111 protein-coding genes are annotated in these 115,343 nt (G+C 45.3%); 60 read left to right on the forward strand and 51 right to left on the reverse strand.

The genetic code is table 11. From position 1 onward, the window contains the following. Window positions 1–2,393: CHAT domain-containing protein (locus QUB08_RS01780; protein ID WP_333222945.1), on the forward strand; the 2,393-nt coding region annotated here is incomplete at its 5' end. Window positions 2,394–2,930: 537 nt separating this feature from the next. Here the strand turns inward: QUB08_RS01780 and QUB08_RS01785 are convergent. After that, complete coding sequence (locus QUB08_RS01785; protein WP_333222947.1) at window positions 2,931–3,752, reverse strand: SDR family NAD(P)-dependent oxidoreductase; 822 nt, start codon at window positions 3,750–3,752, stop codon at window positions 2,931–2,933. 814 nt (window positions 3,753–4,566) lie between these two features. Further along, on the reverse strand, window positions 4,567–6,000 hold the full coding sequence (locus QUB08_RS01790; RefSeq protein WP_333222949.1) for a carotenoid oxygenase family protein: 1,434 nt from the start codon (window positions 5,998–6,000) through the stop codon (window positions 4,567–4,569). A 73-nt stretch (window positions 6,001–6,073) separates the two neighbouring features. Here QUB08_RS01790 and QUB08_RS01795 point away from each other — a divergent pair, with 73 nt between their 5' ends. From QUB08_RS01795 to QUB08_RS01825, 7 genes are all read left to right on the forward strand, one after another. Continuing rightward, on the forward strand, window positions 6,074–7,090 hold the full coding sequence (locus tag QUB08_RS01795) for an LD-carboxypeptidase (RefSeq protein ID WP_333223263.1): 1,017 nt from the start codon (window positions 6,074–6,076) through the stop codon (window positions 7,088–7,090). A 99-nt stretch (window positions 7,091–7,189) separates the two neighbouring features. After that, on the forward strand, window positions 7,190–7,951 hold the full coding sequence (locus QUB08_RS01800; protein WP_333222951.1) for a class I SAM-dependent methyltransferase: 762 nt from the start codon (window positions 7,190–7,192) through the stop codon (window positions 7,949–7,951). Window positions 7,952–8,172: 221 nt separating this feature from the next. Further along, a complete protein-coding gene (locus QUB08_RS01805) occupies window positions 8,173–9,174 on the forward strand; it encodes a cytochrome c oxidase subunit II (protein WP_333222952.1) in 1,002 nt (333 codons plus the stop codon). A gap of 78 nt (window positions 9,175–9,252) precedes the next feature. After that, a complete protein-coding gene (gene ctaD, locus QUB08_RS01810; protein ID WP_333201323.1) occupies window positions 9,253–11,058 on the forward strand; it encodes a cytochrome c oxidase subunit I in 1,806 nt (601 codons plus the stop codon). 129 nt (window positions 11,059–11,187) lie between these two features. Further along, complete coding sequence (locus tag QUB08_RS01815; protein WP_333222954.1) at window positions 11,188–11,811, forward strand: heme-copper oxidase subunit III; 624 nt, start codon at window positions 11,188–11,190, stop codon at window positions 11,809–11,811. Window positions 11,812–11,886: 75 nt separating this feature from the next. After that, the gene (locus QUB08_RS01820; protein WP_333222956.1) at window positions 11,887–12,261 is read left to right on the forward strand and encodes a hypothetical protein; all 375 of its coding nucleotides are present in this window, start codon (window positions 11,887–11,889) and stop codon (window positions 12,259–12,261) included. Between the two features lie 165 nt (window positions 12,262–12,426). Next, window positions 12,427–13,656 carry a hypothetical protein gene (locus QUB08_RS01825; RefSeq protein WP_333222958.1) on the forward strand — a complete coding sequence of 410 codons (1,230 nt, stop codon included), beginning with the start codon at window positions 12,427–12,429 and terminating at the stop codon, window positions 13,654–13,656. A 14-nt stretch (window positions 13,657–13,670) separates the two neighbouring features. Here the strand turns inward: QUB08_RS01825 and QUB08_RS01830 are convergent, their stop codons facing one another. Both QUB08_RS01830 and QUB08_RS01835 read right to left on the reverse strand, forming a co-directional pair. Then, window positions 13,671–13,970, reverse strand: a complete 300-nt coding sequence (locus tag QUB08_RS01830) for a (2Fe-2S) ferredoxin domain-containing protein (RefSeq protein WP_333222960.1) — start codon at window positions 13,968–13,970, stop codon at window positions 13,671–13,673. Window positions 13,971–14,340: 370 nt separating this feature from the next. Then, window positions 14,341–15,315, reverse strand: coding sequence for a cysteine synthase A (locus tag QUB08_RS01835; RefSeq protein WP_333222962.1), 975 nt, complete (start codon window positions 15,313–15,315; stop codon window positions 14,341–14,343). Window positions 15,316–15,470: 155 nt separating this feature from the next. Here QUB08_RS01835 and QUB08_RS01840 point away from each other — a divergent pair, with 155 nt between their 5' ends. Next, on the forward strand, window positions 15,471–16,082 hold the full coding sequence (locus tag QUB08_RS01840; protein WP_333222964.1) for a lipase family protein: 612 nt from the start codon (window positions 15,471–15,473) through the stop codon (window positions 16,080–16,082). A 21-nt stretch (window positions 16,083–16,103) separates the two neighbouring features. Here the strand turns inward: QUB08_RS01840 and QUB08_RS01845 are convergent, their stop codons facing one another. After that, window positions 16,104–16,688 (reverse strand): Uma2 family endonuclease, encoded by a 585-nt coding sequence (locus tag QUB08_RS01845; protein WP_333222966.1) that lies wholly within the window; start codon window positions 16,686–16,688, stop codon window positions 16,104–16,106. Between the two features lie 158 nt (window positions 16,689–16,846). Beyond that, on the reverse strand, window positions 16,847–17,485 hold the full coding sequence (locus tag QUB08_RS01850; RefSeq protein ID WP_006632618.1) for a peroxiredoxin: 639 nt from the start codon (window positions 17,483–17,485) through the stop codon (window positions 16,847–16,849). A gap of 160 nt (window positions 17,486–17,645) precedes the next feature. Between QUB08_RS01850 and QUB08_RS01855 the strand changes: the two genes are divergently transcribed. From QUB08_RS01855 to QUB08_RS01880, 6 genes are all read left to right on the forward strand, one after another. Next, window positions 17,646–17,921 carry a hypothetical protein gene (locus QUB08_RS01855; RefSeq protein ID WP_333222968.1) on the forward strand — a complete coding sequence of 92 codons (276 nt, stop codon included), beginning with the start codon at window positions 17,646–17,648 and terminating at the stop codon, window positions 17,919–17,921. Between the two features lie 95 nt (window positions 17,922–18,016). Further along, window positions 18,017–18,379, forward strand: a complete 363-nt coding sequence (locus QUB08_RS01860) for a cupin domain-containing protein (RefSeq protein WP_333123269.1) — start codon at window positions 18,017–18,019, stop codon at window positions 18,377–18,379. Window positions 18,380–18,926: 547 nt separating this feature from the next. Further along, window positions 18,927–19,802 carry a ChaN family lipoprotein gene (locus QUB08_RS01865; protein ID WP_333222970.1) on the forward strand — a complete coding sequence of 292 codons (876 nt, stop codon included), beginning with the start codon at window positions 18,927–18,929 and terminating at the stop codon, window positions 19,800–19,802. 52 nt (window positions 19,803–19,854) lie between these two features. Continuing rightward, window positions 19,855–21,105, forward strand: a complete 1,251-nt coding sequence (locus QUB08_RS01870; protein WP_333222971.1) for an AAA family ATPase — start codon at window positions 19,855–19,857, stop codon at window positions 21,103–21,105. Continuing rightward, window positions 21,102–21,746, forward strand: a complete 645-nt coding sequence (locus QUB08_RS01875; RefSeq protein ID WP_333222973.1) for a retron system putative HNH endonuclease — start codon at window positions 21,102–21,104, stop codon at window positions 21,744–21,746. Before QUB08_RS01870 ends, QUB08_RS01875 begins: the two co-directional genes overlap by 4 nt. Before the next feature lie 314 nt (window positions 21,747–22,060). Then, window positions 22,061–22,642, forward strand: coding sequence for an NAD(P)H-dependent oxidoreductase (locus QUB08_RS01880; RefSeq protein ID WP_333222975.1), 582 nt, complete (start codon window positions 22,061–22,063; stop codon window positions 22,640–22,642). A gap of 509 nt (window positions 22,643–23,151) precedes the next feature. Here the strand turns inward: QUB08_RS01880 and QUB08_RS01885 are convergent. Then, window positions 23,152–23,985 (reverse strand): inositol monophosphatase family protein, encoded by an 834-nt coding sequence (locus tag QUB08_RS01885; protein WP_333222977.1) that lies wholly within the window; start codon window positions 23,983–23,985, stop codon window positions 23,152–23,154. A 75-nt stretch (window positions 23,986–24,060) separates the two neighbouring features. Beyond that, window positions 24,061–25,494, reverse strand: coding sequence for a BCD family MFS transporter (locus QUB08_RS01890; RefSeq protein WP_333222979.1), 1,434 nt, complete (start codon window positions 25,492–25,494; stop codon window positions 24,061–24,063). Between the two features lie 141 nt (window positions 25,495–25,635). Here QUB08_RS01890 and QUB08_RS01895 point away from each other — a divergent pair, with 141 nt between their 5' ends. Continuing rightward, window positions 25,636–26,580: an aldo/keto reductase gene (locus tag QUB08_RS01895; RefSeq protein ID WP_333223265.1), complete on the forward strand. Its 945-nt coding sequence runs from the start codon at window positions 25,636–25,638 to the stop codon at window positions 26,578–26,580. Between the two features lie 177 nt (window positions 26,581–26,757). Here QUB08_RS01895 and QUB08_RS01900 read toward each other — a convergent pair whose 3' ends face one another. Then, window positions 26,758–26,901, reverse strand: coding sequence for a hypothetical protein (locus QUB08_RS01900; RefSeq protein WP_333222981.1), 144 nt, complete (start codon window positions 26,899–26,901; stop codon window positions 26,758–26,760). A gap of 2 nt (window positions 26,902–26,903) precedes the next feature. Here QUB08_RS01900 and QUB08_RS01905 point away from each other — a divergent pair, with 2 nt between their 5' ends. Continuing rightward, on the forward strand, window positions 26,904–27,419 hold the full coding sequence (locus tag QUB08_RS01905) for an isoprenylcysteine carboxylmethyltransferase family protein (protein ID WP_333222982.1): 516 nt from the start codon (window positions 26,904–26,906) through the stop codon (window positions 27,417–27,419). A 53-nt stretch (window positions 27,420–27,472) separates the two neighbouring features. Here the strand turns inward: QUB08_RS01905 and QUB08_RS01910 are convergent, their stop codons facing one another. From QUB08_RS01910 to QUB08_RS01930, 5 genes are all read right to left on the reverse strand, one after another. Continuing rightward, entirely contained in the window at window positions 27,473–30,100 is a 2,628-nt protein-coding gene (locus QUB08_RS01910) for a CHAT domain-containing protein (protein ID WP_333222985.1), read from the reverse strand. A gap of 494 nt (window positions 30,101–30,594) precedes the next feature. After that, entirely contained in the window at window positions 30,595–31,041 is a 447-nt protein-coding gene (locus QUB08_RS01915) for a hypothetical protein (protein WP_333222987.1), read from the reverse strand. Window positions 31,042–31,128: 87 nt separating this feature from the next. Continuing rightward, the gene (locus tag QUB08_RS01920; protein ID WP_333222989.1) at window positions 31,129–32,118 is read right to left on the reverse strand and encodes a tetratricopeptide repeat protein; all 990 of its coding nucleotides are present in this window, start codon (window positions 32,116–32,118) and stop codon (window positions 31,129–31,131) included. Window positions 32,119–32,251: 133 nt separating this feature from the next. Further along, a complete protein-coding gene (locus tag QUB08_RS01925; protein WP_333222991.1) occupies window positions 32,252–33,856 on the reverse strand; it encodes a protein kinase domain-containing protein in 1,605 nt (534 codons plus the stop codon). After that, window positions 33,853–35,520, reverse strand: a complete 1,668-nt coding sequence (locus QUB08_RS01930; protein WP_333222993.1) for an NB-ARC domain-containing protein — start codon at window positions 35,518–35,520, stop codon at window positions 33,853–33,855. The genes QUB08_RS01925 and QUB08_RS01930 overlap by 4 nt, the downstream gene beginning before the upstream one ends. Window positions 35,521–35,745: 225 nt before the next feature. Between QUB08_RS01930 and QUB08_RS01935 the strand changes: the two genes are divergently transcribed. The 3 genes from QUB08_RS01935 (at window position 35,746) to QUB08_RS01945 (ending at window position 37,739) form a co-directional block, all read left to right on the forward strand. Continuing rightward, the gene (locus tag QUB08_RS01935) at window positions 35,746–36,336 is read left to right on the forward strand and encodes a C39 family peptidase (RefSeq protein ID WP_333222995.1); all 591 of its coding nucleotides are present in this window, start codon (window positions 35,746–35,748) and stop codon (window positions 36,334–36,336) included. Window positions 36,337–36,493: 157 nt separating this feature from the next. Next, window positions 36,494–37,372 carry a peptidoglycan-binding protein gene (locus QUB08_RS01940; RefSeq protein ID WP_333222997.1) on the forward strand — a complete coding sequence of 293 codons (879 nt, stop codon included), beginning with the start codon at window positions 36,494–36,496 and terminating at the stop codon, window positions 37,370–37,372. A gap of 112 nt (window positions 37,373–37,484) precedes the next feature. After that, window positions 37,485–37,739, forward strand: a complete 255-nt coding sequence (locus QUB08_RS01945) for a hypothetical protein (RefSeq protein WP_333223000.1) — start codon at window positions 37,485–37,487, stop codon at window positions 37,737–37,739. A gap of 304 nt (window positions 37,740–38,043) precedes the next feature. On the opposite strand, the gene QUB08_RS01950 is transcribed toward QUB08_RS01945, so the two are convergent. Beyond that, window positions 38,044–38,697 (reverse strand): pentapeptide repeat-containing protein, encoded by a 654-nt coding sequence (locus tag QUB08_RS01950; RefSeq protein ID WP_333223002.1) that lies wholly within the window; start codon window positions 38,695–38,697, stop codon window positions 38,044–38,046. A 50-nt stretch (window positions 38,698–38,747) separates the two neighbouring features. Here QUB08_RS01950 and QUB08_RS01955 point away from each other — a divergent pair, with 50 nt between their 5' ends. The 6 genes from QUB08_RS01955 (at window position 38,748) to QUB08_RS01980 (ending at window position 45,083) form a co-directional block, all read left to right on the forward strand. Then, complete coding sequence (locus QUB08_RS01955) at window positions 38,748–40,181, forward strand: hypothetical protein (RefSeq protein WP_333223004.1); 1,434 nt, start codon at window positions 38,748–38,750, stop codon at window positions 40,179–40,181. A gap of 411 nt (window positions 40,182–40,592) precedes the next feature. Next, window positions 40,593–42,176: a chloride channel protein gene (locus QUB08_RS01960; protein WP_333223006.1), complete on the forward strand. Its 1,584-nt coding sequence runs from the start codon at window positions 40,593–40,595 to the stop codon at window positions 42,174–42,176. Between the two features lie 62 nt (window positions 42,177–42,238). Continuing rightward, window positions 42,239–43,195, forward strand: a complete 957-nt coding sequence (locus QUB08_RS01965) for an Rpn family recombination-promoting nuclease/putative transposase (protein WP_333223008.1) — start codon at window positions 42,239–42,241, stop codon at window positions 43,193–43,195. Window positions 43,196–43,259: 64 nt separating this feature from the next. Next, window positions 43,260–44,123 (forward strand): Rpn family recombination-promoting nuclease/putative transposase, encoded by an 864-nt coding sequence (locus tag QUB08_RS01970; protein WP_333223010.1) that lies wholly within the window; start codon window positions 43,260–43,262, stop codon window positions 44,121–44,123. Window positions 44,124–44,254: 131 nt separating this feature from the next. Beyond that, the gene (locus QUB08_RS01975; protein ID WP_333223012.1) at window positions 44,255–44,734 is read left to right on the forward strand and encodes a J domain-containing protein; all 480 of its coding nucleotides are present in this window, start codon (window positions 44,255–44,257) and stop codon (window positions 44,732–44,734) included. 76 nt (window positions 44,735–44,810) lie between these two features. Beyond that, window positions 44,811–45,083 (forward strand): DUF3143 domain-containing protein, encoded by a 273-nt coding sequence (locus tag QUB08_RS01980; protein WP_333151310.1) that lies wholly within the window; start codon window positions 44,811–44,813, stop codon window positions 45,081–45,083. 145 nt (window positions 45,084–45,228) lie between these two features. On the opposite strand, the gene QUB08_RS01985 is transcribed toward QUB08_RS01980, so the two are convergent. The 3 genes from QUB08_RS01985 to lysA form a co-directional block, all read right to left on the reverse strand. Beyond that, complete coding sequence (locus QUB08_RS01985; protein WP_015176364.1) at window positions 45,229–45,975, reverse strand: isoprenyl transferase; 747 nt, start codon at window positions 45,973–45,975, stop codon at window positions 45,229–45,231. Between the two features lie 20 nt (window positions 45,976–45,995). Continuing rightward, on the reverse strand, window positions 45,996–46,889 hold the full coding sequence (gene cdaA, locus QUB08_RS01990) for a diadenylate cyclase CdaA (RefSeq protein ID WP_333206080.1): 894 nt from the start codon (window positions 46,887–46,889) through the stop codon (window positions 45,996–45,998). A gap of 230 nt (window positions 46,890–47,119) precedes the next feature. Next, window positions 47,120–48,538 carry a diaminopimelate decarboxylase gene (gene lysA / locus QUB08_RS01995; RefSeq protein ID WP_333223267.1) on the reverse strand — a complete coding sequence of 473 codons (1,419 nt, stop codon included), beginning with the start codon at window positions 48,536–48,538 and terminating at the stop codon, window positions 47,120–47,122. A gap of 179 nt (window positions 48,539–48,717) precedes the next feature. On the opposite strand from lysA, the gene rimI reads away from it, so the two are divergent. Continuing rightward, on the forward strand, window positions 48,718–49,398 hold the full coding sequence (gene rimI / locus QUB08_RS02000; protein ID WP_333223014.1) for a ribosomal protein S18-alanine N-acetyltransferase: 681 nt from the start codon (window positions 48,718–48,720) through the stop codon (window positions 49,396–49,398). 79 nt (window positions 49,399–49,477) lie between these two features. Here rimI and QUB08_RS02005 read toward each other — a convergent pair whose 3' ends face one another. The 8 genes from QUB08_RS02005 to QUB08_RS02040 form a co-directional block, all read right to left on the reverse strand. Continuing rightward, window positions 49,478–49,726: a cyclic nucleotide-binding domain-containing protein gene (locus QUB08_RS02005; protein WP_333223016.1), complete on the reverse strand. Its 249-nt coding sequence runs from the start codon at window positions 49,724–49,726 to the stop codon at window positions 49,478–49,480. Window positions 49,727–49,791: 65 nt separating this feature from the next. Then, window positions 49,792–51,273, reverse strand: a complete 1,482-nt coding sequence (locus QUB08_RS02010) for a bifunctional UDP-sugar hydrolase/5'-nucleotidase (protein WP_333223018.1) — start codon at window positions 51,271–51,273, stop codon at window positions 49,792–49,794. A 97-nt stretch (window positions 51,274–51,370) separates the two neighbouring features. Next, on the reverse strand, window positions 51,371–52,357 hold the full coding sequence (locus QUB08_RS02015; RefSeq protein WP_333223020.1) for a nucleoside hydrolase: 987 nt from the start codon (window positions 52,355–52,357) through the stop codon (window positions 51,371–51,373). Window positions 52,358–52,522: 165 nt separating this feature from the next. Continuing rightward, on the reverse strand, window positions 52,523–54,157 hold the full coding sequence (locus QUB08_RS02020) for an urea transporter (protein ID WP_333223022.1): 1,635 nt from the start codon (window positions 54,155–54,157) through the stop codon (window positions 52,523–52,525). Window positions 54,158–54,542: 385 nt separating this feature from the next. Continuing rightward, window positions 54,543–56,462, reverse strand: coding sequence for a pentapeptide repeat-containing protein (locus tag QUB08_RS02025; protein WP_333223024.1), 1,920 nt, complete (start codon window positions 56,460–56,462; stop codon window positions 54,543–54,545). Window positions 56,463–56,591: 129 nt separating this feature from the next. Next, window positions 56,592–56,753 carry a hypothetical protein gene (locus QUB08_RS02030; protein ID WP_333223026.1) on the reverse strand — a complete coding sequence of 54 codons (162 nt, stop codon included), beginning with the start codon at window positions 56,751–56,753 and terminating at the stop codon, window positions 56,592–56,594. A 371-nt stretch (window positions 56,754–57,124) separates the two neighbouring features. Next, the gene (locus QUB08_RS02035) at window positions 57,125–59,140 is read right to left on the reverse strand and encodes an EF-hand domain-containing protein (protein ID WP_333223028.1); all 2,016 of its coding nucleotides are present in this window, start codon (window positions 59,138–59,140) and stop codon (window positions 57,125–57,127) included. 409 nt (window positions 59,141–59,549) lie between these two features. Next, window positions 59,550–61,613, reverse strand: a complete 2,064-nt coding sequence (locus tag QUB08_RS02040) for a histidine phosphatase family protein (RefSeq protein WP_333223030.1) — start codon at window positions 61,611–61,613, stop codon at window positions 59,550–59,552. 708 nt (window positions 61,614–62,321) lie between these two features. Here QUB08_RS02040 and QUB08_RS02045 point away from each other — a divergent pair. The 3 genes from QUB08_RS02045 (at window position 62,322) to QUB08_RS02055 (ending at window position 66,417) form a co-directional block, all read left to right on the forward strand. Then, window positions 62,322–64,799: an ATP-dependent Clp protease ATP-binding subunit gene (locus QUB08_RS02045; RefSeq protein WP_333223031.1), complete on the forward strand. Its 2,478-nt coding sequence runs from the start codon at window positions 62,322–62,324 to the stop codon at window positions 64,797–64,799. A 399-nt stretch (window positions 64,800–65,198) separates the two neighbouring features. After that, window positions 65,199–65,792: a signal peptidase I gene (gene lepB / locus QUB08_RS02050; protein ID WP_333223034.1), complete on the forward strand. Its 594-nt coding sequence runs from the start codon at window positions 65,199–65,201 to the stop codon at window positions 65,790–65,792. 301 nt (window positions 65,793–66,093) lie between these two features. Beyond that, complete coding sequence (locus QUB08_RS02055) at window positions 66,094–66,417, forward strand: DUF1825 family protein (RefSeq protein ID WP_006632589.1); 324 nt, start codon at window positions 66,094–66,096, stop codon at window positions 66,415–66,417. A gap of 196 nt (window positions 66,418–66,613) precedes the next feature. Here the strand turns inward: QUB08_RS02055 and QUB08_RS02060 are convergent, their stop codons facing one another. Continuing rightward, a complete protein-coding gene (locus tag QUB08_RS02060; RefSeq protein ID WP_333155583.1) occupies window positions 66,614–68,533 on the reverse strand; it encodes a transglycosylase domain-containing protein in 1,920 nt (639 codons plus the stop codon). Window positions 68,534–68,840: 307 nt separating this feature from the next. Between QUB08_RS02060 and tyrS the strand changes: the two genes are divergently transcribed. The 3 genes from tyrS to QUB08_RS02075 are packed head-to-tail and all read left to right on the forward strand — an operon-like array spanning window position 68,841 to window position 71,444. Beyond that, complete coding sequence (gene tyrS, locus QUB08_RS02065) at window positions 68,841–70,073, forward strand: tyrosine--tRNA ligase (RefSeq protein ID WP_333223269.1); 1,233 nt, start codon at window positions 68,841–68,843, stop codon at window positions 70,071–70,073. 42 nt (window positions 70,074–70,115) lie between these two features. Then, window positions 70,116–70,826: an orotidine-5'-phosphate decarboxylase gene (pyrF, locus tag QUB08_RS02070; protein ID WP_333223036.1), complete on the forward strand. Its 711-nt coding sequence runs from the start codon at window positions 70,116–70,118 to the stop codon at window positions 70,824–70,826. Window positions 70,827–70,862: 36 nt separating this feature from the next. Beyond that, window positions 70,863–71,444 (forward strand): hypothetical protein, encoded by a 582-nt coding sequence (locus tag QUB08_RS02075; protein ID WP_333223038.1) that lies wholly within the window; start codon window positions 70,863–70,865, stop codon window positions 71,442–71,444. 17 nt (window positions 71,445–71,461) lie between these two features. On the opposite strand, the gene QUB08_RS02080 is transcribed toward QUB08_RS02075, so the two are convergent. The 4 genes from QUB08_RS02080 to QUB08_RS02095 form a co-directional block, all read right to left on the reverse strand. Beyond that, window positions 71,462–71,758 (reverse strand): hypothetical protein, encoded by a 297-nt coding sequence (locus QUB08_RS02080; protein WP_333223040.1) that lies wholly within the window; start codon window positions 71,756–71,758, stop codon window positions 71,462–71,464. Next, complete coding sequence (locus QUB08_RS02085; RefSeq protein ID WP_333223041.1) at window positions 71,755–72,075, reverse strand: hypothetical protein; 321 nt, start codon at window positions 72,073–72,075, stop codon at window positions 71,755–71,757. Before QUB08_RS02085 ends, QUB08_RS02080 begins: the two co-directional genes overlap by 4 nt. A 181-nt stretch (window positions 72,076–72,256) precedes the next feature. Further along, the gene (locus QUB08_RS02090) at window positions 72,257–74,086 is read right to left on the reverse strand and encodes an SUMF1/EgtB/PvdO family nonheme iron enzyme (protein ID WP_333223043.1); all 1,830 of its coding nucleotides are present in this window, start codon (window positions 74,084–74,086) and stop codon (window positions 72,257–72,259) included. A gap of 214 nt (window positions 74,087–74,300) precedes the next feature. Further along, window positions 74,301–74,987 (reverse strand): uracil-DNA glycosylase, encoded by a 687-nt coding sequence (locus tag QUB08_RS02095; protein WP_333223045.1) that lies wholly within the window; start codon window positions 74,985–74,987, stop codon window positions 74,301–74,303. Window positions 74,988–75,154: 167 nt separating this feature from the next. Between QUB08_RS02095 and QUB08_RS02100 the strand changes: the two genes are divergently transcribed. Together QUB08_RS02100 and QUB08_RS02105 are read left to right on the forward strand one after the other, a co-directional pair. Next, the gene (locus QUB08_RS02100) at window positions 75,155–75,826 is read left to right on the forward strand and encodes a phosphoribosyltransferase family protein (RefSeq protein ID WP_333223047.1); all 672 of its coding nucleotides are present in this window, start codon (window positions 75,155–75,157) and stop codon (window positions 75,824–75,826) included. 42 nt (window positions 75,827–75,868) lie between these two features. After that, on the forward strand, window positions 75,869–76,165 hold the full coding sequence (locus tag QUB08_RS02105; RefSeq protein ID WP_333223049.1) for a hypothetical protein: 297 nt from the start codon (window positions 75,869–75,871) through the stop codon (window positions 76,163–76,165). Between the two features lie 189 nt (window positions 76,166–76,354). On the opposite strand, the gene QUB08_RS02110 is transcribed toward QUB08_RS02105, so the two are convergent. After that, window positions 76,355–76,726 carry a VOC family protein gene (locus QUB08_RS02110; protein ID WP_333223051.1) on the reverse strand — a complete coding sequence of 124 codons (372 nt, stop codon included), beginning with the start codon at window positions 76,724–76,726 and terminating at the stop codon, window positions 76,355–76,357. A 297-nt stretch (window positions 76,727–77,023) separates the two neighbouring features. On the opposite strand from QUB08_RS02110, the gene QUB08_RS02115 reads away from it, so the two are divergent. Together QUB08_RS02115 and QUB08_RS02120 are read left to right on the forward strand one after the other, a co-directional pair. Next, window positions 77,024–77,353 (forward strand): hypothetical protein, encoded by a 330-nt coding sequence (locus tag QUB08_RS02115; protein WP_333223053.1) that lies wholly within the window; start codon window positions 77,024–77,026, stop codon window positions 77,351–77,353. 3 nt (window positions 77,354–77,356) lie between these two features. Next, window positions 77,357–78,259 carry a HEAT repeat domain-containing protein gene (locus tag QUB08_RS02120; RefSeq protein ID WP_333223056.1) on the forward strand — a complete coding sequence of 301 codons (903 nt, stop codon included), beginning with the start codon at window positions 77,357–77,359 and terminating at the stop codon, window positions 78,257–78,259. 37 nt (window positions 78,260–78,296) lie between these two features. Here QUB08_RS02120 and QUB08_RS02125 read toward each other — a convergent pair whose 3' ends face one another. Continuing rightward, window positions 78,297–78,917 (reverse strand): histidine phosphatase family protein, encoded by a 621-nt coding sequence (locus tag QUB08_RS02125; RefSeq protein WP_333223058.1) that lies wholly within the window; start codon window positions 78,915–78,917, stop codon window positions 78,297–78,299. Window positions 78,918–78,972: 55 nt separating this feature from the next. Here QUB08_RS02125 and QUB08_RS02130 point away from each other — a divergent pair, with 55 nt between their 5' ends. Continuing rightward, complete coding sequence (locus QUB08_RS02130; RefSeq protein ID WP_333223060.1) at window positions 78,973–79,440, forward strand: hypothetical protein; 468 nt, start codon at window positions 78,973–78,975, stop codon at window positions 79,438–79,440. Window positions 79,441–79,588: 148 nt separating this feature from the next. On the opposite strand, the gene QUB08_RS02135 is transcribed toward QUB08_RS02130, so the two are convergent. Next, window positions 79,589–79,915, reverse strand: coding sequence for a hypothetical protein (locus QUB08_RS02135; RefSeq protein WP_333223062.1), 327 nt, complete (start codon window positions 79,913–79,915; stop codon window positions 79,589–79,591). 459 nt (window positions 79,916–80,374) lie between these two features. Between QUB08_RS02135 and QUB08_RS02140 the strand changes: the two genes are divergently transcribed. The 6 genes from QUB08_RS02140 (at window position 80,375) to QUB08_RS02165 (ending at window position 84,696) form a co-directional block, all read left to right on the forward strand. Beyond that, on the forward strand, window positions 80,375–80,656 hold the full coding sequence (locus QUB08_RS02140; RefSeq protein WP_190740781.1) for a hypothetical protein: 282 nt from the start codon (window positions 80,375–80,377) through the stop codon (window positions 80,654–80,656). Between the two features lie 219 nt (window positions 80,657–80,875). Then, window positions 80,876–81,703 carry a PHP domain-containing protein gene (locus tag QUB08_RS02145; protein WP_333223065.1) on the forward strand — a complete coding sequence of 276 codons (828 nt, stop codon included), beginning with the start codon at window positions 80,876–80,878 and terminating at the stop codon, window positions 81,701–81,703. Between the two features lie 201 nt (window positions 81,704–81,904). Then, window positions 81,905–82,114, forward strand: a complete 210-nt coding sequence (locus QUB08_RS02150; protein ID WP_333223067.1) for a CsbD family protein — start codon at window positions 81,905–81,907, stop codon at window positions 82,112–82,114. Window positions 82,115–82,408: 294 nt separating this feature from the next. Further along, window positions 82,409–83,380: a hypothetical protein gene (locus tag QUB08_RS02155; protein WP_333223069.1), complete on the forward strand. Its 972-nt coding sequence runs from the start codon at window positions 82,409–82,411 to the stop codon at window positions 83,378–83,380. Beyond that, window positions 83,380–84,234: a DUF1822 family protein gene (locus QUB08_RS02160; RefSeq protein WP_333223071.1), complete on the forward strand. Its 855-nt coding sequence runs from the start codon at window positions 83,380–83,382 to the stop codon at window positions 84,232–84,234. The genes QUB08_RS02155 and QUB08_RS02160 overlap by 1 nt, the downstream gene beginning before the upstream one ends. A 237-nt stretch (window positions 84,235–84,471) precedes the next feature. Beyond that, window positions 84,472–84,696 carry a DUF433 domain-containing protein gene (locus QUB08_RS02165; protein WP_333223073.1) on the forward strand — a complete coding sequence of 75 codons (225 nt, stop codon included), beginning with the start codon at window positions 84,472–84,474 and terminating at the stop codon, window positions 84,694–84,696. Between the two features lie 7 nt (window positions 84,697–84,703). On the opposite strand, the gene xseB is transcribed toward QUB08_RS02165, so the two are convergent. Beyond that, on the reverse strand, window positions 84,704–84,931 hold the full coding sequence (gene xseB / locus QUB08_RS02170; protein WP_333223075.1) for an exodeoxyribonuclease VII small subunit: 228 nt from the start codon (window positions 84,929–84,931) through the stop codon (window positions 84,704–84,706). Then, window positions 84,928–86,097, reverse strand: coding sequence for an exodeoxyribonuclease VII large subunit (xseA, locus tag QUB08_RS02175; protein WP_333223077.1), 1,170 nt, complete (start codon window positions 86,095–86,097; stop codon window positions 84,928–84,930). The genes xseB and xseA overlap by 4 nt, the downstream gene beginning before the upstream one ends. A gap of 236 nt (window positions 86,098–86,333) precedes the next feature. Between xseA and QUB08_RS02180 the strand changes: the two genes are divergently transcribed. Then, window positions 86,334–87,068, forward strand: coding sequence for a hypothetical protein (locus QUB08_RS02180; RefSeq protein ID WP_333223079.1), 735 nt, complete (start codon window positions 86,334–86,336; stop codon window positions 87,066–87,068). Here QUB08_RS02180 and gmk read toward each other — a convergent pair. The 4 genes from gmk to QUB08_RS02200 form a co-directional block, all read right to left on the reverse strand. Then, window positions 87,065–87,634 (reverse strand): guanylate kinase, encoded by a 570-nt coding sequence (gene gmk / locus QUB08_RS02185; RefSeq protein ID WP_333223081.1) that lies wholly within the window; start codon window positions 87,632–87,634, stop codon window positions 87,065–87,067. The genes QUB08_RS02180 and gmk overlap by 4 nt on opposite strands. A gap of 78 nt (window positions 87,635–87,712) precedes the next feature. Beyond that, a complete protein-coding gene (remA, locus tag QUB08_RS02190; RefSeq protein WP_333046047.1) occupies window positions 87,713–87,979 on the reverse strand; it encodes an extracellular matrix/biofilm regulator RemA in 267 nt (88 codons plus the stop codon). A gap of 1,124 nt (window positions 87,980–89,103) precedes the next feature. After that, window positions 89,104–91,206 (reverse strand): M3 family metallopeptidase, encoded by a 2,103-nt coding sequence (locus QUB08_RS02195; RefSeq protein ID WP_333223083.1) that lies wholly within the window; start codon window positions 91,204–91,206, stop codon window positions 89,104–89,106. 201 nt (window positions 91,207–91,407) lie between these two features. Further along, the gene (locus QUB08_RS02200; RefSeq protein ID WP_333223085.1) at window positions 91,408–92,244 is read right to left on the reverse strand and encodes a hypothetical protein; all 837 of its coding nucleotides are present in this window, start codon (window positions 92,242–92,244) and stop codon (window positions 91,408–91,410) included. A 144-nt stretch (window positions 92,245–92,388) separates the two neighbouring features. On the opposite strand from QUB08_RS02200, the gene QUB08_RS02205 reads away from it, so the two are divergent. Beyond that, complete coding sequence (locus tag QUB08_RS02205; RefSeq protein WP_333223086.1) at window positions 92,389–92,532, forward strand: hypothetical protein; 144 nt, start codon at window positions 92,389–92,391, stop codon at window positions 92,530–92,532. A gap of 162 nt (window positions 92,533–92,694) precedes the next feature. Next, on the forward strand, window positions 92,695–92,829 hold the full coding sequence (locus tag QUB08_RS02210; protein WP_333098282.1) for a hypothetical protein: 135 nt from the start codon (window positions 92,695–92,697) through the stop codon (window positions 92,827–92,829). Between the two features lie 234 nt (window positions 92,830–93,063). On the opposite strand, the gene QUB08_RS02215 is transcribed toward QUB08_RS02210, so the two are convergent. Further along, a complete protein-coding gene (locus QUB08_RS02215; protein WP_333223088.1) occupies window positions 93,064–93,306 on the reverse strand; it encodes a hypothetical protein in 243 nt (80 codons plus the stop codon). A 172-nt stretch (window positions 93,307–93,478) separates the two neighbouring features. After that, on the reverse strand, window positions 93,479–93,955 hold the full coding sequence (locus tag QUB08_RS02220; protein ID WP_333223090.1) for a type II toxin-antitoxin system antitoxin SocA domain-containing protein: 477 nt from the start codon (window positions 93,953–93,955) through the stop codon (window positions 93,479–93,481). Window positions 93,956–94,049: 94 nt separating this feature from the next. Between QUB08_RS02220 and QUB08_RS02225 the strand changes: the two genes are divergently transcribed. Further along, a complete protein-coding gene (locus tag QUB08_RS02225) occupies window positions 94,050–94,463 on the forward strand; it encodes a hypothetical protein (protein ID WP_333223092.1) in 414 nt (137 codons plus the stop codon). After that, window positions 94,460–94,786, forward strand: a complete 327-nt coding sequence (locus tag QUB08_RS02230) for a hypothetical protein (RefSeq protein WP_333223094.1) — start codon at window positions 94,460–94,462, stop codon at window positions 94,784–94,786. Before QUB08_RS02225 ends, QUB08_RS02230 begins: the two co-directional genes overlap by 4 nt. Window positions 94,787–94,791: 5 nt before the next feature. Here QUB08_RS02230 and QUB08_RS02235 read toward each other — a convergent pair whose 3' ends face one another. Then, window positions 94,792–96,207: an NB-ARC domain-containing protein gene (locus QUB08_RS02235; protein WP_333223096.1), complete on the reverse strand. Its 1,416-nt coding sequence runs from the start codon at window positions 96,205–96,207 to the stop codon at window positions 94,792–94,794. Window positions 96,208–96,380: 173 nt separating this feature from the next. Here QUB08_RS02235 and QUB08_RS02240 point away from each other — a divergent pair, with 173 nt between their 5' ends. Further along, entirely contained in the window at window positions 96,381–97,886 is a 1,506-nt protein-coding gene (locus QUB08_RS02240) for a hypothetical protein (protein ID WP_333223098.1), read from the forward strand. A 71-nt stretch (window positions 97,887–97,957) separates the two neighbouring features. Further along, complete coding sequence (locus QUB08_RS02245) at window positions 97,958–98,320, forward strand: hypothetical protein (protein ID WP_333223100.1); 363 nt, start codon at window positions 97,958–97,960, stop codon at window positions 98,318–98,320. Here the strand turns inward: QUB08_RS02245 and QUB08_RS02250 are convergent, their stop codons facing one another. Then, the gene (locus QUB08_RS02250; RefSeq protein ID WP_333223102.1) at window positions 98,321–98,473 is read right to left on the reverse strand and encodes a hypothetical protein; all 153 of its coding nucleotides are present in this window, start codon (window positions 98,471–98,473) and stop codon (window positions 98,321–98,323) included. Window positions 98,474–98,539: 66 nt separating this feature from the next. Between QUB08_RS02250 and QUB08_RS02255 the strand changes: the two genes are divergently transcribed. The 5 genes from QUB08_RS02255 to QUB08_RS02275 all read left to right on the forward strand — a co-directional run bounded on the left by QUB08_RS02255 (window position 98,540) and on the right by QUB08_RS02275 (window position 100,353). Next, window positions 98,540–98,800, forward strand: coding sequence for a hypothetical protein (locus QUB08_RS02255; RefSeq protein ID WP_333223104.1), 261 nt, complete (start codon window positions 98,540–98,542; stop codon window positions 98,798–98,800). Beyond that, entirely contained in the window at window positions 98,793–99,212 is a 420-nt protein-coding gene (locus QUB08_RS02260) for a hypothetical protein (RefSeq protein ID WP_333223106.1), read from the forward strand. Before QUB08_RS02255 ends, QUB08_RS02260 begins: the two co-directional genes overlap by 8 nt. A gap of 148 nt (window positions 99,213–99,360) precedes the next feature. Continuing rightward, window positions 99,361–99,759 carry a hypothetical protein gene (locus QUB08_RS02265; RefSeq protein WP_333223108.1) on the forward strand — a complete coding sequence of 133 codons (399 nt, stop codon included), beginning with the start codon at window positions 99,361–99,363 and terminating at the stop codon, window positions 99,757–99,759. 122 nt (window positions 99,760–99,881) lie between these two features. Next, window positions 99,882–100,157 carry a BrnT family toxin gene (locus tag QUB08_RS02270; protein WP_333223110.1) on the forward strand — a complete coding sequence of 92 codons (276 nt, stop codon included), beginning with the start codon at window positions 99,882–99,884 and terminating at the stop codon, window positions 100,155–100,157. Further along, complete coding sequence (locus tag QUB08_RS02275; protein ID WP_106147613.1) at window positions 100,141–100,353, forward strand: hypothetical protein; 213 nt, start codon at window positions 100,141–100,143, stop codon at window positions 100,351–100,353. Before QUB08_RS02270 ends, QUB08_RS02275 begins: the two co-directional genes overlap by 17 nt. 233 nt (window positions 100,354–100,586) lie before the next feature. Here QUB08_RS02275 and QUB08_RS02280 read toward each other — a convergent pair whose 3' ends face one another. From QUB08_RS02280 to QUB08_RS02300, 5 genes are all read right to left on the reverse strand, one after another. Then, entirely contained in the window at window positions 100,587–100,880 is a 294-nt protein-coding gene (locus QUB08_RS02280) for a TIGR03792 family protein (protein WP_333223112.1), read from the reverse strand. A gap of 26 nt (window positions 100,881–100,906) precedes the next feature. Then, window positions 100,907–103,117, reverse strand: a complete 2,211-nt coding sequence (locus tag QUB08_RS02285; protein ID WP_333223114.1) for a PAS domain S-box protein — start codon at window positions 103,115–103,117, stop codon at window positions 100,907–100,909. A gap of 586 nt (window positions 103,118–103,703) precedes the next feature. Beyond that, on the reverse strand, window positions 103,704–104,912 hold the full coding sequence (locus QUB08_RS02290) for an AAA family ATPase (protein ID WP_333223116.1): 1,209 nt from the start codon (window positions 104,910–104,912) through the stop codon (window positions 103,704–103,706). 71 nt (window positions 104,913–104,983) lie between these two features. Beyond that, window positions 104,984–105,529, reverse strand: coding sequence for an RNA 2'-phosphotransferase (locus QUB08_RS02295; protein WP_333223118.1), 546 nt, complete (start codon window positions 105,527–105,529; stop codon window positions 104,984–104,986). A 319-nt stretch (window positions 105,530–105,848) separates the two neighbouring features. After that, window positions 105,849–106,532 (reverse strand): class I SAM-dependent methyltransferase, encoded by a 684-nt coding sequence (locus QUB08_RS02300; RefSeq protein WP_333223120.1) that lies wholly within the window; start codon window positions 106,530–106,532, stop codon window positions 105,849–105,851. Between the two features lie 516 nt (window positions 106,533–107,048). Here QUB08_RS02300 and QUB08_RS02305 point away from each other — a divergent pair. The 4 genes from QUB08_RS02305 (at window position 107,049) to QUB08_RS02320 (ending at window position 111,929) form a co-directional block, all read left to right on the forward strand. Continuing rightward, window positions 107,049–109,919: a diguanylate cyclase gene (locus QUB08_RS02305; RefSeq protein WP_333223122.1), complete on the forward strand. Its 2,871-nt coding sequence runs from the start codon at window positions 107,049–107,051 to the stop codon at window positions 109,917–109,919. 462 nt (window positions 109,920–110,381) lie between these two features. Then, window positions 110,382–110,675 (forward strand): hypothetical protein, encoded by a 294-nt coding sequence (locus tag QUB08_RS02310; protein ID WP_333223124.1) that lies wholly within the window; start codon window positions 110,382–110,384, stop codon window positions 110,673–110,675. Window positions 110,676–110,932: 257 nt separating this feature from the next. Beyond that, a complete protein-coding gene (locus QUB08_RS02315) occupies window positions 110,933–111,460 on the forward strand; it encodes a DUF6745 domain-containing protein (protein ID WP_333223126.1) in 528 nt (175 codons plus the stop codon). A 139-nt stretch (window positions 111,461–111,599) separates the two neighbouring features. Further along, window positions 111,600–111,929: a hypothetical protein gene (locus tag QUB08_RS02320; RefSeq protein ID WP_333223128.1), complete on the forward strand. Its 330-nt coding sequence runs from the start codon at window positions 111,600–111,602 to the stop codon at window positions 111,927–111,929. A gap of 130 nt (window positions 111,930–112,059) precedes the next feature. Here QUB08_RS02320 and QUB08_RS02325 read toward each other — a convergent pair whose 3' ends face one another. After that, window positions 112,060–112,905 (reverse strand): nitrate ABC transporter ATP-binding protein, encoded by an 846-nt coding sequence (locus QUB08_RS02325; RefSeq protein WP_333223130.1) that lies wholly within the window; start codon window positions 112,903–112,905, stop codon window positions 112,060–112,062. Between the two features lie 172 nt (window positions 112,906–113,077). Beyond that, window positions 113,078–115,078, reverse strand: coding sequence for a nitrate ABC transporter ATP-binding protein (locus tag QUB08_RS02330; RefSeq protein WP_333223132.1), 2,001 nt, complete (start codon window positions 115,076–115,078; stop codon window positions 113,078–113,080). Between the last annotated feature and the right edge of the window lie 265 nt (window positions 115,079–115,343).

Genomic DNA, 115,343 nt, shown 5'->3' on the forward strand with positions numbered 1-115,343 from the left:
AAAAACAAAAAGCTTTGGAGTATTACAGCCAGTCGCTGCCCCTGAGTCGCGCAGTGGGCGATCGATCCCAGGAAGCCGTCACTCTCAACAACATCGGTTTAGTCTACTCAGAATTGGGAGAAAAACAAAAAGCTTTGGAGTATTACAACCAGTCGCTGCCCCTAAGTCGCGCAGTGGGCGATCGATTGCAGCAAGCCCTCACCCTCAACAACATCGGCGCTAACTACTCAGATTTGGGAGAAAAACAAAAAGCTTTGGAGTATTACAGCCAGTCGCTGCCCCTGAGTCGCGCAGTGGGCGATCGATCCCAGGAAGCCCTCACCCTCAACAACATCGGCGCTAACTACTCAGAATTGGGAGAAAAACCAAAAGCTTTGGAGTATTATAACCAGTCGCTGCCCCTGAGTCGCGCAGTGGGCGATCGTCGCCGGGAAGCCCTCACCCTCAACAACATCGGCACTAACTACTCAGAATTGGGAGAAAAACCAAAAGCTTTGGAGTATTACAACCAGTCGCTGCCCCTGAGTCGCGCAGTGGGCGATCGATCGCAGGAAGCCGTCACCCTCAACAACATCGGTTTAGTCTACGCAGAATTGGGAGAAAAACAAAAAGCTTTGGAGTATTACAACCAGTCGCTGCCCCTAAGTCGCGCAGTGGGCAGTGCTGGAAAGGAAGCTCAAACACTTTACAACATTGCTTATACCAAGCGCGATTTAGGAAATCTTACCGAAGCCCTCAACGACATCGAAGCCTCTATCAAAATCATCGAAAACCTCCGCACCAAAATTACCAGCCCAGAACTTCGCACCTCATACTTCGCCACCGTACAGGACTACTACGAATTCTACATAGACCTGTTAATGAAACTGCACAAAACTCAACCAAAATCCGGCTATGATACTAAAGCCTTAGAAGCCAGCGAACGTTCTCGCGCCCGCAGTCTCCTCGAACTCCTAAAAGAAGCTAACACCAACATTCGTGAAGGCGTTGCCCCCGAATTGCTGCAACAAGAACTGCGCTTGCAACAACAACTCGATGCCATTGAAAAGCGCCGTATCGAAGCAGTCAGCCGCCCCAATCCCAACCAGGATCAATTCGCAGAAATCGACAAACAGCGCCTCCAATTATTGCAAGAATACCAGCAAAACCAAACTCAAATTCGCAGCGCCAGCCCGCGCTACGCCGCCCTCACCCAACCCCAACCTTTAACCCTCGCCCAAATCCAAAAACAAATCCTCGATGAAAACACAATTTTATTGCAGTATTCCCTCGGCGAAAACCGCAGTTATTTGTGGGTTGTGACATCAACTGGGCTAACTAGCTATGAATTACCAAAACAGGTTGACATTGAAACAGCAGCCCGCAATTTACGAGACGCAATAACTAGCCCAATCCAGAGAGATATTCCCCAAAAAGTTGCCCAAGCGAGTGCCAATTTGGGTCAAGTGATTTTACAACCCGCAGCAGCCCAATTAGGAAAAAAACGCTTATTAATTGTTCCCGACGGCGTGCTGCACTATACCCCTTTTCCAGCTTTAACTCTTGCCACTACCGCCGGAGAAAATACCAATTTTCCCTTAATTGCCGAACATGAAATTATCACCCTGCCTTCTGCCTCAACTCTCGCCATTCTCAGGCAAAATTACGGAGATAGAAAACCGCCCAGCCAAAGTTTAGCAATTTTAGCCGATCCTGTTTTCGGTCCAGACGATGAAAGAATTAAAGGAAAAATCACCCAAGCAACCAACGAAAAATTAGAAGCAAACAACCTCGGTTTAAATCGCTCGCTTCGTGCTTCTAATCGGCAATGGCCGCCCGAACGCCTACCCTTTACCCGCCAAGAAGCCCAAACAATATTAACTTTATTCCCCTCAGCTTCTAGCCGTCAAATATTTGATTTTGATGCCAGTCGCACTACTGCTACCGACGGCAGTTTAGCCAATTATCAAATCATTCACTTAGCCACCCACGGCCTTGCCAACAGCAAAAATCCCGAACTGTCAGGAATTGTGATGTCGATGGTAGATGACAAGGGCAATCTTGTCAATGGCTTTTTGCGCCTCACGGATATTTTTAACTTGAAATTAGCGGCAAATTTAGTGGTTTTAAGTGCTTGTCAATCGGGAATGGGACAGAATGTTAAAGGCGAAGGAATGGTGGGATTGACTAGGGGTTTTATGTATGCGGGGGCGCAGCGGGTGGCGGTGAGTTTGTGGAGTGTGGACGATGAAGGTACGGCGGTGTTAATGCAAAAGTTTTATCAGAACATGCTGCAAGAAAAGTTAGCACCAGCGGCAGCTTTGAGGGCGGCGCAGATGGAAATGATGCAAGAGAAAAAATGGCAATCTCCCTATTATTGGGCGGCTTTTACCTTGCAAGGGGAGTGGAAATGATATACAGCACTTTTGCTGGTAAGTAAGTACATAGCCCTTGTAGGGACACGGCAATCCCCATTGGTGTCAACAAACACGTTAAACCGGTAGTCCGACAATCCGACAGTCCGACAATCCGACAGTCCGACAATCCGACAGGGAATGAATTCCCTGTCTAATAGCTAAAGTCCTCTGAAGAGGACTAATGAGTTTAAAAATTCGACGTTGCTGGGCGTTGCTGAATACAGGTAGGAATTCATATTTCCCAATTGCTCTAAGACAAGTAGGGTGAGTTTTGTAACTTCCGAGAAAAGTTGATTCCTACCGTGAATCAGCAACGTCAAAAATTCTTCTTCCCAGTCCTCTTCAGAGGACTTTAGCTATTAGACAGGGGTTTCAACCCCTGGCGGACTGGCGGACTAACGGGTGGGCGGGCTGACAGCTTAAGTTGACACCAATGGCCGAAGAGCCCGGAACGGGCAAGATGCCCGTTCCACAAAGAATGAGTTTTCTTGTGGGGAGTAGGGGTTGGGCCGAAGAGCCCGCCCCTAAAAAAGTTTATCGCCCGCTAGCCAAAGCCTCGCGCAATTTGCGGCCCCGCGATTTATCCCGAAGTTCTGGAGTTGCCATCCGCAACACAAAATCCAGCAACCAAGGCGCAATTCGGTGACACCAAACTGCTAGATGACTTTGCCATCCTACCAAGATTTCCGGCGCATCTTTGTGCAATCCCGCGACAAGTGCTAGGGCAACTTTTTCGGGAGTTGTGGGCACTACCCACCGGAATTGCTCTAAGTCTCGCACCATGTCGGTATCTGTTAGAGATGGCAGCAAAGCTGTGACTCGAACATTGTACTGAGTTAACTCGCTACGCAAAGCTTGGGTGAATCCCAAAATCGCAAATTTGGTAGCAGAATAAGTCGCCATTGTGGGAGCGGCAATTTTGCCCATTAAGCTGGAAACATTGACGATTGTTCCCTCTTTTTGAGTCGCCATTCGCCGAGCTATCAAGCGGGTAATTGTGTAGGTTCCGAGCAAGTTTAAGGCGATTTCTTCCTCGATTAATGGCAGCGGGGAACGTAAGAATGATGCTTGGTGGGCGACGCCTGCACAGTTGACTAGCAGGTGAATGGGGCCGCAATCTCGCCAAGCTTGGGCGATCGCAATATTCACCGCTACTGACTGAGTTAAATCCAAAGCTAACGGCACTACTTCTGTGCCAAAAACATCGATTTCCTCTGCCAGTTCAATTAATTGCCTGCGGTTGCGCGCCACAATCAACAAACGTTTGACTCCTTGTCTCGCTAATTCCAGGGCGATCGATCGCCCAATTCCGCGCGAAGCTCCTGTAACAAGAGCTGTTTTTCCTTGAAGTTGCATAGATTAAACCTTTTGGTAGATGCTCACTGCGGCACGGAGTTATGAGTTGTGAGTTGTGAATTATTAGTTATGAGTTGAATGTTTTGGCGGTAACAACTCATAATTCATAATTGTTGGAAAGCCTATCTTGTTTCGATAGACATCATTTACTTGTGGGGTTAACTCAAAACTAAAAACTTTTGAATCGCTAACGTGCGCGTGAGCTGAACTAAACTTTTGGTTTGCCAGAAATCAGTTAATTATCTGGTCTTTTAACCTCATGCCAGCAGACAAAGCTGAGATGGGCAAACCTAGTCAGAAATCCTGGCCCAGCGGGCTTTATTACCGCTTTTCTTCAGTTCGCGGAGGCGGACTTTGCCTGTGTAGCCGCGAATAAACTGGCCGGAGATTGGTTATCAGCCGGGGATTTCTTCAGTCGGCGGAGGCGGACTTTGCCTGCATAGCCGCGAATTTATTCACCGGGGAGATTCACCGCGAATTTGTCATTTACCGGGGTTCGAGAACCCCTCTTTCTTCACTCCGTGGAGGCGGATTTTGCCTGTGTAGTCGGGAATATACGCCGGGGATTGGTTATCCGCCTGGGCTTTATTACCCCTCTTTTTTTAGTCCGCAGAGGCAGACGATATCCTGTGCAGCGGCGACTTACAATCGCCGGGGATTCGTGCGAATTGGCACAGGATAATTGAGCAATGCAGATTATCAATTCCACACCTCCTAGATATGAGAATTTCCTATCTACACACACCTTAACAACTTGACAGAGAAGCGGCAACAATTTTTAATAAATCTTCCGCAACACTTCTTTACAATTTTCTCAGACTGCCGATTTCCAAGTGCCGTGAAAGCCCAAAGGTATGACACCGGGCAATCCTAGCTTGCAAACAGGAGCGCGATCAAGCCCTTCGCTGTCAAATATCCAGACTTCGCTGCTATCAGAATTGCCGTCATAAATAACTGTTACTATCCAACCTTTTTCCGAGGAAATATCTGGAACGTAGATGGGCTCTGTGGGATAGCGATTTTCGCCACAGTCGGCAATTGTGAGATTGCGGCTTTGCGTGTCGAAACGGGCGATCGCACCGTAACGTTCCGGTACAATATCAACGTCAGGCCGATACATTGCCAGATAAATATATCGTGCGTCTTGTCCTACTTCGTCCGCAGGTACAACCGGAAACTCACAAGGTTTATCCAACAATTCTTCTATTCCTGTCACTTTCCCCGTCTGAGGATTGAGATGCACCCTCCACAGAGTACCCTCCGCATCGGTGCTAGTTTCACCAGTCGGTACTTCTTTCAGTCGCTGATTAGTTTGAAAGTCAGCGAAGCGCACAAAATCTACCGCCACCGAACCATCTTCCTTCACAAAACCATTAGCAAAATGCCACTGAAACCAAGGTTCGGTTTCGCCGCGACTAACTAAAGATAGAGTTTCAGAGTCAAAAATTAATATCTGAGTACCTAACTCCGGTTTCCACTTAAAGGACTCGCTATAACTGCTAATTCCCGTTAACAATGGCAAAAAATTGACTTGCACCGGCGGGATGAAAAATATCAAATACTTTTCCGCAAAAACAAAATCGTGGAGCGCGTAAATTCCATCTAAAGCAACTGTTGATTGTTGCACGACTTTGCCAGTAAAATCGCTTTTATACAGATTCAACTTTGTAGTCGCACCGTTGGTAACTCCAAAGTTGAAAATATTGCCAGTAATCGGGTCGCGCTTGCAGTGAGCAGAATAAACAAATTTACTATCTAAACTGCCTAAATCGTCCGTTCCCTGAGTTTCCAGGGTTTGCAAATCGAGGCGGTGAGGCGGGCCACCTTCCCACAATGCCAAAAGGCGATCGGGCAAAGCTAAAACTGAAGTATTGGCAGCATTTTTAACAGATTTAGTCCACCGTAACCACGCAGGACCTGGTGCTGTCATGCCATAATTACTGTAGAGAAATTTATCAGCTTTTTCTTCAGCTAGATATCCCGCTGTTTGCACGTAGCGATAAACAGCCGTAGCACCGACATCGGTAAAATGTACTGCCAAAATTGCACCGTCGCCATCAAACCAGTGTCCCGCAGCAACACCGCCGCGTTGCAAACGTCCGGGCCCGTTACGGTAAAGAGTGCCGCGCAATCCTTCGGGAATTTTACCAGTTTTAACCGATAGCTGAGTCAGCGGAAACTCTGCAGCCGGACGCGCTAAAGATTTAGCCCAAGATTTTTTAGCGGAGATTTTAGTGTCGGTTTTCATTGTAAACTCGCAATTTTAAACTGATATGACAGAAATTTTGCTATACAATTATAGCAAAAATTACCTAACACCTATGACTCTCCGCCGCCGTGCTCTGCTCACAACTTTTGGGCTGACTGCTATTGGTACTCAGCTTTTGCCACTCGCCCAAACTAGCCTATCTCCCAAAACTGCGATCGTTAAGCCGCGCCGCCTGCAAGTTGGCGATACTATAGCTTTAATCAATCCTGCCGCTTTCAACTATAAAAAAGAAATCGAGGATTTTTTTAAAGTTATCGAAAAGCTGGGTTTAAAAGTTAAATTGGGAGAGCATTTTTACGACCGCTACGGCTATTTAGCGGGCAAAGATGCCGATCGCGCCGCCGATGTCAACGCAGCCTTTGCCGATGACTCAGTGCGAGCTATTTTTACCGGGATGGGCGGCTGGGGCTGTGGTCGGATATTGCCGCTCCTGGATTACGATATTATCGGCAACAATCCCAAAATTATTATGGGATTTAGCGATATTACTGCGCTATTATTGGCGATTTATGCTAAAACTAATAGAGTTACTTTTCACGGCCCTTTAGGTGCGTCAACTTGGAGTCCCTTTACAGTGGATTACGTCAAAAAAGTTTTGTTTGACGGAGGCTCTGTGACCATGCAAAACTCCAAAAGCGTGCAAGTTGAAACAATCGGGCGCGGAACCGCTAGGGGAAAACTCATCGGCGGCAATTTATCAGTAATAGCAGCAATGGTCGGTTCTGCATATTTACCGACATGGGAAAACAGTATTTTGTTTGTTGAGGAAGTTGGCGAAGAGGTTTATCGCATCGATCGAATGTTGACGCAGCTTAAATTAGCGGGCATTCTCGATCAAATATCAGGTTTTATTTTCGGACAGTGTACCAAGTGCGAAGCTGAAAAACCCCAAGAGTCCCTAACCTTGCCTCAAGTCTTGTCCGACCACATTCGCCCTTTGAATATTCCTGCGTGGTATGGTTCAATGGTGGGACACATCCGGGAGCAGTTCACTTTGCCGATCGGTCAAGAAGTTGAAATCGACGCTGACTCTGGTACAATTAAATTGTTAGAATCCGCTGTCAGCTAAATCTTAAACTATTCTCGATATTCGCAAGGCTCTTCCTCTGGTTCTGCATTACCGCGCAGAGCCTGGTAATGAAAAATTAAACATACAATTAGGACGATCGTGAAAAACCGACAATTAATCAAACCGCTAGCAGCAATTATCTTAGCAATAATGTGCCTGTTGCCGCTCAATGCCTGTGCAGCAGCAGAAGCAAGTAAAACCGCCAATGGCGACCCAATTTATCAACAGCGAACTGTCCACAATCCAGACGGCATCGGCAAATTTTACATGGGTCGAGAAATTGCCCAAGTCATGGGATATCAAGGCGCTAGTTGGCTGGAAAGACCGTCTCGCGGCATGGAAGAAAAATCAGCTCGATTAGTCAACAATCTCGATTTAAAACCAACTGATATTGTAGCAGACATTGGAGCGGGAACGGGATATTTTAGCTTTCGCATCGCTCCCTTAGTTCCACAAGGAAAAGTTTTAGCAGTTGACGTGCAGCCGGAAATGATTAATTTTTTGGAATTGAATAAACAAGAAAAAAATATCGCTAACGTTGAGCCAGTTTTGGGCAGTATCGACAATCCGAATTTACCGGAAAACAGCGTAGATTTAGTTGTGATGGTCGATGCTTATCACGAATTTGCATATCCCAGAGAAATGATGCAAGGAATTGTGAAAGCACTCAAACCGGGAGGCCGCACGGTATCGATCGAGTATCGGGGCGAAAACCCGCTGATTCCCATTAAAGGTTTGCACAAAATGACGCAGAAGCAGGTAAAAAAAGAAATGGCCGCCGTCGGTTTAGTATGGAAAGAGACAAAAGATATGTTGCCCCAGCAGCATTTGATGGTGTTTGAGAAAAAATCTCAAATTTAGCAGCCAAATAAAGCGTTTCTATACCATTTTTACTCATTTTTGTCAAGGTACAAAAGACGTATTTTTGAGGCGCGCAGGCGATCGGTCAAAAATTATAAGCCTTAAGTAACCCTTAAGAGAGACATTTTACTAAAAATACCATTTACAATTAAAAATTGATAACCCAGAGGCGCTTCCTTCATTTTTCAAGCGAAGAAGTGTCGCTATTAAGAAGTACCAGCGTGAACATTCCAAGTTCCATCCTCACCATGCTCGCCGGCATCGGAGTGACTCTGATCAGTCTCTGGTACGGGCAGAATCACGGTTTAATGCCGATCGCCGCCTCTGACGAAGCATCCGACATAGACGCACTTTTCAATACAATGATGACCATTTCCACTGGACTATTTATCATGGTCCAGGGAATTCTCATCGTTGCTGCAATTAAATATCGCCGCCGTCAAGGAGACAATACAGACGGGCCGCCTTGGCATGACAACTTTCCCTTAGAAATTCTTTGGACAGCCGTCCCGGCGGTGATTATTTTAGGAATCGGAGTCTACAGTTTTGAGATTTACAACTCAATGGGAGGCCTCGATCCGATGGGCAATCACGACCACGGCACCATGCAAGCGCACTCTAAAATGCGGGGAAGTGCGATCGCAGCCACACTCTCAGATACACCCCAAAACGCCCCTCAAATTCCGTCTCAAAAACTCGTTGCTTTAGGCGTAGGCGCTTCCCCAGAAAATGAAGACAAACCAGCAGACTTAGTTGTAAATGTCACAGGTTTGCAGTACGCCTGGATTTTTAGCTATCCAGAAAGCGGCGTTAGTTCTGGCGAACTGCATATGCCAGTCAACCGCGACGTACAGCTAAATATCTCAGCTCAAGACGTGCTGCACGCATTTTGGCTGCCGGAATTTCGCCTCAAACAAGATGCAATTCCCGGGCGGCCGAGCGAACTGAGATTTACACCAACTAAAACCGGCGAATACCGGGTTGTTTGTGCTGAATTGTGCGGCGCTTATCACGGAGCGATGAAAGCTGTAGCAGTCGTTCACACGCCCGAAGAATTCGACGGTTGGCTGCAAAGCCAGCAAGTTGCTAGCAGTCAAAACTTAGAGCAAGCAGTTGCAGTCAATCCAGGGGAATTGTCAGACGGTGAATTTTTGGCTCCCTACGTCAGGGAAATAAAAATTAATTCCGAAACCCTCGAACAACTCCACCCAACTCATCACTAAAAATAGTCATTAGTTCCTGGCACTGGGTCTTTGATCCTGAGCTAATAACTAATGACTAATAACTAATGACTAATAACTATGACACAAGCACAGTTCCAAGAAAGTGCCAACACAGAAGCTCGCGGAACAGCGCCCGCCGATAGACATTGGCGCGACTACTTCACTTTTAATACCGACCACAAAGTCATCGGTATTCAATACCTGGTAACAACATTTATTTTCTATCTAATCGGCGGCGTGATGGCAACCTTGGTGCGAACAGAACTCGCCACCCCCGACTCCGATTTTGTCACCCCCGAACTCTACAACAGTTTATTTACTGTTCACGCCACGGTGATGATCTTCCTGTGGATCGTACCCGCCGGAGCCGGATTTGCTAACTTTTTGATCCCCTTAATGATTGGGGCAAAAGACATGGCATTTCCCCGGCTGAATGCCGTTGCCTTTTGGATGATTCCCGTAGGTGGCGTGTTGCTGTTGAGCAGTTTTTTGGTAGGAGCTCCACAGGCGGGTTGGACTTCCTATCCGCCTTTGAGCTTAGTTACTGCTCAAGCGGGGGAAGAAATTTGGATTCTCAGCGTTTTAATTCTGGGAACTTCTTCGATTTTGGGGGCGGTGAATTTTGCCATTACCATCTTCACCATGCGGGTTCCGAGCATGGGTCTCAATGATATGCCTTTGTTTTGCTGGGCGATGATTGCGACTTCAGCGCTGACTTTGATTGCTACTCCAGTCTTAGCCGCAGCTTTGATTTTGCTGTCGTTTGACTTGTTAGCAGGGACGGCATTTTTTAACCCGACAGGCAACGGCGATCCGATCGTCTACCAGCATTTATTCTGGTTTTATTCGCACCCGGCAGTTTACATTATGATTATGCCCTTTTTCGGGGTGATTTCAGAAGTTTTGCCGGTGCATTCCCGCAAGCCAATTTTTGGTTATTTGGCGATCGCATATTCCAGTCTCGCGATCAGCTTTTTGGGCTTGATCGTGTGGGCTCACCATATGTTTACCAGCGGCACTCCCGGCTGGCTGCGGATGTTTTTTATGATCACGACTATGATCATCGCCGTACCAACTGGGATTAAAATATTTAGCTGGTTGGCAACTATTTGGGGAGGAAAACTCCGGCTTGTCAGCGCCATGCTATTTGGGATGGGTTTTATCTCCACATTTGTGCTCGGCGGCATCACCGGGATCATGGTGGCTTCCGTACCTTTCGACATTCACGTTCACGACACTTATTTTGTCGTCGCTCACCTACACTACGTGCTGTTTGGTGGCTCAGTGTTTGGCATTTACGCTGCTTTTTACCACTGGTTCCCCAAAATGACGGGGCGGATGATTAATGAATTTTGGGGTAGAGTTCACTTTGTTTTAACCTATGTTGGCTTTACGGTAACTTTCCTGCCGATGCACGCTTTGGGGATGCAAGGAATGCCTCGGCGGGTGGCAATGTACGACCCGAAATTTACCACAATTAATGTCATTTGTACTGTCGGTGCTTATATGCTGGCAGTGTCTACAATCCCGTTTATCATTAATGTGATTTGGAGCTGGAGGTACGGCCCGAAAGCAGGTGACAATCCTTGGCAAGCTTTGAGTTTGGAATGGATGACGACTTCGCCGCCCCCGATCGAAAATTTTGAAGGAGTGCCGGTATTGGCAACAGGGCCTTACGATTACGGCATGGAAAAAATTCAGAATACAGGGGAACGTCTCAGACTTAAGTTGAGGGAAAATGCCACCCGCAACGCCCAGAAAACAGGTATTCCTATTGCGGAGGCTCAAGCTTCAACTTTCTTTGGCGGTACTGCAACTTTGGTCGCTCCTGAATCAGAGATAGATGTTGATTCTCCTGCTGATGAAAGTCAAGATGGCGAATAGTTATTAGTCATCAGGCATTAGTCATTGGGCATTGTTGACTGTTGACTGTTAACTAATGACTGATGACTAATGCCAACTGACAACTGACAACTGACAACTGACAACTGACTTCTTCATTACCAATTTCTTATGCAAATTCCAGCGATCGATCCGACAAAAACAGCCCTAAATTACCACCACGAGGGCGAAGTAGAAGCACACGGCGTCGAGCATCCCGACCACCGAATGTTAGGTGTAATTGTGTTCCTGTGCGCTGAAGGCATGATATTTTTCGGTATGTTTGCCGCGTATTTGATTTATCGGGCGATGGCCCCCGTGTGGCCTCCTGAAGGTACGCCGGGGCGAGAGTTATTGCTGCCGGGAATTAATACGGTGATTTTGATTGCTAGCAGTTTTGTGATTCACAAGGCTGATACTGCAATCAAAAAGAATGATGCCGCCGGAATGCGGAATTGGTTGCTCGTAACTATTGCTATGGGCGCAGTTTTCTTGGCAGGTCAGGTTTACGAATACACTCATTTAGAGTTTGGCTTGACGACGAATTTGTATGCCAGTTGCTTTTACGTTTTGACTGCTTTTCACGGCTTGCACGTTACGTTTGGAGTGCTGCTGATGGCGGGGGTGGTGTGGCGATCGCGCATGCAAGGTCACTATTCTAGCGAGCACCACTTCGGAATCGAAGCGACTGAGATTTACTGGCACTTTGTCGATGTGATTTGGATTGTTTTGTTTCTGTTACTGTATATTTTGTGATCCCAGAGGCTTTTGGGCCTCTGCCACACGAGATTTGTATGACCCCCAAGTGGGGGTTTTTTTATTGTTTGGAAAGTGCGATCGCCTTTCATTCACGCTCTCACAGCCGATCGCGCTAAACTAAAAGTAGCAATTCTCCTATCCAACAGCATTGAGAAAATTATGCAGTGCGAATTGTGCGATCGACAAATGGAAGCATTAACCGCCCATCACCTCACCCCCAAACAAAACACCAAGCGCAAAAACGAAGATCCCAGCCCGACAATCGACATTTGCTCAGCCTGTCACCGCCAGATTCACTCTCTATTTGACAACAAACACCTCGCCCAAGAGCTCAATACTCTGGAAAAGCTCAAAAATGACCCTGAACTCCAGAAATTTGTCTCTTGGATTAAGAAACAAAAAACCGACAAACGCATTCAAGTACGCGGCAAAAAAGCTCGATCGTAGGGATCGAGCTCAGATATATAGTCCTGGACGCCGTTACTGTCTCAAAGCCTATTTATTCATAAATTTTTAGTTTCCCAACCCAAAATTTTGCAGCGCAGCCCGGTTTGTTTGCGTAAATCCTAGTATAGTGATTTACTTATTTGTAACAAGCTGCCAACAATTATCATGAACCTCACCTCCCTCGAACTCGCAAAAGACCGAGCGCGCATCTTCAAAAACTACCTCCAAATGGAAATAGATGCCCAAGCTAACATCAACAAACTAGCTTTTTTAGACAGGGGTATTGAAAAATCCCCTTACCAACAACACATTAAAAACTATCCCGATTATCTCAAACAGAAACCCGACGGCTTAAAAGTAATTAGCTCTATTCCCGACCCCAATAATCCCCTCAAACCTACTCCGTTTCCCAGCCTGGGAGAACTACCTCAAATTAACTCTCAAGCTTTAAATTTCCTCCACGAAGACATCAAACAAGCCTGCGTTTGCATTGGTACTTTTGTAGATGGCAAAATTCAGGCGCAGTGGCTGGGAAAAAACGCACTTACCAAAGCTGAACAGTGGAGTGCCACTAAAATTATCGCACTCCTTAATATCGTCAGTCAAGTAAATACCAAATATCCAGACTGCGACATTGACAACTGCGTTGTTAGAGATGGCAACGGGCTAAGACACGATTTTTACTTTTACGATTTAGCAAAAGACATGATTAGCTATGCCTCAAATATAGCAAGTTCAAACTCCTTAGCTGCGATGTTCAAACGCTTCGATACTCGCATAGGATTAGAGCAATGGCTGAAGAGCGCTACTGGCAATAATGACCTAATTTTTCGCGGGGATTACGGCGAAAATCCTTATCACAACAACCCCAAAATCTTCGATATCACCAAAAAACAAGTGCTGCTAAGTGCGGCATTAAACAGTACCAAACAAAGTAATACCGTATCTGCTTATGATTTGACCAGGCTAATTTCCATGTTAGGATGGCACTTCCACATCGAACAGCGATCGCGCATGAAAGCATCTCAGTGGAACAGCTTAGAAAGCATTGTCAGAGCAATGGGACATGACAGCGCTCGATATGTGGACGTAGCAATTAAAACTTTGGGGATGGATACTCTCATCACTTCTCCAGTAATTATCTCAAAATTGGGTTACGGACTCAGCTCGATCCGGGGAACCCTAGAAACAGTTTATGTGGCTTTAGTGCGGTTTGTTGACGAGCGACCGAAGGCAGCGGGAAAGCCCGCAAAACTCAGAACTTTAGCCATGACTTTGCGGGCTGAAAAAGTTTTAGACGGTTCCAGTGTCGATCGCTTGGCGATCGAACTCGACGCCAGATTTTGCGCCGAAGTCACGGAAATTCTCCGCCGATTGTTTGCGGAAGAATTTTAAAGGCGGGCGATCGACTAATGAGAAAGTCGGTGAAACTTGCGATAAAGCATCCTCTCCACTGGCTTTCCTCCCCGCAAATGTTGATCAGTTATTGTCGCAACTTCCTCCTGGCAAACACCGCTGTACCAAACCTCTTCTGGCAGCACCAAAACCATAGGCCCGTTGCCACACTGTCCCAAACAACCGCTAGCAACAACTTCAACTTCTGAGGGCGACAATTTCTGAAAAGCTGCCAGTACCTTTGCTGAATTTTGCTTGCGACAAGTGCGGTTCTGGCAAACAAGAACTTGCCTAGAAGATTGGATAATTTTCATATTTTTTAGTTGACAGTCTGGTACATATATGGTATTTTTTTATCATGGGAATAGGTCTGGCCATATACAGCGTATTCCAGATTTATGAAGTAGAGTAGGGACACTCCAAAAGCCCATAGGTGTCAACTTAACGTCAAACGTAATACCGGTCTGCTGTTTGACGATTAGGCATCGATCCCCCCGGCGCCAAGGGTGGGCACGGGGAGTAGGGGTCGCACCGCCCCTAGGTCGGGGGGGGACAGGAGTCTTCTCAAAGTCCCCCTTCTTAAGGGGGATTTAGGGGGATCTAGACTCAGCTAAAAGCGAGATTTATCAAGGCTTTCAGGCGATTGTTGACAGCAATGGGCGAAAGCCTTTGTCCCTACTACGGTTAATCTGGTGACAAACCTTTGGAAGCCAACCATTGTCGATCGAACAAACGCGACTGATACCGAGCCCCGCCATCACAGAGTACCGTAACAATCGTATGTCCAGGCCCCATTTGCTTCGCCAAAGCCACAGCCGCCCCCACATTAATCCCCACAGAACCGCCCATAAACAGCCCTTCTTTCCTCAGCAGCTGGTAAATCACCCGGACAGCTTCAGTATCGTCAATTTGGATGGCGTCATCTACCGGGGCATTCTCCATATTTGCAGTCACGCGAGTCGTGCCAATTCCCTCAGTAATCGAACTACCTTCAGTCTTAATTTCCCCAGTTTTGAAATAACTGTAAAGCCCGCTGCCCATCGGGTCTGCCAAGACAATTCTCACAGCAGGATTTTTTTCTTTCAAAAACATTCCTACCCCAGCAAAAGTCCCGCCAGTACCAGTAGCTGTTACCCAAGCATCAATTTTCCCGTTTGTTTGTTCCCAAATTTCCGGGCCAGTTGTCTCGTAATGAGATCGGCGATTGGCTAAATTGTCAAACTGATTTGCCCAGACTGCATTCTCCATTTCTGCCGCCAATCTTCCCGACAATTTGACATAATTATTCGGGTCTTTGTAAGGAACAGCGGGAACAGTCCGAACTTCAGCGCCCAAGGTTTTCAAAGCATCGATTTTTTCTTGAGATTGGTTATCTGGAATCACAATCAAACATTTGTAACCTTTCGCGTTGCAAATGTGTGCCAAACCGATGCCTGTATTGCCCGCAGTGCCTTCAACAACAGTGCCGCCCGGTTTCAGCAAGCCTTTTTCTTCTGCGTCTTTGATGATGTATAAAGCAGCCCTATCTTTAACGGAACCGCCGGGATTGAGAAACTCTGCTTTACCGAGAATTTCGCAGCCAGTTTCATCGCTGAAGCTGTTTAAGCGAATTAGTGGTGTGTTGCCGATTGTGCCTACAAAGCCGTTTTTAATATCCATATTTTTTTGATTTTTGCCTGCTATATTTATAGAGTATCGCGAACAGACAAACATTATACGTCTAATTAGGCAAGAAAGAAGGTAGAATCTCAAGATATCTCAGAGGCAGCTAGCTCAACTCAAAGTTGAGAGGCTATACAAATTAGTAAGGTGTCATGGAAACTGTCATTTTAGTTAACGGTGTTGGACTTCGCGGTGCAGAAATGTTATTATTGCACTACCGTTTGCAAAAATACGGCTATCGAGTTAAACAATTTTCCCATGCTGCTTGGGGAAATTCATTAAAGCAAAATGTTACGTCTCTCCAAAAATTATTAGCAGCAGAAAAAGCTGATACTATCCACTTTGTCGGTCATAGTTTAGGTGGGCTATTAATTTACCTATTGTTTGACAACTTTCCGCAGCAACGTCCGGGAAGAATTGTTACATTAGGTACTCCCCATCAGGGTAGTAGCTTTGCTTGCAGATTGAGTCGCAAATTTTGGGGAAGATTTATCTTAGGACGCAGCCTCATGACAGGATTGTTCGATCGAATATTACCGCCACCCAATAGAGATGTGGGAATCGTTGCTGGTAATTTGGATATCGGTACTGGTTGGTTGTTGCGCTTGCCTCGTCCTAACGATAGTCTAATTGCAGTCGAAGAAACTCGCTGTACGGGTGTTCCAAAACATATTATTTTGCCTGTTTCCCATACCGGACTCTTGGTAGCACCCATCGTTGCGAAACAATGCTCCAGCTTCTTAAAAACTGGTCATTTCCTGTGATTTTATACCTGCGATTTCGCCTTACCAAATCTTGCTCATATTGAGTACGAATCCAGGCAAAACGGGGTCGCCGCTGACTGTCGCGGGATTTTCCAAACATTCCTCTGGCCAACCGGGACGGTAAATGTAAACTCTGCGATTTTTGCGGTCTATAAGCCAACCCAGCCGCACTTTTGGTTCTCTCATATATTCTTGCATTTTTTCTTGTAGCGGCTCTAAGTCCTCAAAATCCGGTCTGAGTTCAACTACAAAGTCAGGGCAAATCGGGGCAAACTTTTCTTGCTGTGCTTTTGATAAAGCATTCCACCTTTCTAGTTTAATCCAAGAAGCGTCAGGCGATCGCACTGAGCCGATCGATAAAGTAAATCCCGTACAAGAAGCAAAGCCAACGCCAGTTCCGTCTTCCTCTGTCCAAATGCCCAATTCTCCAGTTAAAATAGCATTGCGGTTGCTGCTGATTCCGCCAACAAGAGTCAACAATAGTATTTCTCCTCGCTGGTTGCGTTCAATTCGCAAGTTGCGATTCATTTGACAGAAGTCGAAAAACTCGTCCTCTGTCATTTGCAATTCTGGCAACATTCGCAATAGGATGGGAGATGACAGCATTTGGCATTTCCTCAAATCTAAATTGTTCTGACAAGATTGCAAAATTTATTGGTTGGTAGTGAGGAGTTCAGTCCTCAAAAATCTGGAAGGACTAAAGTCCTCACTACGAACCTGGAAGGATTAAAGTCCTATGCTGCGAACCGGTTTGTCAATTAAACCTATTTATTCGGCTGAGGAGTCATCCGCAAATAAGGCTTAATCGGCGTATAACCTTTAGGAAATTTCTCTTCCAACTCTTTCGGGTCGGTAATCGAAGGTACGATTACGCAATCGTCGCCATCTTTCCAATCAACTGGAGTCGCAACGCTGTATTTGTCCGTAAGTTGCAAGGAATCAATTACGCGCAAAATTTCATTAAAATTCCGACCAGTGCTAGCCGGATAAGTAATGCTCAAACGCAATTTCTTTTCCGGGTCAATCACAAAAACTGTGCGGATTGTTAAGTTGTTTAGCGAGTTAGGATGGATCATGTCGTAAATGTCGGAGACTTTACGATCGCCATCTGCTAAAATCGGATAATTGAGGGTGACATTTTGAGTTTCCTCAATATCTTTAATCCAGCCCATGTGAGAATCCACATCATCGACGCTGAGGGCAATGGTTTTGACGCCCCGCTTTTCAAATTCAGACTTTAGACGGGCCACTGCACCGAGTTCTGTGGTGCACACTGGAGTATAGTCTTTCGGGTGGGAAAACAACACGACCCAGCTATCCCCAGCCCAGTCGTAGAAATTGATTTCCCCTTCAGACGAAGCTTGGGTAAAGTTGGGAACTGTATCGCCTAATCGCAGAGTCATAACTGATTTCCTCTAATTTTATTTAAGGACTGTTCCTTATCATGCCATAATTGTCCGGTTTCTCGATAGAGCTGTAAAGGATTCTCAACTTTTTGGTCGCTCGATCGGCAATTCCACTACTGTAATGTATGTGTGGCTTCTAACGCTAAATTTTCTTGCTATGCTTTACTTTTTGTTTAAGGCAATACAGCCTGTTTTAGTCCCGCTGTGTTTTGTCTCCGCTTGGGGCTTAGTTTTTTTGCTGTGTTTGAGTGTCGGGCGTACTGTTTCCGACTCCCTGCGTCGAGCTCAGCGTATGCACCAAATCCCTTGTGCTAACTGCGTATTTTTTACCGGCGACTACCATCTCAAGTGTCCCGTTCAGCCTACAATAGCTTTATCTGAAGATGCGATCGACTGTCCTGATTATCGATCGCATTCGGGAACTTACGGTTAAAAAATCCGGCCGCCGCTTGACATATTTCTTAACATCTCTGGCTCTTTCAATTAAACTTAAGTTGTGGTAAAGAGATTTTCAGGAGTGTGGAAAAAATGCTAATTCAAAAGCTAAATGCCTGCGACGAGTTTATTGCTGGCGACGGTACTCAACTGCGAGAATTACTGCATCCAGACAAACAAGCTGTGGATTTGCGCTACAGTTTAGCCCACGCCGCTTTGCCAGCGGGACAAACTTCTGTGCTGCACTCCCTGACAACTTCAGAAGTTTACTACATCCTCAGCGGCGTTGGAGAAATGCACATCGACGACGAAAATCAATTCGTGGAAGCCGGAGATGCTGTTTACATTCCGCCAAACGCCAAGCAGTTTATTTACAACTGTGGCACAGAGCCGCTAATATTTATTTGTATCGTCGATCCCGCGTGGAGAAAGGAAGACGAGACAATTTTCCAGTAATTTTCTAGTTTTTCTCCTTTTATGCTCGTTACCAGGCTCTGCCCGGTAACGCATATCTAGAGGCTGTGCCTCTACTGCAAAAAACATCACAAACGGAAAATTTCTTTTAACAACAACAGCACCCAGCCATATGTACCGAGTGATTTCCTCTTTTTTAAACTTCGATGCGGAGTTGCAATAATCCTCGGATTCAGTTGCATTGCTCCCCTCTAATTATTTGAGGAAGTATCAGCTTTGTTGGTGGGTGCTGCTATTGTTTTTTGATGAGACAGATGTGAGATTAGACAGCGTTTTACTCCTTAGATTCTATTGTGAACTTCGCTGCGGTATCTAGATTTGGTATCTGTCGGAGAAGCTTTTTGTTCGCTTCATATTATTAATTTATCACCTTCTTTTAGAAGTGCAAGTACCTGCAACTAAACTTTACATTTTTAGAAGTAACGGCGGATGATTATGAAGTTAAATAAAGCATTGAGCTTTCTAGCTGCTCAGCTAGATAGTAGAGTTCGGCTGTGCTTGCTGCTGCGAGAAACGGCATAATATTTGTATGAAAACAACCAAACTCATCAAACTGTGCGCCTTATCGCTGAGTATCTTTCTACTGTGCAGCAGTGCAGTGACAGCGCAAACGACGGCGAACCCTCAACCTGGGCAAACTTACACTAACCAAGAGATTCTGCAACAGTTGGTAAAGGCAAAAGTCGTGTATCTGGGAGAAACCCACGATAGCGCAGAAGACCACCAAGCTCAACTAAAGATTATCCGAGAAATGCAGCGGCAAAATCGGAAAATTGCGATCGCGATGGAAATGTTTCAGCGTCCCTTTCAAAGTGCGATCGACAACTACTTAGCAGGTAAACTGACTGAGGAGCAATTAGTCGAGCAAACAGAGTACGATCGCCGATGGCGTTTTCCCTGGGAATCTTACGCCCCCATTTTGCGGTTTGCCCAAGAAAATCAACTACCTGTCCTCGCCTTAAATACACCATCCGAAGTAACGAGAAAAGTTGCCAGTCAAGGTTTAGAAAGCCTCACAGCCGAGGAAAAAAAGCACATTCCGCCAATATCCGAAATTCGCACCGACAACGCCGAATATCGGCAACTGCTGCTAGAAGTTTACCAGCAACACCAAAAGGCCGCACAGGGAAATAGTACGGCTTTTGAAAGATTCTTGCAAGCCCAAGTTTTGTGGGACGAAACTATGGCGGAAAAAATAGCTGAATTTGTCAAAGCAAACCCCGACTATCAAGTTGTGGTGTTGGCGGGGAAAGGACACATTATTTACGGTTACGGCATTCCCAGTCGCGTCGAGAGGCGTTTGGGAGTCGGGAATGTAAAAGTGCGATCGGTCTTATTTAATTCCAGTGAAAATCTTCCTTTGTCCGCAGATAGACCCATTGCTGACTTTATTTGGAAGCATTGATTTGATATGATCTCAAAAATATAACCCACTAAGCCAGAGGGAGAACCAAATCGTGAAAGTCAAGCGTCTAAAAATGAACTCATTCCGAGGCATCAGCGATTTGACCCTGGAGTTTGATACCGATGAGCCGACTGTGTTCATCGGTATCAACGGTGTGGGAAAATCCAGCATACTTGAGTGTTTGGCTATTCTTCTCTCCTGGCTGACCAAGCGAATTCAAACTCCCAATAGTAATGGACGTTCTTTCAACGAAGATGATATCAAAAAAGGATGGAAAGAAACTCACAACGAAATTACAATTTCAATCAATGACTGGGAAGTGGTATGGTCTTTAACCAAGGTCAGTAAAGGGCGAAGCAAGGATACTAGCAGCAATCTTGGGGACTTAAAAAGAGTTGTCGATCGCATACACAGTCAGTTAGATGCTAATTCTTACGCAGCATTGCCTCTGGCTGTTTACTACCCCACTAACCGTGCCGTACTTGATATTCCTTTGAAGATTAGGACGAAACATTCCTTTGAGCAGATAACTGTTTATGACGAGGTTCTCACGGGAGGGCAGATCGATTTTAGGCGCTTTTTTGAATGGTTTAGAGATCGGGAAGATTTAGAAAACGAATTACGACTAAATAATACTAATGAGTATCGCGATCGCGAACTAGAAGCAGTCCGATATGCGATCGCTAACTTACTAGACGGCTTTTCAAATTTACGGGTTAGGCGATCGCCTTTGCGAATGACTGCAGACAAACAAGGCGATGAACTGATCGTCAATCAACTATCCGATGGTGAAAAATGCTTGTTAGCACTAGCAGGAGATTTAGCAAGGCGTTTGGCGATCGCAAATCCGAATCCAGATTGCAATCCCCTTGAGGGTTCCGGCGTTGTTTTGATTGACGAGATTGAGTTCCACTTGCACCCAAAATGGCAACGGGCGATTATTCCGAATCTGAAAAAAACCTTCCCAAATTGCCAGTTTATAATTACGACTCATTCGCCACAGGTAATCAGCGATATCAAATGGGTTCATCTTTTGAGGTCAACATCTGAAGGAATTGCGATCGATCGAGTACCCTCCTTTGGGAAAGATAGCAATCGGATTCTAGAAACGCTTATGGCAACTCCCGAACGTCCGCAGGAAATTAAGGAAGATTTACGTGAATTGTTTCGCTTGATAGACAAGGGCGAACTCGGAAAGGCACGGCAATTTCGCCAAGATTTAGCAGACCAAATGGGAGAAGAAGATCCTGAATTTGTGAGAGCAGATTGGCTAATTCAACGCAAGGAAATTCTCAATAAATGAAATATATTCAAAAGGGGCAAGAACCTCAATTTTTTTCCGAATGGAAGGCTATACAGAAGCCTGCCGGCAACTATCATTACGAACATCTTCAAAACCCTCAGAGAGCCGCGGTACACATTTCTTTGCTAAGTGAACAAGGCTATATTTGCTGCTACTGCTGTAAGAGTGTTGACCAAAGTAATAGCCATATTGAACATCTAGACCCTCAGAGCAAGACTGATGCAGAATTATCTGTTGAGTACACAAATATGCTAGCTTCTTGTGGCCGAGATACAAATAAGCCAGGGTATCGTTGGCCAGAGTATTGTGGCAATAAGAAGGGGGATCTTGCGATCGCGGTTTCGCCACTACAAGCCAACTGTGAAGAATTTTTTAATTACTCTAACACTGGTCAGATACTGCCAACTGCAAATAATTTAGCTCATCAAAAAGATGCTCAAACAACCATTAAAGTTTTGGGACTCAATCATTATGACTTAACACAGGGACGAAAGCAAGCATTTGAAGCACTGGAAGGAATAACACAGGAAGAGGCAGAATTATTAGCTCAAGTTTGTCAACAAATGAATGCACAAGGGCGATACCAGCCTTTTTGTAATGCTGTTTTGTGTTTTCTCAAAAATTATTTTGGTGTTTCTTAAGTTGAATGTTACCCAAAGATTGCGCGATCGACCATCGGACTTAATATAAACTTTACCCCACCGCATCACCCGATCGCAGATTGCAGAAACTCGATGCACCAAGGCACACTTTACATATCGGTCATCCGTCGGTTATATTTACTACAAACCGCGCGCCCGGTGTGGGAGAGTCCTCAGTCACGCCTGCCCGGTTTTTTATTGGTGACTATTTATTTAACTAATATATATTAAGGAAAGAGACAGCGATCGCCTTCCTTTGCTAAAATTTGTATTGGAAATGTCAAGATTATCTTGTCAAAATATCAGGAAATACCGTGAACAATAGACCAAAAATACTCGCATTTGCCGGGAGTACCCGCGAAGCATCCTACAACAAACTGCTGGTAAAAGTTGCGGCGGCAGGGGCTACGGCGGCGGGCGCAGAAGTTACTTATGTAGATTTGCGCGATTTGCCAATGCCGCTATTTGACGAAGATTTGGAAGCAAAAGAGGGAATGCCAGAAAATGCCCGCAAATTGAAGGAATTGATGGTAGCGCATGATGGGTTTTTGATAGCTTCTCCTGAGTATAACAGTTCAATTACGCCTGTGTTGAAAAATGCAATCGATTGGGTATCGCGCCCAGCACCGGGTGAACCGGGATTGGTGGCATTTACTGGCAAAGTAGCGGTAATTATGAGTGCTTCCCCAGGCGGAATGGGCGGTTTGCGGGGATTGGTGCATTTGCGATCGATCCTGGGGAATATTAACGTATTGGTACTCCCGGATCAGAAAGCAATTCCCCAAGCTTTTGAAGCATTTAATGCTGACGGTACGATGAAAGATCCCAAACAGCAGGACGCTGTTGAGAATCTCGGTGCTAAGTTGTCTAATGTGCTGTCGAAATTAATCGCATGAGGCAATAAATTCATTTTGCAGTAGGGACACAGCAATGTTGTGTCCCTAATCCTAGTATCTGTTATTTTGCTGGCTGCATCAAGTGCGATCGCCAACCGCATAATTTTCTGAGTTTCTTCCCAGGTTTATTCTTGTATCTTCCCCCAGGCTAAGTCTTCGACATAGCCAATATACCACTCATCTACTTTTTTCCACACCGCAGTAAATCTATTTACCCTTGTGCCTCTACTTGAAAACGGGTATAATTTTATTCCATAGAGATAATAGCTACTGGAAAACTTACCACAAATTGTACCAGCACCGCATCACCCGATCGACGTAAAACAAAACCACCCGATCGCAGATTGGCAGAAATAGACAAGAGTAGACATACTTAAACCATCGGTCATCGGTCGGTATATTTCTTCCAAACAGCACGGCAGGCGTGGGAGACTCCTCCGTCACGCCTGCCCTGCAGTTTTATTTAATAATTGTTCGATTTCCTACGGGATAGCTTCGATTCACCTAAATTACCCCATTTTTTTCTTCTTCCAAGCCTCCACAAACGGCAAAAACACCGACACCAACTCCTGCCGATTCATCACCAAAGTCGGATAAGAAATCCTGCCGTAATTCTTCCCCACTTCCAGCGGAAAAATCCCCTGAGATTCCAGCGGTAGCCAAACCGCACCAGCAGCCTTCACAATTACCCAACTCCCGGCAATATCCCAAATTTTCGGAGTCGCTTCCACCCCTCCCATAGCCACACCCGAAGCCACAGTCAAAAAATTGTAACTAGCCATACCCAACATCCGAATTTTACTCGGAAGATGAGGCCCGATTCCCACACTTCTGGAACACAAATTAAAAATATGATTCCCGCTCATTTTATCAGCAGTGGGACAAATCGGCCGATTGTTCAAAAACGCACCTTGAGGCATATTTGCCAATACATTGTCGCCCGCCAAATCCCCTGCATAAAAACCGTGAAAAAACTGATTCACCGGCGGCAAATGCACGCAGCCAAAAACCGGAGTTCCGCGATACAATAAACCCAAAGAAATCCCCCAAATCGGAATTCCCCTAGCAAAATTAGTCGTAGCATCCAGAGGATCGACAACCCAACACCATTCATTATCTGGGAAAACGTGTTCTCCTTCCTCGCTCAAAATTCCGTGAGTGGGAAAAGCAGATGATATCGCACTTCTAATCTCCGCATCCGCCCAATTATCAGACTGCGTAACCAAACTCCCATCATCCTTCTCATCTGCTTGTGCAGAACCAAAATCTTTCAAAAACTGCTGGCCGACTGTCTTGAGAGTAGTCTGAGAAAAACTTAAAATTGAATCCCAAAAATCTTTCATTTGCTGTTTTTTTGTATTAAGGACTGAAGCCCTTGATTAACAAGAGAATGAGGACTAAAGTTCTCACTACAAACCTTAGTCTAATTCATTTTCCAGAATAGTGGCGATCGCACTTTTAGCATTATCCTGAAACTCCCCAACATCCACCCTACCCAACAGCCAAACAGCCAGAATCATACCCACCGCCGGCACAGCAAACACCAACCCGTAAGCCAACATCGGCACCCCAAACAAACTCCTGCCCAAATCCAAAATAGCACCGCCACTAATCGTCGCCACACCCCGCGCCATCGCCTGCGACAAACCCCAAGCGCCAATAAAAGTCCCAGCAGTTTCTGCAGCAGTCAAATCCAACATCAAACTCAGCGCACCAGTCGTCGTAATTCCCGAAGCAAAACCAAAAAACATTAAAGCCGACTTAAACACAATTGGATTACCAGTAAATCCAGATAAAATAATTAAACCAAAACAAGTCGCCACAGACAAACAGCCCAACCTAATCGTATTTTGTTTGCCAATGCGCGGCACAATTAAAAAACCAGTTGTAGCCAAACCGATTAGAGTACCAGTACCGTAAATAGCATTCAATCGCGTAGTTTCCGAAATCGACATTTTAAAAATTTCCCCGCCGTAAGGTTCCAAAACCGCATCCTGCATAAACAAGCAAATTGTCATAATCAGCAGGAAAGTAAAAAACAAACCAGTTTGGCGGCTAGCCGTCAAAATTCGCAGCGCACTTCCCAGAGTAATTTTATCTTCTCGATTCACTGCGGACGATCGCACCCCGTAGCGCGAATACTTTTTCTCAACCCCAAAAGTTGCAATCCCCACCAACAGCAAAACCAGCGCCGGCACCTTCACAAACAAACCGTTAATCGAAGCCTGCAAAACTTCCCGTGGCACATCCCCATCAATTTGCTTCAGCAAACCGCTGCTAACAATCGCCCCGATAATAATACCAACCATCAGCATCGACCACACCACACCCACCAACTTCGATCGATCTTCCTCATCCGAAACATCCACCAACAAAGCAGCAAAAGGAGTCGAACTCGAACAAATAGCAATGCCGTAAAGCGCAAAAATCAAACCCAACAAACCCACCCAACCGTAAGTAGGAGTAGTCCACCCCACAGCCTCCAAACTGCTGCCTAAGCGCCACATCACCTGTACCGCCAAAAAAGCAGAAATCACAAACAGAACCCCCCCCATCCACACATAACCTGTGCGGTGATGGCCAAACAAAGGCTTAGCATCAGACATTTGCCCAAACCACACCCTAGCCGGCGCCACAAACTGGTGCATAGCCAGCGTACCAGCCACCACAGTAGCCGGAATCGCCAACTCCTTAATCATCACGCGATTGAGCACCCCCAGGGTCAAAATCGACATCATGCCCAATCCCATCTGAAACAAACCCAACCGGAACATAGTCAGGAGGGTAACTCTCTTGATGGCAGGAGTCGCGGAATCTGTTAATCTTGAATCTGGTAAACGGTCGATCGACATAACTACTCAAATAAACACATCATTTGCACTTATAGTAACTGAGATATCGCCACCAGCCGCCTTTCCTCCCCCGGCTAGAAGCTCGATCGCGATTATTCATATAAAAATAATAGACAATAAAGAATTGTGGATTTACCAACCGTGACAACCATTACCCTAGGAAAAAATGGCCCAGCCGTCATTCCCCTGTGCGTCGGAACTTGGGCTTGGGGCGACAAACTATTTTGGAACTACGGCAGCAACTACGGCGCCGCCGAAGTCGAAGCAGCATTCAAAACATCCCTTGACAACGGAGTCAACTTTTTTGACACAGCCGAAGTCTACGGTAACGGCTTGTCAGAAGAATTACTAGGGCAGTTTATCAAAAAAACCACCCAACCCGTGCAAATAGCCACCAAATTCGGCCCCGTACCTTGGCGGATCACAGGAAAATCAGTTTCCGACGCTTTGAGTGCCAGCTTAAAACGCTTGCAAGTAGAACAAATAGCCCTCTACCAAGTGCACTGGCCATTCACTTTTTTACTCAGTCAAGAAACCTTGATGAACGCCTTAGCAGATGAAGTCAAACAAGGCAGAATTCAAGCACTAGGAGTCAGCAACTATTCAGTAGAACAGATGCGCCAAGCCCACAAAATACTAGCAGCCAGAGGCGTTCCCCTAGCAACAAATCAAGTCCGGTACTCCTTGCTGTCGCGGCAAGTAGAAAAACAAGGGATTGTGAGTGCAGCCCGCGAATTGGGAGTCACAATTTTAGCTTACAGTCCCTTAGCCCAAGGATTGCTCACCGACAAATACACAGCCCAAGAACCACCTACGGGAGCCCGCAAAATGGACTCCCGCTTCAGCAAAACTGGCCTCGAAAAAATTGAATTAGTCATGTCTACCCTGCGAAAAATGGGCAGAAAGCGCGATCGAACTCCCGCCCAAGTTGCCCTAAACTGGTTGATATGCCAAAACGGAGTCATCCCCATTCCCGGCGCGAAAACCGCCAAACAAGCCCAGGAAAATGCAGGCGCTTTAGGCTGGAATTTGAGCCAAGATGAAGTCAACCAACTAGAATTAATGACACGTCCTTGGCGAGAATAAATTTGTTAATTGTTGACTGTTGACTGTTGACTGTTGGTTTGGTTTTTAGCTGGTTCCCAGGCTCGGCCTGGGAACCGATGTCCAGAGGCTCTGCCTCACTTATGGACTAAAATGATGCATCGCTTCCGAAAATAAAATTGGAGGCAGAGCCGACGTTTAGGCATTACCAAGCCGAGCCTAATAACGAGTAGAAACAACAGTTAATTTCCTTCTTCCCTCTTCTTTCTTCCCTCTTCCCTCTTCCTTCTTCCTTCCATCCCTCTTTCTTGTATCCGTTACATCCGTTACAAAATCCGTTGCCGAACTTCCTTCTTCCTTCAATTATGAAAATATTAACTGACTGGGGTTTCACGCGCGAAGGCTGGCGCAACAACAGCCGCGGCGAATATTTAGTTTTGCTGCAAGGAGGATTGCTCACAGCATTTACACTCTTGCCAGTTTATCAACTGCCAGGATTAAAAATTCAATCAACCCAATTACTTTATATTATCTGGTTTATGGCCAGTATTCTCGGCTTAACCGGATTAATTTTCATCATCAAAGCATTGATAGACTTAGGAAAAAACCTCACACCTTTACCATATCCCAGAGAAGACGGAGAATTAGTCCAAACAGGCATTTACGGAATTGTGCGGCACCCATTATACAGTGGCTTAATTTTAGCAGCCCTCGGCTGGACACTTTTTCAAATGAGCATATCCCACTTAATAGTCAGCGCACTATTAATAATACTTTTCGAGATCAAAGCCAACCGAGAAGAAACCTGGTTAACCAAAAAATATCCAGACTATTCAGAGTACCGCCAAAAAGTCAAAAAACTAATTCCCGGAATCTATTAACAGTTCGATCTAAAAACCTCGCTGTCAACAGTCAACAGTCAAGAGTCAACTATCTAAAGACCATTACCAATTAGAATAAACGGTGCCCAGTAGTATGGATGATGCAAACGACTGGCCACTGACGGTTTCAAACCGCTGCGAGTTTGAGCTAAAATTGATAAATTGGCCGATCGACCGAACACTGAATCATCACCTGTAATTAACGCAATTTGAGCTTTTTGCAAAGCTTCTGCCTTTTTATTTCCCGACAGCAACGCCGTATAAAAAGCTGTCATCAACGCTTGAGTGCCGCCATCATCTACTTTCCATAAAGATGCGATCGCAGCTTTTGCTCCTGTTTCCTGTATCTGGTAGCCAAAACCTAAAATTTCTTCTCCATTACCTAGTTTACCACCTTTCCCCGTCTCGCAAGCACTCAATACTACCAAGTCTACATTCAGCAGATTTAAAGTTTGAATATCGGGCAGGGTAATTAGACCCCCATCACCTAGCAAAATAAACGAATCTTCCGGTTGTCCGGTAACAAACATAGCATGAGTTGCCAAATGTATAATTGTATAATCTGGCAAACGCGGAATCATTGTGGCACGATTGAATTCCCGATCGATTAATTTTGTAGTTCCTGGCATCATCGCAGCTAAATTTTCCACTTCTAGCCCCGCAAATTCCAAACCAGAAAAACCAAATCGAGTAGACCCCCGTTCAAAATTATGACGACCCGTAGCAAAAGCACCAGCTAAAATGCGAGGTTTAGCAGCAATTTCTTCAGTGAATTTTGTCAGGCTCATAGCAGTAATATTATTAATGACAAACCGCTGTCCTAACCATTGTTTACCATCGTATAAAGCTGCTAGGGGAATGTAGCGCAACTGTCCGTCAGGAGCATAAATAATGCTTTTAGCTTGTGCTTCAGTCAGATCGTCTTCTAGGGGTTTGATTAACCAATTATAAAGTTTATTGGCTGGGATTGTGGCATCGGAGTTAGGATCTTCCAAAGCCATGCGAAATTCCAGAATTGCTTGATTGAGTTCTTGTTTTTTAACTGCTACAGTACGTCGAAATGGGGGAGAGTCAGCAGTTGTTATTACCAATTCTAAACGGTCTTCTAAAATTAAAGGCTGAATCAATACGGCTTTTTTTTCTAACCGCTGCAATACGTCTCCCCGCATCATATTAAGTTGAGCTAGATTCACAGTTTGTACTCTAGGGCTGAGTTGTTGGATAATGGCAACAATTTCAGGGGAGTTAATAAATTCATTGAATGTGCCGCGCATTTCCTGCTGCATTTGCCTGAGATTGGCAATTTCTTGTTGCTGCTGGGATGTGCGATTAGCTGGAGTAATTTTTTCTAATTCAGCCAGCTTTCTGCCTAGTTGAATTTCTCGATTTAAAATTTCATTGTGTCTGTTTCGGATTTGCTGTTCTTGAGGAGTTAAGGGAATACCTTGTGCTGTTTGTTCGTTTCCCCGCACGGAATGCAGGTAATCTTCGATTTCTTGAATTTTGAGTAAATCGAGGACTTGTTGTGCTTCTAAAACTCGGTCTTGTTGCAGTAATAAATCGGCGAGGAGGCGGTAGGTATCGGCGACAGTTGTTGTATAAGAAAGCTGTTGTTCGGGGGGGAGAGAGCGCAAATCGCTGCGAATTGATTCGGTGACATTAACGGATAATTTATAAAAGGCTATCGCTACTTCTGGTTGATTTTGTTTCGCCAATACTTCCCCTATGTTACTAAGAATGAGGCGTTCTGTTTGGCGATCGCCAATTTCCGTAATAATTGCTAAAGCTTGCTGGTAAGAATCTAATGCTTGATCGAATTGATTTAAACCTTGATAAACACTACCAATTCGATAGAGTGTTCTCCCAACCCAAGGCTTTTCTCCTAATTCTTGGGAAATTGATAATGCTTCTCTCAGCACTTCTAATGCTTGAACGTACTGTCCTTGCTCGGAATACACAGAACCTATATGATTTAAAGTACGACCAATACTTGCACGTTCGCTGAGTTGCCTCTGAATCAATAACGATTTTTCATATAAATTCAGAGCTTTTGAGTATTCTTTGAGTTTTTCATAAACCGTCCCAAGGTTCAGAAGAGTTATTGCTTCGCCGGAGCGATCGTTCGCTTTTTTACGAGCAGCTAAAGATTGCTGAAAAACTACCAAGGCTTGAGAATTTTGTCCTAGATAACTGTAAACTACTCCAATATTATTTAAAAGGCGACCACTACTCGATATATCGTTATCTTCTTGACTGATAGCAAGGTTCTTCTGATAAAAATTAAGCGCCTGAGAATATTCCGCTAAACCTTCATATACTACCCCTATTCCATTAAGAGAGTGTGCAATATTTACCTTGTCGCCAATTTCTTCATGAATTACTAAAGCTCGTTGATAAAAGTCTAGAGCTTGGTAATATTGTCCTTGTCGGTAATAAGCGTTAGCTATTGCAATCATACTTTTTCCCACTCTTACTTGGTCATTTAATTCCTGATGAATAACTAAAGATTTTTGTAACAATGGGAGAGCTTGGGAATATAAATTTAGTTGAATATAAACAGCACCAATTGCATAACTAGCTTTGCCAATACCTGGGCGCTCGCCATTCTTTTGGTAAATTGCTAAAACTTGTTTGTAAATCTCTAATGCTTCTTGATACTGACTTTGGTCATATTTTTGCATCCCTGTTTCAAAGAGTTTTTCAACTTCAGTTTTAGGTTCCCCAGTAGTTGAATTTTGTGTAAAATAAAAAAAATCTGGTTGAAAATCAGAATTAATTATACAAGATTCCTCCGATTTAGTTACTATCGGTAATCCTGACAAGTGCCCTATTGATAATTTTAGTGTCACCAATAAAAAGCCAACCTGAACCGAGTTAACAAACATATAAAAGGGCTATATCTAGTTTTTAAAGAATACAAATACTTCTCCTAAAATTGGCTAATTGCAAATACAGCACTTTTGAGTTTATGAATTACACCCCAGAAACCAGGTTTCTTCAAGAAACCGGGTTTTTCTGTACCTCACATACCTGAAAACGGCTGTATTTGAGTAAGCTGTCGCGCATTTAAATTGCATATTCGGGGCGGGCGGGACGCCCAACCCCTACTCCCCACAAGAGTTTTATTGTTTTTTGACATACAATTTAAATCCCGAACAGCTTAATGATTGTTTCATTAAGGAGAGGGCGTTGGCGTTGGAGGTGGCTCTGACACTTGCGGTGCCGCTCTCCGAAAGTTTGAATCTCCAGATATTGAACGACGGGGCGTTGGCGTTGGAGGTGGCTCTGACACTTGCGGTGTCGCTCTCCGAAAGTTTGAATCTCCAGATCTTGATAAAGGCGGTGGCGGTGGAGATGGCTCTCCCCGAAAGTTTGAATCTCCAGATATTGGTAAATTTGACTCTTCTAATTCTGGTAATAGTGACTCTAAGGAGAGCCTGCATATATCGGTAATAGTAGCTAGAGTGTATGCTACACCACTTAGATCGCCAATTTTCTGATAAATAGCTAAAGCAGCTTGGCAAAGTTGTAAAGCAGCACTATAGTTTTTTGCTTCAACCTCCTTGTAAGCTTCCTGAAATAATTCATTAGCTACCTGAATCGCAGATTTGTCATCGCTCATTTTCGTTCTTGCCTCTCACCTCATGATTTCCAATTTCATACTCACTCTAAAAACTGTTCTCCGGAAAAAATCAAAATTTTCTATAAATTAATTCCCCAATCCTCCGGCAAAGCGTTGCGGTTTTGCCCAACTTACCTTGAGTTTGGCAATCTGTGTTTCAATTTCCTTGACTCTTAGCGTATTTCCTAAAGCTTTGTGAGTGTTGATTGCTTGCGTCAACCAGCGAACAGCTTCTTGCTTCTCGCCGATCGCCACATATATTTCCGCCAAAGCCTCTTCTAGTTGTGCTTGCTCCCCGATGTCTTTGGCTGCACTAGCTAATGCGTGTGCTTTTAGATAATGGTTTTCAGCCAGCAATGTCACCCCTTCTTGCCAGTATAGATCACCTAGTTTGCGATATGCAACAGCTTCTTGAAAACCCGTTGCTACCAAGGCTTCCAATATCTCGATCGCCTCAGATTTCAAATCCGAACCGATGTAAAAATAAGCACGTTGCAAAGCTTTGGTTTTCTCGGCAATTTTTTGACTGTTAATTTGCTCGATCGCCCCTTTCACCAGTTGCGTTTGGGTCGTTGGTAGCATTCGGAAGCTTCGATCGCCCAGTTTTTCCTCGTCAGATGTCCTGCCGTTCTCAGCTTTTACCACCAGTAAATACACAAATCCCGGTTCCAGTTGTGGTGTTCCCGGATACACTACCTCATTTCCATTAACTTTTGTTTCCCAAATTGTGCGATCGCCCTTCACTAAACTCACAGTATAGGTATCCACACCGGGAACTTTGTTCCAACGCAACTTCGGTCGATCGTTCAGCAATAAAGTGCGTCGGGGACTGATAATATAAGGAATTAAGACATCAAGAGGCCCGCGAGGATCGGCAGTATAATCCTCACAGTCGATCGCTAGCATTTCCGGTCGATCGATACCTGAAACTTGAGGATGCAATCCATTAATTATCGGATAAACTCTTGACGCTGTGACGATCGGGATTAAAGGCGTCAGCCCAAAAATAGCAAAGTAAGTAAATGTTTTGCCTTTGAGATTGATTGGTGTCAGCTTGGATGGATGATTATTTTTCATGACCTAAATTATTTTTGATTGTTCGCGATAGCGAAGCGATCTCATAAACTTTGGAAATCTTCATTAGTCCTCTTTTAGAGGACTTGTGCTTTGAGGCAGGGGTTTAAACCCCTGCCGGACTATCGGGGATACGCTATAACTTTAAATTTTGAAAATTTTTGCTGAATTCTTGCAGCACCCATCTCTGTTCTTCAGGAAATTCAGATGGCAATTTATCATAGCACTTTTTCCAATTAGATATAGATGCTTGTTTATTGCCTTGACGTTCTAAAAGAACAGCTTGCAAACAGTAAGCAACAGAGCGATCGCTAGCAATATTAATCGCTTTCGTCAGGTTATTGTTAGCCTCTTCATATCGCCCTAACTCCAACTGCGCCCAACCTAAATTTTTGTGTATAGTGTACGTTGTCTTAATATCTGTGGCAAGTGGTAAAGCTTTTTCTAACAGCGGTAGAGCTTTCGCATATTGTTTATCTAAAATTTCCAGCCGCGCCAAATTATTTAAAGCTTTATTAACACCTGCAGTGATAGCAATTTGATATGCAGCGCGAGCCTTATCATACTCTTGTTTGTCTTCATAAATTACGCCTAAGTTATAGTTAACTCTTCCATCATTCCCTTGAAATAATAGAGCTGTTTTATAATATAATTCCGCATTATCTAAACGTTGATTTTTGTAATTACTCAAACCTTCTTTGTTAAGATAAAATACTATCTGGGGTGAGAAAGTCCACAAACCGCCTAGCAAAAAAAAGCTAGCTAGAGCTAGTTTGCCTACCCAGTTAAAACGAATCCTATCAAAAATAGGATTCGTTTTACTGGGTTCGATCGATTGTTTAATTTCTGGCAATGGTTGCGCCACGCTTTCCAAGGGCGATCGCGAGTTTACCACTGCCAAAATTTGCAATATTTCCTGGCAAATTTGCGGTCGCTTTCCGGGAAAAATCGCCATCATTCGGTCAAGCAAATTTGCCAGATCCGGTGAAACTTGCGTTGCTTTATCTCGCCATATTAATTCACCATTGTCAGGATTTTTAGGTAAATCGATCGGCACTTTTCCTGTCAGTAAATAAACAAAAGTACGTCCTAAAGCAAAGAAATCAGATTGCGGTACTGCATGACCCTCTGCTTGTTCGCTTGGCGTATAACCAGCGGAAATAATCGCAGTCCCAGTATAATTTTCTTTTTGTTGCCGCAAGTAAGTTTCTGTTACTTCTCGCACCGCACCAAAATCAACTAATACCAATTTTCCATCCGGCTTTAACATGATATTGGACGGTTTAATATCTCGGTGAAAATACTGCTGATCGTGCAGTAAATTGAGAATTTTTGTTAGTTGATTTAACCACTCAATGGCTGTTTCTGTAGTTATTGGTTGATTGGCTCTTGCTAACATCCACTCTTGTAAATTTTGACCGGGTATTTTTTCCATTACCAGACATGGTAAGGCTTTGCTACTACCTTCAGGCCAAGTAAAATATCCGTCTGTTTCTACACGAGGAATGCCGGGATGCCTTTTGCTCATTAAGAACTCTGCTTCTCGCTGAAATAAAATGGTGGCTTTTTGCTTAATATCTGGGTTATTAAAGTTATCCAAATTCAAAACTTTTAATACTTTGATAATACCACCATCATCTACTTCAAAAATATCGCCAAAGCCACCGCCGCCAATCCGATCGATCACTTGATAGCGACCTTGAAGCAAAAACCCTGGATGAATTAAGCTACTTGAAGTCATCTTTCTGTTTCTCCCAGCAGTTTTAAAATATTTTTTTCAGCGTATTTACCAGCTTGAGAAGGAGATTTACGCAATTTTAATAAAAGTTCTTCTAGGGGCTTTTGAAAAGGACTCCCCAGTGTCAAGTTCAAACGCTCTCTAATTATATTGAACATCGGGTTTTGCTGAGTAGTTTTAGCACCGTCTATTTCCGGGTTTTCATCTAAACCATGACTTCCGATTAAACCTAGGTGTTCGAGAGATTCCGCTTGCATTGCTTCTCGAACATTTTGACAGATTTGTTCGACAAGTTTCTGAGTAACATATTTCATCATCACAGGTTCGAGAGTGAATTTGGATTCAGCACTAGAAGGGGAAAGCTCTTTTTCGATTAAGGAACGTCTTACCAAGGATTCTAATACTGTTAGTAATTCTGAACTATAAACGGCTGCTGATAATTTTGCTTTCAATTGGCTCAAGGAAATCGGCTGCTGTTCAATTGCCAGCCAGTACATCACAGCTTTTCCTACATCTGATAACCGCTGAAAATGTTCGTTAAGTAAATTGCCAAAAATATCGCCAATAACTAAGGAACTCTGACCGATAAATTGACTAATATTTCCATTAAACAACTCTTGAATTGTGGTAGCAGTAATTTTCAGTGCAGCAGGATTACCTCGGTATATTTGTATCAGTTCATCTAAGCCGTTTTCTGAGGCAGAAAAGCCAATGGCTGCCAAAAGCATTTTTGCATCTGTTGGTTTTAAGCCTTTAACTTGTAATGCACGTACAGGTAAGGTTTCGCCTGCTAAAGATGCAACCTCTACAGGCTTTTCTCGCGATAAAAGTAGCAAGCAGCTTTGATGCCTTTCTTCTGAGATTCGCTGCAATAGTTGACCGTACCCTTCATAACCATCTCCGTAATACCCAGCGATATCTCCACTTTGCAAAATCATTTCCCAATCATCTAGGATCAGCAAACAACGGCGATCGCGCAAACTTTTGATTAGGGAAGAAATTTGCTCGCCTATAGTAGTTGGCAGTTGCGTTTCTGGGGAACTGCTGGCAAATGAGTTCAACTCAGTCAAGATTGTCAGCAAGGGAGGTGCATGACGGAGACTGCGCCAAATTAGATATTCAAATTCACCCTGAATTTGTTCTCCCAGTTTAGCAGTTAAAGCCGTTTTACCAATACCTCCCATACCCAACAGCGCCACCAAGCGACAGCGATCGCGGAGTACCCATTGACTGAGGGTATTTAATTCTGCGGCGCGGCCGAAAAAATTTGAGACTTCCGGCGCTTCACCCCAATCTTGGCGTAAGGGAGTGCTTGTAACTCCTGAAACATCGCCAAAATCCTCGATGTTGACCAATTGTTCCGCTATTTCTGGTGCAATTGGCTGTGGGAGTGTCTCTGACTCCAAGTGCGATCGCCTTTCCAATGCCGTTTGAAAGTTTCTTTTACTGACTCTTTCCCCTAAAGCTTCCGAAAGCAGCTTCCATAACTTGGGGCCAACATCTTGCATCAGGTATTCGGCAGCATATCCGTAAGCCTCTGCAATCTTATGATACTCCTGCCCTTGCCAAGCTCCCCTCAGAATTATTACTTCTATATCTTTTAAGTGTCTGTTTGTTTTGGCAAATACAACCGTATCTGCGAGTTTCAGCCCTTCTTCAAAATTCATAAGGTTAAAAATTTTTCATTGGATCTTGAGTATAACCTGAAGTTTACTGAGGTTTACTTATTTAAACTGAGGTTGCCTCAGTTTTTTTGTTTTTGGATTGAACTTTAACAACTTAGGTTATCTATATCGACCGTACAATAACAACTCGCTACTGTATAAATATCAGCTCAAACAAATGGTCTGAGACCAAATCAATCGTTTACAACACTTACCTTGAGGTAAATTATGGCTGTCAATCATAAAGTTCCGTATTTCAGTCAAGAGGATAACGAAATTGAACCTTGGCGCACTTGCGGTGCTACAAGTACGGCAATGTGTCTGAAATACTTTCAAGTTGCAGATTTAGGCCCCTTCGCACAGTACGAAGATGATGTTAAAAAACGTTTCGACAGGCTGGGAATCGATCACGGTTCTCCCGATGGCATCAAAAGATTGTTAGAGGGTTTGGGGTTGAGAGATGATTTGACATTGAAAGGGGGTCTTTCAGACATCACTCGGTCTCTCGATTCTGGCGATATCTGTATATTGCACGGTTTTTGGACGAATTCGGGTCACATTCTAGTTATTCGCGGCTATAACAACAACGGTGACTTTTTTGTGAATGACCCAGCCGGAGAATGGTTCCACTCAGGCTATCGGAAAAATTCCTCATTTTCACCAGATAACAAGGGCGAAAACAAGATATACAGTCGTAAATTGATATCCGCCACTGCCAATGCCTTTAGTTTGCGTGAAGCTTTATCTTTTTATGACAATTGGGACAGCAGCCAGATCGAATCTACTGCAACAATGTGGCTGCATCGAGTTTCTAAATAGCAGAAAAACTTACTGCGTTTGCAATTAAAATTGCGTCCGGTAAAGCCCCTGAATAAAAAAAGTTTGTAGTGAGGACTTTAGTCCGCATTTTTCCCAAACCTGCAACCAAAGACTGAAGTGCTTACTACAAACATCATTACTACTTGGAGAACTGAATATGACCATTAAAAAAGTCGAGTTACAAATCAATGACGGGATTATTGATAGCCCTCACCTGATTGACGAGGTAGAAATCCTGCAAAGGCGCTTGAAAGATTGGGGATTATTACCCAAAGATGCCAAAATTGACGGACTTTTTGGGTCTGTCACAAAAGCAGCAGTCGAACAATTTCAACGGATGCGCCCTGCTAATAAAAGCCAATTTGTCCCCGGCGGACTACAAGTTACTGGAAAAGTCGATCGCAATACCTGGGCTGAGTTGCTGAAAGTGAAGCCAGAAGAAATAATCATAGTTAGTCGCACACCCAAGACTTCGGATATGCCCGATGGATTCCCTAGCATCGATCGTATTTTAGATGTTGCTCCATGCCCATCCGAAATTCGCCCCTTTGCTCAGAAAAATTTGCCTCTTATTCTCAATCAATGTCTCAACGATGGAGTTGTCGATCTAGGGCAAATTGCCTATGTTTTTGCAACGGCCCAACATGAATCCCTTTTGGGACGGTTCATGATGGAATTAGCTGATGGGTCGGATTATGAAGGTCGCGAAGATTTAGGAAATACTGAACCCGGTGATGGCCCTCGCTTTAAAGGCAGAGGTTTTGTCCAAATTACAGGTCGTCGCAACTATGAAAGCTGGAGTGAAAAACTGGGAATTAATTTGGTAGATAATCCTGAAAAAGCGGCTCTTCCTGAAATTGCTGCGATGATTATAGTTCGGGGAATGCACGATGGTAGCTTTACGGGTGTAGGTTTGAGTAATTTTATTGTTGGCGCCGATCGCGATTTCTATAACGCCCGAAAAATAGTGAATCGACTGGACAAAGCCGACCTCATCGCGGAGTTCGCCGAGTCTTATTTCAACGCCATAGCCTAAACAGAAGTTGCCCCCTCCGTGGGGGAACTTCCACCTAAAAATTCAACAAGTAGGCATTCTGCCTGCCCGATGGTTACTTACCATTTCTATGTATATTTATGAGGTTAATCAAATGACACATTCTTCTATAGTTGAGACTCAACCAAATTCTTCAGAACATGGAAAAGAGCTTGCCGAATTATTCCAGGAAGATAATGGGAAATACTCTACAATGCGAGCCATGAGTTTTATTGCGCTGATTGCAGCGATTGTGTTTGGTGCAATAACAATAACTAGCAAAGATTCTGAGGGGAAATACATTACAACTGCTTTTTTAGTTGCTGCTTTCGCGCCAAAAGCTGTTCAAAAATATGCAGAACGTATGTAAATCAAGTTGAGTTAGATGGATGATGAAAGCAGCCGACGTGATGGTAAAATTTGTTGTTGCTAATGCTCGAAACTCTGTATTTTTAACCTCTCATCTCTCTCAACGACCTTATTTGCTCCATCAGCCCGATAGCCACTAGCTATTAGAGTAGCGATCGCACCTCATCACCTCTTCATTCCCTCACCAAATAAAGGAAATGAAGGTTGCAGGTGCGATCGCCCTCTGCTCTGATTAATGACAACTGACAACTATCAACTGACAACTATCAACTGACAACTATCAACTGACAACTATCAACTGACTTTCATTCATGTCGCCTACCATCAGGCATCACCGCACCCTTTAAATTCGCCCCTGCCAAATTAGTATCCAACAGCAAAGCATTTCTCAGATTAGCACCCTTCAAATTAGCACTTTCCAGATTAGCCATCCACAGATTAGCACCCTCCAAATTCGCCCCTTCCAAATCAGCGTTAACGAGAAAAATACCTTTCATAAAAGCACCTCTTAAGTTAGCAGTTTTCAAATTACTTCCTCCCAAATAAGCATCCTCTAAAAACGCCTTTTCTAGATTGCTTCCATCCAAATTCGCCCCTACCAAATTGCTGCTTATCAGGTAAACCCCAGCCAAATTTGCCTGTTTCAAGTTAGCGTTTACCAAGTGCGCGCTCCACAAATTGGCATCTTTCAGGTTGGCTTTTTCTAAATTGACGCCTTCCAGAAAAACTTCGCTCAAATTCGCCCCGGAAAGATTGCAACCTTGACATTCCCTCGCTGTCAGCAATTGCCGGACTTGATGCTTGACTGACGAACGGTTCACTGCGACAATTATTAAACCTGTAGTTGCTAAGGCAATAATACTAAAAGTTGCCAGCCCGATCGCACTTACAAGCTTTCTCTGTTGTATTTTTCGGAAAATCCGCTTGCAGCCCCTAAAAATATTTACAAAATTGCTCATATTTATAATCCAGTGTTTTGCTTCCCTGCCCTTCCCCTTCCCCTTCCCTTATGAAAAAACAGTTAAAATTTAAATTCCTGACGATCGCACTTCTTGTAAGCTTAGCAATAATCGGTGTCGGGTGCGATCGCCTTTTCACAAAACCCTTTCAACTTCCCGCCTCAGCCAAACAAGAACCCTGGCCAATTCAAACAGGCCTCCGAGCCGCCATCCTCCGATCCAACATACCAACAGTCAACCGCGTAGTTTTAGTACCAGACGAAGCCACATTTTTAGCAGCCATCCAAAAATGGAATCTCAAAGGAAACTGGCCTATTCTCATCGAAGACAAAAAATATGCCCCCATGTTTGTGCAGCGCTTTAAACCCGAAGAAATAGTCCGTTTGCCCAGCATCAAACAGCAACTGCAAAAAAATCAAAAACTCCAGCAATTAATGCTGAACGCCACAGCAGCCGCCTGGAATGCCACGGATACTCAAACCTTAAAAGCAAAATGGAAGCAACTCGGCTGGGAACCCCCAGGAGTAGTAATCACATCAGAAAATGACCCCGCACGCTCAGCAGCAGTTGCCTTAGCAGCCGCTCACGGCCAACCTTTAGTATTTCTAGAAGGCAACTTCGGAAAACCCAACGATACCCTCAATAACACACAGTGGAAAACTCTGCAACTAGCAGTTACAAAAGCCGTCGAATCAACCGGATTTTTTTATTCTCAACTCGCCGACCAGATCGACACAATAACCATTGTACGCCAACTAGCAGTCAAATATCAATCTCCTGAAAAACCCGACGAACAACTAGCCGTTACCGACGGTTTGGGAAGACACCCCAACGGCGAACGCTGGGCGGCTGTTGGCTGGATTTACGGTTCCGAGGTACGATCGATCTATCAAGCCATGTCTGCCATATTTCTAGACAGCCAAACAGCCATGCTTTATGACAGTTACCCCAAGGAAGGAAATTGGGCAAAATATGAAATGGAGGAAGCAGCTAGCGGACTAAAAACCATAGGTTTAAATGTCGAATTAGTGCAGAAACCAGAATCTAGCCTGGAAAAGTGGCGGAGTTTAGCTTCAAAATCGTGGACATTTGACTTAATATTAATGAATTCCAAAGGCTATCCAAAATCATTCCAAGTGGGCAACGGCGACGCTTTAGTTGAAGACATACCAAAACTCCAATTTCCCGCAGCAATCCACATGATCCACAGTTGGTCAGCAGCAGCGCCAGATGACACAAACACCGTTGCCGGAAGGTGGCTAGAGAATGGTGCTTACGCATATATTGGCAGCGTCAACGAACCTTTTTTATCGGCATTTATTCCACCTAAAATAATGGTCGATCGCCTAAAGCGAGGAGCACCCTTTTTAATCGCAGCACGCCAGCTCGAATCCCCACCCTGGAAAGTCGCCACCATCGGCGATCCGCTAATGTCGATCGCCAAACCCAGACCAAGAATCCCGCCCACTCAACAACCGATATGATAGTATGCGCGACCAAGGAATTTAAAATTGGAGATTTGAGGTTTGTGGTTTGAGATTTGTGCTTGTAAGGTAAAATCTCCCATCGCCAATTCTTTAATTGGAAAGTTGTTTTTTACTGAGTTCTATGATATTGCTAGTTCACTGATGCGATCGGCCTAACCACCCACAAGGTAAATATAGTTGATTAGGATTATCGCCAGAGTATATCTAAGTTTGAATGTAACTGAGCATACAATCACGCCAAATCCGCCGCTCCTCAGAATCAGTCATTCCACCCCAGCGGCCCGCCCAAAAAATTTACCCTAAAATACGCCTTAATATAAGTTGTCAATTCCCCTAAAATCACTCAAAATGAAAATAAGAAATAAATTGTAATATTATATAACTTCTCACCGAAGAATTAACCGCTAAATGAGAGCCATCCCTCCTGTGGATCTGCCGCCACCCGGGCCAACCGCAGCAACTCCCCAAGCCTCCCGACTAAGCCCGCTATTCAACCGCCTGCACCCCAGTCCAGAAACCCTCCTGCTCATCCTCTCCCTAGTCATCGGGGGAGTTACGGGTGCAGGCGTCGTCACCTTTCACTACCTCATCCACTTCATCCACAGCCTGATGCTGGAAGACTTCATGGGGGCGATCGCGTCGAAAGGCTCTTGGACGCTAGCCTGCATTCCCACCCTCGGCGGAGTCATCATCGGGTTGATGCGCTGGCGGTTTCGGGATTTTGGCCCCAATATGTCTTCCTTAATTGCAGCCACCCGCGGGCTGCAAGAACTCTCCCCCCTCAAACCCATCACCAAAATGGTGGCAGCCTCAGTTTCCCTCGGCACCGGCGCCTCCCTCGGCCCGGAAGCCCCCAGCGTCGAAATCGGCGCCAACTTCGGAATGCTGCTGGCTCAAGTTTTACAGCTCTCCCCAGAACGGCAGCGCTTGCTCCTGGGCGCGGGAGCAGCAGCAGGTTTATCCGCCGGGTTTAACTCTCCCATCGCCGGAGTCTTCTTTGCCTTAGAAGTCGTGCTCGGCAGCACCTTCGCCACTTCGTCAGTCAGCGTTGTCTTGCTCTCGGCGGTAGTTTCGGCGCTCATCGCTCAAATCTGCTTGGGAGCTCAGCCGGCCTTTTCTTTGCCGATCTACGATGTCCGCAGCCCCCTAGAACTGCCTCTGTACATGGGATTGGGACTTTTAGCGAGCGGAGTGTCTCTAGCCTACACAGAAGCAATTCAATTAGCCGAGGGCTGTTTTCAAGGAAAAGTCCGAGGATTTGCTTGGCTCGGACGACTGCCCCGGCCGCTTCACCCGATCATCGGCGGGGCCGGAGTCGGCTTAGTCGCCCTGCAATTGCCTCAAATTTTGGGTGTCGGCTACGAAACAGTCCAAGCAATGCTCCAAGATGTTAAATTTTCCTTGCCTTTGCTGCTGCTGCTGCTGTTTGTCAAACTGGCGATGACCGCAATTAGCCTCGGCAGCGGTTTAGTTGGCGGCATCTTCGCTCCGGCGATGTTTTTGGGAGCTTCCCTGGGTTCGGCTTACGGCCTCTTTTTGGAAATGCTGCCGGCAATGAGCGATCGAGTCGCCGGCCCTGCTGCCTACGCAATGGTGGGAATGGCCGCCGTCCTCGCCGGCAGCGCCAGAGCACCGCTGACAGCCATCCTGTTGATGTTTGAATTAACCCGCGATTATCGGATTGTCTTGCCTTTGATGGCAGCAGTCGGATTGAGCGTTTGGCTGGTGGAGTGGGTCAACCGCCGATCGACAGCTCACAGCCTCAACCTTCAGCAAATGGGCGTAGACGTGGCTGTCAATACACCGATCAAAGCCAGAGAACAGTTGCAAGATTGGGAAGATGTTCTGGGCGATCGCATCGTCACAGAACTGATTTCTTGCCAAATTCCCATTGATGACGAACACAGCGACGATGAGCCTGTGCTGGCGATCGCCAATGCACATTTGCCGGAAAATGTCAAACCATTACCTGAAACAAAATCAGCCGTTTGACCGAGCTCAAATCCCGTTGTTTCGCCATCAAACCGATAACCTTAAAGCTAAATCTGACAACTATGATATTTATCAACCCGAAAACCGATTACGCCTTCAAAAAAATCTTCGGTTCATCAGAAAGCAAAGAGATTCTAATTAGCTTTCTCAACGCCTTAATTTATGAAGGTCATCCCACAATTCAAGACTTAGAAATCATCAACCCGAATCTACCACCCAAACTAGAAGGCTTAAAAGATACTTATCTGGATGTGAAAGCCAAACTCAGCGACGGCACTTTAGTAATTATTGAAATGCAAGTGCTCAACGTCCAGTCTTTTGGGAAACGAGTTTTGTACAATGCAGCGAAGACTTACGCTTTTCAATTGGAAGCAGCACAAGGCTATCGATTGCTGAAGCCAGTAATTGCTCTGACAATTACAGATTTTGAAATGTTTCCTAACAGCCCAGAATTTATTTCCAGATTTGTGTTCAAAGAAGTAAATAAAAACTTTATTTATCCCGAAAACAATCTGGATTTAGTGTTTGTAGAGTTGCCAAAGTTTACCAAAGGACAGGAGGAACTTGAAACTTTAGCAGACAAATGGGTGTATTTTATGAAAAATGCGAGAAGTATGACATCAGTTCCAGAAACAATGGATAGCATACCAGAAATACATGAAGCTTTTAATATTGCGAATCAAGCCAAGTTAAGCAGAGAGGAAGTGGAAGATTTGGACAGAAGAGAACAGTTTATTTATGACCAACAAGGAGCAATTCTTAAGGCTGTTCAGGAAGGAATAGAACAAGGAATAGAACAAGGAATAGAACAAGGCATAGAACAAGGCATAGAACAAGGCATAGAACAAGGCATAGAACAAGGACGAGAACAAGGCATAGAACAAGGACGAGAACAAGGAAAGCGAGAAGAAAAGCTGGCGATCGCCCGACAATTACTTTCACAGCTAGATAATGCCACGATCGCCCAAGTTACCGGCCTTAGCGTTGAGGATGTGCAGAATTTGCGGGGAGATTCTTAACCCTTCCTACGAGCATAATTTACTGTCCTGATTGAATTCCTACCCTACGGGCAAATTTTTAACCATGATATTTATCAACCCAAAAACCGATTACGCCTTCAAAAAAATCTTCGGTTCATCAGAAAGCAAAGAGATTCTAATTAGCTTTCTCAACGCCTTAATTTATGAAGGTCATCCCACAATTCAAGACTTAGAAATCATCAACCCGAATCTACCACCCAAACTAGAAGGCTTAAAAGATACTTATCTGGATGTGAAAGCCAAACTCAGCGACGGCACTTTAGTAATTATTGAAATGCAAGTGCTCAACGTCCAGTCTTTTGGGAAACGAGTTTTGTACAATGCAGCGAAGACTTACGCTTTTCAATTGGAAGCAGCACAAGGCTATCGATTGCTGAAGCCAGTAATTGCTCTGACAATTACAGATTTTGAAATGTTTCCTAACAGCCCAGAATTTATTTCCAGATTTGTGTTCAAAGAAGTAAATAAAAACTTTATTTATCCCGAAAACAATCTGGATTTAGTGTTTGTAGAGTTGCCAAAGTTTACCAAAGGACAGGAGGAACTTGAAACTTTAGCAGACAAATGGGTGTATTTTATGAAAAATGCGAGAAGTATGACATCAGTTCCAGAAACAATGGATAGCATACCAGAAATACATGAAGCTTTTAATATTGCGAATCAAGCCAAGTTAAGCAGAGAGGAAGTGGAAGATTTGGACAGAAGAGAACAGTTTATTTATGACCAACAGGGAGCAATTATTAAGGCTGTTCAGGACGGCATAGAACAAGGCATAGAACAAGGAATGCGAGAAAAGGCGATCGAGATCGCCCGACAATTACTTTCACAGCTAGATAATGCAATGATTAGCCAAGTTACCGGGCTTAGCGTTGAGGATGTGCAGAATTTGCGCTCGACCAATTCATAGTTTAAAGTGGGCAATCGTACCTTGATCCGATCGCCCACCCTCAACCCATCGACATCGCAGACAGTGGCGCTACCCTCAAATCTGCTCTAAAATAATCAAAAATTATAAACAACAAGCCCAGAGGCGCTGAGGTGACTCCTAACGAGGGAACGGCAAACAGCAAAAGTCAGAAAATACCCGGCAAAACCCCCTTGGGTTCTAGTTACTACGGCTTGTTAGGGCTGCATCCTTCCGCATCGCCGATCGAAATTCGGCGATCGTACCGGGAACTGAGCAAACTCTACCATCCCGATACCACCGAGCTGCCGCCCGCAGTCGCCACCGCCCAATTTCAGCAGCTCAACAACGCCTACGCCACCCTCAGCAACCCAGAACGTCGCCTCGCCTACGACCTCAAAATAGGCTATTCTCGCCTGAACGTGATTGGGCCACCCCCAGGCTTCAATACTCCGGTTTCGGGATCGGGCAAAAAAACTTACAACTCCGCTTACCTAGATCCCACGGATCGACCTCTTTCCCCCGGAGAAATGTTCGCTCTGTTTATCATGGGAGCTAGCTTAATCGGATGTTTGGTACTGGCGATCGCGATCGGCTTAATTCGCGGCAATTAAAGCCTCAAATCCGACATCCCCAATCTAAAATCGGAAATCCCCAATCTAAAATCTAAAATCTAAAATCTAAAATCCCATGACTCTTCCTTCCGCCGACACTCCTTTGTACAACCACCCACTCCCGGAAATCGAGCAGTGGCTAAAAAGCCGCGGCTGCCAGCAAGATCGGCGAGAACTCCACTGCTGGCAGATCGATCGACCTACCTGGAAAGCAGAACTATCCCTCGATATCGACCAACTCACCATCCGGTACATCGATGCTGGAGCCGACGGCCAAGACATTCAGCGAGCATTCAAATACTCCCTCTCACGTCAGGACATTGAAGCGGCCGTTTTCTCCGGCCCCTAATTTAATTTTAGATTTTAGATTTTAGATTTTAGATTTGTCCTCCAATCTAAAATCTAAAATCGTTATGTTGAGCAGGAGATGACCTACTTGGAAACTGAAAAATCAACCAAAAAATCTAAAATCTAAAATCCCAAATCCAAAATCGTTAGACTTTGCCAAATCGGCGGCTGCGCTTCTGATAATCAGACAAAGCGCGGTGAAACTCCGATCGATCAAAATCCGGCCACAGCGTCTCAGTAATGTAAATTTCCGAATAAGCCATTTGCCAGAGTAGAAAATTGCTCAACCGCATTTCCCCACTCGTCCGGATCAGCAAATCCGGGTCACAAACATCAGCAGTATACAAATAGCGTTTAAATAAAACCTCATCAATCTCCTCCGGCTGCAACTTGCCCTCTTTCACCTGAGTGGCGATCGCCCGACAAGCTTGTACAATCTCCTGACGCCCCCCGTAATTCGTCGCCACCGTAAACAAAATCCCCTGATTATGCTGAGTGGCCGTCACAGAACGCTCGATTTCCGCCTGCAAAGACTTCGGCAAAGCCTGCAAATTCCCCATAAATTGAATTTGCACGTCCTCGTCCACCATCTCCCGCAATTCTTGTCGCAACTTTCCCTCAAACAAACTCATTAAAAAATCCACTTCCCCGGCCGGCCGCCCCCAATTCTCCGTCGAAAAAGCATAGGCCGTTAAAGCTGGAATCCCCCAATCTTTGCAGCAGCGCAGCAGTTCCTTCAGAGTGCTAGCTCCTCGGCGGTGTCCCGCAATCCGCGGCAACCCCTTCTTCTTAGCCCAGCGCCCGTTCCCGTCCATAATCACTGCTATGTGCTTAGGCAGTAGTTCCTGTTGCAGATCCTCCGGCAACTTTTCCAAGCAAATTCCTTGACTCATGGTTTCTCCCGATTACCCGACTAACGGCGCAGTATCCGTTTTAATAGCGTCACTCCCTTCAATCCTATCTGGCGTCCGAGATTGCCGATCGGAATTGGAGCCACAGCTCTTTCTCCCTCGGACGGAAACAGCTTTGCTTCCAGCAATTCCTTAAGTTTGTTGCTAGTCAAAGGTCGATTTAAAAGTCCCATCTGGGCTAAAGAAATAGAACCAGTTTCCTCCGACACTACCACGCACACGCAAGCTTGCACCCGTTCCGTAATCCCCATTGCCGCCCGGTGGCGGGTTCCCAACTGCCGCGACGCAGTGCGATCGGACAAAGGCAAAATTACCCCCGCCGACACGATCCGCGAACCTCGAATCAAAACAGCTCCGTCGTGCAGCAAAGTTTGCGGCTGAAAGATTGTCTGCAACAATTCTTTAGAAACTTCAGCATTTAGCTTTAGTCCCGGCACCGAAAAATCTCGATCGTCGATCGGAGAATCTGTTTCTATAATTAGTAAAGCCCCCGTGCGGTTTTGCGAAAGTTCTTTTACTGCGTCCACAATTTCATCTATTACGCTGTCCGGTTCGGGATTTGGTCGGCGATCGCGTCCAAACAATTGTCGAAATTCCCCCCGACCCAATTGTTCCAGAAATCGGCGAAACTCCGACTGCAATATTACCGCCATTGCCACAGCAGAACCCGTCACCAAGCTGTTGAGGGCAACGTGCAACAGCCTCAATCCAGCCCAGTTGCTCACCGCCGCCGCCAGCATCAAAATAATAAATCCCCGTACCATCCACAGCGTTCTGCGCTCGCCAACAATGACGAGCACCAAATACGCAAGGGCAAAAACCAGTCCAATATCGATCCCTTGAATCAATAAGGACTGAACCAGGGCCAAGTCAAAGCCAGATTGTTGATTGTTCATGGTTCATCGAACGCTACCGCCTGTGAACCGCGAACCGTGATGCACTCGAACCCGTGAACCATGAACAGTTGTTATAAGGAATATGCTGAAAATCCCCGTGTTTTTAGACCGGGGAGTGTCAATCCAATCGCGTGACTGAACAAGGCAAAAGTTAAAAGTGAAAAGGCAATCATCACTAAGTAAACATGGATTGTCTTTCTTTTAACTTTTAACTTTTAACTTCTAACTTTTTACTTTTGAGCTCCGAGTCGTTCAGGAAGGCGGTCAAGCCTCAGCAAATCCTGGTAAGTTTCCCGCTGTATAATCGTGTTAACTTCCCCATTTCTCACTAAAACCGCTGCCGGTCGGGGTACTCGGTTATAGTTAGAAGCCATACTGTAATTGTATGCCCCTGTGGCCGTAACCGCGAGGACATCTCCGGCCTGACACTCTGGCAATTTGGCATCTTTAATCAGAACATCCCCTGACTCGCAGTGTTTCCCAGCAATTGTCACTGTTTCCGTTAAGGGAGCAGACATTTTACCGGCTGCGAGGACTCGATAAACTGATTGATAGGTAATAGGACGCGGATTGTCGGACATCCCTCCATCCACAGCTAGATACGTCCGCATTTCCGGAATGACTTTTTTAGAGCCAACGGTGTAAGCTGTAACGCAAGCTGTACCGACGAGCGATCGACCCGGTTCGCATAGCAATTTCGGTAATGGCAATTTCTGCCGTTCGCAAGCTGCTACCACGGCAGAGCAAATTGTACGAGCCCAATCTTCAATGCTGGGAGGATCGTCCGCTTCAGTATAGCGAATGCCCAACCCGCCACCAATATTAATTTCTGTTGCTGGTAAACCATAACTCTGTGCTTTAGTCAAGGCCTGAACTATGACTTCGGCTAAATCGTCATGGGGTTGCAGTTCAAAAATCTGAGAGCCGATGTGAGCGTGCACTCCCACGCAAAATAACGACGATTGTTGGCTGATGAATTTAAATACTCGATCGAGCGAGTTGGGATCAAAGCCAAATTTACTATCGATTTGACCCGTCTGAATGTACTCGTGGGTGTGACACTCAATTCCAGGAGTAAACCGCACCATAACTCGTGTCGGCCCACCTGTGAGGCTGCTGACACCCGATTCTCCCAACTCTGCTAGAGTCTCTAAATCCCGCCAATTGTCGGCTACGGTAATGCAGCCGCTTTCGACAGCTAGCCGCAGTTCCTCGCGGGACTTGTTGTTACCGTGGAAGTAGATTTTGTCGGGACTGACACCGGCTTGCAGTGCAGTGTAGATTTCTCCGGCGGATACGACATCTATGCCTAAACCTTCCGAAGCTGCGATCGCGCAAACTGCCAAACAACTCCAAGCTTTAGAAGCATAGAGCACTTGAGATTCGCCCGGATAGTAACGCTTAAAAGCATCCCGGTACTGGGTACAAGCCGCCCGCAACGTTTCTTCGTCTAAAATATACAACGGCGAGCCAAATTGCTCCACCAAAGCTGTCACCTCGCAGCCTCCGATTTCCAACCGATCGCTGCTGTTAACACTGGCTGTCAGCGGTAACAGTTCTTGATTGGGCGATCGAGTTTGCAGGGCTTGTTGAGACTCAGACAGATACTTAAGTCCCGATTCCACCCCGAAAGATTGAGTTGATACCATCGCGCAATAACTATCCTTACGGTCTTTCCCAGTGTACAATTGACGGCAAGCAATTGGGTCAGTTGCCCCCAGATTCATTCCGCAAGCAGTCTGACTGACTGAGACTCGATCAAACTCCGCATCCTTGCAGTGAGTAATGATCAAATCTCAAATCTCAAATCTCAAATTTAAAATCGACTGTGCGTTTTCTACAAATTAAACATCTCGCCACAGAAGACCTCAACAGTGCAGTCGAACTCGATCGACTTTGTTTTGGCGGACTTTGGGCGCTCGAAGGCTACAGGCGCGAGTTAGACAGTCCTAACAGCGATTTATTAGGTCTTTGGACATGGGAGGGGGCGGGCACGGGGACACCGCCCCTACAGGTTCGGGCGGGCACGGGGACACCGCCCCTACAGATTCGGGCGGGCACGGGGGCACCGCCCCTACAGATTCGGGCGGGCACGGGGGCACCGCCCCTACAGATTCCGCCAACTCTCATCGGTATCGGTTGTTTGTGGGCGATTTTAGAAGAAGCTCACATTATAATGCTGGCAATTCATCCTCAGTTTCAAGGTCAGGGTTTGGGACAAGCTCTGCTTTTGGCTTTGCTAAAATCGGCTTGTGACAGGCAATTAGAGCGCTCGACTTTAGAAGTGCGGGATTCTAATGTAGCGGCAGTTTACCTGTACAAAAAGTTTGGTTTTAAAGAGGCTGGACGGCGCAAGCGATACTACGAAGACACTGGAGAAGATGCTCTGGTGATGTGGCGCAGCGGTCTGGAAAAACCGGAATTTCAGCGATATTTGGCGGATGAGAAAGTGCAGATGTGCGATCGGCTGCATCAGAAAAACTGGCATTTGGCGATCGATAAATTTTGAGTTTATAAGGTAATTTATTGCGCGTGGAACTTGCAGTGACAAATAATTGCTTACTCGATATCAATTTAGTTCAAAATCCTCATATGGAATCAACCTCAGCTCTTGACGAAACATCTGCCTGCCCGACCATACTTACCGCTTTGCTTCGCGCTTCGATAATTTGACCTATCTCGCTCCCCAAGGTGGGTTGAGGTTCAATCATCGTATTTACAGCATCTGAGTAAATAACAAGAACTTGCAAATCGTCAACAGCAGCGATTGATATCGGACTTTGTTCTGCACTAAACAGTGCCATCTCGCCAAAAAAGTCACCGCGCAAGATAGTCATTATCTCCCGGGCAGGCATCTTGCCTGCCCAATAATCACAATCACTGAGAACTAGCTCTGAACATTCTACTTGTAGATCGATCGACCTTCGATCTGGCTGTTCAGATTTTGATGATGGCTAAAGTATTCTTCAAGGATATTCTGGCAGGATGTTGCAACTACCTTTGCGTTGTCTAATTGTGTCAATTCTTCACTTGTTATGCCTAGACTATGCACTGAATTTTTGTAATGATATTCCTCTACACAGATAGTGTAGTGAGCATCGGCTTGTACGGGCTCTCCATTAATGCTCAAAGATTCAAGCTGATTTTGAGAATCACTGTAAACTGCCTGAACACCTTTGCTGACCTGAAAACAACAACTTTCACCAGGTATTCTGTTTTCCTGTCTCATAATATGTGCGAAAACTTTGCTGAGCTGTAGGCCTGTAACTTTAAGTTTATAAAGTACATCGTCGTAAGGAAAAACTTCTTTAAGATCGCTCAGTGTAACTAGCGGGCCTAATTTTGTTTTACGGATTGAACCGCTTCCGATCAGAGCTACATCCAACAACATATCGAGTTGGGCAACAATATCAACGATTAAGTTACCCAATTCTGTTTCTTCTTCACGATTAGGATGGGTCAGTTTATGTGCTAATCGTCCAATCAATCGATTATATTTGCGATCGACCTGTTCTTGGAAAGTCGCAATCAGCTTTTCGATTTCTGCATCTGGCTCGGCCAGATTATTATCTACAGGCAGGAGTTGCCACTTCCATTCAACAATGCTGTTAGTATCGTCATCTACTACAATATCGAAACGTCCTATTTGGTCTGTGCCAATTCCAGCTTGTGCGATCAGAATATTGTTAACTTCGGCAGGTTGTTCTAAAAATGTATGGGAGTGTCCGCCAAGAATCATATCCACACCCCATTCCGGGTTTAGCATTGCTGCTAATTTTTTATCCTCTTCAAAACCGATGTGTGTTAGCAGAATTGTTAGGTCAATGTCCTCATTTTTGTAGGCGTCGCAAATTTTCCCAACTTCTGAGGCGGCATCTTCAAGACTTAGAAATGTGCTAATACTGAGATCGCGTTTTAAGGACTTAAGAACTTCTTCAGTTACAATTCCGATGAACATAATATCGAATCCATCTACATTGAGGATGACATATGGATTCATCAAGCGTTTATTGTACTTTGTGATATACAAGTTGGCATTCACGATTGGAAAATTTGCCATTTTTTCCAAGAATAGTAAGTGAGGCAACCCATAATCCAATTCGTGATTCCCCAGAGTCACTACATCGGGAGCGAGGTAATTCATAATCTCTATAGTTGAAATACCTCTATATTCCTTATCAATGAGAGAACCCTGCACCATGTCACCTGAAATGACAAACAGTACGTTTTTCTCTTCTTGGCGTACCTTATTGATATAGCCGGAAAGCAGCGACACTCCACCTATCAGATGACCCTCTTCACCCCCAGCCTCTGCCAGAAAGTCTCCGTGCATATCATTGGAATGCAAAATAGTGAACTTTTTAAACCGCTCTGTGGTCGTCATTATTTTTTACCTTTGTGAAACTAACACGTTTAATTTTGCCTGTTCGGTTCAGATACCCGGCTTCTTAGAGAAGCTGGATATCTCGCCTTCATGAAAGCTAGGCGGTTGTGAATAGCTGCTTCAAATCTTCAACGAAACTGGTGAAAAATTTGCTCTCATCAACCTGCAACGCTACCCAGGCATTTGCTCCGGTTTTCGGTGCAGGACGACTATCGATCGACGTTTGTCCCAGTGTCAACTCTCCCTTTGTTTCAACTCGGACTTTTGCCCTTTTCAACATCAAAGTTTCTGGATAAAACAGGTATCCCAAGGTTGCTGCATCATGGACAAGAAGACCTGGAATTCCTGCTGTTTCTCGATAACCCAAGGCTGTGCCAATCATGAACTCACAAAGGGGTATTAAGAATTGAGAAAGTTTACTCTCTGGATTCGCCTGAGTGACTTCGTGAGTCATATCTCGTGTGAAAATTAAGTGGCGCGTTACGTCTAGCGGCATCACGACAATATCATCTCGGCTGTCAAATACTGTCTGAGCAGCTTCAACATTAAACCAAATATTGAATTCGGCATGGGGAGTCACATTACCGGAACAGAAAAAAGCACCTCCCATGATGACAATTTCCTTGGCTTTTTTCAGGATGCCGGGGCTTTTCATTTCCGCCGCAGCGAGGTTTGTCAGGGGACCGATCGCTACAATGGTAATTTCCCCTGGAGCAGCGTTCAGCTCGTCGATGATGATTTCGTCGGAGTAGCGAGCATCCTCAAAATTATGGGTGGCTGGGGGTAAAGTATGAGACAGATTGCCCATCCCATCCGCCCCATGAATATGTCCGGCATCTTCCACAACTTGTTTTATGGGGACACCGCGACCAACTGTAATGTTTGGGAACCCTGCTAAATTTAAAATCTGGGACGCACTAGAAAACGTGCGTTTAGCAGCTACATTGCCATCTGCGGAAGTAACGGCGACAAGTTCAGCGAGTCCTTGTTTGACCAAGCTCAGAAGCCAAAGGAAAGCATAGATATCATCTCCGCCCGGATCGGTGTCGAGAATGATTCTGGGATGAGTGAGTTGAGTTGTCATAGGATAAGGTTCCTCAAGTAAGGGATGATTGTATAAAAGTCCGATCGAGATTAGTAAGTAGTTGTGCAAAATTAATTACACAATATTTCTCCTGAAACCCTTGCCCAGCAAGGAGTCTTTATGTAATTAATTTTGTGTGGTTACTTATCAAGGAGCGATCACGCTTCAAGTCAGCAGCAGCACCTCAATAAACCGATTCCAAGTCAACGCCTGTCCTCCTGTTTTCTCTTGCAAAAATGTGATTTCATCCTTAGACAGAGCTGGCTCTTTCAAACTGGCTAGTGCCGTATTCATCTCCTGCATACTGATGGCATCATCTGCATCGACATCAATCGGTAGGAAATAGGTGACAAATTCTGTATATCTCGACATCAACCGTTGATGGCGCAACATTAATTCGCCAAATTCCTCAAAGTCGATCGCGCCACTGCGATCTCTATCCATGCAGTTGAACAGATAGGTCAGTTCACCCTCAGAGAGGACTTTTCCTGCCTGATGCAAGTGACTTGCAAGCTCCTGGGTTGAGAGAAACCCACTGCGATCGCGATCGATTGCATCGAAGATGTAGCGTAAATCGCCTTTAATCGCAGGAGTTGCCTGCTCAAACAAGATGTTGCGTTGCTGCCCCTCAAGTGCGGCTCTGAGTTGTTGCCGGAAGCTAGCAATAGTTTCCTTGGCTACACGGAACCGCTGTCGATGTTCCTCTGGACTTGCCACTGTATGCAGCACCACCGGTACAAGGGAAGGCAGCGATCGCTGCAAGATCAGAAAGCACCCAATCGTCACAATTGCAAAAGGCACGGACAGAACGGGTAGCTTCAGCAGCGAGAACAGGGGAGCCAGGATAATGCTGGCGATCGATGCCAAGAAAGCACAGAGGAGACCAATCGAAATGCTGAGACGGTTTGGCGTGTAAAACACTCCCCCAATTGCCGTCGCCGTGAGAGCTGCATTGTACCCCCACAACCCCGTATACAGTTGATCGGGCTTGGCTCCCAGCAGCAAACCGGCTAGCAGGTACATGGCGCAACCGAGCAATCCCACCACTGCGCCAATCGGGGTACAGATGGCAATGCCTAGGACGACTAGCCCAACAGAAACAAGCTTGTCTGAGAAAAAGACTTGCGCGAGACTGATCGGCAGCGATTGGATCAAGCGAAATCCGTCAATCGCACCAGCGGGAAAAGGTGGCGGCGGCGGCCCCAGATCGAAGAAGGGTTGGGGTACAAATGCCAGTATTAGTAGAAAGGTGAGCATCACCCCATTAAATGGGATGCCCAGTGGAGCAACTCTGAACCGAGTGGCGAACCACGTCCCTACCGTCTCCATCACCACGGCTGTGAGAGCAGAGAGGATAATGGCGGCGATCGCCCAGACAGGATTCCAGGCTCCATTGCCAAACGCCCCAAAGAACGCCATGGCCGCACCAACGAGCATTCCATTCAACCCGAAGATACCATTCTGGATGGCGCCTGGATTGGCTTTGAGGGCGATCGCCATTAGCGTTGCGCTGGCAGTCCCGACTAAGCTCATGCCCCCCAGCCAGGGAGACTGAATGAACATAGCAGCGAGGATTAGCAATCCACTCAAAGGGTTATTGACGAAAATGACCTGACTAATTCCCCGCAAAGTGGCGTTGATGAAATCCAGCAGGGGTTGATTTGCGAGGCGCTGATTGAGGGCTTGCATTGTACCCAATCCCGCTAGAAGTCCCTTCGGCTTCTGGAATGAGGGTTCCGGTGCCAAAATCCGCGAAATAAGTTCGTGTAAGGGTAATGGCTCGTCGGTTGTGGTGGCCATAGAATGAGCCTTGCTTATGGGTTTGTCGGTTTTGAGCAAATAAATTAAAGGGGTTTTCCGCCTAAATGCAGCGGTTTAAGGCGTAATCTTTGGATGGGTCCAATTCCACCCAAATTACAGATAACCGAATATAAACTCAACCATAGCACAGGGCAGCGATCGCAGACATACCGTATTTTTCTGTCATTTCATCAAAGCCTGTTACCAGTTCATGGAGCAAGGCAACAACTTCTTGAGCGGACATTGTATGTCTCAGAAATTAAAGAGTAATCTCTCACCATTCGTAGCGAACACTTTTCCGTAACCCAAAGCTTTTCTACTCAAGGTGTCGTCACCATTTTAGTAGAAAAGCATACCTCAAAGTCATAAAAAACTTGGCATCAGTTTATTTATTTGTGACCCCATCTTCCAGAGACTTATACTTTGATCCATCAGGCATAACAGCACCTTCGAGCAAAGCACCACTCAGGTCAGAAATGCTAACTTTAGCACCTTTGAGATTTGCACCAGTTAGGTAGGCACTCTTCAAGTTTGCACCACTCAAACTAGCATCTCTCAAATCTGCACCACTCAGGTTCGCATTACTCAAGTCCGCACAAATTAAATTAGCATTGCTAAGATTCGCACTACTAAGATTAGCCTGAGTCAAGCTAGCAAAACTCAGTTTTGCATGACTTAAATTTGCACCACTAAGTTTAACCTGACTGATATTAGCATTATCTAAATTGGCATAAGTCAAATTAGCATTACTCAAGTCGCTTTCCATCAAATGGGCTTTACTGAGATTGGCATGAGGAAGATTAATATCTACTAACTCCGCACCAATAGCATCCAAACCTCTAAGAGAAACACCATCCTCATTCAAATCTTGGAGTGCCAGAATTCTGGCATAGCTAACTTTTACGCCGTGTGCTGCATCAACCGTGCTCCAAGCTTGGTAGTGAAATTGCTTTCTGCGATCGGGTGCTTCCTTAATGAATAAAATTAAAGCAACGACAAGACTGAGAGCATCAACACTCTCCAGAATCTCTCCAATCAGAGAATTATCATCCGCCCCCACATAAATTATGATGAACAGAACGGCTGAAACACTAGCCACTAACCAGGCTGGTTGCGTCCAAAAATTATCAATGAATTTTTCTAAAATTCCTTTGAGAACTTCACCCAATTGCTGAACGAATGATTGACCTTGAAATTGCTGATAACTCTCAGTTATTTTCGAGAGCATTTTGGGGATAATTTTACCATCCAACTGAATTAATCCTAAAGGCTTTTTCTGTTCCTCGGTTGGCGGCGCGATCGGCTTAGATTCGTTCAGTAATTGTGTCTTTGATTCTTTTGGCTGATGGTGGGTGACATCTTTTTCATCTGGGACAACATTGGGTGTAGAAACAACACCTGCGCCTTTTAGCATCAAACCAGTAATTGTTCTGTAGGCATCTGTCCATGCCCGCTTTACTTCGGGAGTCCAATCTTCTTGGAGATACTGCTCAAAAGTCATCAGCAGTGCGTCTCCAACTGGCCCATAATATTTGGGGATTACCCCATAGCCGATGTGTCTGCCTCCCAAGGCATTGAGAACAGGCCCTAAAGCTGCTGGAGAGCGGAGATTTTCTACTACCAATACCAAAGCATTTATCAGCTTTTTCTGTTGCTTTTCTATCTCAATATTGGCAAACAGCGGTTTATATTCTGGGTGAGCGATGAAGAGGTTTTCGTAGAAGCTAGCGGCAAATTCATCAGCACGAGGTTTGATTTTATCGAAACTGCTTTCCAGTACATCTACGGCTAACTCTGGCTCTTTTTCGGGAACTGATTCTAGTGGGTGATTAGCTGCTATATTTACCTGTTTGTCTGGAATTATCTCTGTTTCTAATTGAACTTCTTCATGTGTCGTTTCTACCCCAGCGCCTTTTAACATCAAAGCAGTAATCGCGCCGTAGGCATCGATCCATGCTTGTTTGACTTCAATAGTCCAATCTTCCTGAAGATACTCCTCAAAGGTCATTAGTAATGCTTCTCCAACTGCCGGGTAAGAATTGGCGATCGCTCCATAACCCACGTGTCTCCCTCCCAGTGCGTTTAGAACTGGCCCTAAAGCCTCTGGAGAACGAAGATTTTCTACTACCAAAACCAGAGCATTTATCAGCTTTTTCTGTTGCTTTGCCATTTCAGTATTGGCAAACAGTGGTTTCACTTCTGGATAAAGTTTAAACAGGTTATCGTAGAAAGTAGTGGCAAATTCATCAGCACGAGGTTTGATTTTCTCAAAACTTTGCTCTAAAAGTTCAACATTTAAAGACATATTTTTGTTTCTCTTTTGAAAGGTGATGCTCCCTTGTCTAAAGACCGGGTTTTTTAACTATCCGGCTCTGATAAATGCTTTTAATAGAGAGTTGGAAGAGAGTTTCTTTGCTTACGCCAGGGCAAAATATTACAAACTCAAATTTTCCAATTCTTGAGACACCATAGCCATAAACTCTCCTGCATCGTTGATGCCCATTTCTCCTAAAGCTTTCCACTCTTCACTGCTGTAATCTAAATCGAGTCCCATCACCTCTTGAGTCCAATAGGGCAAATTAGATGGGTTTTCCATTAGCTCACAGGTGATCCTTAAGATTTCTGTTCCGCTCATCTTTTTTCTAACCTTTGTGGCCAAGCAAAAGGAGAACAATTTCGCCAAATTACTTTCTGGTGGGATGGCTATTAGAAATGCCATATTTTGTGCTAGTACAAACTTGTCTAACTTCATTGGATATTTTCCTCGTTTTTCGATATTCAAGTAAGGTTTTTTGGGAGATGACGGAGAGCAAGTTCAGGAATTACGCAAAAGTTCAAATAAACCGGGTTTCTCGACGGATAGAAATAGCCAGAAAGCCTATTTTACGTCAAAGAACCCCGGTTTCTGTGTAAGTCCTAAACTTATGACTCTAGCTGAATATCATAAATCAATTGCCAGAAGTTTTGCTAGAAATTTTCTTTCCTATAGCCAAACCCGTATTTATGGCAGAGATTTCTCAATTGTACCGATAGTCCAGGAGGGCCGCAGAAATATACGTCAACTTTATTGGGCGCGTGTTGCTGTGCTACATCGCGGAAAATCTCTTCCCAGTCGGGACGACCAGTTTGTGTACGGCTCTTTAAACCTGTAATCAAATCAACCTGCGTTTGGGAATGCATCAAATCCATTGCCACAAATAGGGTGCTGGATTTCATATCTGACTTTTGTTGGGCACCTGTCAGATACAGATTAATGTCAAATAGGTTCTTAGTGTCTTGGGCTTCGATTCTGGATAAGAGTTCAACAAACCATTCAAACGCTTTTTGCTCTCGGTTGAGCCAGTAAAAATGTACCTTTTGCAAACGCATTCCTGAAGAACCGTGTTGGCTTCGGTACAGCATACTTTTCAGAATAGAGGCAAAGGGAGTTACGCCAATACCCGCACCGATGAGAATAGCGTACTTAGATTCAAAGATATGGGTACTTGGTGTCCCATAGGGCCCATCTAAATGGACAAGCACTCCAGGCTCGTATTTAGAGTTACCTGACCGTATCCATTGCTCGTGCTGTTCTCGGAAAAGTTGATATAATTTTCCAGTCCAACTGCCCGCAGAGCGTATGTGTACAGATAAGACATCCTGCATTTCGGGGGCGCTACTAATTGTGAATGGATGCCATTCATATTTGGAGAGACTGGGACATTTAACAAACACGTAGTCCCCTGGTTGATAGTGGAAAGATTTCGGACGTGCAATTTCCAAACCTAGAACTTTGGAGGGGAGTAAAGAGGCATTAACTACATAGGCAGGCTCTTTTGTATTCTGGCGGCGAATAACCAGTTCGATCGCGAATCCCACAACAGGTAACAACACCCACTGCCAAAAAACTGGCCCGTGAACTAACGCCAGGGCAAACCACACGACGTACAACATATGAGCTGTATAGAAAAGCGCAAATTTTCCGCCTTTACGGATTGGAGCTTGCGCTGTCACCCACATAACTGCGAAAACTAGCAGTAATAAAAATCCTGACAAGCCAGCCTTCGTTGCAAAAAGACTTTGTGCAAAGGGAACCGGCAATGTGGTGTAATTGAGAAAATGCGCGATCGTATGGACGATCGCAAAGGCAAACATGAATTGACCCACGAGCTTGTGAAACTCGATGCCCTCATCTATCGGCAGATAGTTGTTGATCCTCGTTTTGCGAAGCCAAGTCATAAAATGCCGCAGCATGGGAATCAGGATCAATGCCCCGTTGAAGTTGAGCGCTGCGCCACATCCCCGCGCAATTTGAACGTACACATTTGCGCCTTGACTTGCATATCGATCGACAGCCCCAAAGAAAAGAACCAGATTGGCAATAAGATAGAGGGACAAAAAAGCGATCTTGACCCAGTTGTTTTGAATATAATGCTTGATGTACGCCTTTGGCGACCTTTTCTCTTTGGGCGCAACTGCTATGGCGTCGTCGTCTGGCTGGCGAGGTTTTAACCAGCTAACCGGGCTAACTGCCATCGCCTCAAGCAGATCGGGATGCTTTCCGATTAAACCTTTGAACTCTTCAAAAGAAATTTCGCCACTTTTATCGGTATCAGCTTCTAAAAACAAAATGTCAACCAGACCGGTAACTTGTTCCGGCGGAAAGGTTAAATTATTTTCCTTCAAGCTAGCAGCAATCAAGTGAGAAACTTCGTCTTTTTCGATGGAGCCATCCCCGTTAATGTCGTGCAATTGATAAGCAAATTTTAGTTTTTCTTCTTCTGTGGCAAAGACAAGTTCTTCTACTGTTTTCAGAAATTCCTCGATATCGATAACGCCACTTTTATCGTTATCAAACATCGCAAACATTCGCTCGGCAAAATATTCGTCTTTCAGCCCCATAGCTTTCTTAAACTCTGAGCGATCGATTTGTTGGTCTTTTCCAGCAATCTTGGTAAAGACTTGTCGCAATTCCTCTAAAATTTTTCTCGGAGTATCCATCATGAGATTAACCTCGGTTTTTTTTGTTTTCCAATTTTTCGCCAGTTATGGAGCCAGCTAAAACTATCATTATTGCATTCCTGCATACAGCAGTCGGACAAATAAGCATGACATCATTTCTCAAATTTGAATATGATGTCATGCTTAAGCTGTGGAGCATTTAAACCACTAAGGATCGTCAATTAAATAATTTCCCTTTTTTCTTGTGGGATGGGCGTCCCGCCCGCCCAGAAAGGACGGGCGGGACGCCCATCCCACAACAGTCATGAAAAGTGGATTTTATTTAATTCTCATCCCTAACGAGGCCAGTAGGGTGCGTCAGCTCTATCGCTTCCATCGGCAAGGGAAACGCTGCGGAATGACGCACCATACAATACTATTTTAAATGCTCCACAGCTTATTGATCCAAAGTTTAGATTTGAGCAACGTTAAGGTTAGCAACCAACCCATACGTTGATATGTACTCTTCTAACTCTGCTAAATCAACACTGCCATTTTTATCGGAGTCAAGAGTATTAAAAAGATAATCAGTGATGTAGCTTCTGACTTCTTCAGAGCTACGTTCGCCTGTTGTCATATCTTCGATTAGCCCTAACAACTCCATAATCTCAGTTCGTTCTAGCGCCTTACTTCCATCCGTATCCAATTGCATGAAAAGCTTTTTGATATCTGCTGTTGCCACTCTCGAAGAACGCAGTGTTTCTCTCAGTATGTCATTGCCAAATGAATTCATGAACAATATCTGTTCGATGAGTGGTATGCAGAAGAACCCCAGCGCTGCCCAAAAAATTGCATATTTTACGGCTTGGGGATTGGCAGTTGCACTAACTCCGATGAAAAGAGCAGCCCAAAGGAAAAAGTTGGGATTCACAAGCAGGATGTAAGCATCGCGAGCTTCTGCCTTGCTAAGCTTGCCATTCGTAAATGCTGAGGTTAATACAGCCAAAACCCGCATTGAGACAAAGACCAAAGTTGCCAATGCTAGTTGTTGCAGACAAGCGAGCGAGCGATTCGGATCGGTTGAAGAAAATAGATCCGAAATGAAGGTTGATGGAGTAAACTGAAACCCTGTTGCCAAGGCCATGAATGCGACAGCAAGCACTCCGATGAATTTCCAGTTTTTACTGTGGTGGTTTGATTCAACAGGGGATTTGTCGCGCCAAAACTGGGCGATCGCACCCGGTATTGCCAGACCTAAAATTAGAATAATGCCGAAAAATATCAGGCTGTCAACGTTAATGGGTAAATTGGCAACCTTCAATGTAGCCAGAAGCGCCAGTGGAGCAACGATTGATAGCGTTCTTGACAAAAGAGCCGACGGATAAAGATTACCGCCCCAAAGCACGGATAAAACTGGGGAAGTAAGGGCTGGCGGAACCATCCAAAACAGCACCCACAAAACTTTGTACAGATCCGCTTCAGTCTGATACAAAAATCCAGAAAATATTAAAAATAGCCCAACTGCCCATCGCACTGCCATCCACCCGTAAACGAGATACTTTACAGTAGAGGTTACTTTGCGTTTACTCGCTGCAAAGTCAATGTCTAAGTAGGTATAAAACGTTGAGGCGGCAAGACACGCAACGATTATTGCTCGAAATAGGACTGACGGAATCCCTGCTTCTGAGGTGCTGATTGCCCTTGCCAAGCTTCCCAGCAAGAAGGCGGTGGCATAGATCAAAATCGCCCACATAATTGAAAGATCGTTGATCTCTTTCCGCAGGGAAGCAGCACCGCCGGATTCCTTATCGCGAAACTTGACGAGATCCACACCGCTGAGAGCTTTACCATTGGGGAGTTTTAGGTGTTTATAAGCTGTCGGCGGTAGACCGCTTAAATAAAGTGCTAGAGGCTCCAATACATATTGGTGGCACACTACTAGAACTGTTTCTCCCCGTTCCAAGTGCGGTACAATTTTGTCTTCGTAGAAACGGGCAGCGCGAGCGTAAACTTGGGCAATCTTTTCGCCAGCCGGGGGTGCTTCGTTATGTGAATGCAACATTTCCTCGAAGCCTTCGTAGCCAAGAGCAAGACGCAGCAGATTCAGGTTGCGACCAGCAAAAATGCCAAAGGATTTTTCGCTAATTCGATGGTCTATCTCAACCGGGGTATTTGGCGACTTTAGTGCTTGACTTTCAGCAAGGGCAATTTCACAGGTTTGCCTAGCGCGTCTCATGTGAGAGACATATACTGCGTCAAACTTTGTACCTTTTTTCTTGAGGTCAACACCTGCACGGCGTGCCTGCAATCGGCCAAAGGATGTGAGGTCAACATCCAGAACTCCTGCAAAAATGTTGCGTTCGTTACTGGTACTTTCACCGTGCCGAATAAAGTAGACACGTCCTAGCTGTTCTGCATTGAATTCTTTTGGTGAAGCTGCAGAAGTTGTTGTAGCTGCATCGTGGAATTTACTTGTAACTTCGATCGATCCATTGTCGGTACTTTCTACCTGGTCATCTAAGTTTTTAGTGTTCATTATTTACTTTAACTACGCCTTAAACAGGATTTAGATTCTTTTCCACGATTGAAGTTTCAGACTTTTAAGTTCAGACGAGTTAACGACAAAAGCACTCTGCTACGAAAGCAAGGTCTTGAACCATGCTGAGTATAGTCTGAGGCAAACTCCTCGGAGTGTAGCAACGCTCACTAATTGCTCAGGAGCGATCGCACAACCGACAACAGGAAGAATACCCAAATCTTTAACGAATCGGGGGCAAAATTTAAGATAAAAAAAGCCCTGCTCGCTCTCGCCCTCCCAAAGCAACAAATTCTTGAGAGGGGCTGCAGCTTAAGGATGAGTTTAGGGGATCGATCGCCCATCTAACTAATAAGTTTTGTGCAAAACCCGGCCTGTACTTCGAGAATTATCACTTTTGCAGCTAGATGACAGCCAAAAAGATTATGCTAGAATCCATCAATACGCAGTCGTAGGTTGGGCACGGGCCGAGAAGAGCAATCTTCTTGCAGTCTAGGGGAGGTTGTAGGTCAGCCACCATTTGGGTCTTCCCAGTTGAAAGCCACCCTGCAACATGAGCCTGGAATCTGCAACCGCAGCCGAGTGCGGCAGATAGGTTGGGAGTGTCGCGCTAGAATAAGCAGTACGAGTTAACACTCGAACACAAACGCTCGTTGTGCGAGCGTGACCTCGAAACGGGCACATAGCAGCAGGTGATGGGAATAAATCATGTTTGAACGCTTCACAGAAAAAGCAATAAAAGTAATCATGTTGGCCCAGGAAGAAGCTCGCCGCCTGGGTCACAACTTCGTAGGGACAGAACAGATCCTCCTGGGTCTGATCGGTGAAGGAACCGGGGTTGCAGCTAAAGTCCTAAAATCAATGGGGGTCAACCTCAAAGACGCTCGGATTGAAGTGGAAAAAATTATCGGCCGCGGCTCTGGTTTCGTAGCAGTCGAAATTCCGTTCACTCCCCGCGCCAAGCGGGTTCTAGAACTATCCCTAGAAGAAGCTCGCCAACTCGGACACAACTATATAGGTACTGAACACCTGCTGCTGGGCCTGATCCGCGAAGGTGAAGGAGTAGCGGCTAGAGTCTTAGAAAACCTGGGAGTAGACTTGTCGAAAGTCCGCACCCAAGTGATTCGGATGCTGGGAGAAACCGCAGAAGTCGCAGCCACTGGTGGCGGCGCTCGCACCAAAACCCCAACCCTCGACGAATTTGGAGCCAACCTCACTCAGATGGCGGTCGATGGCAAACTAGACCCAGTAGTCGGACGCCAAAAAGAAATCGAACGGGTAATTCAAATCCTCGGTCGCCGCACCAAAAATAACCCGGTGCTTATCGGGGAACCCGGAGTCGGCAAAACCGCGATCGCCGAAGGTCTGGCCCAGCGCATTGCTAACAACGACATCCCAGACATCCTCGAAGAAAAGCGCGTTGTTACCCTCGACATCGGCTTGCTGGTTGCCGGTACCAAATACCGGGGCGAATTTGAAGAACGCCTCAAAAAAATCATGGACGAAATCCGCACTGCGGGTAACGTGATTTTGGTGATTGACGAAGTGCACACTTTGATCGGTGCGGGTGCTGCTGAAGGGGCGATCGACGCGGCCAACATTCTCAAGCCGGCTCTGGCAAGAGGCGAGCTCCAGTGTATCGGCGCTACCACCCTCGACGAGTACCGCAAGCACATCGAGCGCGATGCAGCCCTAGAACGGCGCTTCCAGCCCGTGATGGTCGGCGAACCCACCGTTGACGAGACGATCGAGATTCTCTTCGGTCTGCGGGAACGCTACGAACAGCACCACAAGCTGAAAATCTTGGACACGGCCCTGGAAGCCGCAGCCAAACTCTCTCACCGATACATCTCCGATCGCTTCCTCCCAGACAAAGCAATTGACTTGGTAGACGAAGCTGGTTCTAGAGTCCGATTGATCAACTCCCAACTGCCCCCCGCAGCTAAAGAACTTGACAAAGAACTCCGCCAAGTCCTCAAAGATAAAGACGAAGCGGTGCGTTCTCAAGACTTTGACAAAGCCGGCGAATTGCGCGATCGGGAAATGACCATCAAAGCCGAAATTCGCGCTATTTCCCAAGCCAAAAAAACCGACTCGGCCCGCACCGGCGAAACCGACCCATCGCCAGTTGTCACCGAAGAAGACATTGCTCAAATCGTGGCAAGCTGGACGGGAGTCCCGGTCAACAAACTGACCGAATCCGAATCCGAAAAGCTGCTGCACATGGAAGATACCTTGCACCAGCGCTTGATCGGGCAGGAAGAAGCAGTGAAAGCCGTTTCCCGCGCCATCCGTCGCGCTCGCGTTGGCTTGAAAAATCCCAATCGCCCGATCGCCAGTTTCATCTTCTCCGGGCCTACCGGCGTCGGCAAAACCGAACTCACCAAAGCCCTAGCCGGCTACTTCTTCGGTTCCGAAGACGCGATGATTCGGTTGGATATGTCGGAGTACATGGAACGGCACACCGTCTCCAAACTCATCGGTTCCCCTCCGGGCTACGTCGGCTACAACGAAGGCGGCCAACTCACAGAAGCAGTCCGCCGCCGTCCTTACACAGTCGTGCTGTTCGACGAAATCGAAAAAGCCCACCCCGATGTCTTCAATATGCTGTTGCAAATATTGGAAGACGGCCGCTTAACTGATGCCAAAGGTCGCACTGTGGACTTCAAAAACACGCTGCTGATTATGACCTCAAACATCGGTTCTAAGGTGATTGAAAAAGGCGGCGGCGGCCTCGGCTTCGAGTTCAGCGACAACCAAGCCGATGCTAATTACAACCGCATTCGTTCTTTGGTTAACGAAGAACTCAAAAACTACTTCCGCCCAGAATTCCTCAACCGACTCGACGAAATTATCGTCTTCCGTCAGTTGAACAGGGAAGAAGTCAAGGAAATCGCGGTCATCATGCTCAAAGAAGTGTTCGGCCGCTTGACAGAACAGGGAATCACCCTGGAAGTGACCGAAAAATTCAAAGAACGGCTGGTAGAAGAAGGCTACAACCCCAGCTACGGAGCTCGACCCCTGCGCCGCGCCATTATGCGGTTGTTGGAAGACAGTTTGGCTGAGGAAATTCTTTCTGGCCGCATCAAGGACGGCGATATCGCTGTTGTGGATGTGGGCGAGGACGGAATTGTTAAGGTGCTGCAAGGTCAAAAGCGGGAATTGCTGCCCCAAGGCGCTGAGTAAGTTTGAGTTGTGTGCGATTTCGAGTTAAGTTTGGAAATAACCAATCTCGCGATCGCAAACAACTCAAAAACCTCACATAAAAAAGGTAGAGAATTTAAATTCTCTGCCTTTTTTATGAGTTAAGATCAAGAGGAGACTTATTGCATAAATCTTTGATTGATAGGGAAACCGTAGGTGCAACGCAGATGCCTTTCCAGATAGTTTACAAAGGCATACTCTTCAAGTCTAGTAATTAACAGCGACATACTTCAATGGTAAGCTGTACTGCATTTAAATTGTATATTTGGGGCGGGTTCGCGTACCCAGCTCGCTCATGGTTTGATTATTTATTGATATGCAATTTAAATGCTGAGCGAGCTTAATCAGATAATTAGTGGCAACTATAGAGCGAGGACTTTCATGACATCTGAAAAAAATAATTTGGGTACAGAAGTAGCAGAAAAGCCGCCTGAAACCTGGTGGCAGAAAGCGTGGAAGTCGCAGCGAGAAAATCTTCAAATAGTGATTATTGCTTTGAGTTTAGCAATAGTGATTCGAGCCTTGGTCGCCGAACCGCGCTACATACCCTCAGATTCTATGGTACCCACTTTGCACGTGGGCGATCGCGTCGTAGTCGAAAAAATTTCCTACTACCTCGAACCTCCCAAAACTGGCGACATCGTAGTATTTGCCCCGCCCGAAAAGTTGCAAGAACAAGGCTTTACCCAAGACCAAGCATTCATCAAGCGGGTAATTGGCTTACCGGGTCAAACCGTCGCCGTTAAACAAGGTTTAGTTTATCTCAACGACAAACCCCTCGTCGAAAAATATATTGCCGAACCTCCTAAATACCAGTGGGGGCCTTATCGCGTCCCAGACAATGAATACTTTGTGATGGGAGACAACCGCAACAACAGCAACGACTCCAGCAGGTGGGGATTTTTACCTAAGCAGAATATCATCGGCCGCGCTGTAGTGCGGTTTTGGCCTCTAGAACGCATCGGGGAGGTTTGAAGTCAGTGGACTGTTGACAGTGGACAGTTGACTGTTGACAGTGGACAGTTGACTGTTGACAGTGGACAGTTGACTGTTGTCATCGCAAGCCCGATGCCCGATGCCCGATGCCCGATGCCCGATGCCCAATGCTCAATGCCCGATGCCCAATGCCCCTGCCTTATGCTGTACGGAAATTTCTACTAATTCTTGTACCTTGAGGGGTAGGGACTTCCTCCGGCAACTGATAAAATGGTACAAAAAGCAGCGGGTTTTCTCGCCTAGATCAAAATTAGTTGAATATTAAAAAATTAGGAAAGCTATGGGATTTTTTGATTCAGAAATTGTTCAGCAAGAAGCCAAGCTGTTGTTTGAAGACTATCAATCTCTCATCAAACTAGGTGGCAATTACGGCAAATTCGATCGCGAAGGCAAGAAAATGTTCATCGCTCAGATGGAATCGATGATGGAGCGGTACCGTATTTTTATGAAGCGCTTTGAGCTGTCGGAGGACTTCATGGCTCAGATGACTGTAGAGCAGTTAAAAACACAGCTCAATCAATTTGGCATCACGCCCCAGCAGATGTTTGAGCAAATGAACTCAACGCTGGAGCGGATGAAATCTGAGCTGGAAAAACAATCTTAGTGAGCAGAAGGAAGAAGGAAGTTCGGCAACGGATTGTGTAACGGATGTAACGGATGTCAGGAAGAAGGAAGTTCGGCAACGGATTGTGTAACGGATGTAACGGATGTCAGGAAGAAGGAAGAAGGAAGAAGGAAGATAAAACAACTAAGGGGTAATTTTCAACTACTGCCTACTCCCTACTGCCCATGCCCAATAATTAAGGGCGCTCAAAAGATGAAGCAGGTTTGAAACTTTCTGCGGGAACTCCCTGCAAAGCTTGGCTCATAAAATCGCGCCAAACAGGGGCGACAATCCCACCGCCAGTAGCACCGTAGCTCATCGGTCTATAATTGTCGTTGCCCATCCAAACAGCCACCGACAACTGCGGCACGTAACCCACAAACCAGATATCCCGTTCTGAGGAAGTTGTACCAGTTTTCCCAGCAGCCGGCCGGCCAAGTTGAGCCGCCCTTGCCGTTCCGCTGGTAATTACTCCTTGCAGGGCGCTGTTGACAGATGCTGCCGCCCAGGAATTGAGGACTAATTTGGGTTTAGGCGTATTGTCGAGCAAGACGTTGCCGCTGCTGTCAGTGACTTGCACGATAAATGTGGTGTCAGAATGCCAGCCGTTGTTCGCGAAGGTAGCAAAAGCTCCGGCCATTTCTAAAGGAGTGAGGTCAACGGCACCCAAGGGCAAAGAAATCACCGGTTCCATCGGACTTCTGATGCCGAGCACCCGGCAAATCTCAATCACTTTATTCAATCCGACTTCTTGCCCCAGCTTGACGGCGGGAATGTTCAGAGATACTTCCAAAGCTCTGCGGATGCTGACTGCACCGGAGAAGCCGCCGCCGTAGTTTTGAGGGTAGTAGTAGCCGTCGCCGTCGCGGTAGCCGACAGGGGAGTCGTAGACAACTGAATCGGGGCTGTATTTCCCGCTAGCAAAGGCAGCGTAGTAGATAAAAGGTTTAAAAGAAGATCCGGGCTGGCGGCGTGCTTGAATGGCGCGGTTGAACTGGCTCTTTTCGTAATCGACGCCGCCCACCATTGCTTTGACGAAGTGGGTGCGGGGATCGACGGCGGCTAGGGCAATTTGACCTTCATCGCGATCGTAAAACAGCCCTTGGTAGTAAAGCCGATTGTGCCACGCTTTGACTGTTTCTTCGGCTATGCGCTGCATTTTGAGGTCGATCGTGGTTTGAACGCGCATTCCTCCCTTAACCACGGCATCTCGCCCGAAACGCCTAGTCAATTCCTGGACTACGGCTTGTGTTACGTAAGGAACTTGAGAGCCGCCAAAAGAGGTAATTTTGCCTAGCTTAATTTTTTCCTGGCGGGCTGCAGTTTCTTGGGCCGGCGTAATCCATTTAAGATCCTTCATGCGGCCTAAAACGAGGCTTTGCCGCTCTTTTGCCAACTTGTAATTGACGAAAGGACTGTATTCTTCGGGGGCAGAAATTAAGCCGGCCAGCATCGCTGCTTCTGAAAGAGTCAAATTACTTGCTGATTTGTTGAAATAGCTTCGAGAGGCTGTCTCTACGCCGTACAAGTTGTGACCTAAGTAGATTTGATTGAGGTATAGTTGCAGAATTTGGTCTTTGTTGAGAATTTGCTCCAAGCGGATAGACATTACCGCTTCAGCTACCTTGCGACTAAATTTTGACTGGGGAGAAAGAAACAGGTTCTTGACTAGCTGCATAGTCATAGTCGAGCCCCCTTCCACGGTTCGACCTTTCTCTAGGTTGACTATCAGAGCTCTGGCTATCCCGCCGGGGTTGATGCCTTTGTGGGTAAAGAAGTTGCTATCTTCGATCGCCAGAACTGCTCGTTTCAGGTGCGGGGAGATTTGGTCAAGGGGTACGACATCCCGGTTGGCTTCGTCGTGGATGCTGGCTAGCGGCTTGCCGTTGATGTCGTAAATGTGGGTAGTTTCTGTGGGAGAGTAGGTTTGCAAGATCCGAACATCTGGCAAATTGCGGAAGCTGATCGCTAAGCCAACCAGTCCACCAGCGACTACGGAACTGGCAAGCATTGTCATGCTGAGTATGGTTCCGGCGGTCACTTTACTGACTGACTGAACAAACTCGAATACGGGGGCTGAGTTTTCCGTGTTATTGCGGACTGCGTTGGTTGACACGTGGATTTCACTTCCTCACTCGATTTGGGGTTTAAGACTTTTAATTTTAGATGCGAAACCTAGATACTGTCAGTCGATTTTAGATTTTAGATTTTAGATTTTAGATTTATTCCACAGATGAATCTGGGAGTTTGAACAAGAGTCTAAAATTTGGGGATCTCCACGACTGTTGTCGGGGGCTGGTATCCGTTTTTGGGCGGGGTCAGCTAATGAAAGCCGGTCAGCTTTGGGATTATAGTAGCTTGATAGTTATGTTTTTATGCGTCAACCAGTGAGTGTAACTAATTCTGCTGCACTTTGGCAAAATATGATGGACGATCGCTCCCCGATGATAACTCCTAACCTTTCAGCGCTTTACCGCGGCGTCAGCGAGATTTTTCCAGATCGACCTGATTCTAGCAACCCTGACGAAAATTTAGCCCTACTGCTGGCAACAGTCGATCGACCGTTGCGCGTCAAACTGGGAATTGACGCCACAGGGGCGGACATTCACTTGGGACACAGCATTTGCTTCCGCAAGCTGCGGGCTTTTCAGGATGCCGGTCACACAGCCGTACTGGTCATCGGAGATTTTACCGCAAGAATTGGCGATCCGACAGGAAAGTCCGAGATGCGAAGCCAGTTGACGGCCGAACAAGTCGCGGAAAATGCCAAAACTTATTTAGACCAAGTGCGACCGATTCTAGATTTTGACACGCCCGGACGTTTGGAAATTCGCTATAACTCCGAGTGGTTGTCAAAATTGGACATGGCGAAGATTTTGGAACTGCTAGGCACGATGACGGTGCAGCAGATGCTCGCTAAAGAGGGATTTGATAACAGGATGCAGCAGGAAAATGCGATTTTCCTGCACGAGTTTCTGTATCCACTAATGCAGGGTTACGATTCGGTGGCTTTGGAAGCTGATGTGGAGTTGGGGGGAAGTGACCAAAAGTTTAATATTGCGGTGGGGAGAGATTTGCAGCGCCATTTTGGGATGAAACCGCAGTTTGGTTTGCTGATGCCGATTTTGATCGGGACTGACGGGGTGCAGAAGATGTCGAAGTCTTTGAACAATTATGTGGGTTTGTCGGAAGACCCGCTGACGATGTATTCTAAGTTGGAGAAAATTGCTGATAGTTCGATCGCCCAATATTTTGAACTATTGACAGATTTGCCACTTGATGAATTGCCAGAAAATCCGCGAGAAAAACAGAAACTTTTGGCTTTGGATGTGGTGCGCCAGTATCGGGGGAAGGAAGCGGCGGAACGCGCACAACAAGATGCAATTGCGCTGGTTAAAGGTGCTGCGGGACAAGCTGATGCTGTGGCGGAGTTTTCTTTGGCAAGTGTGCAGTTTCCGGCTAAGTTGTTTTATATTCTGAGTGCTAGCGGGCTTTGTAAAAGCAGCGGTGATGCGCGGAAGTTGATGCAGGGCGGCGGGGTGAAGTTGGAGGGCGATCGGGTTTCTGATGTTAATCTTACTTTTGAATCACCTGCTGATTTATGCGGTAAGGTTTTGCAGGTTGGGAAGAATAAGTTTGTGCGATTGGTTTCTTGAATCTCTTTTTTAACCGCAGATGAATACTGAAGATGAACGCTGATGAACGCTGATAATCGAATTATTGTTGCTTTGGATGTTTCGAGTCAAGAAGAGGCGATCGCACTTCTTGACAAACTCCCGCAAGTATCTTTCTGGAAAGTGGGTTTGGAACTGTTTGTGAGTTCCGGGCCGGGGATTTTGGAGATTTTAAAACAGCGGGAAAAGCGGATTTTTCTCGATTTGAAGTTTCACGATATCCCGAATACTGTGGCTGGTGCTTGTCGGGCGGCTGCTAAGTATAATGTGGATTTATTGACTATCCATTCTACTTGTGGTAAGGATGCTTTGAAAGCGGCACAATTGGCTTTAACTGAAGGGGCGGCGGCTGTCGATCGACCGACTCCTAAGTTGATTGCAATTACTCTATTGACGAGTTTGAATTCGCGACAGTTGGCTTTTGAGTTAAAAATACCTTTGGAGTTGCCAGAATATGCTTTGCACATGGCATTGTTGGCTAAGGAAACGGGTTTAGCTGGGGCAGTTTGTTCTCCGCAAGAGGTGGAACAGTTAAGAATGAGTTGCGGGGATGATTTTCTGTTAGTTTGTCCCGGTGTGCGTCCGAAATGGGCTGATGGGGGCGATCAAAAACGATCGATGACTCCAAAGGCTGCTTTGAAAGCTGGTGCGGATTATCTGGTGATTGGGCGCCCGATTACTGCTGCGGATGATCCGGCGGCGGCTTTTACACGTATTTGTGAAGAGTTGGAGTAACAATATGAATGTTTTTTAAACCGCAGGTAAATACAGATGAACACAGAGAAAATTTCATCAGCGTTTATCTGTGTTTATCTGTTAACATCTGCGGTTGCAAGTCCGACTTTAGCCGTTAATTTTGCGACCAATCATGCTAACAGTATAAACGCAAATCGGTATGGTTTGTTAGTGCGATCGCCCTGTCCCGCTGATTTAGAAACTTTGGTCGATCGTCTGTTGCAAGATTTGCCGAGTTATGCTAATCGCGTAATTGTGCGATCGAACTTTTCTCCTAACACTAACACACCGCCCAGTTACCTGTCCCGTCAAATAATTGTAGCAGGTCGCCCGGAGTTTCAACCGCTACCTTTAAATTTTGAAGATGCGCTTCCTGAAAATGCCAGTCAAGCTTTTATTACTACTTTAGAAACGCAGTATCTGGGGGGAAAGCGAGTCGAAATTCAGCAATATCACTGGCTGTTTTTAGCTAAAACCGAGAAGGGGTGGGAATTAGTAAAAATTGTTTCTCGGTTTGGTACAGTGGCGGATGTTCGCCCGTTGTTAGCGCCAGAAAGTGAGAAAAGCGCAATTGCTGAGGCGATTCGTTTGTGGTTGCGAGATTGTCATGCAAAATGAGAAGATAAGACGGCGGTTTAACTATTGAATTCTCTAGCCAAGTTCTGTTTGATTTCCAAATATGCTGCTTCTTCTAGTTCTAGTCGTTCTCGAATTAGGCGAATAATCCACGCTTGAACATCTGTCTCTTGATGCAATCCCGCTAAAAAAGCTGCTTTTATGGCAATTTCAGAGGGAAGGGATAAAGAAGTCGGCTGTTTTTGAACAATAATGGGAGTTTCCCAAGCTGAGTCATTGTTAGCTTGGCTTTCAACTATTAAATCAATTTCTGGTTCAGAGAGTGTTTCTTGGGTTGTGGGATTGGTTGAGTTCATATTGGCCATCCGGTAATCAGGCGAACTACGTTATTTGGCTTTAGTTGAAATATAATTTTGATGGTGCGTCCACCGTAAGTTGTACCAATTAATTGATAGCGATCTCGGTAAGATTTGTTTCGTCGCACTTCATAGTCAGACAAGAAACATTGCACAGCTTCATTGAATGTAACTCTGTGTGCAGCCAGTTTATCTTGCTCAAAGTCATACTCAAATTCATAAGGGGTGAAGTTATTCCAGTCTACCACCGTTTTAGGGATTTTATAGGATTGCCATTTGATTATATCAGTGCGATCGCATTCCCTCTCATCGCCCAAGACTCAAAAAACCGGGTTTCTGCGAAATCTTGGGTTAGTGACGAGATATCTAGGAAGAAACCCGGTTTCTGAGCCCCCGACGCTCAGAAAGTGAGAAAAGCGCAATTGCTGAGGCGATTCGTTTGTGGTTGCGAGATTGTCGTACACAAGGAGAATTGTAAATGGCGAAGAGTTCACGCAGTCATAAGACAACCCGAAAACCAATGCGGGTGCCACCGAGCGGGAAAGCATCTAAACGATAAGCAGAACGGCAAAGCCACGGAAAGCCAGACCAACAGCCCCCGCGCGTCCACCGCGGTCGCTTATCATTTTCAGATAGAAGTAATAAATCAAGATAATTTTTATAACGATTATCATTGCTATTATCATCCCATACGCTGCCATCAGTTGGTGCTACGTTATAGTTGTGATAATAGTCATAATAACTATTATTCAAGGGGTCAGCGCACCATTCCCAAACATTGCCGTGCATATCGTACAAACCAAAGGCATTAGGGGGAAAACTGCCTACATTTGTAGTTTGTTCTTGATACTGACCTTTTGGTAAATTATTATAATCATAGTCGGCATTATAGTTAACCTGATTAGTAGTAATTGTTTGACCAAAATAGAACGGTGTAGTCGTACCAGCGCGACAAGCATATTCCCACTCTGCCTCACTGGGCAAGCGATAATTGTGTCCGGTCTTTTTAAAAGACCTAGCACAAAATTCCACAGCCTCATACCAATAGACTTGATCTACTGGTCGATTATTACCTTGATTACCTGTGAAAATAGAGTGGCCTTGCTTGAGGTCATATTGAATCTTTGGCAATTTAGCTACAGCTTTCCACTGTGCTTGAGTAATAGCATATTTTCCCATGAGGAAAGGTTGAATTGTTACCCGATGTTGCGGTCTTTCGCCACCGCGGCTTTCTGGCTCATATTCCGGCGCACCCATTGTGAAAGTTCCACCGGGAATAGCAATCATTTCCAAATTTACGCGATTACCCAAGTCTTCAGTAAAGGATTGCAACTGAGAGAATTTTGGTTGAGATTTAGCTGATATTTGAGTAGATGCTACTGGTGAAGGCTGAAAGGGTTTTGCTTGTGGTGGTGCTGATATTTGAGTAGGTGCTAATGAGACAGGATTAAGAGCTTGAAATACTTCGACTGCTGATTGATAACGCGCACCCACTGGAAACAGGAGCATTTTATCTAATACTTGCCCCAAGTCATTGCTGAGAGAAACTGCTTTATTTCTCCATACCCATTCCATCTGCATCGGGTCAAAAAGTTCGTCAACCAAAGTTCCATTTTTTTCTACCAGCAAACACCCGGTTAATAACCGAATGCAAGTTACACCAAGACTATACAAGTCACTCGCTGGAAAAACATGACCTTGCATTTGTTCCGGTGCCGCATAACCAGGAGTGCCAGTCACAGTTCCCACTCTAGTCAAAACACTACCGCTCAATTCCTTGGCAACTCCAAAGTCAATTAAGACTAGAGAACCGTAAGAATTTCTAATGATGTTTTCCGGCTTAATATCTCGGTGAATGACCTTTTGCTTGTGCACAAAATCTAATATCGGTAGCAATTCAGTTAGTAAGTGCTTAATCTGTTTTTCGCTAAACTTTCCCTGTTTCTGTAATTCTTTTAATAAATCTTCCCCGTCTATAAATTCTTGTACTAGATAGAAGCGTTTATCTTGTTCAAAGAATGCCAATAAATCAGGGATTTGAGGATGTTTACCCAAATCTCGCAGTCTCACTGCTTCTTGTTTGAATAACTCCGTCGCTTTCTGAATAGCTGCACTCCCTTGTAGTTGTGGGAGAAATTGTTTAATCACACAGATTGTATCAAGTCGATGTTCATCTACCGCTTTGAATGTACGGCCGAAACCACCTTCGGAAATGTATTTAACTGCACGGTATCTGTCTCCGAGTAGCAGTTTGTTTCCGCAGCGTTGGCAGAATTTTGTGATGCCTGGGTTGGGATGCTGGCAGTCGGGATTAAGGCATTGACTCATAAAAATTTTGGGATTTTAATATTTTAAGATTAACACAATTTACGTATTGTAATGCAAGTTTCCAACAAGCTATGATTTGACGATTAGGCCCTCGATATCCCCTAGCCCCCCTCCTTAATAAGGGGGGGACAAGAATGAGCATCAAAGTCCCCCTTTTTAAGGGGGATTTAGGGGGATCGAGACTAGGGTAAAAGCGAGATTTATCATGTTCTCTTTAACTTACTGTTTTAAATTCATCCAATTTAGCCTTGATAGCTTGCATATCTTGCCACATATACCATTTCGGAGTTTCCGGTTCGCGGGAGGGATTTCGCAACAAGTACGACGGGTGAAAAATTGGCATACACAAACGATTTTCCCATTCAATCCATTGACCTCGAATTTTACTAATGGGCCGCTTGTCGCTTAGCAAACCTTTCAGGGCTGTTGCACCGGTTAATAAAATAATTTTGGGGTCTAAGATGCGAATTTGTTCGAGCAAGTAAGGTTTGCAAGCTTCGATTTCTTTTGCTGTCGGAGGGCGGTTGTTGGGAGGACGACATTTGATGACGTTGGCAATGAATACGTCGGTTTCTGCACTCAATCCCACGGATTCTAAAATCTTATCTAACAGTTTGCCCGATCGCCCGACGAAGGGCAATCCGGTTTCGTCTTCGTTTTGTCCGGGCGCTTCTCCCACAATCAAAATTGAGGCTTGAGGATTGCCGCGCCCGATGACAGCGTGAGTGCGCGTATTGCCTAATTCGCAGCGGTGACAGCGGTTGCAGTGCTCGCCGATTTGTTCCATATTTTGATAAGTGCCGGGAGGAATGGGAATTTTGGCATTTGCTGGTATTGAGTCAGTTTGGAAAGTGGCACTTTGATTGTTGTCAAAAAGGCTCAGTTGCAAGTCGCTGGACATAAATTTTACAATTAGGGAGATTTTTTTGAGTCTAGAGTTTATAGTTTAGATCGGGTTTGGTGATTTGAGTTTGGCTAGAAGCTTGTATGGGATGCTGTCGATCGCACAATATCAAATTAATACTCGCAAGTCTCACATTATTTCGTTGAGCTCGTACAGGCAAAAATATGTTCTCTAACCCGTTTTTTGACGATCGCGCCGATGCAGGCGAAAAACTGGCCGAGGCAGTTGTGGACGAGTTCGGCAAGTTGAGTTTAATGACACAGAAGGCGGTGAAACCGATTGTTTACGCCTTGCCGCGCGGGGGTTTGCCCGTTGCTGTGCCGATTGCGCGTCGCTTGGGCTGTCCTTTGGATGTGGTTGTCGCTAAGAAAATTACTCGCCCAGATAATTTAGAATTGGCGATCGGGGCTGCAACTGCTGATGGTCACGTCCTCTGGGAAAAGCAAAAGCAGCACAATTTACGCTTGCAAAAATCAGCTTTGCCCCTGGCCCAAAATAATGCTCAATCTCTGCTGGCAGATTTGTCTCCGGGGCGCCCAAATATCAGCGCGGCGGGGGCTTTGGCGATTTTGGTAGATGATGGCATTGCTACGGGGATGACGATGGCTGTGGCGGCTAAGGCTTTGCAGTCGCAGCAACCGGCGGCTTTGTGGATTTGCGCGCCTGTCGCCCCGGCAGATTTGATGGGATTTTTGACCGAAATGGGCGATAAGGCGATCGTCCTGGAGACTCCTCACCCTTTTTACAGTGTCAGCCGCTTTTACGGGCAATTTCCGCAGGTTGAGACGGCTGAGGCTTTAAGGTGTTTGCAGCAACAAACTGAATGGCGATCGTAGGTTAAGCTAGAAGGCTAAATCCAAAAGCTCGATCGCTAAAAAATGAGACCTTGGCAATATTGGTTGGAGACTTTGATTCTGTCTACTCAGCACAACCCGCCTCGCTTTGTTGAGTTGGTGATGTTGACTTTGGCGATGATTTTGCTCGGGCTGTGGGGTGTAACATTGCAGTGGCAGTATTTAACGCTGTCTTTGAGTTATCTAATTGGTTCGTCTTTTTCAATTTTGGTGCGAGAATCCCTCGACCCGCGGCCTCAATTTCAGCTAACTCACCTGACTGCTTTGTTGTTATTAATATTAATTATCAGTTTTTATAGTTTTGCTGAACTGATTAGATAGTTAAGGCAGTTTTGATTTGTAGAGGCGGGTTTTACAATGTCATTGCGAAGGTGGTGAAGCAATTGCATAAGTTATATAGCAATCCTCAGCGGGTTGTGAACTAGATGTTTTTTTGAACGAACCGCGAAGACGCGAAGGAAGAGAAGAGAAGAGCGAGAGTTCACAAATCATTAGCCATCATCCTACATTCTAATGGGGTTGATGTAAAATTATGCGGTTGCCGGCAGGATCGAAGGCATAGATTTCTAGACCGTGAGAAGCTTTGATAATTTCTCCGCTGGGCGGATAACCTAAAGCCCAAATTCGGGCGATCGCAGTTTCGATATCGCTGACTTCCAGACACAAACTCATGCCTGTTTTTGCTCGATTTGCAAATTCTGATTTGTGGGAATCTTTGGGTTTGAATATGCCCAGTCTTAAGCCTGGGAGTTGAAATTCAGCATAAGTATTGGGAATATAAGGGTTTGGTTCTATGTCTAGAAATTTTGTGTAAAATTTAACGAGAACTTCCTTTTCAAGGTCGGCTAAAGTCACTAGGGCGGCGCTGTATTGGAAACTCATATAAATTGGTAATGGGGGATTACTAATGGAGAATTGGTAATATTATACAACATTCACTGCGATATCAAAACTTCGGAGATAAAAGGGAGTGACTGTGCAAGTCTTGGTATAATCAATTGCTCGCGCTGCAATCCCTTTACTATTCAAAGTGAGATGAATCCAACAGGAAATCAAGAGAACCAGAATCTTAGAAGACTCAGAGTCACTCCAACAACCCCAGATTCTAGGTTGATTGAGAATCGAGAATCTAGATTTCCGCGTGCAGTTGCTATGGCGATAGATGATGCTCAAGAGGTTATGAACGATCTCTATCGGGAAGAGGCAGAGTACGGAGATGGAAGTTGTGCTTTTATGGTGATGAAAGAACAATTTGAAGGGGGAGTAGAAAACCCGCCAATGTCCCTCAAAAAAGGAACTCTCCACCATACAAAGTGCCGTCAATATATTTCACATTTTAAAAAAAGATTGCTAGATTTGCCGTCTGAGCCTAATGAGCCTAAAGAAAAGATTACTAGAGAAATCAAAAAAATGGAAGAGGCGCTACAATGGGCTGAAGACTACCGCAACGGCAACAATCCGGTGATTCCTCGATGGGCAAACTCTTGGAAAGATCAGTTAGGAAAATAATCAATGGACATTATTAAGCGAGAGATCACTTACAAAACACCGTATCAGGGCAGGAACTGGCGGGATACAAAGTATGAGCTTCCTATCAAGCCAAAGGACACTCTGAGTTTCTGTGACTTAAGAAATTGCAGTCTAGAAGGACTCGACTTATCAATGGTAGAGTTCTTTGGTTGCCGTCTGAATGGTACCTTATTTAAAGCTGCCAATTTGCATAAAACGCAATTTATTGGCTGTTTTTCTTCGGATGATTATCCGCCAACAGATTTTAGTCGTGTTAGTGGCTATGCGTCTGTAGTACATTCTCACCTTCACTACAAAGGCGAATTTATAGGAGATTCTGTTTATATTGACGATAATTTTTGGATGGGAGACAGTCTAGAGTCCAAGTGGCCTGATGTTGTGGCTGCTGCTGCTACCGAAACACTTTCCGATCGCAATGATGTCAGATATAATGCTGCAGGCAAATTAGGAGATTTAGATAATCCTGTTGTTGCTCCCATACTGGCTTGTCTCCTCGCTGACGATGAGTGGGATGTGCGATCGATTGCCCTCGAAACATTAGGAAATCTAAGGCATCAGGAATTCCCGCAGGGTGACAATATTTTATTGCAGTGGATGTTCTTACGTCTCGGAGATCGACATTCGATTGTACGGCAGACAGCGAGAAACCTTGTTGAGATTCTATCACCACCAAACGATGTATTGCTGGCTTCTATTAACCGGATGATGTCGTCGGAGTCTGAGGAAAGAATTGCGGGCGTACTTGCTGCTATTGAGTTGTGCAGGCTAGACGAACAATATTCGAGTTTGCTGGAACCCAAAATTATTGAGAGTCTCTTGTCGGATGAAGAACCTGATGTTCGGCAAGAATGTTCCTATCTTCTAGAAATTTTAGACGATTGTTAGAAACTTTAACCGCAATCTGCTGTAAATCTATACCTCCTTAAAATCCTCCAATTCGTCCGACTATTTGGATTTTACCTTGTCGAGATCCTTTGAGTATCACAGCTTCGCCGCTTTGCGGTACAATATCAGTAATCGCAGTAATATTTACTTGATGAGTTACGATAATAATCGCGCCTTTAGTGTTGCGGTTGTCAACAATTAATTTGCGAATGGTCGCTGTTTGTCGGGCTTCTTTGCTGCTGTCGCTAAAGAACGAGTTCAACGCTGGGAACGGTTCGACTTTGCCTAAATTTATCAATTTTGCTGTTTCTAAACACCGACACCACTGACTCGATAAAACTCTGGCCACTTTGATGTTGCGGTTGCGAAATTCGGCTCCAATTTGCTTGGCTTGGGTTCTTCCCTGTGCTGATAAATTGCGCTGGGTGGAACATTCACCCAACTTAAAGTTAGCAGGATCTCCGGTTCCTGGGGCGATCGCGTGTCGCATTGCTACCACCAAACCCGTCTCCCCCCGCTGCAACAATTGCCACCCTGCTTGAGTTGGCGCGTTGGTTGCTGCGTCAGAACTTGCAGTTGCAGTAATTAAGCCGATCGACAATACTAAAGCTAGCGTTCCGAAAAACCATTGACCGTTGAGGTAAATCCGCGCAGCCATTGGTGCAGAAGTTAGAAATTATCTTATCATATTATAATACAACAAATATTGCTCTATGGAACTCACCAATTTTATTGCTCTGTCTGTCATTATTGCCCTCGTGCTGGGGATTGGGTTTGGAACAATGACTTGGGCTTACTTCGGCAATGGCAGCATTTCTGTACTCTTTAAAGAACCAATTTTAACTTACCCAGAATTTCCAGATACCGACAGCGGCAGTAAAGCTTCCGTTTATTTTCAACAAGGAATTGAGGCTTATCAGTCAGGAAAGTACCGCAAAGCAAAAGATAAATTTACCAGCGCTTTAGAACAAGTTTCAAATTTAGCAGAAGCTTATCACAATCGTGCCTTAGCTTTTGCAAATTTGCGATCGGATGACGAGGCTGTTGCAGATTTGATCCGTGCCAGCGAATTATATCAACAGCAGGGTGCAGGATTTGCGATCGACACGATTAAACAAAATCTGGCAGCCTTGAAGCAGCGCAAATTAGAACGAGAAAAACAAAAAGCAGTAGCGACATAAATTATTATGTTGGGCCAGTGAAACTCCACCCAACCCTAGATTTGTGAGCGAAAAAACCCGGTTTCTTGAGTATGGTTGGGAGAAACCGGGTTTGTTTACAAAATTTTTATTAAAAGTGAAACTCAAGATTTAACCTTCTCCAGCTCAACTAAATTGTTCTGGAATCTTCTATTTGGTCGATTTTAGCAATCATCATTTCTCGGCTAGGTGCCACAACTCGATAATTAGTAATGGGATCGTAAGCTTCCCATTCTTGAGTTACTTCGCTGTCTTGCCACAAAAACCATTCCCGGTAAATTTCGCCGTCATCAATGTCGCCGCATAGGGGAAGCCAATCATCTCCTCCCAAGCTCTCAAAGTCTCCTCCTACTAAGTCAATCCAAGCTGCAAGGATACAAGAGTCAATAGCATTATTATTAACAGCAACGGTGTTAGATTCAATAGAAGTTTCGGGAAAACAAAGTGTGGATTTCATAACCTGTACCTGAATGTTATGTTATTAATTTATAAAAAAATCCTCTACGGCAGTGACAGCAGAATGCCACTATCCCAACCTCCACAGTTCCCACCTCGAAAAACCGGGAAACCCAAAGCGCTCAAATGCCGCTGCTGTATGACTTGAGACCGCTTTGAGTCAAGTCGCTACAGAGGCTAAATTGAGCCACTTTGCCAACTGGCATAGAAGAAAGCCCGATCGACAGATATTGCTGGCGAAGGATCTCCCGCATTGAGGAGCAAAGACAGCGCGACTGCCAATTGTATACTTGGTAAGTTGGCGAGTTTCAGTACAGTTTTTGTGATAAAATTAGTAACAACCGGACTTTCCTACCGACAGCCCGGTTTGGTCAAAAGCTTTGCAACGGTGGTGCGATCGCCAGTTTTGATTTATTGTTAAATTTGCCAAGTCCCGATCGACTGTTAGGGAAAAAAAATTATGCAAGCAACCAACCAAGAAGGAATTATCAATCTGACAATCCACTATACCAACGGCAAACAGCAACACTTCCAGTTCATTGCGCCAGAGGGAACAGTAGGAGAGCAAGCAACTTTAGGGACTCGCCTGCACAAAATGTTGACAGCAGACCCGGTAATTCTCGAATTGGCAGATAAACTGGTAGTTATCCCAGTTCACAACATACAAAGTATTGAAATATCGCCGGTTCCTCCCAAATTGCCAGAGGGTGTGCTTTACCCCATGCGAGAAATCAAGAAATAGCTAAGGTATTCTGCATCTAAAATCAACTGAAAAGGCGGACAAAATTCCCACCTCACGCCAGCTTTTAATAAACAGAAATCTCCCCATAAAATGCGCGAAAAGTTATTACAGATCACAGATGGAAATTACCCAAAAACTTGTCGATCGCCGGGGACGATATATGTCACATGAGTGAGGGGAATAATTGTAGATTTCGCAGACTTTAACTTACCAGAAAAAATGCTAGAACTCCACTGTCACACTACTTATTCCGACGGCACTCTCACCCCTGCCGAACTCGTAGCTGCTGCCGCGTCTTCGGGGGTTCGCGCCTTGGCCGTCACCGATCACGATACGATGTCGGGTTGGGATGAAGCCTTCGCCGCTGCTGCTTTGCACGGTATCGAAATAGTCCCCGGACTCGAACTCAGCACGGTTCACAACGGCCGATCGCTGCACATTTTAGGTTTTTATCCCGATGCCAATAAGTTGCGCGTTCCTTTGAACGATCGCCTGGAAGGAAGGTTTCGCCGATCGCAGGAAATGGTCGAAAAATTAGCAGCAATGGGATACGCGATCGAACTGCCAAAAACATCCCCAGGAATGGCACCGGGACGGCCTCACATTGCCTCTGCACTTGTAAAAGCCGGTCACGCCAAATCATCGCGGGAAGCATTCGATCGCTGGCTGGGAGATGACGGCCCGGCTTATGTTCATTACGAGAAATTCTCGATCGTCGAAGGCATTGATTTACTGAAAAGTTGCGGCGCAGTACCAGTTTGGGCTCACCCTTATTTATTTCGCGGCGGCGCTGTTGAGGAAGTCTTAAAAGAATTAGTAGATGCGGGTTTAATGGGAGTTGAAGTATACCATCCCAGCCACAGTTCCAGCCAAATCCAAAAGTTGAAAGATTTGTGTCTTCATTACGGTTTGCTGGCAACGGGTGGCAGCGATTATCACGGCCCCGATCCTGAAAGGAAAGCAACAGATAGCACCCAATTGAATATGCTGCATTTGCCCTTAGAATTGCTCGAACCGATTAAAGTTGCTGCGGCGAGTTTGAAATAGTTTTTTAGGACGAATTTTGCCGACGTATATAGTGGTGAAAAAAAAGGAATCGTTTACTTTTTGAGTGATAAATTTGCACGAAGTAAGTCATCAGAAGAAGATCGAGGTCAAGCAGAATATAAATTAATATGAAGTTAAAGGCAATTGCAGGCGAGTTGATTTTACAATGTTACTAAAGCAACTTGCCAAACGGAGCTTATCATGACTACAGAAGACAGAGCGAAGGCGATCGGCAAAAATTTAGAAGGCAAAGCTCAGGAAATTTTCGGGAACATCACGGGCAACAAGAAAGACCAGGCTGAAGGCAAAGCCAAACAAGCCGAATCAGCCGCCCGCCACGCAGCAGAAGATGCTAAAAATGCGGTGAAAAATCTGGCAGATAAAGCCAAAAGGTCGATCGACAAATTGTAGAAAGGGCGTTATACCAAATCCTGGCTAATAGAATTCGCTTCATATCAAATCCTGTGTCATCAATTGGGTTTGATATGATTTATTTTGGGAAGGTGCATAAACTGGGTGACTCCTGCGATATCTCTTCAAAAGCGCAGTGGAGAAGTCCCTATGATTGTTAATTTTACACCGGATTAATTTCGTAGTAAGGACTTCAGTCCTTATCGCATTGCCTTTTGGAAAAATTTTTGCTCAATTCTGCATAAAGCCGCCAAAACCTGCGATATCAGAGTATCAACACGCAAAAACTGGACTATGACGAGACATGATACCCCCGTCGAACCCTTAGCAGGTTTAGTTCCTGTAGCGGCAAGTTTCAACTTGTTGCTTCCACCCACAGGTTGGGAACTCAAACCGATTTCGTTGACTTTGTTACTGTTGGCACGTTACAGCGCTATTTTCCCAGGGAAAACCGAATTATCTCGATGTCATCCGAACAACGTGCCTGTGAACACCGACGAACAGTTACGCCAACTTCTACAACTCTTGAAAGACTCGCAAGAGGGGAGTCAGGAAAAAGAAAGACTCAAAAATAAATTGTGCCAACTCATTCCCGATTTGCCCGGAATTCGCAAGCATCCTTATCCTAATATTGATTTAGAGGAAATGATGCAGGAAGCTTATTGCGGTTTTATCAAAACGCTTTCGGTATTTTTGCGGGGAATTGACCTCGACAATCTCGCTGCTGATGTGTTGCGAACCCGAGTGGTTCAGCGGTTCAATAAAACTCTCAAGAACAAAGTCTATGACCAATATCGCCGGATGCAGCAACAGATTTTTACTGTTAGTTTTGATGCTCCGATTACGAGCAACCCAGGTGAAGAATTTGAGGCTCAAGAACCGATAGACGATACCACAAAAAATGGGATTGAGCAACTCATCGACAGAGAACAAGCTCACAATAAGCAGCGCATCGGCCGCAAACTATGGCAGTGTATTGAAGACGATCCGACGGGAGAACTGCGAAACAGTTATCCCAATGAAAAAATAGATAAGACTCAGCCAAACACTCCCGAAAATCGTCGCCCTCGACCGGATGCCAATTGTCACATACTGGCAGTGCGATTGCTGCTGAAAGACCCTCCTGATAAATTATCGGTAATTGCCAGAGAGTTAAATATTGACTATCAAACTCTCAACTCTCACTGGAAAAGAACAGGTTTTCAGCTCGTCAAAGAGATTGGCAATAGAATTGCTAAAGAATGTGGATATCAACCGGAGGAATAATGGTGAACAGCATGGATACTTATTTGTTACAAATTCCTCTGGAGCAAACTGCCCGCAATTTTGCTCTGCAATTTGCTTCAGAGCAAGCTAATCCGCAAAAAGGCAAGCGGGTTTATTTCAATACTCTGGCGGTTTGGGCTGTTAACTATTTCTTGGAATGGATGGAAATGGAAACCGATATTGATAGTGGTGATAGTTGGAATCCCGCAATGCGGGCGGTTTTGGATGTCGGCGATTTGGTTTTGCCGGGAATTGGCAAGATAGAATGCTGTCCGGTTCAGCTTGGAGAATCGGCGATTTCTCTGCCGGAAGTGCGAGGAAACCGCATTGCATATATCGTCGTTCAGTTTGCCGAACCTTTCGATAAGGTGAAACTTTTGGGCTTTATTCCGGCTGTGGAAATTCATGATGAAATTCAAGAGATTTCTCTAACTGATCTCAAACCCCTTGAGGAATTGTGGGATTATTTGGATCGGATTGAGTTGGCAATTCCGCTGTTGCAAGGTGAAATTGAAGAGTTGCTATCTGATTTGGGAGAAGATGACCCCGTACAAGCACAAGTTCGGGAGAATTTGCAAAACAAATCTATTTCTGAAATTGTGGCAATTTTGAATAAAGTTTTGCACAGTAGTGAGAAATCTGACTGGGGATATGAAGGGGGGAAGGCTTTAGCGGGAAGTGGTTCTAGCAATGGAGGTTTGGGAAATAGAGATATATCTTTCTATGGGGATAAATCTTCACCTGTTGAGAAAGCTTCAGATATTGAGGAAGATGTGAAAGCGGAACTGAATCTGATTGCTGAAGATTTGTTGGAGAAGTTAGCTGAGATTTGGGGAGATGATGATGACTTGTAGGGGTTCCCATCGACTGAAGAAATCGGGTTTTTGACCACATCGGCGGGTTGAAACGAAATATTTTCCTCCATCAAAACCGGTTTCTGAGTTCCCACCGACTGAAGAAACCGGGTTTTTGGCCACATCTGCGGGTTAAAACGAAATATTGTCGTCCATCAAACCCGGTCTCTGGGCCCCCACAACTCAACCCTAAAATTCATTACAATGAATCAATGGAAAATCTCTAATTGAAAAGACATGACTCAAAATAATTTACTGTCTCGCATCTCAATCGACTCGAATATCTGCTTTGGCAAACCCTGTATTCGCGGCCATCGCATCTGGGTTTCTCTGATTCTTGACTTTCTCGCTAGTGGAATGACTTTGGAAGAATTGCTTGAGGAATATCCCAGAATTGAACGAGAAGATATTTTTGCTTGTATTGTTTATAGAAGAGATAGGAACGATCGTTCTCAATGTTAATCAGCGCTTAAAAATCGGGTTCCGCAGCCAAAAGCTCGATCGCCAAATCCATCTGTTCCTTCCCCCGCGCCAAAAAGCTTTCGCACTCCTGCAAACACTCCACAGCCACCGCAAACTGCTCGAAAACCTGTTCTAGAGGCAACTCTCCCGATTCCACCCGATCGATAATCGCTTCAATACGATCGACCGTTTCCTCATAATTCCAGTCAGACTGGCGCAACTGCGAATCAATCATAACTTTTCTTCCGCATCCAATACTTCTACAATCTTAACTTTCAGCACGCCACGACTCAACCTCACAGTCAATTCCTCTCCCAATTCCAAACCGTCAGTTGTGCGGACGATCGTACCGTCACTTTGGATTACCGCCGCATAACCCCTTTGCAATACCGCTGCCGGATTCAGTGCGGCTAACTTTTCTTGCAATACCTCCAGTTTACCAGTTGCTTGCCGCAAAGTTCGGGATGTCGCAGGCAAACGTTTTAATCGATTTTGTAACAGTTGCAAATGCTCTTCTTCTGTCTGAAATCTTGCCCGCACAGCAGTTGCTAAATTGACCATTCGCTGCTTGTGTTCAAAGTAAAGATCTGCTAAAATTGGTACAGCTTGAGCGGCCGCCGCAGTCGGAGTGTGAGATCGTTTATCTGCTACTAAATCGGCGAGAGATTCGTCTCTTTCGTGCCCGATGCCTGTAATAATTGGAATCGTACAATTCGCGATCGCCCTGACAACTCTCTCATCATTAAAACAAGCCAAATCTTCCGCAGAACCGCCGCCGCGCCCTAAAATGATCACATCAGCCCTACCGTCCAATTCTACCCGGGCGATCGCCCGCGCGATCGCAGCAGCAGCAAATTCTCCCTGGACTCCTGTCGGCGACAGCAACACCCGCAAACCCGGATATCTTTGGGCTAGAGTCCGCTGAATGTCTCCCCAAGCAGCGCCAGTATCGGATGTCACCACGGCCACAATTTGCGGGTGTGCGGGAATCGGGCGCTTTCTGGCGGGATCGAAGAAACCCTCAGCATCCAAGCGCGAACGCAATTGCTGCAACCGCAAAGCCTGCAACCCTTCCCCAGCCGGCAGCGATTGCACAACAGTCAACTGGTACTCGCCACGATTTTTGTAAACCCGGATGCTTCCCAAAACCAGCAACTGTTCGCCTTTTTCCGGGATTTGCACCAATTTTTGCCGCTGAGAATTCCACACCACGCAGCGAATAGCAGCGCTTTTGTCGGTGTCGCACAGAGTGAAAAAGCAGCCGCTGGGGTGGTGCGAAACGTTCGACACCTCGCCTGTCAGCCAAACTGATTGCAGGTTGCGATCGCCCTCCAACAAGTCTTGCAGGTATGATGTTAGTCCGGCAACAGATAAAGCTGTATCGGGAAGAATTGAAGTCATCCAATTTTAGATTTTAGATTTTAGATTTTAGATTTAGGCTACTATCAATGCTTCGGACAGTGTGTGATTGCCAACCGTAAAATAAGGGTTTCAGGGCGATTGCCGAATCGACTTCCTAACGGAAAATCAAGGGTTTCCCACTAGGATCTCAAAATAGTCCGGACTATTGTAGTATATCTAAGGTAATTTATTTGTAGGCTGAGCGGGCGATCGTAATTTTAACTGCAAACAAACTAATGATATCAGATACAATGACTTCGATGAATGTGCTGCGCCAAGAGGCTGCGGCGATCGGCATTACTGAGGAAGAAGCCAGAAAATATGGCGACCTCCGACATAAAAGAACTTGGTCTTTGGCGATCGAACATCACCTCTCAATGCAAGATTTTGCCGATCAAATAGAAACATCCTTCACAACTTCCGAACCCGATTCCTCCAGCGCACTCAACCACTCTCAGACTGCGGAGTCGAAAGATTATGGTATTCAGCTAACTGCGAACCTAGGCGAATCTAGAGTAACCAGGGAGAACCAAACAGCCTCTCTTGCTTCGCCACAACAGCAACCAGTAGCAATCGGGCGATCGCACGGTAATTCCGACCACCGCAGCAACCAAAACCGAGGTTTTACACAAGTAGTTCAAAATCATATTAAAGCATTAACAATTGCCTCCGCCTCCCGCACAAATCTTCCCTATTCACAACTGGGCAATTGGGTTTGTCCTGAGTGTGGGCCGGAGGGTGAATTAGGTTGTTACCTTTGCGCCGGAGAAGGCAATGTAGGCGATATTTCAGCTATTGGCTGGACGCTAGCTTATATGGAAATGTTGGGCTGTTCTCCTCGCGAAATTGAACCCTTGAGAAAAATTTCGCCTTCATCTAATATTCTGGAATTGAATTTAAAAGTTTGTGTTGCTATCAAACAAAGTAGCGAAGTTTTAGCCAGGACGGAGAAATGGGTAATTAGCCATTAGTTACCTGAAAGCTCAACCAAATTAAGTATTGATTCTAGCTTTTTAAAAGCAACTTCCAAATCGTCATTAATCACTTGGAAATCGAATTCCCCTGCAGCTTCAATTTCCTCTTTAGCCCGCACCAACCGACGGGCGATCGCACTTTCGGAATCTTGACCCCGACTCCGCAGCCGCCGCTCCAATTCTTCCCAAGAAGGAGGTAAAATAAAAATTCGCAGCGCCTCTGGAAAATTATTCCTAATTTGCCTCGCTCCTTCGAGCTCTATTTCGAGCAATACCCATTTTCCCTCACCAATTCCTTGCTTGAGACCAAAATAGGGAGTACCGTAAAAATTGCCGGCAAACTCGGCCCATTCCGCCAACTCTCCAGCCTCAACCATTTGTTCAAAGCGGCTGCGGCTGACAAAATAGTAGTGCTGTCCCTCAATTTCTCCCTCACGGGGCTCACGAGTTGTCACGGATACCGAAAGATATAATTCGGGATGGCGATTGAGGAGCGATCGTACTAAGGTGCCTTTCCCCACACCGCTAGGCCCCGTCAGAACAATTAATTTACCGGATTTCATTTTTAGAAGAGAAACTTGTAACAATTTAAGTTTCCGCTTACTTTAGACTGTAAGCGCTCAAATTGCAACTGACAAACCTCAATCATCCCGACCTTGACCGTCTTTGCTCACCACAAAACGATTAGCAACCGTTTCCGGCTGAATCGCCGAGAGGATGACGTGACTCGAATCTGTAATAATTACCGCTCTCGTGCGGCGGCCGTAAGTTGCGTCAACCAGTTGTCCCCGCTCGCGCGCATCAGTAATAATCCGCTTAATAGGCGCTGATTCGGGACTGACAATGGCAATCACTCGATTAGCAGACACAATGTTACCAAAACCGATATTAATTAATTGAATATCCATGAAAATCTTAATCTATGGGTGAATGAGTAACTATCAATCCTTACTTTTTATCATATATACAAAGATTTTTCGGACAATCCTCAAATTAATCCCAACTGATTTTTTTAGTTTCTACCTAGAATTTTTACCATTTTGACGCCGAGTAGCCGTTCTTTATCAAAATTTTAAAAAAGCCTCGCTGTAGCCGCTCTATATTAAAGATTCGGTAAAAGCGTCGATTTTGAGTTGCTAATAAAAGCATTACCTGTATCGAGACAAAAGCATATAAAAAATGTTGCGAAATATAAAGTTAATTTCGGGGAGAGGGAAACTTAAGTATAATCAGCGATCGATAACAGCAAATATTCGCAAATGCTGGTTTGATGAGCCTTCAAACTAAACTATAGCAATCCTCGCAGAAGTCGTACAAATATGTAGGGGTAGTGCTAAGAGTGCCTACCCCAGCCTCATGGGGGCAACCGGGCGTGGGTTTGCCCCTACAAGAATTATACAAATGATTTAGGATTCCTATAAAAGCTGCTGGCGATCCTCTTCGAGGGCTTCGCTAACGCACTTTATGCCCGATTGTTCACCAAAAGATTGGGGATGATGTGCCAAACTACAGATGTTTCTTGCATGATGTTCTACAATAAAATGGGTTTGTAGTGAGGAATGCAAGTCTTATTAATACCCATAAAAAAAGTGCTGCTACACTTATCAATTTTATAACAATTATGAAAATTTGCAGAGTCTCGCGCCGGACAAGGCAGTGCCGTTTCCCTACCGATGGTCGCAGGATTATATGTAGCAATAATTGTGGAAATTAGTATAAAAATTTGAACACTTTAGTTTTTACTACAAAGATTTTTAATTCAGCACAATTTAGGCAAAAAGTGGTTTTACGCATGATATCAATTCCGGTTGCATTGGAATGATTAAACCGCAGAGGACACAGAGAACACAGAGGAAGAGAACAGAGAGATGAATTATTCCGATGCTACCGGATTTGATAGGAATTATAGCGGTAAAACTTCATGCACACCGCACCCTACACATACAGGATATGCGTAAATCCTGTTCAACAAAAAACTGGGACTAATGCCGATAAATTCACCCGCATTAATCCGCAGTTATTCCACACTTAATTAAGCAGCAACTAAACCGCTGTGTCTCAACAAAGCTTTAGTGCTCGGTTCGCGTCCCCGGAAAGTTTTAAACACTTCCATCGGGTGCAAACTGCCGCCCAATCCTAACACTGTATCTCGGAAGCGCTTGCCTGTAGATGCGATCGCACTTTCATCTTCCAAACCCACTTCCTCAAACGCTGCAAAAGCATCAGCGCTGAGGACTTCCGCCCATTTATAACTGTAATACCCCGCCGCATAGCCACCCGCAAAAATGTGTCCGAAAGCGCACAAAAATGCGTCTTCTTTCAGAGGAGACAAAACAGTCGTAGTTTTAGCGATGCGGTTGCGGACATCGGCCACAGTTTCGCTGCCACCCGATCGATAGCGGTGGTGCAATTCGATGTCAACGCTGCTAAAATGTACTTGCCTGAGCATGACGCTGCCACTCATGTAGTGGCGCGCTGCTAGCAGTTTTTGGTAGTAGTGTTCCGGCAAAGTTTCCCCGGTTTCGTAATGCTTTGCCATCCCGAACAAAGTCGCGCGATCGTAACACCAATTTTCCATAAATTGACTGGGCAATTCCACCGCATCCCACTCAACATTATTGATGCCCGAAGCCCCCGGATAGTCTACCGTTGTCAGCATATGCTGCAAACCGTGACCGAATTCGTGAAACAAAGTTTCGACTTCCACAAAAGTCATTAAACTCGGTTTGCCGTCAACCGGAGGACTTTGGTTGCACACCAAATAAGCCACCGGCAACCGCGTGGTTGTCTTTCCGGCTTCCACAAATTTAGCGCGCACCACGCACTCGTCCATCCAAGCACCGCCGCGCTTTTCATCGGGGCGGCTGTAGGGGTCTAAATAGAAATTGGCGATCGTATTTCCTGCTTCATCATTTATTTGGAAATAGCGCACATCTTTGTGCCACACAGGAGTTTGACCGTCCGCCGCAGTTACTGTCACGCCGAACAGCCGCTTTACTAATCCAAATAACCCCTCTAATACCTGCGGCAAAGCAAAGTAAGGGCGCAATTCTTCGGCACTAAAAGCAAACTTTTCTTCCCGCCGCCGTTCCGACCAAAAACCTACATCCCAGTGCTTCAAATCCCCAGCTTCCGGCGCGCCTTTTTCGACAGCAAAAGCTTTCAAATCTTCTAAATCTTTGACAGCAGCACTGTAACTAGCTAAGCGCAATTCTTCTAACAAAGCTTCCACTGCTGCAACGTCGGGAGCCATTTTGCTCGCCAAGCTCAATTCGGCATAACTGCTAAACCCGACCAAAGCAGCTTTTTCCTGGCGCAAAGCTAAAATGCGATCGGTCAACGGCCAGTTATTCAATTCTCCGCTACTTGCTCTGCCGACAAAAGCTTTGTACAACTTTTCGCGCAAGTCGCGGCGGGTGCTGTGCTGCATGAAAGGGCCGTAACTCGGAAAGTCTAAAGTAATCCGCCAAGGGCCGTTTTCGGCATCCGCATTTTCTGCGCCGGCGCTGCGAGCGGCTTGAGCGGCTAAACTCAACAAACTCGGTGGCAAACCGTCAATTTCTTCTTTGTTTGTGAGGGTGATGCTGAATGCTTTGGTAGCGTCGAGGACGTGATTGGAAAATTGGGTAGTAATTTCGGCCAATTCTAATTGAATGGCATTAAAACGCTCTTTTTGCTCGCCTTCTAAACCGACGCCGGAGAGTTGGGCGTCTCGGAGAGCGGCTTCAACAATTCGCTTTTGAGCTGACTCTAAGCTGTCCCAATTTTCGCTAGCCCGCAGCGCTTTAAAAGCTTCATAAAGCGGTTTGCTTTGACTGAGCTTGCTCCAAAATTTTACTACTTCCGGCTGCACTGTTTCGTGAGCCGATCGCAGTTCCGGGCTATTTTTCACGCCCATCAAATGTCCGACAATGCTCCAGCTCCAATTTAAACGCTCTCCGAGTCGCTGCAATGGTTCTACTAAGCCGCTCCAAGTCGGTTCTACAGACGATTCTAAGTCAGCTAGCGAGGCTTCTAGTTCGGTCAGCAGTTGGGTAACAGCGGGGACTACGTGTTCTGGTTCGATCGCGTCAAATGGAGGCAATCCTTGACCGATTAGTAACGGGTTATCAGCAATAGTTACGGTTGCAGTCATTGATTTTTCTTGTAACAGGTTGAAAACAGGTGAACTAGAGAGATTAGCTTTTAATCTTTTAACACAGTTGTCAAAAAATTTGGGTCGATCGGGCGACAGTCGGAGAGTGTCTGAGTGTCTGAGTGTCTCAGTGTGCGAGGTAAAAAATCTTCCTTCTGACTGTTGACTGTTGACTAATGACTGTTGACTAATGACTGCTGACTACTGACGGTTCTCTGGTGTGTGCTGCAACTCCTTGACAACTGAGATTAAGCGCTTGAGGTGAGGTTTGACAACTTCTTGCTGCTCGTGTTCCAAACGGTGGATTTGAGCTTGGACAATCGACAAATCTGCAGTCGATTGGTGTGCGGGAGCTTGCAGTTGGCTTTGCAAATTGGCCATGACTTTCTGGATTTCCAAAAATCGAGTATTTACTACTTCCCAGTCGTCTCGGCTGATAGAAGTTTCTGCCAAGCCTTGCGTGGCGCTTTGCAGTTGCTCTATAGCCTGTTCCACAGCTTGGAGATTCGCCCGTTGGCCAACCGATAAATCTTGCAGTTGTTCGCTCACCTGCTGGCGGACATCGAGCACAGCAGACGCCACGATTTCTTGCAAAGAAGCTACCGACTCTCCTAAACTCAGTAACTGCCGCTGAATATCGATCGACTCTTCAAAGCCCTCAGCCCTAGGCAGTGCAGCCATTTGCTGGCGCAGCGCTGCAATATCTGCTGACAACTGCTTGCGTAATTTAACAATTACCGTCACGGCCGTTTTTTCGACTTTATTGACAGACTTTTGGACTTGAGCCATTTCCGAATTTTGATGCACTCGCACTTGCTGCTCGAACCGATACCGGTTAGCCACATTCAGCGACAAAGCCAAAGTTAGGGGAGCCACCCCGTAAAAAGCTTGACCCGACACTGCCACCGCCAGGGAACCCACACCAGAGGCCGCCAGAGAGGCGTACTCTGCCAGCTCCAACCAGTGCCTTTGAGGAAAAGTTGGTCTCAAGTGGTTTGCAACAGAGGGTTTTGGCTTCCGCACGGCTCTTTGGGTCATAGTATTTGCTCGTTGTTGGTAAGGTTGCGAGATTGGGTGGAGCATCGATTTCTATCCTTTTTTCAGTTATATGTTTTAGATTATTTCTTGAAACTCTTCTATTTTTACCTTTGTGAGTAAGTTAAGGATGATTGACATATTATTATGTATTTGGGAGCCTGTGACGATCGCGCCCAATTCCGGCTGTTAAAAGGTTCGCCCCAACGCGCCCTCTATTTTACAGGAGTTAGCGCGATCGGGTTCGGGCGATCGACTTCGGGCTGCCCAGGCTCACCGAAAAATGCCTAAGACGATTTTAGATTTTAGATTTTAGATTAAAAGTTAAAAAAATGCGACTTACCCAGGACGATCGTGGTTGGGAGCTTGTCGGGAGTTGCCTTTTTGTGCGCCCGTTGGTATAATCTACTCTTTCTCAATTGCCCCTCTCCAATTTACTGCAAAAATTGACCAATGAACTCAGAAAAACCCGGAATTGGCGATCGGCTAAAGTCTATTTTCAGTATCGCCATCTTTATCATTCTCGTACTAGGAGTAGGCTTTTTAAGCGTTAATTTTATTTCAGCTCTCTATGCAAAGTTTTCTTAACTTAAAATTAGGACTTACGCATGGGGCCCAGAAACCGGGTTTTTTGCGAGAATACTTCGTCGCAGCCACAGATGAGCGTAAAAAACCCGGTTTCTTTAATCCGAGCAACAGAGGACACGGCAATGCAGTTTCCCTAATTCAAAATAATCGATCGCGAGAGACGTAACTATCACCCAATTATGTTGTAGGGAAACGGCACTGCCGTGTCGTGACCGTGGGTAATTTATCATAATTTCAACTGTAAAGATTGTGTTCTGGGTCTAGCCAGACAATATAAAAAACATTTTCACTAAAAAAGCCATGCACCCTACCATACTCATTAGCAGATATTTGAAAGTGGTAGGGAATATTGATTAAAATTTCTTCATTGGGAATCCCGAAACCATTAGGCTCAGTTGTAGTTAGCCAGATAATTCCATGACAGCGCAGGCTTTTACTTTGATTGTTGATAATTTCTTGAGCGTTCAATTGTGACAAATCGCGCAGCCTTCTCAGTAAAGACGCTAGATACTTAGCATCTCTACCGCCAATTTAAAATTTATCTTTATCATCCTGATAATACCTGAAGGAAAAACTAATTCCTTCCGGTATTTTTACATCAAGACGATTGATGTTAGATAAAGATTGCTGCCGGCGTATATCTGCCTTCTTAATTTTCTTCAATGACACGGCTTTTGTAAAATTCTCTCATTGATTCCTTGGTAATAATAGCATGAGAAGGTTCATCTTTTGGCAAATCACCTCTAGCATTAATCCAAGGATGTTCGCGGCGCACCATCAATTCTAACTCATAGGCATCGCAAAAGAAATATTCGTCGGATAACTCGTCTAAAAACTCTTGTACTTCTTTGGGAAACTCGGGTTTTTCGACTTCTTTCAGAATTGGCTTCCAGTCAAATTGTTCTTTGTATTCGTAAAATAAAGCCGGGATAGTCGGCCCGTGCACCCAAGCTTCAAAATCTTCATCAAACAGCGGTGTATCTTCAAAAGCTAAATACCATGCTTGGGCATAGTACAAGAGTTTTTGTAGCTTGTGGTTGCTGAGGTAGGAACCTACATCATTCGCGAACCAGATGTAGTAATCAGCGAGTTGCGAGGCTGTTGTGATTGTAGTTATTGTGGTCATAGAAGTCGATTTAATAAGTTTTGTATTCTATGATAGCACAGTCTTAGGTTTTATAATTTTTGGGGTAATGCTCAATAGGCTATGATATGTTTATTTGCAGTTCAGTTTTTATCAGGTAAGGTTAAAGTTGAGTTTTGATGAAGGTAGGCAATTAGAGATTGTGCAGGCAATTGAGCGGGTGAGAGACGGAATTTTCTGGAAACCAGGAAAAGCAATGTCTCATTTACTCAAAAGGATTAATTTAGGTCATTTAGGGCCGGATGCGACCCTTGAAGAATATAATGGAGTTATCAGTTTAATTGTCAGGGATGCTGATGCTAAAGTTTATGTGTATGTCTACGGAGAAATGTTTTATCCGACAGTTACCAGCAGTGTAAACAACACAATATGGCTGGTAATGATGGGCTTGGATGGAGTTTTAGAAACGGCTTTTCCTCCAAAGGAACCGGAAAGCTACCTGGCTAATTCAATGTTTATTTATGTAGGTTTAGTTAAGGATTTGTTATGAATACTTTGGTAAAAAACTATTGTGTAATGGTTGAATTTCCTGATGTGAGTGGGGCTGAACATTTAGAAATGTTGCAACTTAGAGATGAGTTGGCAAAAGTTGAATCTCAACTGAGTGAGGAAGAGAAAGGTTTATTAGCAAATGCCGATCGACGGTTAGTTGAACAAGCAAAGGAGTTTTATGAGGAGTTGTCGAGATTTGTGGATTTAACCCAGAAGCGCAAATTTGAGGAGATTACACCTCAGCGTTGGTGGTGGTATTTGGATGTTTTGGCATTGTTGCCGAATTTGAGGAAACAAGAGTTGACAAGCGGTGTTGTTTGAAATGTTTATTCATTGTCGATGTTTGTTAAGTGCGATCGTCGAGTTTTGATATATTGCTTCAGTACAGGTGACAAAGTGTAAAGACTTTCCTGTTTTTCGATCAAGCCGCGCCGCGATAGAGATTGCAATGCGTTTAGCAAATTTGATGATGATATTTGTCCGTTTTGTAGCAATTTGGCGACGTTGACTGGCTGGTTTTCTGTCGCCAACAAGGACATAACTTGTTTTTCTAGTTCGGAAGTGCGATCGTACTGCTGCTGTAAAACATCTTTCAAATCTTCGGGCAACAATATGGTATCATCTATTAATAACTCGGTCGCGCCGATTCCCAACTCTAGAATCAGAGTTGCCACGCTTTTTAACCATAACGGGTTGCCTTGGTAGCGGTGAATGAGTGCTTCGCAGTTATCGATTTCTGCTAATCCTTTATCTCTGAGGATTTCCCCTGCGGCTGCGGTATCTAAACCAGTGAGTTGTAAGGTACGAATTGGAGTATTTTCGCTGGTGAGTTGAGGAACTTCTTTCGGCGGTTCCCAACCAACTAGCAGAAAGCAACTTTGATGGGATAATTTCTCTATTTGTTTGAATAGGGAGCGATATTCTTCGTATTCTGGTTTATACTTTCCTGCCAATTCGTCGCTACAGAAAAGGTTGTGAATGTCATCTAAGACTATTAAACAGCGATGGTTTTGTAAATATTTAATCAGCGGTAAGGGTTTCTGGTTTGTTGGGGATGAATCTTGTTTTTCTGACTGGTAAAAAAGCTGTGTTAGGTTAGATTGAAATTTATCGATGGTGGAGAGTTCGTCTAGTGTGAACCAAGCTGCGTATTCAAACTCGTCTTTGATTTGTTGTACGAGTTGTACTGCTAGGGATGTTTTGCCGATGCCGCTGATACCGGTGAGGGTGATGAGGCGACAGTTTTGTTGTAGAATCCAGGTGGTGAGGGTGTGGAGTGAGGAAGTGCGATCGAAGAAATTGCCCAACTCCGGCATTTCGCTTAAATCTTGATGTAAAGTTTTAGTTGGTTTTGGGTTAGATGTTTCGTTATTATCTGGATGTGACGTTGATATATCTGGGGGGTGTCTTCCTTCTCCACAGGTATTAAAATTACCACTGATGTGTTGTTCGATGACGTTTTGTGTAAAGCTTGAAACATTAGAGACTTGAAACCTTTGAATAGCCGATCGTAAATTTGATTTACTGATATCTTCTCCCAACTCTTCTGAAAGTATCTGCCATAATTCCGATCCCACTTTCCGAACACTACTTTCCGAACAGTCAAAGTCTTTGGCTATGTGCTTGTATGTCTCGCGTTGTAGAGTTCCTTTCAGTACCGCTGCTTGTAAATCATCAAGGTGTTGACCCGTTTTCTCGAAGATTATGCGATCGGCGAGGTTTAAGGCTTCTTTCAGATTCATGGGGGCCGGGAGAGGTAATTTTTTTGTATTATAGCTCACATTTAAGAACAGTTTAATACATTTTTCCACATTTGTGTACAGAAGTAAGTTGAATGGAGTCTATAGGGAGGTATATATAGGTACAAAATTGAACGTTTTTGGCTAGACAAAGTTTCTGATGGGGGGGATAAGTTGTGTATATCTCCTTAGTTGAATCTAAGGATCTAGGAAACATGGAACGAAGAATGACGGAATCGACGCGCTATCTCTGTGCAGCAGTTCAAATCGATGAAAAATTCTGCGATCAAATTCTCGAAGAATTTCTTGAGGAAGATTATACGGTTATAGGTATTTGTCATGGGGTCGATATTCCCACTGTAATTAAGAGCTGTCTTTTGGCTAAGACAAGGAGAAATGAACGAAACAATCGTTTATATATTTTCTTGCCATGTTTATTTCTATTGGGATTGTTTTTCCAGCTCAATTTATATATTTGCTGTCTGATTATTTATTCGCTGGCATGGATAATAGTATTTTCCTACGAAAGCGAAAGTCGTTATAAAATAGTAGGAAAATATTTATTAAAAAAGAATTTTAATCCTGAGTTTATACGTTCACAACAAGTTAGCCCAGAACAAGAACAGAAGCTAAAAGAAATATCTGAAAGCCAAGATGCTAATGTCATTATATACGGTGGATTTTCACCCTTCGTTGGCTCTGGATTAAATATTAATGGGTGGTCATTTGCTGTAGATATTAAGAAAGGGAAAGAAAAACGTATACACACAAAGCAACCTATAGACTTCGCAGTCAGTGAGCTATATGACTACATAACTGATTCCATCCAAAACCTGGGATTAGACAATTTGAGTATTGAAGATAATTTGTACATTAATGGGAATGGGCAAGAACTTCGCGAGGGGAAAATTTTTTTACCTCAAGATATGATGCGACCAAATACTAGAGTTGAGGATCATTTAATTCGATTTTTTATTGAGAATCCCACTGATTCTATTCGCCATTATAGATGTCTGCGAGTGACTGACTGGAAGGGCGAAATCATTTTGTCAATTTTTCTCAGATTGTCAAAAATTGGAGAAAATTTATTTATAGAGGCAAATTATTACTTGCTCACACCTTTAAGGTCATACTACCGTCAGTATGATGATATCAAATCTGAACCATCTAAGGCAGATATTCTAAAACTTGCTTGGAGGTCTGCATTCCAAACATTTTTATTGAGTATATCTGCACTAATATCTATTTGTAGATTACTAATATCTATTGATAATTTAGATTTCAGTGAATATCGAAAAAAAAGAAACCGAAAAAAGAAGAAAGAAAAAGAAATCAAATCTAATCCTACCTTTAATTATGGAGCGATCTCTAGCTTGCGTGAAAGGGTGAGTCAAGAGGAATATCAAAAATTTTTTCAGAAGCTCGATCAAGAAATGTATTTGAAAATCATTGAACGCAGGATTGTAGATGGTTTGTCAAAATTTTTGGATAGCAAGAATATAGACACCTCCGACTTCAAAAATGCAAGTTCAACTATATTAAATCACGGTATAATCGTTGATGGTGGTTCTCTCCAGGCCGAAAACATCGCTGTAGGAAAAAGAGCCAAATTAATATTACAGATTAAAAGAAAAGGGAACAAAGCAGGACCTACTGACGGAACAGATAATGACAGAAAATGAATCAATTGGAACCAGGGCAAGTATTTGAATTGTGCAATATTTACCTAGGATGACAAATTTAGGAGTTAACAATGAGTGAACATAATGAAGGGATAATTATGAATGGTGGCTCTCTGACAGGAAGAAACATTGCTGTGGGGGTTGACGCGACAATCAACGAAACAAATAATTTTAATCGGAAACCTTCTATCTCTGAATCTGCTGCCGAGATTCAACAGTTGTTGAATCAACTGCAACACACTTATCCAGGAGATATTGAACGTGCTGTTTGCGAAGAAATTAAACGCAACCCTACTTTCCGCGATCGACTCCGTAATGCTTTTAAAGAGGGTGGAATTGAAAGCCTGAAACAACTGTTCGCACCATTAAACATTCCAATCGAATTTGTCCGTGGTTGGGTTGAGGCAGAAGCTCAACCGCTCAAAGACGACTGACTATAAGTGCGATCGCCCTTCGCCCATCAAGATCGATCGCCCTTTATTGTTTCTGCTGAGTGAGAGCATAAAATCAAAGAGCGATCGCCCCTCACACCAAATACCAAACACTGCGATGATTGTACGGGTAGCGATCGCCCGATCGCGCATCAAGAGCGATCGCCATTAAAACGCGAGTTTAAAGGCTAAAATAAATGTATGTCATCTTAAACAAGCGATATGCCTCTCAGTGAGCTTTTACCCGCCGTCGGTCAATTATCTCATCAAGATAAACTGCGACTCATTCACTTTCTCCTACTTGCAGTTGCTAAGGAAGAAGGATGCAGCCTAGAACCTGCTGAAGATACTAATTCAGAAAATGTACTCCTGAATCAACTAGCATCAACCGATGCAGTTGTATGGTCTCCACAGGCAGATATGGAATCAGTTCAAGCATTATCAGAACTTCTACTTGCCGCCCAAGAATCAGCTCATGCTTAATAGTCAGCGATTTCCATTTATCGAGCGCATTGATAGCCTTGGGCGATCGAGTATCATGCCATATTTGCCCATCACTCTCTCCAACGGCAACAACTCCGTAGAAGTGATGGCATTGTTGGATACGGGTGCAAGTGTCAACGTTTTGCCTTATCAGATTGGTCTACAACTAGGGGCAACATGGGAACAGCAAACTGTTCCTATTCAATTGAGCGGGAATTTGGCTCACAGTGAGGGGCGGGGATTAGTGCTTTCGGGTAAAGTTACTCAGTTTTCACCGCTTTTGCTTGCATTCGCTTGGACTCGTTCGACAGATGCACCTGTAATTCTTGGACACCTCAACTTTTTCTCGGAGTTTAATGTCTGTTTTTTTCGTCACGAGTTAGCTTTTGAGGTTTCCCCAAGGGAAAAATGAATTGTTTAAGCAATATACTATCTGTTCCGATATGCGAGATCAGTTTCATTGTTTCCTAGTCAGATTCCAGAAACTTCGAGCAATTCTAGTTTACCTCAAAGCTGTTCACCTGTACCAGTATCTTGACGGATGGTATAGGTGCTATTGAATGGGAAGGATCTCGCCCCTCACACCAAATACCCAACACTGCGATGATTCTACCAACAACGATCGCCCATCAAAACTCATAGCGATCGACATTCGTTATAATCAAAGCATCAAACCTCCACCAGATGCCGCGATGACCATCAAAGAACTCCTCATCCAAGAAATCGATAGCACCCCTGACGAACTACTTGCGGATATTCTCAGTTTGGTACGATCGCTCAAATCCACTCCAAACCCCCAAATCAATACCTACGAACAACTGCTAGAACGTATCGACTACCTCGAAGCTATCATCGGCACTCGCAAAGGACTCGAAAGCTTCGGTCGAGGTGAAGGTATTCCAGCGGAGACAGCTATGACAGCGCTACAGCAGCAGTTCAACATTCCTCAGAGTCTATGAGTTTCTAGAAGTCAGTCACATTGACATTTTTGATTTTCGCCATGTTGCCCTAAATAGTAAAATACAGCAGTAAGCTAGGCAATTGCCAACCTCCCTCTTCTGCTTGAGAGTAGAATATATCTATGAAGTTTCAGTGGGACTCAAGCAAAGCGAGTAGTAATGCCAAAAAGCATGGTGTGTCTTTTGAAGAAGCTGTCACTGTCTTCGGAGATCCACTGGCTATTACAATTTCTGACCCTAACCACTCTGTAGGTGAGTTCCGTCTTTTAACGATCGGTCAGTCAAATTTACAGCGCCTTTTTGTTGTGTCCCATACAGAACGAGAAGGTGAAGTGCGTTTAATCAGCGCCCGTTTAGCCACCCGACAAGAGAGAAAAAGCTATGAGTCAGGAACCTGAAGTAACAATTAATGACGAGATGAGACCTGAATATGATTTTTCAGGTGGTGTCCGTGGCAAATACTATGAAGCCTATATGAAATCAAGTAATGTTGTGATTCTCGATCCAGACGTAGCAGAAATATTTCGAGACTCAGCTTCTGTCAATGAAGCGTTGCGATTGCTGGCAAAAATTGCCAAGTCTGTCACTGTCTAGGTAGCGCACACAACACAACAAATCAGATCCGAAAGTGTCCAGGTTATCTGTGCTTGCATAGGTGGAAAGCAAGGGGTGGCCCGATCGCCCTTCACAGCAAATACCAAATAGTACGATGATTGTACCACGATCGCCCTTGACACCAAATACCAAATCGATGTCTGCGGTACAATCAAGGTAAAACGCATGATTAATCTTTCAAAAATTAACACTATCAACTGACTGCTGACTAACTAATGTAAAAACTTGCGAACTTGATATTCGCGACTTTCGGCGATCGCAATGTGCAAATCCCCCATTTGAGCATCCAACTCATCTATTGTGCTTTGTGGAACCGACTTCCACTTCTCCCTAGTTTCCCAGCGAATCAACATCACCACCTCATTTTCCACCGGATCTACCCAAATTTCTTTGCCTAAAAAACCGTCCAAACTTTTTAGTCCCGCCGTCCAAACTTCCTGATCTCGCTGAATAAATTGCTCCCACTTTTCTTGAGGTACTTTAAATTTTAGCCACTCAATTACCATCTTACTTCCTATTTGTAAATAGCTAATTAATCGTTGCCGATCGCAATTTTAATTATCAACTCAGTTCCCTCTCCCGGACGCGAAACACAGTGCAATTTACCACCGTGCTTTTCTACTACTAAATGCTGGGATATTGCTAGACCCAAACCTGTGCTCGTGTCTGGACATTTAGTGGTAAACAAAGGGTCAAAGATGCAGTCTAGGACTTCTTCAGTCATGCCAGGGCCGTTGTCACTAATGGCGATCGCAACTTCGTTTTCCCCTACCACGGAAGTCCGAATCCGAATTTCGGGATTGAATTTTTCAGACTTCGACCTGGCTGAAGACAAGTAAGACTGATTTTGAATTTTACCATACTTTTCGGCATTTCTCCCCCCTTCTTCCAAAGCGTCGATCGCATTTGTCAACAAGTGCATGAACACTTGGTTTAAGTGTCCCGCATAGCAGTGAACTCGCGGCAAATCCCCGTACTCTTTAACTAGAGAAATCCCCGGCCGTCCCCCTTTAGCTTGCAGTCGATTTTGCAAGATTAGCAAAGTGCTGTCCAAACCTTCGTGGATATCAGCAGGCTTCATTTGGGCTTCGTCGGTACGCGAAAACAAGCGGAGCGATCGCACGACATCGCGAATCCTTTCCGAACCTACTTTCATAGAATTTAGCAGTTTTGGCAAGTCTTTTTTGATGAAGTCTAAGTCTAATTCTTCTATCAAATCTTGAATTTCCCGCACGGGATGGGGATAATACTTTTGGTAAAGGTCGATCGTTCGCAGCAGTTCTTGAATGTAGCCGGTGGCGTGGCTGACATTGCCGGAAATAAAACTAACTGGATTGTTAATTTCGTGCGCTATTCCTGCTACCAACTGCCCCAGGGATGACATCTTTTCTGTTTGAATCAGTTGAGTTTGAGTTTGCTGCAAAATTAACAGCGTCTGCTCTAATTTAGCCGCTTGTTGTCGCAGGCGTTCTTCTGATTCTTGCAAAGCCAAAAGAGACTGTTTGCTTTCGGTAATATCCAATCCCACAAATACCGCCGCCGTACTGTTATGGTATTTTTGAGCGACAATTAGATAAGTTTTATTTTCTCCTCTAATGCTCGCTGTTACTTCTTGAGATGTCTTCTTTTTATGGTTGGCAAAGAAATCGTAGACTAAATCGTTAAATTTGGGACTTGTATCTAAAAAACCTACTTTTTGACCGATAAATAGTTCTGCCGGCATTTTGTAAGCGCTAGCTAAATGTCGGTTTACTCCCAAGTAGCGCAAATCGGAACTTACCCAAGAAACTAATCCGGGCACGGCGTCTAAAACCGCTTGAAGTTGCTCTTTTGCCTCTACGAGCGCTGATTCTGCTGCGAGGCGAGCGGAAATGTCGCGGGCGATCGCGCAGCGGTATTCGCAGCCGCCGTATTCTAAATAATTAACTTTAACTTCGACCGAAAAACTGGCGCCGTCTTTGGTTTTGTAACTGGTTTCAAAAGTGAGGTTGGTTTCCTGCTTGAGTTGAGCCCAGTGTTCTCGCCAATCCGATGCTGGCAAATGCGAATCGATGTCGCTAACCCTCATGTTTAGCAGTTCCGATTCCGAGTAGCCGAAAAGATGGCAAGCGGCTTTGTTCGCGTAGCAAATTTGACCGTCTGAGGTACTAAAAAAGATTGTATCAGCAGCATTTTCGAGGGCAATTTGAGTTAGTTGTGGTATTGTTTCTAACTGCTTTCTTTTGACCTCGGACTGAAATTTATTATAGCAATTGGTTTGAGGGGGAGCCTCAGCTATCTTAGATGCAAACAAAATCAAACCGCCGATCGCACCTTCGCTATTTTTCCAAGGTTGAAATACCCATCTTACCGACTCGCTGACAGAGCAACTTGCGGTTTTTCCTGATACAGATGCGATCGATCGCCCTGCCACAAACTCGCTGTATTCCAAAACTCCCGTCAAACAAGCCTGGGCATTTTGCTCCCAATATTCCGGGAGATTCGGGAACAGTTCCCAATGAGATCGGCCGATGACCTCGCCGTCGCCCAACCCGCAATCTGTTTCCCAGCGACGAGAAACCGACAGATAGCGCATTTCACAATCTACCATTGCCACGGCCTCGGCGGAGCGCTCCACAAACCGCCGAAATCTGTCTTTACTCTCCGACACGGTTGCCTCTGCGGGTTGTTGGGCGATCGGGAAAGTCCCGTCAACGTACCTTCCCAGTCCCTGACTTTTTTGCTGAACTGGCTTAGTTTGCACGGTTTGGGATTTCCTCCATAACTGTCAAGTTTGAAAAATTCTGTTTGAGACCAAAAATGCTGTTTTCCCCTGATTTGCTCTCTCGGACGATACCCTTAGAGGGTATCACCCATCATTGATATCATTTTTGATGGGGATATGTCTATAGGCATTAGTGTCAATTTAAGACCAAAGCTAGTGCCAGGTTGCCGTTTGACGATTAGGCATATATCGCGCCAGCGCCCCCCGAATAATAGTCGGAGGGGACGGGAGTGCTCTGTTGTGTCCCCCCACTATTCCGGGGCGCAGGAGGGCAGCCAGACTAGGCAAAAAACGAGAGATAAAAAGGGTTTTAGGCGATTCTTGACACTAATGGTCTATAGGTACTCAAAAAAGTTTCCCCCAAACTTTGAGAGTCAGAAGATTTCCTGGTAATTGTGGGATATTTTATACAAGCTCCCAAAAGAATGCAACTGTCCGCCCGCGATCCAAACCATGAGCTTCATCAGTCATTCCCAATTTTTTAATTGAAAATCCCAAATCGAACATAGTATTAGATCGTGTAGCCAGTGCGATCGCCAGATAGCTTGAGAATGCAAGAGAGCGCTCAAACAAATTTGTGCGTAAATTCACTGGTAAAATCCACTCTCCCTTTCCGTAACATTGCAGGATCTAATCTTTCCGTCGTGTTACAAGTCATCAAAACTACGAGTTTTTGCTGAAATTGAATGCCGTGTTCGTCGATGACGCTTTGATACAAAGTGCCATCCAGCAAACTCAAAATGTGTTCAGTTTTGTTAGTGCGTTGTGCCTCTGCAGTCGATCGATCTTGAGCCAAATTATCAGCCTCATTGATAATAATACAAATCCGCTCTAAATAACTCGGTGGCACAAAATTTTCCACAGCATCGTGGTCTAAGATAAAAATCACATAACCCAGCGGCACTAAAATTTCCTTTGCTACCGCTTGCGTCCAAGCAGTTTTTCCCGTTCCCGGTTCGCCACTAACCAAAACAGCCAACTGATTTTGATCCAAAATTGCCTGCTGAACTGTATCAGTAAAACTTTGAACCTCCGCAGAAAACGTGCGAATTGGGAACTGACTGTGAACCTGTCCGACGCGGCTTTTGTACCCGCCCAGAATCACCGCTAAATTATAAGTTGCCTTGCTAACGAGCGGCGCAATATCTTGGCAAATCAGAGTGTAGCAGCGTCTTCCCCTATCGTAGCTGTCAATTTGCAGCCAGCAGCCGAATCGAGCCCAAGAAGCATAAACAGTACCCAAAACTTCCAAGCGTTCCCAGCTAACAAACCGCTCCGGGGGATAAGAAAAATGTCGCTCCATAAAAGACTGGGTAATTGCATCCGGTTTCCCTAGCAAATCCAGAACTTTGAAAACAGTAATTTCTTGGAGTTTGTTGAGAACGTAGTCGATGGGAATGCTAGCGCGGCTGACCAATTGCACCACAGGCGTTTCGGTAACTAAAACGTCTTTGTAGCGGTAATCCGGGTAAACTGGCTGCGGAGTAATGTAATCCCAAAATTCATCAATTTCGTAGCGAGTATTTTCCGAAAATACATTTAAAATATTTGCCCACCAAGTATATTGGTGTCGTCCCATTGCGTCGGCAATATCGCTAGCTGCCCCTAAAGTTTTTTGAGCTAGTTCTTGGGGGTCGCTAGACGCTAAATGTACCAGGTGTTCCCAATCAAATTTACGATAAAAAGGTCGCCAACCAGAGCCTAGCAGACCTCTATTTTGAGAATTATTTTGATGATAATTGTTTTCGCGATCGCCCATATTTTCCGCACTCATTTTGCCAAAGTCCTACTTACTCTTATTTTACATTTTTTGTGGCACACATTCTACAAATAAAAGGAAAATTATCAACTTATTTTGAGATAAGCTGGCGGCACAAAATCTACTAACCAAACTTTGTTTTCCGAGCAGTAAAATGTATGACCGTCGCGTTGCATTGCTGCGGCATCTACAGTCAAGACTGCCGGGATGCCATGTCTTGCACCTACTTGGCGCGCCGTCTGGATATTCACGGACAAATGAACATGATGCCTCGACATTTTCTTAATTCCTTGACTGAGAATAGACTCCACTGCAGTGCTACCTGTTCCGTGATATAAAATATCTGGGGGAACAGCGGGTTCTAACTGCAAGTCAACCTCTACGCTGTGCCCTTGGTTGGCACGAATTAGAGTGCCTGTGGAGTCAAATGAAAAGCGCTGCTTGTCGTTTTGCACGACTACTTGTTTGAGTTCAGCTTGCAGAACTGGAAAGTTATTTTTTTGGCACGCATCGAGGAGTGCGCTAACAGGAACCCAGCCACCTGGAGCGAGTTCAATGCCGATGCGCGAGGGCGCGTGACGCAGGTGTTTGCTGAGATATCGGCTGATTTTTACTAATCGATGATCCTTCATAATTTTACTTTATTTATTGATTTTTTCAATCACCTTTTACAAAATGTCACTAGCGGGTTATATCGTTGATGGGAGGCGGGTTTGTTGAATCTGTTTACACTGCTAGAGGGCGCTTGAGTGAATTATTATCTACAGATGGTTTTAAAAATTAGCCACAATAAAGAAATATTTTAGACCATAATTCTAGCGGTGACTTACGCCCTTAAGCACCTACACAATTAGGTTCTACTTCCGGGAATAAAAAATTTTCTGTGTGCGATTTTTCACGAGGTTTATCTTTTGATAATTATCAAAAACTCTACATTCGGTCGCAGGTCTTCTACCTTGGGATAACTCCGCCAAAAATAGCAAAGTTGAGATAGCGCCAGTGACATCCGACGTCGGCAAAACCAGCTTCGGCAAGCCACTTTGTCTGCTCTTCCACAGAGGAGGGAATATCTTCTTCTCGATATTTTTGAAACCAGGCTGCATCGTCTTCTCCGTTAGCTTTCATGTACTGCCGCCACAACTGTTCGTATTGCTCAGTCAGCCGAGGAGTAGCACCTGTCACAATATCTCGAATTAGCAAGATTCCCCCTGGATTCATAGAGTGGAAAAGTTTGTGAAATAGCTGTTGTTTACCTGCGCTGTCGAGGTGGTGGATTGCCAAGCCTGAAACTACTAAATCGTAACCGCTGCCGAAATCATCTTCGGCAAAGTTTCCTTGCTGCAAGGTCAGCCGTTCTCCGAAAGCGGACAAGTTAGTTTGGCAAGTTTTCAGCATATTTTGGGCGATGTCAAAGGCTAGGACTTTTGCTTGAGGAAATGCTTGCAGAATCATAGCCGACAGTATGCCAGTTCCCGCGCCTAAATCCAGAACTTTTATGTTAGCATTAGTTTCAGAAGGGATTAGCTGCAATATTACATCGTGTTGCTCGCCATAGCGCGGAATGAGGCGAGGAATTAAGCCGTCATAATCAAAGGCTCTTTGTTCAAATTGCTCGCGTACAGCGTCTAAATTCACAGACGATTTTCCTCAAATTGTTAATAGTTGAGTGCGTCAAGGCAGTTTGCCGGTTGTCTTCTCTGAAGGCATATTACATTTGATAATACAAAAAATATACAGACCTGTCAAGATGTTGAAGAAAATAATTTAAAAGAAGTTATGGACGATCGCCAGACAGGGACTTTGTGCGCCCAAACCCGCCCGTGATTTGGGAACTGTCTAGCCCTGCACATATATCTCCTTCAGTGGAGATGAGGCAGAATGCCACAGACGCGAAAGCCTGCCGAAGACGAGACTTTGTGCCAGATACTAGGAGTAATTGTGAGAAAAAAGTTGACGGTTATGATATCCGTTTCAAACAACAATGCAACTGTCGGTGTGTGCTCCACACCATAAATTTCTCAGTGATTCCCCTTAGTAAAATATAAAAGATACAAAGATAAAAAAAATGAGCTAGCAGCCGATAAGCGGCTAGATCTGAAAAAATCAGTCCTCAGATTGACAAACTTTAGCCAACTATAAACAAAAATTGAGGTGACTCCCGATTGGAAGTGGTACCTGCCAATTTTTCAGGAAGATGAAGAGATACAAAATATTACACGCGCCGGCGCGGGAAAGAAAATTGTGATAATGAATCAGGATGCGAGTAGATTAGGTGTCAGCCGTCAGGGGAAAATAGAAGCAATGGAAATCCAACAACGGAGTAAGGATAAGCCCGATCGCCAGCAACAAAACGCGCCCGATCGGGTCGGTCAATTTTCTACGACAAAAGAACTAGATTGGTCGCTACAAGAATGTTTAGATTTTAAAAGAGCGATCGACCGATCGACACTGGCGCTGAGGACTGACGCGCGAGGAATTATTAACTATGTCAGCGAACGACTTTGCTCCATCTCCAACTATTCCCAGACCGAACTAATCGGCAGCCACTTTGGCATCCTCCATTCGGAATATAAATCTTCGGAAATAATCAAAAATTTGCTGTCAACTGTTGCCAAAGGTGAAGTTTGGCAAGGAGACATTAAGAATAAAGCCAAGAATGGAAGTGATTATTGGGTGTACGCAGCAGTAGTTCCACTGTTGGACTGCAAGGGAAAACCCTGTCAGTATTTGGCGATCGGATTCGACATCACCGATCGCAAAGCCGTTGAAGCAGCCCAAGCCGAAGCGAACCGGGCAAAAGACGAATTTCTGGCGATCGCCTCCCACGAACTGCGATCGCCCCTGAGCGCGATTTTGGGATGGGTGCAGCTAGCTCGATCGCGCAATTTAAACGAAGCCACCACCAGCCGCGCTTTGGAAATCATCGAGCGCAACGCCAAATTACAAAACCGGCAAATAGACAATCTCCTCGACCTCTCGCGGTTGCTGCGAGGGAAAGTGTGCCTGAACATCGGCGAAGTTCACCTCCCATCTATCATAGAATCTGCGATCGACACCCTCCGTCCCACCGCCGATGCCAAAAACCTCCGCGTAGAAAAACATTTCGACCCCGCCGTCAGCTACGTTTTAGCAGATGCAGAACGCTTGCAGCAAGTAGTCTGGAACCTGCTGGCCAACGCCATCAAATTCACCCCAGAATCGACACCATACCCAGTTCAAGTGCGGATCGAGCCTACTGAGTCGGGCGTGTTGATTCGGGTCAGCGACAGTGGTTGCGGCATCGACCCCAAATTTCTGCCGCACATCTTTGACTACTTCCGCCCTGCAGACAACTTCCAGAACAAGGAACAAAATCGGCTTGGGCTCGGACTCTCAATTGTGCGACAGTTGGTGGAACTGCACGGGGGAAGTGTTTGGGCTTCGAGTCCCGGCCTCGGTCAGGGGGCGACCTTTGGGGTGCTGCTACCGATTGCCAACAAAAATGCACCCGACGATCGCACTGCTGCGATCGCCCAAAGGGAAAGCAGACCCGGATCGGTTTCCAAACCCCTAGCGGGAAAGCAAGTCCTGGTGGTGGAAAGCAGCGCCGAAATCCGGCAATTTCTCAAAACTGGCCTCGAAGCATTTGGAGCCAAGGTAACAGCGGTGGGTAGCGCCGCCGAAGCGATGGCCGAGTTGCAACAGTCGCGCCCCGACGTGTTGGTCAGCGATATGACGGTATCGGGAGCCGACGGCTGCGATTTAATCCGCCGCATCAGAGCAATGGAAATGTCCGAGCACAGGGAACTGCTGCCGGCCGTGGCGCTGACGGGAGGGATTGAGGAAGAAGATTCGGCCTTCGCGCTGGAGGCGGGGTTTCAGAGGCATTTGTCCAAGCCGGTGGAAGCGAATCAGTTGGTGAGCGCGATCGCCCAATTGGCTGGACTGACTGGATTCGGCTCCGGAGAGTGGGGTTCGGGAAATATCCGGGCGATCGCACCCCCGGCACTGCTGCCGGAACCTAACAGTTTTGACGACAAAAATTATCTGGAACAATTAACAAGTGACAGTAGAGAATTACCGCTGTTGCTGGTAGTAGAAGACAACAATTTTCTGCTAGCTTACCTCCAAACTTTATTAACTCCGTACTATCGAGTCGCCGTGGCGAGTGACGGGGTTGAAGGTTTAGAAAAAGCCAAAAGTTTGCAGCCCAATTTGATTGTTAGCGACCAAATTATGCCCAGACAAAACGGACTGGATTTGCTCAAGGAGATTCGGAACACGCCAGAATTGAAATCTACTCCGGTAATCTTTTTGACAGCGCGATCGGGGATGGAAGCTCGGATCGAAAGTTTGGATGCGGGTGCTGACGATTATATCTCTAAGCCTTTTGACGAGAGGGAATTGCTGGCGAGGGTGAGAAATTTGTTGCGATCGCACTCAGCCGAACAGCAGTTGGCGGAGCTCAACCGTCAGTTGCAACAGCAGAAACAGCAGTTAGAAACAGTGAATCGAGCCTTGCAGTATTTGGCAAATTACGACAGTTTGACTGAGGTCAGAAACCGCCACTCTTTTAATGAATACCTTGATACGGAATGGCGGCGTTTGGCGAGGGAAGAAGCACCGCTGTCTTTAATTATGTGCGACATTGATTATTTCAAACTTTACAACGACACTTATGGGCACCAAGCGGGGGATGAATGTTTGCGGCAAGTGGCGACGGTGATCCAGCATTCGGTAAAGCGAGCGGCAGATTTAGTAGCGCGTTACGGTGGAGAAGAATTTGTAGTAGTTTTGCCGAATACCGATATTGAAGGTGCCACTTCCGTAGCTGAAATGATCGCACAACAGGTGCGGGGTTTGCACATAGCTCACGATAAGTCTGCTGTCAGCGAATATGTAACGCTGAGTTTGGGTGTAGCTTGCTGCATTCCGGGGGCGAAGTCGCAGCCGGGGGAGCTAATTGCGATGGCCGATGAGTCGCTTTATCGGGCGAAAGAAGCAGGGCGCGATCGGGTTTCGGTTGCCACATTTCAAGGATAATATAATAGTTAAATCAACTTGTATGCTGCGTCAGAAATCGATTGTTTCGATGTAAACAAGTTTTATGGCTCAGACCCACCATACCAATGTGCTGGCAAACTTGTGCGAATTCAAATTGCTATAAATATAGTTAAAGGAGGTCGTGCCATGACAGCAACCTTAGCAACACACACGAGATAGGTTGCAAGGCCAAATAGGTCAAGTAATAACTGATTCCATAAATTAACCACAATATTTGTACGGGCGGGTTTCACCAACAATCTTTCATTCACATCGACAATATCTATAAACCCGCCCTCACCCAGGCGACTTTCACACTCCAAGATAACCCCTGTGAGTGCAGCAAAGAGTTATCGAATGTGGTTGGTGGCTGTTGACACTCGTGTATTACGAATGTAGTATTAAGTTCTGGTATAAAAGCTCGATCGATCGACACCAGAAAACAAAATTTACAAAAAACCTATGCAACCCATCCGACAAGGCGACGTAATTCTCACTCCCGTACCGAAAATCGAAGGAGAAAAAAAATCTCACCTAACTCTCGCCGAAGGTGAAGTCACCGGCCATTGTCACCAGATTATTGAGGGACAAGCTGAACTGTACGAAAAAGACGGCACTCTGTACTTGCGTGTGCTGTCACCGACAGCTTTATTGAGTCACGAAGAACACCATGCGATCGCAATTCCCGAAGGTAATTGGATGGTGCGAATTCAGCGGGAATATGAGCCACAAGGTTGGAGATCTGTCGCAGACTAAGCTTAAAAAACTGACGCCAGAACAAGCAGCTTTGATTCCAGTTTATCGCGCAAAGTGGAGAGCGAGATCGCTTTCCACTGGCCCGATAAATCGCTCGCAAGCGGAGGAAACAGTTAAATCCGCTTACAGTGCGATCGGCAAAACAGCACCGGAAATCATTTGGCAGTTTGTTGGATTTTTGCATTTCGGTTCTAAATTTACCTCATTCCAACCGCAGAAATTGGATAGTTTTTCAATCCATTGTCCGGGATTGCGGCTTGATTTATCCCTATGCAAAATTTTGCATTGTCTGCTCCAAGCCGATCGCACTTTCCGCAGACAGCAACCACCGCTTGCACGCCGAAGGAAAACCAGCGGTACAATTGGCCGACGGTGTTTCGATTTACGCCTATCACGGCGTGATTTTGCCCGAATGGTACGGTAGGCTGCACCCGCACCAGTGGCAGTCTAAGTGGGTGTTGAAGGAACAGAATGCAGAAGTTCGGCGCGCGTTAATTCAGGGAATTACTTACGATCGCATAATTCAAGAATTAGAGGTGACAGAATTAGATAGTTGGCAGGAATACACTTTATTAAGCATCGAGTTTGACGATGATTTTGATGACGAGGGTAATGCAAAGCCAATTTATCTGTTAAAAATGACTTGTCCGAGCACGGGACACATTCACGCTTTGCGAGTGCCGTCTGATGTGCGATCCTCTTCGAGGGCTTCGCTAACGGCTAAAGAAGCAATTCGCTGGGTAAATTGGGATATTGACCCAGAGGAGTTTTCCGTGCAAACCTGAGTAATACAAATTTAAAAAGTCTTGCTACAATCATCACTGTTATACCAATGGTTAAAAGTCGCAAATCCCAGCGCCGGACTTAGGATCAGCCGTTTCCCTACCCGATCGTCTGTACTTCACTCCACTGAAAACCGCTATATTGACAACAGCCTTAATCCATGAAACACCGATAAACGTTCCTGCAGTGTGCCAGTTCCAAGGGTGGAATGCACCAACCACCGATCGCCCACAAACGGTTAATAACATCAAGAAGAAGCCCACCCTCGGATCGAAGGTGGGCTCTGTTCATGCCAGCTTACCGACAGCTAGGCAATCGGGTCTCTTCGCTGGTAGACGTAAAATATCGGAAAAAGATCCGAACGTCCGAAAAAACTTCTCGTCCACCATTAAGCTTCAGTTTACCCAACCGGATCGGGAAAATTGCGCCCGCAGCGATGTTCCCCTGACATCGGGGAACACTGGGGCTTAAACTTTGCAATAGACTTCTGCAAAAAAGCTTGTCTTGGGCCGGCAGGATGCCCAACCCCTACTCCGCACAAGAATTAAACTTGTTCGAGAAGTCTCATAATTCTCCTCTTTAACTTTGATTTCCCAACCGATTAGGCATCGTGATCGTGTGCAAAACGACGGAACAGGAAATCTAGGGCGTAGTTCCGCAAATTGTAGTATTCCGGATCTTCCATCATTTGAACCCGATCGCGCGGACGCGGAAAAGGAATCTCCAAAACTTCGCCAATTGTCGCCGACGGGCCATTAGTCATCATCACCAGTCGATCGGCCAAAAACAGCGCTTCGTCAATATCGTGAGTAATCATCAACACCGTACAGCGGTGATCGTTCCAGATTTTCAGCAACTCTTCTTGCAATTCCTCCTTAGTAATTGCGTCCAGAGCACCAAAAGGTTCGTCTAAAATCAACACTTTCGGGCGAATTGCCAAGGCGCGGGCGATGGAAACTCGCTGCTTCATCCCCCCCGAAATTTGCGGCGGTCTTTTCTGGGCAGCTTCTGTCAATCCCACCATCGCCAAATGCTCGTTGACGATCGCATTTTTTTCCACCTTCGACTTATTCGGAAATACAGCATTAACGGCCAAATAAACATTTTCAAACACCGTCCGCCAAGGCAGCAAAGCGTAACCCTGAAACACCACCATGCGATCGGGGCCCGGCTTCGTAATCCGCTCTCCGTTAATCGACACGGTGCCCTGGCTGGGATGGCTAAAACCCGACACCATATTTAACAGTGTTGATTTGCCGCAGCCCGAGTGTCCGATCAAAGTAATAAACTCTCCCTCAGCTACATTCAGATTGACGTTTTCTAAAGCCCTGTAACCGTTTGGATATTCTTTGTAAACATTGTCGATCACCAAAAAAGGTTGGCGGCGGCCTTTTCCCCGCTGGATTGGAGTTTTGGTGTTCGTCTGGTTTTTAGTGGTGTTGAGCATGGGTTTAGGAAATTGTGAGTGGGTGATTCGCAAAGAAAGAAGGAAGTTCGGCAACTGATTTAACGGATGTAACGGAGGTGAGGAAGAGGGAATTGCTCACTAGCAATTAACAGCTAAAGACCAACAACTAACAATTAGCAATTACCCTCTTTTTATCGCACAAAAAACCGCTCTAAGCAGCTCTACGGCCGGAATCGAGTACAACTTCAGCCATCGTGAAATCGCGTTTAATCGCCAGATTGTTGAGATAGCCGATCGGATCGTCAGCATTAAACACCGAGCCGTCAAACAAGCTTAGAGAACCGCGAGTGTAATTAATATCAGCCATCCCCAGCTCTCGCGCCGCCGTGCTGAACGCACCGACTCGCACCACCCGCTCCAGAATTTCCACCCAGTTGCGCGGGAACACAGTATCGCCCCAGCGCGCCATCTGCACCATGTGCCAGAGTTGTTCGGTGCGGCTTGGGCGATTCACCCCCTCTCCAGAAAACAAGTGGTGGGCGTATTCCCGCATCGGAGTATCGAGGTTGCAAGCAGAAGATTTCGGGTCGCCTAGTTGGATGTAACTCTTATCAGTAGCGACGTACTCCCTTCCCGCGACTATTTCCGAAACCTCGGCGGCGTGATTTGGATCGGCGCAATAGTGGCAAGCTTCCAGTAAAGCTTTGACTAGAGCAATGTGAGTGTTGGGATAAGCATTTGCCCAGTCTTCCCGAACTCCGAGAATTTTCGCGGGGTGTCCGGGCCACAGTTCCAAATCTGTCGCCACCGTAAAGCCGACTCCTTCCATCGAGGCCCGCAAGTTCCAAGGTTCGCCGACGCAGAAACCGTCAATAGTGCCGCCCTGCAAGTCAACGATCATCTGAGCCGGTGGGATATTTTTCAGCAACACATCGTGATCCGGGTCAATGCCGCCGGAAGCCAGCCAGTAACGCAGCAACAGGTTGTGCATCGAAGAAGGGTGAACGATCGCCATACGGTGCGTTTGCGCGGGCGTTCTCTGGAGCATTTTTTTAAAGTCTGCCAGAGTGTAGATCCCTTGGTCGTAAAAGCGCCTTGCGAGAGTAATTCCGTTGCCATTGCGGCTCATGGTGAGAGCTGTAACCGTCGGAATTGGCTTTTCTTGGTGGCCCCCCAAGCTCAACCACACCGCCATTCCAGAGGGCATTTGAGCTGCGTCTAAGTAACCTGCGGCGATGCCGTCTACGATGCCGCGCCAGCTTGTTTCCCGCACGAGGTGGACTTCATCGAGTCCGTGTTTGGCAAACAAGCCTTTTTCTTTGGCGACGGCTAGGGGAGCGCAGGCTGCTAGGGGGATAAAGCCGAGTTCGAGGTTGACTTTTTCTAGGCCGTGGCGGGCGATCGCGGGTACTTTCCGCGCCCGCAGCTTTTTCACCCGCTTCTGCTGGTTGAGGAAGTAAATCATTTCGCTACGTAGAGCGTAGTAGCTGGGGTGTGAGACGACTTCCATCCGTTTGCGCGGGCGGGGGATGTCTACTTCGAGAATCCCGCCAATCTTCGATTCTGGGCCGTTGGTGAGCATGACGATGCGATCGCTCAGCAACACGGCCTCATCCACATCGTGCGTTACCATCAGGGCGCTGATTTCGTACTCTTGGCAAATTTCCATCAACTTTTCTTGCAAGTTGCCGCGAGTCAAAGCATCCAAAGCGCCGAAGGGTTCGTCTAAGAGTAACAGTTTGGGGCGCAGGGCCAGAGCACGGGCGATCGCCACGCGCTGTTTTTGTCCCCCCGACAGCAGTGCGGGTTGCTTCTCGGCGTGGGGCGTCAAGCCCACCATATCGATGTGTTTTTGGATGATTTCGAGGCGTTCGGCCTTGGGTAAGCCGCTCATCACCGAATCTACAGCTAGAGTAATGTTTTCTCTAACCGTCCGCCAAGGTAGCAGCGAATAGTTTTGGAATACTACCATGCGATCGGGGCCGGGCTGGGTGATTCTTTGCCCTTCAATTGTCACCAATCCTTCTGTGGGTATATCCAAACCTGCCACCATATTTAGTAGCGTAGATTTACCGCAGCCGGAGTGTCCGATTAAGGAGATAAATTCTCCTTTTTTAATTTCTAAGTCGATGCCTTTGAGGGCTATGTATGTGCCGCCGTCTGTTAAATTAAATACTTTTCCGACTTGTTCTACTGCAATCAAAACAGACATGATTTTCTTGCCTTTTTTGTAGGTTTGTTATTTTGCTAGATATTGACTTTTGATTGTTGACTGTTGACTGTTCGCTGTTGGCTGTGGACTGTTCGCTGTTGATATATAACAGCTAATAGTTAATACATTCCTGGATGCCTAACACTGGTCTTTAAACTAACCAAAATACTTTGTTTAATCCCTCAACAATAGTTTAAAAAACTGGTTTCTGAGCCTCGGAGTTTGTAATTCCTGTAACAGTCAACCGTCAACCGTCAACCCTTAA

Origin of the sequence: Microcoleus sp. BR0-C5 (genome assembly GCF_036705045.1) — a bacterium.
GTDB lineage: Bacteria > Cyanobacteriota > Cyanobacteriia > Cyanobacteriales > Microcoleaceae > Microcoleus.

Coding starts and splice junctions, on each gene's coding strand:
- QUB08_RS02135 (WP_333223062.1), bottom strand. CDS start 79,915: ATGAAATCCACACTTTGTTTTCCCGAAACTTCTATTGAATCTAACACC.
- QUB08_RS01945 (WP_333223000.1), top strand. CDS start 37,485: ATGACACATTCTTCTATAGTTGAGACTCAACCAAATTCTTCAGAACAT.
- QUB08_RS01955 (WP_333223004.1), top strand. CDS start 38,748: ATGAAAAAACAGTTAAAATTTAAATTCCTGACGATCGCACTTCTTGTA.
- QUB08_RS01885 (WP_333222977.1), bottom strand. CDS start 23,985: ATGAAAGATTTTTGGGATTCAATTTTAAGTTTTTCTCAGACTACTCTC.
- QUB08_RS02005 (WP_333223016.1), bottom strand. CDS start 49,726: ATGACTATCTTGCGCGGTGACTTTTTTGGCGAGATGGCACTGTTTAGT.
- QUB08_RS02120 (WP_333223056.1), top strand. CDS start 77,357: ATGGACATTATTAAGCGAGAGATCACTTACAAAACACCGTATCAGGGC.
- QUB08_RS02210 (WP_333098282.1), top strand. CDS start 92,695: ATGAACTCAGAAAAACCCGGAATTGGCGATCGGCTAAAGTCTATTTTC.
- QUB08_RS01890 (WP_333222979.1), bottom strand. CDS start 25,494: ATGTCGATCGACCGTTTACCAGATTCAAGATTAACAGATTCCGCGACT.
- QUB08_RS02100 (WP_333223047.1), top strand. CDS start 75,155: ATGTTCTCTAACCCGTTTTTTGACGATCGCGCCGATGCAGGCGAAAAA.
- QUB08_RS02040 (WP_333223030.1), bottom strand. CDS start 61,613: ATGAACACTAAAAACTTAGATGACCAGGTAGAAAGTACCGACAATGGA.
- QUB08_RS02235 (WP_333223096.1), bottom strand. CDS start 96,207: ATGAATCTGAAAGAAGCCTTAAACCTCGCCGATCGCATAATCTTCGAG.
- pyrF (WP_333223036.1), top strand. CDS start 70,116: ATGAACGCTGATAATCGAATTATTGTTGCTTTGGATGTTTCGAGTCAA.
- QUB08_RS01915 (WP_333222987.1), bottom strand. CDS start 31,041: ATGAGCGATGACAAATCTGCGATTCAGGTAGCTAATGAATTATTTCAG.
- lepB (WP_333223034.1), top strand. CDS start 65,199: ATGACATCTGAAAAAAATAATTTGGGTACAGAAGTAGCAGAAAAGCCG.
- QUB08_RS02125 (WP_333223058.1), bottom strand. CDS start 78,917: ATGGCTGCGCGGATTTACCTCAACGGTCAATGGTTTTTCGGAACGCTA.
- QUB08_RS02195 (WP_333223083.1), bottom strand. CDS start 91,206: ATGACTGCAACCGTAACTATTGCTGATAACCCGTTACTAATCGGTCAA.
- QUB08_RS01830 (WP_333222960.1), bottom strand. CDS start 13,970: ATGAAAATTATCCAATCTTCTAGGCAAGTTCTTGTTTGCCAGAACCGC.
- QUB08_RS02260 (WP_333223106.1), top strand. CDS start 98,793: ATGCTTAATAGTCAGCGATTTCCATTTATCGAGCGCATTGATAGCCTT.
- QUB08_RS01925 (WP_333222991.1), bottom strand. CDS start 33,856: ATGACTTCAAGTAGCTTAATTCATCCAGGGTTTTTGCTTCAAGGTCGC.
- QUB08_RS02245 (WP_333223100.1), top strand. CDS start 97,958: ATGAGTGAACATAATGAAGGGATAATTATGAATGGTGGCTCTCTGACA.
- QUB08_RS01970 (WP_333223010.1), top strand. CDS start 43,260: ATGATATTTATCAACCCAAAAACCGATTACGCCTTCAAAAAAATCTTC.
- QUB08_RS02090 (WP_333223043.1), bottom strand. CDS start 74,086: ATGAGTCAATGCCTTAATCCCGACTGCCAGCATCCCAACCCAGGCATC.
- QUB08_RS01940 (WP_333222997.1), top strand. CDS start 36,494: ATGACCATTAAAAAAGTCGAGTTACAAATCAATGACGGGATTATTGAT.
- QUB08_RS02095 (WP_333223045.1), bottom strand. CDS start 74,987: ATGTCCAGCGACTTGCAACTGAGCCTTTTTGACAACAATCAAAGTGCC.
- QUB08_RS02180 (WP_333223079.1), top strand. CDS start 86,334: ATGATATCAGATACAATGACTTCGATGAATGTGCTGCGCCAAGAGGCT.
- tyrS (WP_333223269.1), top strand. CDS start 68,841: ATGATGGACGATCGCTCCCCGATGATAACTCCTAACCTTTCAGCGCTT.
- QUB08_RS02025 (WP_333223024.1), bottom strand. CDS start 56,462: ATGTCTTTAAATGTTGAACTTTTAGAGCAAAGTTTTGAGAAAATCAAA.
- QUB08_RS02290 (WP_333223116.1), bottom strand. CDS start 104,912: ATGAGTGCGGAAAATATGGGCGATCGCGAAAACAATTATCATCAAAAT.
- cdaA (WP_333206080.1), bottom strand. CDS start 46,889: ATGAACAATCAACAATCTGGCTTTGACTTGGCCCTGGTTCAGTCCTTA.
- QUB08_RS02205 (WP_333223086.1), top strand. CDS start 92,389: ATGTATTTGGGAGCCTGTGACGATCGCGCCCAATTCCGGCTGTTAAAA.
- QUB08_RS02105 (WP_333223049.1), top strand. CDS start 75,869: ATGAGACCTTGGCAATATTGGTTGGAGACTTTGATTCTGTCTACTCAG.
- QUB08_RS01910 (WP_333222985.1), bottom strand. CDS start 30,100: ATGCAAAAATATGACCAAAGTCAGTATCAAGAAGCATTAGAGATTTAC.
- QUB08_RS02275 (WP_106147613.1), top strand. CDS start 100,141: ATGAGTCAGGAACCTGAAGTAACAATTAATGACGAGATGAGACCTGAA.
- xseA (WP_333223077.1), bottom strand. CDS start 86,097: ATGACTTCAATTCTTCCCGATACAGCTTTATCTGTTGCCGGACTAACA.
- QUB08_RS02165 (WP_333223073.1), top strand. CDS start 84,472: ATGACTCAAAATAATTTACTGTCTCGCATCTCAATCGACTCGAATATC.
- xseB (WP_333223075.1), bottom strand. CDS start 84,931: ATGATTGATTCGCAGTTGCGCCAGTCTGACTGGAATTATGAGGAAACG.
- QUB08_RS02265 (WP_333223108.1), top strand. CDS start 99,361: ATGGGAAGGATCTCGCCCCTCACACCAAATACCCAACACTGCGATGAT.
- QUB08_RS02270 (WP_333223110.1), top strand. CDS start 99,882: ATGAAGTTTCAGTGGGACTCAAGCAAAGCGAGTAGTAATGCCAAAAAG.
- QUB08_RS01855 (WP_333222968.1), top strand. CDS start 17,646: ATGCTTTACTTTTTGTTTAAGGCAATACAGCCTGTTTTAGTCCCGCTG.
- QUB08_RS02015 (WP_333223020.1), bottom strand. CDS start 52,357: ATGACAACTCAACTCACTCATCCCAGAATCATTCTCGACACCGATCCG.
- QUB08_RS02155 (WP_333223069.1), top strand. CDS start 82,409: ATGACGAGACATGATACCCCCGTCGAACCCTTAGCAGGTTTAGTTCCT.
- QUB08_RS01960 (WP_333223006.1), top strand. CDS start 40,593: ATGAGAGCCATCCCTCCTGTGGATCTGCCGCCACCCGGGCCAACCGCA.
- QUB08_RS02110 (WP_333223051.1), bottom strand. CDS start 76,726: ATGAGTTTCCAATACAGCGCCGCCCTAGTGACTTTAGCCGACCTTGAA.
- QUB08_RS02160 (WP_333223071.1), top strand. CDS start 83,380: ATGGTGAACAGCATGGATACTTATTTGTTACAAATTCCTCTGGAGCAA.
- QUB08_RS02230 (WP_333223094.1), top strand. CDS start 94,460: ATGAATACTTTGGTAAAAAACTATTGTGTAATGGTTGAATTTCCTGAT.
- QUB08_RS01825 (WP_333222958.1), top strand. CDS start 12,427: ATGAACCTCACCTCCCTCGAACTCGCAAAAGACCGAGCGCGCATCTTC.
- QUB08_RS02200 (WP_333223085.1), bottom strand. CDS start 92,244: ATGACCCAAAGAGCCGTGCGGAAGCCAAAACCCTCTGTTGCAAACCAC.
- remA (WP_333046047.1), bottom strand. CDS start 87,979: ATGGATATTCAATTAATTAATATCGGTTTTGGTAACATTGTGTCTGCT.
- QUB08_RS01930 (WP_333222993.1), bottom strand. CDS start 35,520: ATGAATTTTGAAGAAGGGCTGAAACTCGCAGATACGGTTGTATTTGCC.
- QUB08_RS01980 (WP_333151310.1), top strand. CDS start 44,811: ATGACTCTTCCTTCCGCCGACACTCCTTTGTACAACCACCCACTCCCG.
- QUB08_RS02295 (WP_333223118.1), bottom strand. CDS start 105,529: ATGAAGGATCATCGATTAGTAAAAATCAGCCGATATCTCAGCAAACAC.
- QUB08_RS02045 (WP_333223031.1), top strand. CDS start 62,322: ATGTTTGAACGCTTCACAGAAAAAGCAATAAAAGTAATCATGTTGGCC.
- QUB08_RS01790 (WP_333222949.1), bottom strand. CDS start 6,000: ATGAAAACCGACACTAAAATCTCCGCTAAAAAATCTTGGGCTAAATCT.
- QUB08_RS01785 (WP_333222947.1), bottom strand. CDS start 3,752: ATGCAACTTCAAGGAAAAACAGCTCTTGTTACAGGAGCTTCGCGCGGA.
- QUB08_RS01985 (WP_015176364.1), bottom strand. CDS start 45,975: ATGAGTCAAGGAATTTGCTTGGAAAAGTTGCCGGAGGATCTGCAACAG.
- QUB08_RS01905 (WP_333222982.1), top strand. CDS start 26,904: ATGAAAATATTAACTGACTGGGGTTTCACGCGCGAAGGCTGGCGCAAC.
- QUB08_RS01835 (WP_333222962.1), bottom strand. CDS start 15,315: ATGGATATTAAAAACGGCTTTGTAGGCACAATCGGCAACACACCACTA.
- QUB08_RS02220 (WP_333223090.1), bottom strand. CDS start 93,955: ATGACCACAATAACTACAATCACAACAGCCTCGCAACTCGCTGATTAC.
- QUB08_RS02145 (WP_333223065.1), top strand. CDS start 80,876: ATGCTAGAACTCCACTGTCACACTACTTATTCCGACGGCACTCTCACC.
- QUB08_RS01795 (WP_333223263.1), top strand. CDS start 6,074: ATGACTCTCCGCCGCCGTGCTCTGCTCACAACTTTTGGGCTGACTGCT.
- QUB08_RS02075 (WP_333223038.1), top strand. CDS start 70,863: ATGAACACAGAGAAAATTTCATCAGCGTTTATCTGTGTTTATCTGTTA.
- QUB08_RS02130 (WP_333223060.1), top strand. CDS start 78,973: ATGGAACTCACCAATTTTATTGCTCTGTCTGTCATTATTGCCCTCGTG.
- QUB08_RS01865 (WP_333222970.1), top strand. CDS start 18,927: ATGAAAACAACCAAACTCATCAAACTGTGCGCCTTATCGCTGAGTATC.
- QUB08_RS02310 (WP_333223124.1), top strand. CDS start 110,382: ATGCAACCCATCCGACAAGGCGACGTAATTCTCACTCCCGTACCGAAA.
- QUB08_RS02055 (WP_006632589.1), top strand. CDS start 66,094: ATGGGATTTTTTGATTCAGAAATTGTTCAGCAAGAAGCCAAGCTGTTG.
- QUB08_RS02255 (WP_333223104.1), top strand. CDS start 98,540: ATGCCTCTCAGTGAGCTTTTACCCGCCGTCGGTCAATTATCTCATCAA.
- QUB08_RS01845 (WP_333222966.1), bottom strand. CDS start 16,688: ATGCTGTCATCTCCCATCCTATTGCGAATGTTGCCAGAATTGCAAATG.
- QUB08_RS02150 (WP_333223067.1), top strand. CDS start 81,905: ATGACTACAGAAGACAGAGCGAAGGCGATCGGCAAAAATTTAGAAGGC.
- QUB08_RS02035 (WP_333223028.1), bottom strand. CDS start 59,140: ATGATGGATACTCCGAGAAAAATTTTAGAGGAATTGCGACAAGTCTTT.
- QUB08_RS01860 (WP_333123269.1), top strand. CDS start 18,017: ATGCTAATTCAAAAGCTAAATGCCTGCGACGAGTTTATTGCTGGCGAC.
- gmk (WP_333223081.1), bottom strand. CDS start 87,634: ATGAAATCCGGTAAATTAATTGTTCTGACGGGGCCTAGCGGTGTGGGG.
- QUB08_RS01920 (WP_333222989.1), bottom strand. CDS start 32,118: ATGAAAAATAATCATCCATCCAAGCTGACACCAATCAATCTCAAAGGC.
- QUB08_RS01965 (WP_333223008.1), top strand. CDS start 42,239: ATGATATTTATCAACCCGAAAACCGATTACGCCTTCAAAAAAATCTTC.
- QUB08_RS01935 (WP_333222995.1), top strand. CDS start 35,746: ATGGCTGTCAATCATAAAGTTCCGTATTTCAGTCAAGAGGATAACGAA.
- QUB08_RS02010 (WP_333223018.1), bottom strand. CDS start 51,273: ATGACGACCACAGAGCGGTTTAAAAAGTTCACTATTTTGCATTCCAAT.
- QUB08_RS01840 (WP_333222964.1), top strand. CDS start 15,471: ATGGAAACTGTCATTTTAGTTAACGGTGTTGGACTTCGCGGTGCAGAA.
- lysA (WP_333223267.1), bottom strand. CDS start 48,538: ATGGTATCAACTCAATCTTTCGGGGTGGAATCGGGACTTAAGTATCTG.
- ctaD (WP_333201323.1), top strand. CDS start 9,253: ATGACACAAGCACAGTTCCAAGAAAGTGCCAACACAGAAGCTCGCGGA.
- QUB08_RS01875 (WP_333222973.1), top strand. CDS start 21,102: ATGAAATATATTCAAAAGGGGCAAGAACCTCAATTTTTTTCCGAATGG.
- QUB08_RS02140 (WP_190740781.1), top strand. CDS start 80,375: ATGCAAGCAACCAACCAAGAAGGAATTATCAATCTGACAATCCACTAT.
- QUB08_RS02080 (WP_333223040.1), bottom strand. CDS start 71,758: ATGAACTCAACCAATCCCACAACCCAAGAAACACTCTCTGAACCAGAA.
- QUB08_RS01815 (WP_333222954.1), top strand. CDS start 11,188: ATGCAAATTCCAGCGATCGATCCGACAAAAACAGCCCTAAATTACCAC.
- QUB08_RS02020 (WP_333223022.1), bottom strand. CDS start 54,157: ATGGCCACCACAACCGACGAGCCATTACCCTTACACGAACTTATTTCG.
- QUB08_RS02030 (WP_333223026.1), bottom strand. CDS start 56,753: ATGGAAAACCCATCTAATTTGCCCTATTGGACTCAAGAGGTGATGGGA.
- QUB08_RS01850 (WP_006632618.1), bottom strand. CDS start 17,485: ATGACTCTGCGATTAGGCGATACAGTTCCCAACTTTACCCAAGCTTCG.
- QUB08_RS02330 (WP_333223132.1), bottom strand. CDS start 115,078: ATGTCTGTTTTGATTGCAGTAGAACAAGTCGGAAAAGTATTTAATTTA.
- QUB08_RS02280 (WP_333223112.1), bottom strand. CDS start 100,880: ATGGTAATTGAGTGGCTAAAATTTAAAGTACCTCAAGAAAAGTGGGAG.
- QUB08_RS01950 (WP_333223002.1), bottom strand. CDS start 38,697: ATGAGCAATTTTGTAAATATTTTTAGGGGCTGCAAGCGGATTTTCCGA.
- QUB08_RS02325 (WP_333223130.1), bottom strand. CDS start 112,905: ATGCTCAACACCACTAAAAACCAGACGAACACCAAAACTCCAATCCAG.
- QUB08_RS02115 (WP_333223053.1), top strand. CDS start 77,024: ATGAACGATCTCTATCGGGAAGAGGCAGAGTACGGAGATGGAAGTTGT.